This window comes from Guptibacillus algicola (assembly GCF_020171805.1).
Classification (GTDB): domain Bacteria; phylum Bacillota; class Bacilli; order Bacillales; family Guptibacillaceae; genus Guptibacillus; species Guptibacillus algicola.
This window is the reverse complement of sequence record NZ_JAIVAF010000001.1, coordinates 230,168-345,510: the sequence shown is the minus strand read 5'-3', so window position 1 is coordinate 345,510 and position 115,343 is coordinate 230,168. Positions and strand designations below refer to the sequence as shown.

Here is a 115,343-nt window from a genome sequence, read left to right as displayed (position 1 = left end):
CAACAGAGAAATTTATGGTTGGTTTGATCGACGCTTCATTAGCTGCTCAAAATGCAACAATAGCAGCTGAATCGATGGGTCTTGGCATTTGCTATATTGGTGGACTTAGAAATTCACTTGCTGAAGTAAGTGACCTTTTAAATCTTCCTTCTAAAGTGATACCATTATTTGGTTTGTGTGTTGGCTATCCTGCTCAGACTCCCGACAAAAAACCTCGATTACCAATTCATAACATTTATCACGAGGACGAATATGAGCCGAATAAAGAAGAGTTTATCAAGGGCTTGGAAGAGTATGATGCTACAATATCTTCTTATTATCATGATCGGACAAAAGGACAGCGAAATGCTGGATGGACTTCCCTTATGGCAAATAAATTATCAAAACCAGTACGAACATATATGAAGAAGTTTCTACAAAACAAAGGCTTCCCATTAAAATAATATAGAGAAAAAAAGGTGGATGATGATGGTCGAGAAAAAATGGTTTATTGGCGTCGATTTAGGAGGCACTACAATAAAGCTTGCATTTATTGATTATTATGGAGAGATTCAGAATAAATGGGAAATCCCAACAGATAAAAGTGATGAGGGGCGTCATATCACTACACATATCGCAAGAGCACTAGATGATAAGATGACAGAGGTAGGCGTATCAAATGACCGTTTTGTTGGAATCGGTATGGGTGCACCTGGGTTTATCGAAATGGAAACTGGGTTTATTTATCAAGCAGTAAATATCGGGTGGAAAGATTTTCCTTTAAAAGACAAGCTAGAGATCGAAACAGGATTACCAGTCATTATTGATAACGACGCTAACATCGCTGCTCTTGGTGAAATGTGGAGAGGAGCTGGGGACGGTGCGCAAGACCTCCTTTGTGTCACACTCGGCACAGGAGTTGGTGGTGGAATAATCTCAAGAGGTGCAATCATTCATGGAACGAATGGAATGGCAGGGGAGATTGGACATATTACCTCAATAACTGATGGTGGAGTACAGTGTAACTGTGGAAAAACTGGCTGTCTGGAAACAGTTGCCTCTGCAACAGGCATAGTCAGAACAGCAAAAGATACGATCGATTCCTACCCTGAAAGTTTGCTACATAACAAGGACGAAATAACTGCACGAGATGTATTCGAAGCATACGGATCAGGTGATGCTCATGCAACAGAAGTCGTTCACATAACGACCTTCCATTTAGGTCTAGCTATTGGGAACCTTGCTAACGCGTTGAATCCTTCCAAAATTGTTATAGGTGGAGGTGTTTCAAAAGCAGGAGATGCGCTTTTAACACCACTCAAGAAAGAATTTCAGAAATTTGCGCTACCAAGGGTAAAAGAAGGTGCTGATTTTGCGATCGCTACACTCGGAAATGACGCAGGCGTCATTGGTGGAGCATGGCTTGTTAAAACGAAAATAATGCAAAAGTCCTGATTAGATATGTTTAACTTATGAGAAATAAGGGAAAATAAGAGGTCAGAAGAGTTTGGCCTCTTCTTTTTTTATGTAAAATAACCCATAATGAAACTTTTTTGCATCATAAATCGTTATTATTAGTAGGGAAAAGACAAGGTTTTAAATGAAACCACACATTTTGGAAGAAAATAAGGATAAAAGGTAGTTGAATTATTTCCGAAAACGTACTATCATATCGTTTATGTATGGTTGATAACGAAACAGATGGTAGCTCTTTCCTTATAGCCAACTAAGGAGGTACTAAGTAAATGATGAAGAAGCTACAAAACAAATATTTATTTTTCTTTATTGTAGCAATAATGCTTTGGATTAAAACGTATTTTGTATATGAATTTGCTTTTAACATTGAAACTGAGAACAAAATGGAAGGAATTATCCTCTTTCTGAATCCAATAAGTTCTATTCTATTGTTCTTAGGATTTGCTCTATTCGCATCTCCTAAATATAGAAATAGGGTTCTACTAATAATTAATTTCATTGGATCTTTCATATTATTTGCGAACGTTGTATATTATCGTGAGTTTACAGACTTCATCACGATTCCATTGTTGTTCCAAACAAACAACATGGGTGAGCTAGGTAACAGTATTACTGAACTCGTAAGTGGGTATGATTTCTTACTTTTCATTGACATCGTTTTATTAGCTGCTTATTTATTTGTTCGTAAAACGAAGGCGTTTGAAGTGAAGAAGAAAGAAATCGCTATTGTCTTCGCGAGTGCAATTGCTCTATTCGCTATTAATGTGGGTCTTGCAGAAACAGAGCGTCCACAATTATTAACACGTACGTTCGACCGTGAAATGCTTATTAAATATATCGGAACATACAACTACCATGTTTACGATGCTGTTCTCCAATCAAAAGCTAAAGCCCAGCGCGCATTCGCTGATGGTAGTGAGATCGTAGATATTGAAAACTATGTAAAAGCTAATCACGTTGAACCAAACCCTGAGATGTTTGGTAAAGCAAAAGGTAAAAACGTTATTCTAGTTTCACTTGAATCAACACAAAGCTTCGTGGTAAATGAAGAAGTTGATGGTAAAGAGATTACACCATTCCTAAATGATTTGATTGAAGATAGCTATTACTTCCCTAACTTCTATCACCAAACAGCACAGGGGAAAACATCTGACTCAGAATTCATTGTCGAGAATTCTCTTTATGGACTTCCGAGTGGAGCAGTTTTCTTTACCCATTCAGGAAATGAATATAATGCAAGTCCTGAAGTGCTAAGGGAAGAAGGCTATTACAGTTCAGTGTTCCATGCAAACAACAAAAGTTTCTGGAACCGTGATGTTATGTATGATGCTTTAAAGTATGACAAGTTCTATGACATAAACGACTTTTCTGTAACCCCAGAAAACTCAATCGGTTGGGGCTTAAAGGACGAATACTTCTTTGATCAGTCCATCAAGTATTTGAAGACGATGCCTGAACCTTACTATGCGAAGTACATTACATTAACAAACCATTTTCCTTTCACGCTAGAAAAAGAAGATGAGTACATTCCTGAATGGACTTCTGATGATGGTACTGTTAATCGTTTCTTCACAACAGTAAGATATCAGGATGAAGCTTTGAAGAAATTCTTCGAACGTATGAAAGAAGAAGGTTTATATGAAGACTCGATCTTTGTGATGTACGGAGATCACTATGGAATTTCTCAGAATCACAATAAAGCGATGGGAGAATTCCTTGGCAAAGAAATCACGCCATTCGAAACTACTCAGCTTCAACGAGTACCTCTTGTCGTTCATATTCCTGGTCAAGAAGGCGAAGTAATGGATCAGGTTAGTGGTCAAATCGACTTGAAACCTACCTTGATGCACCTTCTAGGAGTCGAAACAAAAGATATGATTAAATTCGGTAATGACTTATTCGCAGAAAAACAAGATAACTTTACTATTCTTCGTGATGGTAGCTTTATCACTGAAAATCACCTTTACACAAACAATGTTTGTTACGACAAGGAAACTGGAGAGGAAACGGATAAAGCTGCCTGTGAACCATACATGGAGAAGGCTAAAACTGATCTTGCCTATTCCGATAAGATAGTCTATGGCGACCTGCTTCGTTTCTTTGGAGAAAACAAAGAGCAACAACCTGCTGACGAAAACGGTCAGTCAGAAGAATAATTAGTAAACCATGCCCTGTATTTCGGGCATGGTTTTTTTGTTATCAATTGTTAGCATACTCCAATGATCACTCTACATAGCATAGTATGAAGGCTTTACGGGTGGAGGGGATTAAATATGAAAGTAAGGGTGAAGAGCGGAGATACATTGTGGAAGTATAGCCGAGTGTTTCAAATTCCACTCCGACTTATCATTGATAGCAATGATGTTCAAGATCCAGATCAGTTAGTGATCGGAGATATGATCAATATACCAGGGTACGTAACCAAAAGGTATACAATAAGAAGTGGGGACACTCTCTGGAAGATTGCTGGGTGGTATGATGCACCTCTAGACGGTATTTTATTACTTAACGACGCTAACCCTTTTGCACTACAAGTTGGAGAAACCGTTAATATTCCAATTCGAATGATATGGTCCCTTGTTAATCCAATACAGAATTATACGTATGAAACTATGGTAAGGGATATACAAAAGTTGTTAGCTGTATATCCATTTTTAAGGCGTTCTGTTGTTGGTGATTCCGTTATGAGGAAACCGATTCCAGAATTACAAGTAGGAATCGGTTCTAAGAAAGTCCATATGAATGGCTCTTTCCATGCAAATGAATGGTTAACAACGCCATTGTTGATGAAGTTATTAAATGATTATCTGATGGCACTAACGAACACACAGGTATTAAGTAGTGTGTACTTGCCGCCTCTTTACGATTCAACGTCTCTCTCAATTGTTCCTATGGTGAACCCAGATGGTGTAAACCTCGTTATAAATGGCTTACCTGAAGAAGAACCATATCGCACTGTAGTTAATGACATAAACAATGGAAGTGACGATTTTAATCGTTGGAAAGCGAATATAAGAGGGGTTGATTTAAATAATCAATATCCAGCAAAGTGGGAGATAGAGGCGGAAAGGAAACCAAAGAAGCCATCTCCTCGTAACTTCCCTGGCTATGAACCTTTGAGTGAACCAGAGTCCATTGCAATGGCGGAGCTTTCTAAACGAAGAAACTTTGACAGAGCGTTAGCCTTTCATTCACAAGGTGAAGTCATTTTTTGGGGATATGAAGGCCTCGAACCACCAGAATCTGAAGTTTTAGTTAGGGAGTATTCAAGACTCAGTGGGTATAGACCTATTCGTTATGTTGATAGTTTTGCAGGATATAAGGACTGGTTTATTCAAGAATTTAGAAAACCAGGGTTTACTGTTGAAATAGGAAAAGGGGAAAGCCCGCTTCCAATAAGTCAGTTCGATAAGATCTATAACGATACGATCGGAATCTTTCTTTCCTCTTTATATATGTAATTTACTTGTCATCATCGCACTTGTTTGCCATAATGAAAGAGAACTTAATAATTTTTGACTAGGGGTGCCTACGTTTCGGGTAGGCTGAGAAAAGGAAACCATTACTTCCTTTACCCTTGAACCTGATCTGGTTTATACCAGCGTAGGGAAGTCGGTAGCGGTAATTAATGTGATAACTGCCCTCATTCCATACGCGGAATGAGGGCTTTTTATATACTCTGAGAAATGGAGGAGATAGAATGAAAGATTTCAATCTTTACGTAATTACAGGAGAAGAATTTCATCCAGGTAGAAAGTTACTAGATGTCATGGAAGAATCTATTTTAGGTGGAGCCGAGATTATCCAACTACGAGATAAAAAAAGTAGCAAAAGGGTTATTTTAGAAAAAGCGAAGATGCTTCGTGAGTTAACAAAAAAACATGACGTTACCTTTATCGTGAACGACCATATCGATATTGCGCTTGCAGTAGATGCTGACGGCATTCATTTGGGACAAGATGATTTACCAATAAGTGAAGCACGAAAGATCGTTGGATTTGATAAGATTATTGGAATATCAACTCATAAACTAGAAGAAGCTCGTCAGGCACAACAAGATGGTGCAGATTATATCGGGGCAGGTCCTGTTTATGCAACAAATAGTAAAAGTGATGTTGTCGATCCAGTTACGACCTCATACATTCAAGAAGTTGCTTCTGAAATTTCTATTCCTTTCGTAGCGATCGGAGGTATAAAGCTTCATAACGTTGATGAAGTACTTGCTGCAGGCGCATCTCGCATATGCGTGATAAGCGAGGTCGTTGGAAGCTCAAACGTTCGTGGAACGAGTGACTCTTTTATTAAAAGAATTAAGAAATCGAAGGAGGTAAATCATGAAGCTGCTTATTAATGGTGAAGCACATGATCTTAATGTAACGACGATCGAAGATGTAATCGCACATTTTAACTTGCAGAGTGGATTAGTAGCAACAGAAGTAGATGGTACGATTATTGATCGCTCAAAATGGAGCGAGACGAATCTAAATGATGGCATGAAGATTGAACTTGTTCAATTTGTTGGAGGTGGATGAATATGAATGACGTGTTAGCAATAGATGGTAAACAGTTTCACTCAAGACTGTTCTTAGGTACAGGTAGATACCCAAACCCATTCGTACAGAACCAGGCTATCGAGGCTTCTGGAGCTGAAGTATTAACGTTTGCTATCCGGAGGGTGAACTTAAGCTCACCTGATGAAGATGCAATCCTTCAGCACTTAGGAGACAAAACGTTTCAGTATCTACCGAACACGTCCGGTGCCAAAACCGCAGAAGAAGCTATAAGAATCGCTAACTTAGCTAGAGCTTCTGGGTTGAGTAATTGGATTAAGGTGGAAGTGAGTAGAGATGACAAAACGCTTTTGCCAGATCCGATCGAAACAGTAAAAGCAACAGAAATCCTTGCGGAAGATGGCTTTGTGGTCTTACCGTATACATCTGATGATCCTGCTTTATGTTATCGACTACAGGAAGCTGGTGCTGCTGCCGTTATGCCAGGTGGATCACCCATAGGAACAGGCTTAGGGATTTTAAATCCTTATAACATTGAACTAATTTCAGAACAACTAACAGTCCCCGTCATTGTAGACGCTGGATTAGGTAGTGCAGCAGATGTAACGAAAGCGATGGAGCTTGGTGCTGATGGTGTACTATTGAACACGGCCATCGCAAAAGCAAGAAATCCTGTCAAGATGGCTGAAGCAGTAAAACATGCCATTCAGGCAGGTAGACTGTCTTATTTATCAGGTAGAATTCCTAAAAAGAAGTATGCCACTGCTAGTAGTACGATCGACTTTATTTCTAAATAGAAAGGTGTTGTTAGCGTGGCAAGCGTTTTAATAGTAGGTGGAGGTGTGATTGGACTTTCAATTGCATACGAGTGCAGAAGTCGCGGCTTTGAAGTGACCGTTATTGAATCGAGAGAGTGCGGTGGACAAGCATCTGGCGCTGCTGCTGGGATGCTCGCACCATATTCTGAAATCACAGAGGATCCAGACGATTTTTTTATGTTGTGCCAAAAAAGTTTGGAGCTATATCCTGACTGGGTGAATAAAGTTATGCAATTTTCGGATGAAACGTTCGAGTACAGTCGTAATGGGAGTCTTTATGCTATTTATCATGAAGCTGACTTGCTGTCTATAGAGTCAAAGCAACGATGGCAACGTGAATATGGGATAGAATCCTTTATATTAACTGGAGATGAGGCAAGGGAAAGAGAGCCGCTATTATCAGAAGATACCTACGCAGCGCTGTGGTGTCCTGAGGAAAGTCATATTTATGCTCCAGGGTATGTGGCGGCTCTGATTGATGCATGTAGGAATTCTGGGGTGAACATCTTAGAACACGCAGGAGAAGCAGATTTAGTTAGTGGCAATGATCGGCAAGTTAAGACAGATAAGGGCATATTTGAAGGGGATCATATCGTTTTAGCAACTGGAGCCTGGTCAAGGAATTGGGAAAGAGAGCTGAAATGTTCCATACCCGTTTTTCCAATTAGAGGGCAAATTTGTGCATATAAAGGCCCGGAATTACGGCACATCGTATTTACAAGTCAAGGTTACCTCGTAGGGAAAGACAATGGAACACTAATCGCAGGGGCATCTGAAGACATTGCGGGTTTTGATACGAGTGTAACCTCTCACGGAATTAATCGATTAGAATCTTGGAGTAAACATGTGTTACCAGACTTAAAAAGTGAGCGTCCGTTCCATAAATGGGCTGGCTTAAGGCCCGCAACTCAGGATGGCTTTCCCCTTATAGGGAAGATGACTCAAAAACCATCTGTCTTCATAGCGGCCGGACATTATCGAAATGGAATATTATTAAGTCCGGTGACAGCAAAAATCATTGCAAATGAAATCGAACAGTTGCCACAAGAGGTTCCCATCGAGAGTTTTCGACCAGAACGATTTCAACTTGTTTAGAGGGAGATGAATGATGTGAAAAAAGTGTTAACGATCGCAGGATCTGACAGTGGCGGGGGAGCGGGAATCCAGGCAGATTTAAAAACGTTCCAAGAGCGAGATGTGTATGGTATGAGTGCCATAACTGCGTTAACCGCACAAAACACTACGGGAGTTCATGGCATTTTTCCTCAGCAGATAGAAGCTATAAACCAACAGATCGATGCTGTTTTAGTTGATATAGGTGCAGATGCAGTAAAAACAGGAATGCTTTTTTCAGCCGATATTATACATGCGGTTGCGATAAAATGTAATGAGCACCATGTGACGAATCTGGTGATCGACCCTGTCATGGTTGCAAAAGGCGGCTCTACCCTTCTTAGAGAAGAGGCGATCGAGTCGCTAAAAACCGAACTATTACCTTTAGCAGCTATCATTACTCCTAACATTCCTGAGGCATCCGTACTGTTAGATGGGATGAAGATAGAAACAATAGAGGATATGGAAGAAGCGGCAATCAAGCTGTCTCGATTTGGATGCAAGGCAGTTTTAATCAAGGGTGGCCACATGAACGGACTAGACTCTATAGACCTTCTCTACACGAATCAAAAGGTATATTACTTCGAGTCAAAGCGAATCGATACGATACATACACATGGGACCGGTTGTACATTTTCAGCATGTATAGCGGCTGAGCTTGCAAAAGGGCATGCCATTCCTCAGGCTGTATCGGTAGCGAAGGACTATATTACTTCCGCAATTCGCTATTCACTTAAGATTGGCAGTGGAATCGGTCCTACTAACCATGCTGCCTATCGAATACACAGTAAAGAATTAATGCAATAACTCATTTCTTAGGAAATGGGTTATTTTTATTGGAACCGTTTAACTGGTGAATAGAAACCGGATATGTTATAAACGATAAAGATAACTCTTTTGAAGAAAGGTTCTCAGATGAAACCAATTATCGCAGTAAACAATGTAAAAAATGAACGAGTAAAAAATGTGGATTTCGAGATTATGGAAGGGACGTTAACGACAGTTATTGGCCCTTCTGGATCAGGAAAAAGTAGTTTGATCATGTTATTGAATCGGCTGACCGACCCTGAAGAAGGTGAGATTTTCTATAAAGGGAAACATATTGTTGACTATCCGATTAATGAATTAAGGAGAAAAATAGGTGTCGTTTTTCAGCAACCTAATTTATTCGATGGAACTGTGGAAGATAATTTAAAATTCGGTCCAAATTTAAGGAAAGAATGGAACTCTAAACTAGGAGTTTCTCTATTAGATAAGGTACAACTTCCAGAAGAATTTCTCACAAAAGAAGTTGATCATCTATCGGGGGGAGAACAACAAAGGGTGGCGTTTGCGAGGACGCTTGCAAATAACCCAGATGTGCTATTACTCGATGAAGCGACAAGCGCATTAGATATGAGAACAGTGGATTTAATGGAGGAATTGTTAGAGTTTCTCGTTAACGAAGAAGGGAAGACGATTATTATGATCACCCATGATTTAAAACAAGCCGAAAGACTTGGAACATACACGTTATTTATGAATGAGGGAAGTCTTGAAGAAAAGGGTCACACAAAAGAATTATTCAATAATCCTACTACTGAAGCCCTTAAGAGATTTCTAGAGGGCTGATGCATGACTGAAATTTCAAACTTATCCCTTCTCACTATGATTATTTTCGTAATGATTCCTGTATCGATGTCGTATTATTTCTCGCTAGGAATAAGTAAATCTGCTATATGGTCATCACTTCGAGGTGTTGTGCAATTATTTTTGATCGGATACATATTGACCCTGTTGTTTTCAATGGAAGACTGGCAAGGTGTAGGGTTATGGGTTACCGTAATGCTAGTGATCGCAGCATTACAGGCAGCAAAACGCGGGAAAGGAATCCCGTTCGCGTTTTGGTTATCTTTCGTTTCTCTTGTTATTATTGAAGTATTCGTCTTATCGATATGGATTGCATTTGATATTATCCCGTTCAAATCAGAACAGGTTATCCCAATGAGTGGTATGATTATTGGGAATAGTATGGTGGCTTCAGGACTTGCATTTGAGAGGATGAAAAACGAATTTAGTGATAGTAGAGGGAAAATCCTTGCTGCGTTATCATTAGGTGCGAAACCGGCCGAGGCGTCTAAAATGATTATTCGTAAAACGATAAAAGCGTCAATGATTCCAAACGTGGATTCATTGAAAACAATCGGTTTAGTACAACTTCCGGGAATGATGACGGGCCTCATTCTAGGCGGAGCTTCCCCAATTGATGCGATTAGGTATCAAATTGTTGTTTCGATCAGTATCTTTTCTTGTGTTTCGATTTGTGCAATGATAATTTCCCTTGTTACATATAGGTTTTTCTTTAATAAGGATATGCAGTTACTAACTTTTGAAGGAGGAGATTAACATGGCGATTGTAGATGTAACAGTCATTCCAATTGGAACGGAAACGCCAAGTGTGAGTAAGTATGTTGCGGAAGTACAGGAGATTCTAGAGTCATTTACCGATCGAATTTCTTATCGGCTTACTCCTATGAGTACGTTGATTGAAGGGGAACTATCAGATTTATTAGAGGTTATTCAAGCAATTCATGAAGCACCCTTCCAACATGGCATCGATCGAGTAGCTACAAATATTAGGATTGATGATCGGAGAGACAAAAAGGTAAGAATGGAAGACAAATTAGAAGCAGTACAAAAACATAGAAACTAAAAAAAACAGCCAAGTGGCTGTTTTTTTTAGTGGCCTCCGCCGCCTCCAGATCCGAAAAGAACATCGATCATTGTAGCAACGGTAAAGGCGCCAAAAACCAGAACAGTTAAACCTGCAAAGGCAAGGCCCATAAAGTTTTTTTCACGAAAGGAACGAAGTAAGCCCCAAACTGAAAATAACGTGACGAATGCAAAAATAATTGCTAAACCCATCCGGAATACCTCCTTATCCATGCAATCATTATCAGTATACCCTTAAAGTAGAATGATATGGCATGGTTAAATCTGAACAATTTTTAACTTTAATGGATATGTACATAAGTCCTTTATTATTTTAACCGTTTTCTTATCATTTGTCGAGGCGTCAATGGTTTGAAAATGATAGTTCAATTTGGTAAGCCCTTGCGATGCCCTCCATAAGCTCTTTTTGCATCACGTCGACATACATGATGTTCTGATCAGTTGCAATGAGATGCTCTTCTATTTGAAGTAACGCCATCTGTATTTGTTCATCTTCGCCTTTTTTAATTGAAAAGGGAGTGACCATGTTCTCATACAAATAGTTTCGGTTATTTTGCGAGATTAAGCCATAGTCTGTTAGGAAGGCAGTCGGTTTACATTGTTGAGATAATAGGATGAGCGTACACCGTTCACCCATTGCATGTTTAGATGTATAATAATCAACTAGCGAGTTAGCTTCATCTTTATCAGCTACAATAACGAGCTTTCCATCACGGTCGATGGCATTTGCAAGCTCACCTGTTCTTTTTACAAGCTGTGAAGTGAATCCAGGTAAAGCACCTCGTGGAGGGTCTAATTCAATTCCATAAACGATCGACATCACGTACATCTCCTTTTAAAACGAGTTTTTTATAGTGTAGAATAAGAATCATAATCTTTCAATGGAGGCGATTTGAATGAATTGGAAACAGTTAGCCGTCGGACCAGTACAGGCCAATGCAGCAATCATTTGGAATAACGAGAAGGAAGCTCTTATAGTAGATCCAGGAGCTGAAGGTAGCAAAATTTATAATGAGGTTGATCACCTAGGTTTAAAACCTGTTGCAATCTTACTTACTCATGCTCATTTTGATCATATAGGAGCTGTTGACTTTATACGAGATCATTATAGAATTCCTGTTTACCTGCACAAGAAGGAAGCGGATTGGATGCAGAATCCTGCTTTAAATGGCTCATCCTTATTTCCGATGGTAGAGGATATCGAAGCTAAACCAGCAGACGAACTGATTGAGCAAGAAAGAAAATTAGCGATCGGCTCATTTAACATCGATGTGTATGAAACGCCAGGCCATTCACCAGGAAGTGTCTCCTTCTATTTTGAAGATCTAGGGGTCGTATTCTCAGGAGATGCGTTGTTTCAAGGAAGTATAGGGCGAACAGATCTTCCTCTAGGAAATCATGATCAATTGATTAACAGTATACATAACCGTTTGCTTACATTGCCGGAGCATACAATAGTTGCTTCTGGTCATGGCCCTGCTACAACGATCGAGCAAGAAATGACGAGTAATCCTTTTTTGAATGGCTTTTCTATATGAGACATGACGATTCTAACTAAACTAAAGTCAGAAATCGCTAACTCAAACGAGAATGCGATTTCGTATGAGCGCTTCATGGAAATTAGTTTATATGATGAAGAACATGGTTATTACCGATCGAATCACAAGAAGACAGGTAAAGCAGGAGATTTTTATACGTCACCTGGAGTTCATGAAGTCTTCAGTCGAGTTATTGCAAGAGCTCTTACATCCGCAATCAAAGAGGATAATCTTGAGCCGGTGATTGTTGATATTGGAGCAGGTGAAGGTGAGTTTATTCTTCCTTTTCTTAAAGAAATTCAAACGGTTGATGAAGAGCTGTTTGAGAAGCTAACTTACTATGTGGTTGAGTCAAGTCCTTATCATAGAAAGATAATTGAGGAGAAAACAATCGATCATGAGTGCGTTCACGTATATCCTTCAATGGAAGAACTAAAGCGAAGAATTACAGTGCTCAATGGAATTGTCTTTTCAAATGAATTGTTAGATGCATTTCCCGTTAGAGTGATTGAAGAAAAGCATGGAGAGCTGCTCGAAGTTATGGTTGGTCTTACTGCGACTAATGAGTTAACAGAAGTATACAGGCCATGTACAGATCAGGCGATTTTAGATTGGATTGAACGGTACGGCTATCCGTTAAATGTAGAACAACGAATTGAAATACCTCTTTACATGACTAGTTGGGTTGAAGATATTGCGAACTGGATGGAGAAAGGTCGAATCTATACGATCGATTATGGCTATACAGATGAGGAATGGCGCCATCCAGCAAGACGCTCTGGGAGCTTAAGAGGATATTATAAGCACCAGCTCATTCAAAACCCTCTTGAACATCCAGGAAAAATGGACTTAACAACTCATATCCCGTTGGATGCTTTAAAGCGAATAGGCGAAGTGCATCAATTTAAATGGATCGAATGTGAATGGCAAGGACGTTTTCTCGTAAATAATGGTTTGTTGGATTTTGTGCAAGATCATAACGAGCAAGACCCTTTTTCATCAGCGCATAAAATGAATCGTGCAGTGAATTGGTTATCACAAATGAATCAGTTCCAAGTGATCGTACAACAAAAGTGAACAAAAAAGACGATGCCAACAGCATCGTCTTTTTCTTTGGTTTAATTAATGACCGCCAGAGCCAGGTGTCATCATAAACACTGACCAGTAGGAAAAACCGACCATAAATAATGTTAAGTATACACCGAAAATATAAAGATAAGTACGCTCTGTTAAGTTCAAGAGACTTAACGCAAAAAACATGCCGGCCTGACCAAGGAATAGCAGTCCGACTACAGGCATATCACCGATAAAACCCATCAGTGAGAAGATACCTGTCCAGAAAGCCAATACTTTGTACATTCTAGGCATAAGAAGTTCCTCCCTTGCTCGTTCATTCCCATACATATCGTATTATATATGAGTTGCTGCTGAAAAGTAAATGCTAGTGTCATGGCAAATTTGTGTCTATCACTACAGCCCCTTGTAAAGGGTTCCAATTTATTATCCCAAATCGTTATAAAAATTACAAATCATTTTCTTGTACAACTTTTGTTTAATAGTTGTATAATATGGGTAAAGTTAGTTATCACGGAAAACGAAAAGGGGAGAAACAAAATGGAAGATAAATTATTATTTTACACGTACCCAAGTTGCACTTCATGCAGGAAAACAAAAGCTTGGTTGAAGGACAACCACGTTGACTTTGAAGAGCGTCATTTGTTTAAAGATACACCTTCGATCGAAGAGCTAAAAGAGATTATTACAATGTCTACAGAAGGTATCGAAGAGATATTAGCAAAAAGAAGTAGTTCATTTAAGAAGCTCGATATGAACATAGAAGACCTCACAGTAACAGAGATGCTTGAATTGATGCATAATGAACCGAAGTTACTGAGAAGACCAATCGTAACAAATGGAAAAAAACTTATTGTTGGGTACAATAAATCTGAATTGCAGAATCTGAATCAGCGAAAGAAAAACCTTGCTGTCGTATCATAATTATGTTGGCTGGGCTAGCTGGATTCGAACCAACGCATGACGGAGTCAAAGTCCGTTGCCTTACCGCTTGGCTATAGCCCAATGCCTGTTTACAAATGTTAGTATAAGCACTAAACAAAAACTTATACGTCATTTTATAAAATAATGAGTGCTTTATAAAAATGAAAAAAATAAATTGAAATACTGTCATGTCCAAGGGGTTCTTTGAATACGATAAATCATAATCTATGTCACAGCGATATGCAGGGAAGTTTCCGCGTATCGCTTTATTTATGTTTACCATGATGTTACATTACTGTGAACAGAGAAGGGTTAGCTACCTCTTTGGGGAAATTAGGAATAAAAGGAGGTAGTTGATATGAGATGGGAAGCAATGAATCTAGAAACAAGTAGAGGGAGCTTTGAAGTGTTTACGAAAGGTGTTGGGCCTCCCCTATGTGTAGCGCATTTATATTCAGAATTTAACAAGAGTGGCGATTACTTTGCTGAGTCTTTTACAGACCATCATCGGGTTTACCTAGTTAATCTCAAAGGGACAGGAAATTCGGTTGATGCTGTAGACCCTCATGAATATTTCATGCTTGATACGGTGTTCGACCTTGAAGCTATTCGAACACAACTCGGTTACAAAGAGTGGTCGTTTGCTGGTCATTCGACTGGAGGTATGCTCGGCTGTGTATATGGAATACACGCTTCAGAAGGGCTCAAGCGCCTTATTATTGTAGGGGCAGCTGCCCGTGAGTATGCATCTTCTTCACGGTATTGCATTTACCATTATGAAAACCCGAAGTTTGAAGTGATGCAAAACTATATTGAACAATTAAAAGATCCAGATTTATCGAGCGATGAGCGCCAAAAGATTTCTAAGGAGCGGACGAAACTATCGCTATATGACCCTGAACGATACGATGAGCATTTTTCAAAGAACATACATAAAACGTTATCGGGTGTAAGGATGAACTTCTTTGCGAGGGAAATAATGAACTTCGATGTAACTCGTCAGCTTAACAACGTTTCGGTTCCAACATTGATTGTCTGTGGTGAACAGGATGTCCAATGTCCGTTATCCTTTTCAGAAGAAATGGCTGGGTATATTCCTAACTCGAAATTAGTCGTGTTTCACTATAGTAATCATTACCCATTCCTTGAAGAGCAAAGCAAGTTCAATATAGTAACACAAGAATTTCTAGATTAATTTTTTTGCTGAGAAGGAATAGAGAAATCCTTAACGAATACTTCTTCTTACGGTAAAGCGTCGTATTTTGCCGTCATATTATGTGGAAGAAGGTGTATGTTAGCTGAATATTGAAGCAAAAGGTCAAGAAATAATAAAACAAGCAGTGGAGGTGGGAGCTTCAGACGTCCATTTTCATCCGAAAGAAAAGGGAACGTTGGTTCAATTTCGAGTCGATCATAAACTTTATGATGCGATGTGGCTTCCGTCTTCAATCAGTCAAAAAGTGTTATCACATTTCAAGTTCCTAAGCGGAATGGATATTGGAGAAAAACGTCGGCCGCAAAATGGAGCGATGGACATGATACTCTATCCCCATCGCTTTCATCTCCGTCTTTCTACAATTCCTACTCCGTACCACGAAAGTCTCGTATTACGAATCCTCCCCCAAGATGAAACGCATGCTTTCAAAGAACTATTCTTGTTTCCCCCAACAGCAAACCGACTTCTTCAAATTGTCAGCTACAATAGTGGACTCTTCATGATAACTGGACCTACAGGCTGTGGCAAAACAACCACTCTCTATTCACTTCTGCAAACCCTCAGTATTAAACGCCATCGGCGAGTCTTAACAATTGAAGATCCTATTGAAAAACGAAACCCTGATTTTATCCAAATGGAGGTTAACGAAAAAGCTGGCCTTTCTTTTTACGAAGGATTTAAAGCTGGCCTCCGTCATGATCCAGATATTTTGGTTGTTGGGGAAATAAGAGATGAGCAAACAGCTCAACTTGCAATTAGAGCAAGTATGACAGGGCACCTAGTCGTCTCTACACTTCATACCGGTAGTACCCTCGAATGCATTCCACGACTTCTTGAATTTGGGATTCCACTTCAATATATTGCGCAAACGCTTCGCGGTGTTGCCACCCAAAGACTCGTTCCAATCAAATGCCCTTATTGTAAGGTCTGTTCCCTTGAATGCTTAAAACAAAGAAAGCACCGTAAGCTTGCAATTGTTGAAATCCTCGCAGGGTTGCATCTTCAGAAAGCTATCCTTGATCCAACACTTATTTCAATTCCTGGTCAAACCACGATAAAAGATTATGTTCTAAGAGCATACGCTCTTGGTTTTATCGATAAAGGAACTGTTGAAAGAGAATTGGGGTTGTGGAACCGTGAGACGATCCAAATGGAAGCTTAATCAAAAGGCGGATTTCCTATTCCGTATAGGCAGAATGTTAGTAGAAGGGTACACGCTAGGTAATGCATTGGAAGTTTATTCTATTTATCAAAAGGATCACATTAGAACGAACATCCAATATATGATCATGCAATTAAAAGAGGGCAATCCGTTTCATGAAGTGCTTTCAGAATTTCAATTCCCAGACGACATCCTTTCCTACTTGTGTATGTCTGAACAGCGTGATTTTGCTTTTGGTGTTGTGGCGTCAGGTGAATTGATGAAAAAGAGAAGTGAGTGGCGGAAGCGTTTGAGAAGCACGCTTGCTTATCCGATCATATTATTTTGGATGACAGCCGTCATGTTATTTATCGTAGGGAAGTATCTTTTACCTAAATTTAATACTCTCTATCAGTCCCTCGACGTTCCACTCCCAATCGTTTCTCGACTCTTCATGACCTTCATCCAATTCACCCCTGTTTTCTTGATCTTGTTAGTTCTCACCCTTTTATTAGGTTATATATACTTTGTGATGAAACAAAGGCAATCATCAGCCGTTACCAAGTTGCAATTGTATTGTAAGTTCCCATTTGCAAAACTCTTCGTTCCAAAATACATCACACATCACCTCGCTCTTCATCTTGGACTTCTATTGCATAGTGGCCTTTCCATTTCTGATGCATTCGAATTGATTAAGAAACAATCTCATTTTGTATTATTTCAAGAAGAAGCACATCGTGTTTCTGTTTCGCTTATGAAAGGTGAGAAACTTGAAGGGTTGTTTGAGAATAAGTGCCTTTATGTTGAAGAGCTCAGAGAGATTTTCATGCATGGACAGGCAAGTGGGAATTTGGGGAAGGAACTAATTCTCTATGGGGAGGTGATGGGTGAACGTTTTGAGGAACTAGTGAAAAAAGGATTTCTTGTTCTGCAGCCTATTAGCTTTGTTGGCGTAGGTTTAGTCGTTATGTTGATGTTCATGTCAATTTTGCTCCCAATGTTTTATTATTTACAATCCATTTAGAAAGGAATTATCAGAATGAGAGGAATAATCGCTGCTATCAAAAAAGAACAAGGGTTCACTTTAATCGAAATGATGATCGTTATTATGATTATTTCAATGCTCTTGTTAATTGCTGTGCCAAGTTTAACTAAGAACAATGAAGTGGTTGAAGATAAAAGCTGTGAAGCAACAGTGAAAGTCGTACAATCACAAGCTGCAGCTTATAAGGCAGATACAGACAGCATGCCAGTATCAGTAAACGATTTAGTAGATGGAGGCTACTTAGATCAAGCTAATGCTAAATGTCCCGGTGGAGAAGCATTGACCATTTCTAATGGGGTTGTGTCCGTTGTACAACAAACACCATAATGAGATGTTCTCTTCAGGCTATACCTTAATTGAAATGATGATTGTGTTAACTGTGTTTTCTCTTATGCTCGGTTTAGTATTTATTCAAATAGCACCAACTCAATCAGCTTCATCCACTCGGCACTTCCTCGAAAAACTGCAATCGGATATTCGATACACCCAGGAACTAGCATATAGCACTGGGAAACCCCATCGCTTGTCATTCTCCCCATCCACACATACGTATACGGTTATTAGTAACGCTACAAACGTAATAAAATCGGCTAATATCCCCGAGAATATCACAATAAAAAAAGGGACATTGGGCCATCACATCGTGTACGTCGGAAATGGTAACATTCAAACGGCGGGAACGATTTTGATCAATGATGGCAAGGAGGAATACAAACTTGTCGTTCAGCTTGGAGCAGGTCGCTTTTATATTGAGAAAAGATAATGGATATACATTGATGGATGCTATGATCGGACTTTCGATACTCATGACCCTCTCGATGAGTATGCTGCCTATTTTTACATCCCTTTACGAAAAAAGAATAAGCATTGCTAATCGAACAGAAAGCGTCGCGATTCTAGAGGAGGTTTGGTCGGACTATATCCTTCTCGGTGTAACTCCACCATCTGAAATTGAGAAAGGGATTGACGTTTATCGTGTTCACCTCAATGTAGAGCAAATGTGTGTCATGGTGAAAGAACATGAAACGTCAACCCGTGTTTGTAGGAGTTTACCATATGACCTTTAATGAAAAGGGCTTTACGTTGATCGAGGTGTTGATTACGTTAATGATCTTACTCGCACTAACAGCAGTTCTACCTTCATTAATGATCTCATCTGTAAGAACCTCTGGTTTAGATCCTCAACAAGAAGAAGAGCAGCTGTTCTATGTGTTAGTAGCGAGAGAAGTTAGAGGTGCTTCTTATGTAGTAACAAACGGAAAAAACCTCACTTTAACAAAACCTTCGGGAGATACGATTACGTTTGAGATGTATGGAAATGTGATTCGAAGACGAGTGAATGGAACAGGTCATGAAGTTGTTCTTCAAGGTGTTAAGGGGATGACTATTGAGATCTCAGGTCCACGGATTAAGGTTGGTCTTGTTCTTACAAATGGATCCACAAAGGAGGAAGTTTGTTATCAGCTGGGAAACTCCCTTTAACGAGAAGGGTTATATGACGGCAACGATGATGTTAATAAGCACATTATTGATTGGGTACGTACTTCATCTTTGTACCATCACAGCAAATGAGCGAGCTTTCTTAGAGCAAAAGGAGTTACACGTAAACAAAGTAGCCTTGCTAGTTCTAGGCATGAAAGATACAATTTCTTATATACAACAAACTGGAACTGATAGTGGTGAGAAAAGCTTTGCCTATAAAGAAGGTACATTGATTGCGGAAATATCGTACATTTCTGAACGTGAGCAACAGATTATGCTTTCAGGCATTACTCCCACAAATCAACAAATAACTGTTACGTTTCACTATGATCGAATAGCTAATAAAGTTTTGAAATGGGGAGAAGAAATAGGATGAAAGCAATTTATTTAACAGGGTTCATGGGCTCGGGTAAAACATCTGTAGCATCTGCATTAGCAAAAGAGTTATCCATGCCTTTTATTGATACAGATGAGAAGATTGTTTCTGAAATCGGGAAAGAAATTCCAGATATTTTTGAAGAAGAAGGTGAGGAAGCTTTCCGGTCGTATGAGACCGCGATTTTAGAAAAGCTGCCAGAAGAGGATGTAATCATTAGTACAGGCGGTGGAATCATCCTTAAAGAAGTTAACAGAAATCTTATGAAACAAAATGGAATGGTGGTCTATCTACACTGTGAGGCAGAAGAAATTGTAAAAAGACTCGAAGGAGATTCTTCAAGACCGCTGCTTGAGGTTAAGGATCGTAGTGAGCGAGTAGCAAAAATCTTTTCAGAGCGCTTATCACGTTATAAAGATGCACATGTAGAGATTGATACAACACACCGAACAATCGAGGAAATCGTAAAAGAAATAGTAGCATTAATCGGTTAATAAAAGGAAAAAGTGGACACCCTAAAGCTAGAAACGGAAAAGGGTGATTCAATTGTCCTCTAATGATTTAGTTAAATTTATGACGCAACAAGTTGTTTCCTATATGGACCAACCGAAGGAAGAGAGAGTTAAGGATCGCGCAGAACGAAAAGCTACAAAACAGCCGTTTTTATTTCGTTGGTTTGGCGTTATTCCAATGGCGATCAGCATGTTCTTAAGAAAGAAGAAGTAGTGCTCGGACAATGGGTCCGAGCATTTTTTGGTTAGGGAGAAAGATAAAAGATACCTCCATTGATGACTTCAGCTGTTATGACAGGCTCATATTGTTTTCTAAGTGCTTCTTTCTCAACCGCATAGCTTTCAGCCTCCAGGTTATCTTCATAAAATTGATCGAGTAAAAGTTGATCTGCAGCCCATCTCCTTTTTGCTTCCTCAGACCATGAATGATCTTCTTTCGATATCAACATTTCAACAATCTTCTCAAGTCGAGAGATGCCACTTGCTGGTTTTATGATAGGACTGATCGTGAAAGTATAGTCAGGAATTTTAGGTGTTAAGTTTTTTTCAGACAGTTGATCATGAAAATCGTCCACTACTGCACCACTGACGAGATGCAGTCCAAGTGATATGAAACGATCTTTCTTCAGGTCACATTGATAAGAAATTTTGATGTTCAAACAAAGCCATGGGTGAAGTGGAGCGTTCTGATGTGACGATGGTTGAATGTTTTCATATAGTCTAATAAACGATGCTAATTTTTTTGTTGATGAAAAAATTTGGTGAAGACGTGGCGCTCCAAAGTGGACGAATTCACCTTGTACCATCTCCTCATCCTGGTTCGTTACTAACGTCAGCGTCATGGGGTTAGGGGTTCCACCTGTTTTCTCTAAGTAGTGCCAGTAAAACGGCCGATTCATTAACTCTTTGTCTAAGTCGACCGTTAATTGGACTGCAAGAACACCTTGCTTCTCCTGGAGAATCGGACATTCGTTCGCAAGAAAGTAAGAGCGTAAATAGTTATGAATATTTTCTTGTTTCATCACTTTCCTCCTTATGGTAGTTGATCAATTCTTTTATGTTCTCCATTTTGATGCGAATTTCTCCTTCGCTTTCAGAATGAAGCAAGATATCTGAGATATGTTTTTCAATATCGCGCATCCCTAATCGAGTAAGAATTTCATCTAACTGTCCGATTACACTTTCAAAGAGCTGGATCTTTTCATAAAGAAGGGACAGAATATGTTCTTCTACTGTGTTTTTAGTAGCAAAATTGTAAATGTGGACGTCACCTTCTTGTCCTAAACGGTGGATACGTCCTATTCGTTGTTCGATTCTCATCGGGTTCCAAGGAAGATCATAATTAATAATATGCTGGCAGAATTGAAGGTTAATTCCTTCTCCACCTGCTTCTGTAGCGATGAGTACTTTTGCATGATTTCTAAAGAGTTCCTTCATCCAGTCTTTTTTGCTTCTCTTAAATCCTCCTCGAAATGGAACAGATGAAATACCATGTTGCTGAAGAAACCACTGTAGAAATAATTGAGTGGCACGATATTCTGTGAATATGATGACTTTACCTTCGATCGATTGGATAATTTCGAGCGTTTTTTCAGCCTTCGAGTTTGATGGGACCGATTCGATCTTCTTCAAAAGATTCAAAACAATCGATTCTGTATTCTCGTCAACGTCTTCTTTCTCAAGCATCTTTTTAAGTGTCATGTAAGCAGCTTCCCTGCTTGAGCAGATTTCTCTAAGTAATGTAATGATTGAGAATTGGCTCCTTGTTCCGACTGGGTGCCGTTTTAAATCTTCTACTGCTTTATAAAGAGATGCTTCCTCTTCATTTAAGTGGATCGGCACTGTCTTCACAATTCGTTCCGGCCAATCCATCTCTGTATCTTGTCTCCTGTTTCGAACCATAACTTTTTGGATCAATGCACGAAGTCGCTCCTCATCTTCAATGCTTTTCTCTTTCCCTTTGTAGTCTTTTTCAAAATGTTCAAAGCTACCAAGGTGGCCAGGCTTTAATAGTGATACAAGATTAAAAACTTCTTCTAAACGGTTTTGAACAGGTGTTGCAGTTAGTAGAAGACAGAATTTCTTTTGAAGGTGCTGAACAAATTCATAGTTTTTCGTACGACTGTTCTTAAGGCGGTGCGCCTCGTCGATGATGACCATATCGTAGTCTTGTTCATAAACGATTGAGCGGTGTGGCTCCCGTTTTGCAGTATCGATTGATGAAACAACGACATCATATTGATCCCAGACGTAGCTTTTTCTTTGCACTACAGCAGGGATGTAGAATTTTTGATTTAATTCCATCGCCCACTGTGAGACAAGGGAAGCGGGTACTAGGATAAGCACTTTTTTGACAAGTCCACGAATCATGTATTCTTTAATGATGAGTCCCGCTTCGATCGTCTTCCCAAGACCTACCTCATCTGCAAGGATTGCTTTTCCGTTCATTTCTTCAACCACTCTTCTTGCAGCTTCAAGTTGATAGGGATGCGGAGTAAGGTGAGGGAGGTGCGCTGGTGCTTGTAGCCCTGTGAATGATGGGACCGTTGTATGTTTTTCAGCTTCTATTGCTAGTTTGAAAAGCTCCCAATTTGTCCAGGGGCCGTCATCCTCTATATGCTTCAAAAAATCAGATTTCCATTCCTCGTTAAAGGTTAATTCCATCCTCATAATGAAAACCCTTTCCTTATAAATGTTATTCACGAATTTTATTGGTATAAACCGATTTTAATGTTCGTGATTAGTCTACTTGTGATAATACTCTTATTCTTAAAAATATTGTTGCCAATGCATTAGTGGTAGTGGTAGGATTGAAATCGAAAGCACTAATAGTATGAAACAAACAGTGTCATCCAATACCTCAAAACTGAAAATAGGCGAATGAAAGCATGAGGAGAGACTGTCAGATGACAGCGCCGAAGGAGCAAGCAGTGATGTGAATCTCTCAGGCAAAAAGACTCATGCTAGACGCACCTCTGGAGAGAGCTACTTTAGCCGCCAAAGATGTAATTCCCTTATTACCGGGAAGAAACTTTCAGGTCAACAGGACAGAGAAACTACGCTTGTCACAGCGGGTTTCTCTGTCTTTTTTGTGTGATTGAAGTTAGGGAGTAACCTAGCAGCTTATCTGAAGCTATGAAAAGCTCTGAAATTTAAGGAGGGTTATGATGGAATCTTTATTAAAAACACCGTTATATGAAACGTATCAAGAAATGGGAGCAAAAACGATCGATTTTGGAGGTTGGGCGCTGCCCGTTCAATTCTCCAGTATAAAAGAAGAGCATCATGCTGTGAGAAACCATGCAGGATTATTTGATGTTTCTCATATGGGTGAAATCGAAGTGAAGGGTGAAGATGCCTTCCCTTACCTTCAGAAAATGATGACCAATGATGTTAGTAAACTTAAAGTGAATGGTGCTCAATATACAGCGATGTGTTACGAGGATGGCGGTACAGTAGATGATCTACTCGTATATAAATTTTCAGAAGCACACTATCTACTAGTTGTGAACGCAGCGAATATTGAAAAAGACTTTGATTGGTTAAACGAGCATAAGGAAGGTAATGTTTCGCTTGAAAATAAGTCAGATGAAGTAGCTCAGCTTGCGATTCAGGGACCAGAAGCAGAAAAGATTCTGCAACGTTTGACTGATGTTGACTTAAGTGAAATCGGATTTTTTAAATTTAAAGATAAAGTAGATATATCAGGAACGGAAGCTCTTGTTTCACGTACGGGCTATACAGGTGAGGATGGATTCGAAATTTATTGTGCTTCTAACCAAGCTCCTCATCTTTGGAACGTTCTATTGAAAGAAGGAGAGCCGGAAGGTATTTTACCTTGTGGTCTTGGTGCACGCGATACTCTCCGCTTTGAAGCAAAGCTCGCTTTATATGGACAAGAACTAACAAAGGACATTTCGCCTCTAGAAGCAGGGATTGGCTTCGCTGTTAAAACAAAGATAGAAGAAGATTTTATAGGGAAAGAGGCTCTTGCTTCACAGCGCGAAAACGGTCTTGAGCGAAAGCTTGTTGGAATTGAAATGATCGACCGCGGTATCCCTCGTACCCATTACAATGTCTATATCGGGGATGAGTACATTGGAGAAGTTACAACTGGTACTCAATCACCAACACTTAAGAAAAATGTTGGCCTCGCTCTATTGAAGAAGGAGTATACGGAACTTGGAACAGTAGTAGAGGTTGAAGTCAGAAAGAAGAGATTAAAAGCAAAGGTAGTTTCAACACCATTCTATAAAAGACAGAAATAAAGGGAACCGACGAGGAGGAGAATACATGAAACATCGCTATCTGCCCACAACTGAGCGCGACAAAAAAGAAATGCTCGAAACGATCGGAGTAAATTCAATAGAAGAATTATTTGCAGATATTCCTGAATCTGTTCGATTTAAAGGAGATCTCAAAGTTGAGAAGCAGCTTTTTGAACCTGAACTAATTCGTTACATGTCTAAACTCGCTAGAAAGAATGTAAATACGATCGAAAATGCATCCTTTTTAGGAGCAGGAGTCTATGATCACGCCATTCCATCAGTTGTTGACCATGTGATTAGAAGGTCTGAATTCTATACTGCGTATACTCCATATCAGCCAGAAATCTCACAAGGTGAACTTCAGGCAATCTTTGAGTTTCAAACGATGATCTGTGAACTTACAGGAATGGATGTAGCAAACTCTTCAATGTATGATGGACCCACTGCGCTAGCTGAAGCTGGGTTATTAAGTGCTGGGCAAACAAAAAAGAAAAAGATTATTGTTTCAAAGTCCGTCCATCCAGAAGCAAGAGCAGTTATTGACACGTACGCAAGAGGCCAACATCTAAGTGTAGTGGAAGTAGACGCAGTAAATGGAGTAACGGATTTAGATAAACTAAAAGAAGAAATGGATGATGAGACAGCGTGTGTGATGGTTCAGTATCCTAACTTCTTCGGGCAACTTGAACCACTTCCAGAACTAGAAGAAATCGTTCATCAACATAAATCGATGTTTGTTGTATCGAGTAATCCACTTGCTCTCGGTCGTTTAACACCACCTGGTGATATGGGAGCGGATATCGTGGTTGGCGATTGTCAGCCTTTCGGAATACCTGCTCAATACGGTGGCCCTCACTGTGGCTATTTTGCAGTAACAAAGAAATTGATGAGAAAAGTGCCAGGACGTTTAGTTGGTGAAACGAAGGATGAAGTAGGACAACGTGGGTACGTGCTTACATTGCAAGCTCGCGAACAACATATCCGTAGAGACAAGGCCACTTCGAATATTTGTTCAAACCAAGCTCTAAATGCGCTAGCTTCTTCTGTAGCGATGAGCGCTCTTGGTAAAGAGGGTGTGCGCACGATGGCAGAACAAAATATCAAAAAAGCTTACTATGCAAAATCTCAGTTAGAAAATGCAGGTCTAACGACTGTTTTTGATGGTGTTTATTTTAATGAGTTTGTCATCAAGCTGAACGGTTCGGTAAAAGAAATGAATCAAAAGTTACTAAACAAGGGTATCATCGGAGGATATGATTTAGGTCGTGATTATCCTGAACTTTCGAACCATATGTTGGTAGCAGTAACGGAGAACCGCACGAAAGAAGAAATTGATACCTTTGTAAAAGAAGTGGGGGGAGCACAATGAATACGAATCAAGACCAATCCTTAATTTTTGAGCTGAGCGAACCTGGTAGGATTTCATATAGTCTTCCAGAGCTTGACGTACCGGACTTGGATCTAAACGAGTGGCTTCCAGAAGAATTTAATCGACAAAAAGAACCTGAGCTTCCAGAAGTTTCAGAGCTTCAATTGATGCGCCATTATACAGCACTATCGAAGCGGAATCATGGGGTTGATTCTGGTTTTTATCCACTTGGTTCATGTACCATGAAATATAATCCTAAAATCAATGAAGACGTAGCACGCTATCCTGGCTTTTCTTCTATTCATCCACTTCAGGAAGAAGAAACCGTTCAAGGAGCCCTAGAAATGATGTATAACCTGCAAGAAAACCTTGTTGCAGTAACAGGCATGGATGAGGTAACGCTACAACCAGCTGCCGGAGCACATGGAGAATGGACTGGCTTGATGATGATCCGTGCTTTCCATGAAGCAAATGGCGACTTCAATCGGACAAAAGTAATTGTACCTGACTCCGCTCATGGTACAAACCCTGCCTCAGCAACAGTCGCTGGGTTTGAAGCTGTGACCGTTAAGTCGAATGAAAAGGGTATTGTTGATTTAGAAGATTTGAAGCGGGTAGTTGATAAGGATACTGCAGCTCTTATGCTAACAAACCCTAATACACTCGGTTTGTTTGAAGAAGATATCATTGAAATGGCTGAGATTATCCATTCAGCTGGAGGAAAGTTGTATTACGATGGCGCTAACATGAATGCCATCATGGGTGCAGCACGGCCTGGAGATATGGGATTTGATGTCGTTCACTTAAACCTCCATAAGACCTTTACCGGTCCTCACGGAGGCGGAGGCCCAGGGTCAGGTCCTGTCGGAGTAAAAGCTGACCTAGTTCCTTATTTACCAAAGCCGGTTCTTGTTAAAGAAGACGCTGCTTACCGTTTTGATTATGATCGTCCTGACTCAATTGGCCGTGTAAAGCCATATTACGGCAATTTCGGAATCAATGTTCGAGCGTATACGTATATCCGTACAATGGGACCAGACGGGTTAAAACAAGTGTCTGAGAACGCTGTACTAAATGCTAATTACATGATGAGACGTCTGCAGGATGCATTCGTTCTTCCATATACTCAGCATTGTAAGCATGAATTTGTTATTTCAGGTAAGAAACAAAAGAAACTCGGAGTAAGAACGCTCGATATGGCGAAGCGACTGCTTGATTTTGGCTATCACCCACCTACAATCTATTTCCCGATTAATGTGGAAGAATGTATGATGATTGAGCCGACTGAAACAGAATCAAAAGAAACGCTTGATGAGTTCTGTGATCGCCTTCTACAGATCGCTAAGGAAGCAGAGGAAAATCCTGAAGTCGTTCAAGAAGCTCCGCATACAACCGTTATTAAAAGACTTGATGAAACAACTGCCGCAAGAAAACCAATCCTACGCTATCAAAAGGCATAACAAAAAAGCAGCTGCATCGCAGCTGCTTTTTACTTCTTCTTTTTAACTTTGCCGCCCCACTTTTTGAAGCCGCCTTTCAATTGATACAAATCCTTGATTCCGTTTTTACTTAGCATGCTTGCAGCACGAGAAGTGATGATTCCGTTATGATCATACATGTAGACTGGCTGATCTTTACGAATTTCTTTCATTCTCATCTTCAGCTGACTTACTGGAATATTTCTTGCACCAAGGATATGACCGTTATCGAAATCCTTTGGTTCACGAATATCAATTAACTGAGCTTTACGGTAGCCTGCTCTGAATTCTTCCTCGGTTAGCGTTTTCAACTTCTTCCTTTGTAGAACCCTAGTAATGACTACATATACGATGATGGCAACTAGTAATGCGATAATCCATTCCATAAGTTCCAATACACCCTTTCAACTAAAATCGACAATGTTAAGTTTACACGTCTTTTGCCTTTTCCGCAAAAAGAAAATATGAAATTAGGAGGAAAGTTTATTGGTTATCTCTTCCTAGCTTTGCTAAACTAAAAAAGGATTAAAGGAAATCTGGAAGGACAAAGGAGTATTTGTATGAAGCAATGGGCATTTATTAATTCTGGTAACCGTTCTCCTGCATATAATATGGCGCTTGATGAAGCTCTATTAAAATGGCACAGTGAAGGAGAAATCCCTCCAGTAATAAGGTTTTATGGATGGGATCCAGCTACTTTATCCGTTGGTTATTTTCAACAAGTAGACCGAGATATTGATCTATCAGCAGTAGAGAAATACAATTTGGGATTTGTTAGAAGGCCAACAGGCGGTCGTGCTGTTCTCCACGATAAAGAAGTTACATATAGCGTAATCGTAAATGAAGATTATCCAAACATGCCAAAAACCGTTACAGAGGCGTACAGAGTGATCTCAGAAGGCCTAAGAATTGGCTTTGTTGAGCTAGGGCTAGACGCGTACTTCGCAATTCCACAATCTGAAGAGGAGAAAGCAGAACTCCGCTCGCCTAGGTCAGGCGTTTGTTTTGACTCTCCTTCTTATTATGAACTAGTCGTTGAAGGGAGAAAGGTTGCCGGAAGTGCACAGACGAGACAAAAAGGCGTCATTCTTCAGCACGGATCGATTCTCCTAGATATTGATGAAGATAAACTATTTGATTGTTTTAAATTTAAGAATGATCGCATACGTGAACGCATGCAACGTGGATTCAGAAAAAAAGCCGTTGCGATTAACGCGTTAAGAAGTAACCGAGTATCAATTGAAGAAGCAATCCAAGCATTTTATCATGGATTTGAGGAAGGTCTTGGGATAGAGCTTGTTCCATTTGAACTGACTCAAGAGCAGGAAACGTATGTAAATGAGCTTGCAGAAGAGCGTTATATGAGTGAGGAATGGAACTATAAAAAGTAAGCATCCGAAATGGGTGCTTTTTCATATTGACTTATTTAGAACAAGTGTTCTACTCTAGTAGAGTAAGAATACAAATGTTAAAAACGATATAAGAAAAAAGCAATTAACAAATTTTCTCTTTTTTAAGGATTATAAGGTGTCCAGCTATCAAAAGCGTTTGTTTTCAGTCGAATTCTCTGAATTTGAAAGTTGACAAATTGAGAAGAATTATGACGAATCACTATATATAGTGTATACATAATATTTATTAGCACTATATGTAGGCGAAAATGATTGTCTCACGAATGGACATGTGCTACTATTAATCCAGACGATACATTACGAGTTTTTACATCGCTGTAGGTAGAGACAAATAAGATTTTGAAACGGAGGGGTTCAATTGACCATTAAGACAGGAGAAAGAAGAAGGTCAATCAACATTGAGCAGTTAAACAAAGATATCGAAATGTTTACCCAGGTTCATCCCATTACTGATGATATGCACTTAAGTCACGATGGGGTAAGTCGACTGGTAATGTTGGATCGATATGCTTTTAAGGATACCGAGAAAAGAACCCTGAAAAAAGGAGATTTCGTCGTTCTTACCATAAAGGAAGACCCGAAATTTCCTGCCCGAGGTCTTGGCTTTATCGAAGAAGTCGACCACTCGGCGAAAAAGGCACATGTTGCTGTCCATGAGGATTATATAGGTGTGTTAGATTCAGAAGAAGAACGTGAATCAGGAATGATCGTACGGTCTCTTGATGTAATAGAGAAGCCCCTAGAAGTTTACTATGAGCAAATTGCTAGAAGAAATGCACGTGGTCTTGCAGAAGTAGAGACAACCAGTGGAGAAAAAGAGTATTGGGAAGATCGTTTTTATAAAGAACTTTCTTCAATGAATTTCGTTCCTGCTGGTCGTGTCCTATATGGCGCAGGAGCAGAAACTGAAGTTACGTATTTTAACTGCTATGTGATGCCTTATCCTCAGGATTCAAGAGAAGGAATCTCTGAACATCGTAAACAAGTGATGGAAATCATGAGTCGAGGCGGGGGAGTTGGTACGAACGGTTCAAGCTTACGCCCTCGAAACGCCCTTGCAAGAGGTGTAAATGGAAAATCATCAGGATCGGTTTCCTGGTTAGATGATATTGCGAAATTGACTCACTTGGTTGAACAAGGTGGTTCAAGACGTGGTGCACAAATGATCATGCTAGCAGATTGGCACCCGGACATTATTGAATTCATCATCTCTAAGATGCAAAATTCGAGAATCTTACGTTACCTTGTAGAAAATACACAAGATGAGCAGATTAAAAAGCTTGCAGAAGATAAGTTGAAGTTTACCCCGCTTACAGAAACTGAGCGGTCTATGTATCAAAGCATTCTTAACTACCGAAGCATCCAGGGGTATGGAGGCTTTGAAGAAAAGGTTATCCAAAATGCACACGAAAAGATTCTTACAGGAGGAACTTATTCTGTGCACAATCCGGATTTCCTAACGGGAGCGAACATTTCAGTCTGTTTGACAAAAGATTTTATGGATGCTGTAGAAAAAGATGAATACTATGAACTCAAGTTTCCAGATGTAGAAAACTATACAAAAGAGCAAATGGAAATCTATAACGAGAAGTGGCATGAAAGTGGAGATGTACGAGATTGGGAAGCGCAAGGATTTCCTGTACGCACTTATCGTAAGGTAAAGGCGAAAGAACTTTGGGATCTGATTAATATTTGTGCAACGTACTCTGCAGAACCAGGTATTTTCTTTATTGATAATGCCAATGAGAAAACGAATGCAACTTCATATGGACAAAAAGTGGTCGCTACAAACCCATGTGGTGAACAGCCTCTAGCTCCGTACAGCGTATGCAATCTAGCAGCGGTAAACCTTGCTGAAATGGCAGATAAAGATACAAAAACGGTTGACTTTGATAAGTTAAGAGAAACGGTTGAAGTGGGCGTCCGAATGCAGGACAACGTTATTAACGCTACGCCATACTTCCTAAAAGATAACGAAACGCAAGCGCTTGGCGAGAGACGAGTTGGTCTTGGTGTCATGGGATTACATGACCTTCTCATTTACACTGAAACAATTTATGGTTCTGAAGAAGGAAACAAGCTGACAGATCAAATATTTGAGACGATTGCAACGACTGCTTATCGTGCATCAGTCGAACTCGCAAAAGAAAAAGGAAGCTTCCCATTCCTTGAAGCAAAAACAGACGTTGAGACCAATCGCCTACGTGAGGCTTTCGTCAATACAGGTTACATGCAACAGATGCCTAACGATATCAGGGAAAGCATTCTTGATTACGGAATACGGAACTCTCACTTACTAACTGTCGCGCCTACAGGAAGCACAGGGACGATGGTAGGTGTATCTACGGGTCTCGAACCATACTTCTCCTTCTCCTATTACAGAAGTGGACGTCTTGGGAAGTTTATCGAAGTAAAAGCAGATATTGTTGAAGAGTACTATTCACGAAATCCTGAGGCTGATACTGAGACACTTCCCGAGTGGTTTGTTTCAGCTATGGAACTTGCTCCTGAAGAACATGCTGATACACAGTGTGTCATTCAAAGATGGGTGGATAGCTCAATATCCAAGACGGTAAATGCTCCGAAAGGCTATACGGTAAAACAAGTAGAGGAAGTTTACGAGCGTCTTTATCATGGTGGTGCCAAAGGCGGAACAGTTTATGTTGATGGTAGTCGTGACTCACAGGTACTAACTTTGAAGGCTGAAGAGAATTCATTCGAACAGCTTGAGTTTGAAGATGGAATGGAAGAAAAGAAGCAAGTTGTACTTGTTGATACCATCACAGACTTAAGATCAACAGATGTTACGATTGGTTCAGAAGTAGGTAATACGTGTCCTGTGTGTAGACAAGGACAAGTGAAAGAAATAGGCGGGTGCAACACATGTGATAATTGTAATGCTCAATTAAAATGTGGGCTTTAATTGAAAGTGATGCTTTGCAAGGAATAAGCGAATTCGCTTATTCCTTGTCTTTTTGTGAGAAGAGCTATTAAAGTATAGCTGTGGTACTAAGGGCTTTCTAATAATAGAGAAGAGGAACCTTTCCTTGTCTCAGCCCATACTATGGTGTATGCTTTTATTGATTGGCTCAAATGGAATAAAAGATGGAGGGAATCCAATGGCCACTACTCCAAGTATGGAAGATTATATAGAACGTATTTATTCACTAATTGACGACAAAGGTTATGCACGCGTTTCTGATATTGCAGAAGCTTTAGAGGTACATCCCTCCTCGGTAACCAAAATGATTCAAAAATTAGATAAAGGTAAATATGTGGTTTATGAGAAATATCGTGGCTTCATGCTAACTCCTAAAGGTAAAAAGCTAGGTAAGAGACTAGTTGATCGTCACGCATTGCTCGAACAATTTCTTAGTGTGATCGGAGTTAATGAGGAAAACATATACGAAGATGTCGAAGGCATTGAACATCATCTTAGCTGGGATGCAATCGACAGAATTGGAGATCTTGTTCAATATTTTGAAGAGACAAAGGACCGTGTTGGGGATCTGCGTGAAGTTCAACGTAAAAATGAAGAAGACGAACAATCTGAAGTGTAATCGGATTGTTCTTTTTTTGTACTAAATTGTCTCTTATAAGATTACGATTTAATAAGGAGAAGGGGTGGTAGTGCGTGTATATTGACGGTGTCTTTTCTGGTGGAGGAGTAAAGGGAATCGCACTTGTAGGAGCATTACAAGCTGTTGAAGATAGAGGACTACAGTTTAAACGCACTGCAGGCACAAGTGCTGGTGCATTAATCGCCGCTCTTATCACAGCGGGATACAAAGGTGATGAAATTGAAGCGATCCTTCTTGATACGAATCTTAAAGCGCTACTAGATCGTAAACCAGGCTTTACTTTCCCTTTGATGAGATGGTTGATGCTTTACTGGAAACTTGGACTTTATTCCGGAAAGGATCTTGAAAAGTGGGTTCATGGATTGCTTAAGAAAAAAGGGATTGAGACGTTTGGTGACATTGAGGAAGGTTCCCTGAAAATTATTGCATCTGACATAACGCGAGGAAGGCTGATCGTCATTCCTGATGACTTGGAGCAGTATGGATTTGTACCTGAGCAATTCTCAATTGCCAAAGCAGTTAGAATGAGTGCTGGCCTGCCTTTCTTTTTTAAGCCGCATCCCCTTTATACAATTGATGGAAAGAAACATCTTATAGTAGATGGAGGGATATTGAGTAATTTTCCACTTTGGGTGTTTAAGCCCCAGGAGTCAAATAAACAACTTCGACCTGTATTAGGGTTTCAACTGAGTGCAAGCTTTGACAAGATTCCTGGACACAAAATCAAGAACGCCATCGAATTGTACCAAGCGTTATTTGAAACAATGAAAGAGGCACATGATGCACGGTATATCGAAAAACAAAAAGCACAAAACATTGTATTTATACCGATTAAACAAGGGATTACAACAGATTTTTCATTAGAACGACAAGAGCAGAAGAAACTCATCTCTTTTGGAAGAGAACGTACGGAGCAGTTTTTGAGAAAATGGAGAAAGTTACCGGAATCAGTAAGGTTTAACAGATAGCCTAATCACAAAAAAAGGTGGCTGAGCGTAATCTCAGCCACCTTTTTGCATCTTAAAAAAGTGCGCGATTTTTCTTCTTGCCTTTTCTACCTTCGATAACGGTAAAGGGATTCGGCTTTTTATCATCATTTAATGGACGTTTTTTAGGTACTAAGCGCTTTGATGGAATAACCTTTAGATGAGGGGCGCTTTTTCGGGAAGCGACTCGTTTCTTCTGCAGTTTAGAAGATTGCTTCGCAGCTTTCTGGTATGCAGAGTTTGGTTTACCCATCCTTTTTGTCATGAATCTACGGATAATCATAATCACAATAACTGCGATTGCAGCGGTGATTAGAAGTTGTTTTAGGAGACCCGTTGGATCAGAAAACAGTTTCCAAATAAATCCGATGGCAGCAAGACCTATAATTGTATAAATAAGAGGTTGAACAACACGGCGTGACAAATGATTCACCTCCTGTTCGTCATTAAACAACTTGTGTGCTTGTTGATTCTTCTTCATGCTTCTTATCACGTGCAAGTAATTCTTTAAAGGAACAAATAGCAACTTCAACTTGTTTGTCGTCAGGGTTCTTTGTGGTCAGAAGCTGTACCCATAGACCTGGATAACCTAGTCCTCGTAATACGGGAATGTTTCGAAATTTATTTGTTAACTGTAGTACTTCAAAAGAAACTCCGAGTACTACCGGTATTAGCAATACACGATAGAGAAGCCTTACTAAAAGTGGATCAGAGGGTACCATTAAGTATATGAATACTCCGATCACTACTGTGAATAGTATGAAGCTACTACCACATCTAAAGTGAAGTCGTGACTGACTCTGAACATTTTCAACAGTGATGGGTAATCCTGCTTCATAAGCATTGATCACTTTATGTTCTGCTCCGTGGTATTGAAAAACTCGTTTAACGATAGGTGTTAGGGATATGAAATAAATATATCCGAGTAGCAAAATGAGTTTGATAACACCTTCGATAATATTTTGGATGACGTGCCCAGGAAAAATAAATTCCAATGAAGCAGCTGCAAGAGCAGGTAATAATGTGAAAACAGTTTTGACAAAAGCAAAAGAGATTACACCAAGAGCAGCAGCTCCAAGCAAAAACGTCATTTTTGAAGGTTCTTCCTTTTTAAGCGCTTCTTCATCTTCAGATGGGTCTATATCATACCGCTCAGATGAGAAATTAAGGTGCTTCGTACCATTTCCACTTGCATCAATAATGGCTACGACACCTCTAATGAAAGGAATCTTTTTTAATTTAGATATGATCGGCTTTGGTTTTTTTGGTATCTCAAGATAATCGATCGAATCATCTTTCCGTCTAATTGCAGTTACAGAAGTATGTTTTCCTTGAAACATCACACCTTCAACAACCGCCTGCCCTCCATATGCGGGCTTTTTTGTGTCTGACAATATCTCTCACCAACCTATTTTGTTTAAGTAGAATGAAGTAATTCATTCCAAAACCTTGTAAATGTCTTTCTTACATTCTACAAGAAACACGGGAAAACCTCTAGGTAAGCGATGTTAATATTCATTTTCCCCAACAAACTTTTTTTTAATCGCCTCAATAGGTGAATTATAGATAAATAATCACTTGTTTTCCGGGAGAGACTAGTATCGGAGGTGTAGACATGGAAAACGAGAGCCAAAAGGATGGTCAAGAATTAGAACAAAATAAGAAAGAGCAACCGCTTAGTTTTACAACGAAAGTTATCAATATAGGTATAGCTGGAGGATTAATATGGGGATTGATCGGTTATGTGACGTACTTATTTAAATTCACAAAGATTCCTCCCTCTCTCATTCTCTCACCTTGGGCGCTAGGAGAATGGAAAAACGAGCATTTAGGACAGTGGATCGGTATTATCGCAATTGCAATCGTCTCAATCGGGGTAGCTTTTATCTACCGTGCAACGATGGTGAAAATAAACAATATGCTGGCTGGTTTAGGATATGGCATTGTACTCTGGTTTATCGTCTTCTACTTATTAAACCCGATGTTTCCTGATCTTCCTTCAATGATGAAGCTTGATAAGAATACGATTGTTACTACTTTATGTCTCTATGTTTTATATGGTGTGTTTATTGGGTATTCTATTTCATTTGAATACCATGAAAACCAGCAAAATGGCGCGTCCTATTCAAACAAATGAAGCTATGGTAGAATGTTCATGGAACATTCTTCTTTTTTTTCATGAATATCTGTAGTCTTTAACAGAGTATTGGATCTTCTAAAACTCATAGATCGTAAAGGGGCTTATGATGAACAATTATTACGTACTAAATGGGCCGAACTTAAATCGATTGGGCAAAAGAGAACCAGGGATTTATGGTAACGAGACATTGGAGACGTTAGAAATGCGCTTAAATGACTTAGCCCAAAAGCATGGTATGACTCTCACTTTCAAGCAGTCGAATCACGAAGGTGATTTGATCGATTGGATTCACGAAGCAGAGAATTCCAAGGGCATCATCATTAACCCAGGTGCTTTTACGCATTATAGCTATGCGATTCGTGATGCGATTGCTAGCGTAGATGTACCCGTGGTTGAAGTGCATATGTCTAATGTACATAAACGAGAATCATTTCGTCACCAATCTGTTATCTCACCAGTATCAGAAGGTCAGATTGTAGGATTTGGAATGAAGAGCTACGAGTTAGCTCTAATGTCATTTCTATAATAAAGAAGGAGGACTTATTAGATGGAACGTTTAGATAAACTAAGACAGTCATTTAAAGAATATGAAATTGATGCGATGTTGATTACTTCAGCAAGCAACCGTAGATATTTTTCTCATTTTACTGGAAGTTCAGGGGTTGTTTTGGTCACTGCTAAAGAAGCAAAGTTTGTAACAGATTTTCGTTATGTGGATCAGGCAAACGAACAAGCAAAAGGGTACGATATCGTCCAGCATAAGGGGCCTATCATCGATGAAGTAGCAAAAGTGGCCAATGAGCTTGGTGTTAAGAAGCTAGGTTTTGAGGAAACACAACTTACATACAACGTTTTCAAAGCTTACGAAAAGAAGGTTGAAGGTACGCTTGTACCGATTAGTGGTCTTCTTGAAAAGCATCGAATGATTAAGGATGCGAACGAATTGCAAGTATTAAAAGAAGCTACAGAAATTGCAGATGCTGCATTTCAACATATAACAGGATACATTCGCACTGGTATGACTGAGCTTGAAGTTTCTAATGAGTTAGAATTCTTTATGAGAAAAAATGGCGCTACATCTTCATCTTTTGATATTATTGTTGCGTCAGGTAAACGCTCTGCGCTTCCGCACGGTGTAGCTTCGGATAAAGTTATCGAGAAGAATGAACTGATCACACTTGATTTCGGGGCCTATTACAAAGGGTATTGCTCTGATATTACGCGTACAGTTGCAATCGGAGACCCAGGAGAAGAATTGAAAAATGTGTATCATACTGTGCTTGAAGCGCAGATGAAAGCTATGGAACAAATTAAACCAGGGATGAGCGGAAAAGAAGCGGATGCTATTTCTCGTGATTATATTACTTCAAAAGGGTATGGTGAATTCTTCGGACACTCACTAGGCCATGGTATTGGTCTTGAAGTTCACGAAGGACCAGGACTTTCCTTTAAATCTGACACGATCCTAGAACCAGGCATGGTTGTGACGGTAGAGCCAGGTATTTACCTCTCAGGAAAAGGTGGCGTACGTATAGAAGACGATACGGTCATCACTGAGTCAGGAAACGAAAAACTATCTCATTCTACTAAAGAATTATTAATTCTTGGGGAATAACACTTAGGAGGACAATAAATGATTTCTGTAAACGATTTTAAAACAGGTCTTACGATAGAAGTAGAAAATGGCATATGGCAAGTGGTGGATTTCCAACATGTTAAGCCAGGTAAAGGAGCAGCCTTCGTACGCTCCAAACTACGCAACTTACGAACTGGAGCCATTCAGGAAAAAACATTCCGCGCTGGTGAAAAAGTAGCAAAAGCACACATTGAAAACCGTAAGATGCAGTACTTATATGCTAGTGGAGACATGCACACGTTCATGGATACTAATTCGTTTGAACAAGTCGAGCTTCCTGCTGACCAAATCAAATATGAACTTAAGTTCTTAAAAGAAAATATGGAAATCTCAATCCGTATGTATGGAGATGAGACAATCGGTATTGAGCTGCCAAACACTGTAGAATTACTTGTAACTGAAACTGAACCAGGAATCAAAGGTGATACAGCGTCAGGTGGTACGAAACCTGCCACGGTTGAAACTGGTCTTACTGTACAAGTTCCTTTCTTCGTTAACCAAGGAGATGTACTTGTCATCGACACCGGCAAAGCAGAATACGTTTCACGTGCTTAGTAGAAACCGCTCTAAAATGAGCGGTTTTTCCTTTTTGTAATAATGAGTGATTACTCACTTTAAATGTTACGCATCTTATATTATGATATAAGTGAGTGATCACTCACTTATGAGAGGAGGAGCTTCATGACGACAAACCTTATCGAGGCGCATGTATCAAAAAGGTTTGGAAAGAAAACTGTTTTAAAAGACGTTGCGATATCGTTGAACAAAGGGGAAATCTTTGGGTTGCTCGGGCCATCTGGTTCCGGGAAGACCACACTTGTTAAGTTACTCTGTGGAATTGACGAGCCTTCAGAAGGTGAAGTAACGGTTTTAAATCAAAAGATGCCTGACCTAGCTTTAATCAAACGAATTGGCTATATGGCTCAAGCTGACGCACTTTATCATGAACTGACCGCTAAGGAAAACCTGGCTTTTTTCGCAAGTATTAATGGTGTGAAACGGACGAAAAGAAAAGAACGAATACAGCATGTCATGAAACTGGTGGACTTAGAGGATGATCTAAACAAAAGAGTAGAGGCTTTTTCTGGAGGGATGAAGAGGCGATTATCACTAGCGATTGCTTTACTGCATGAACCAGAAATCCTTGTTCTCGATGAACCTACAGTAGGAATTGATCCAGCCTTACGAAACAAAATTTGGGAAACGTTTGAGACCTTACGTGAAAGCGGAGTACTAATAGTTGTCACTACACATGTGATGGATGAAGCTGAACGTTGTTCAAGACTTGGAATGGTCCGTGATGGTCAATTAATCGCAAGTGGTACACCTGATGAATTAAAGCAAGAAACTGGAGCATCAACAATTGAGCATGCGTTCTTATCATATGGAGGGTGATGAATATGAGAGTTTTAGCAGTCGTAATCCGTATCCTTAAACAGTTTTTGCATGACAAGCGAACAATAGCGTTGATGATTGTAGCTCCAATCATCGTATTAACGATGTTATCACTAGTATTCAATGGCGAAGAACTTGAGGTGGAAATAGGTGTCATCGATGCACCAACATCAGTCATTGATATGATCGATCAAGAAAATGTTTCTGTTATCAAGTTAGATAGTGACATAAACCCAGAAGATCGAATTAAGGAAGAGAATTACGATGCGATATTGTCCTTTGAAGAAGGCAAGATGAACATCCTTCTTGAGGGTAGCGACCCATCACTCAGTAATGGAATTATCAATACTATTAAGCAGAGTAGTAATACGGATACGAAAAGCACACCACTGTCGATAGAGTACTTATATGGATCTCAAGATATGACGACTTTTGATCATTTTGGACCGGTTTTAGTAGGTTTCTTTATTTTCTTTTTTGTTTTTCTAATAGCTGGTGTTTCCTTTCTGAGGGAAAGAACACAAGGGACTTTGGAAAGACTACTTGCAAGTCCGATCAAACGCTCTGAACTAGTAATGGGGTATGTTATAGGATTTGGGCTGTTCACAACGATTCAGTCATCCATCATCGCGTTATATAGCATTTACGTAATCGACTTAAAGATGGAAGGTAGCTTTATGTATGTGTTGCTCATTACGGTTATGCTAGCACTAAGTGCATTAACGCTTGGTATATTATTATCTGCCTTCGCAAAGAACGAACTCCAAATGATTCAATTTATTCCACTGGTCATCGTACCTCAGTTCTTCTTTGCTGGTTTATTTAACCTAGAAACAATCTCTGATTATCTAAGCTGGCTAGGACCACTAACGCCTCTTTATTATGGTGCAGATGCCCTACGAGATGTGATGATAAGAGGGCAAGGTTTTAGTGAGATTTGGGTTGATTTACTTGTACTTGGAGGGTTTTCATTCGTTTTTATCGTTATGAATGTATTCGCGCTAAAAAAACATCGGAGAATATAAGAGGTGGGTCAAATGGGAGAGCAAGAAAGTATGGAAGAATTGTTTAGCACTAATGAGAACGAGTTGTACGGTGAAGAGCTTACTGCAAAGCAAAAACGAATCGTCGAAGCAGCGATACAAATGTTTTCTGAGAAAGGCTATTCCTCATCATCAACAAGTGAGATTGCTAAGCGAGCAAATGTGGCTGAGGGTACGATCTTTAGACATTACAAAACGAAGAAGGAATTGCTTTTAGCAATTGTTACTCCCGTAATGAGTAATCTTCTAGCACCTTTCATAATCAGGGACTTAGACAAAGTACTCAGTCAGAATTATCAGTGCTATGAAGATTTTCTAACAGCAATAGTCAAGAACCGGCAGGTGTTTATAGAAAAACACCTCTCGATCGTAAAAATATTACTGCAAGAGATTCCATTCCATGATGAATTACGTAGTCAGTTTATCGATCGTATTGGGAAAGAAGTATATACCCGACTAGAAGCCATCGTCATTCATTTTCAAGAAAAAGGGAAGCTAGTCGAGATGCCTACTCAATCAGCTGTAAGACTAACTGCCACTACAATCGGAGGGTTCTTATTAACAAGGTACATCCTTCTTCCAAATAACGATTGGAATGATGAAGAAGAGTTGAAAACAACCATTCACTTTATAATGAACGGAATGAAAGCGTGATAACACCCGCATACTTGTGTGGGTGTTTTTCTATGTTTTTACTTACTTTCAAAACACAAGATTATAAGTTGTAAACATGTATTTCACACCTTTTCTGTATTAGAAATTGTAGCTTGTCTAGTAAGACATAATTCATATCGTTCCGGAATACTAGTGTAAGGAGTACATGCTAGGAAAGGGGGACATTTATGGAAGAAGTTTTACGTGTCCTACCCGAAGGAGTAAAGAATATTATAAAACGATATTCAAATGTAGAAAGAGGTGGGATTGAGGAAATTAGAATACGTATTAACAGACCGCTTGAAATTATTATCAACGGTAGCCCTCAGTTTCCTCAAGTAGACGGAAGAGAGTACTTTATTTCTAGAGAAGATGCTTCCCAAATAACAAATAAACTGAGTCAATATTCGTTATATGCACTTGAGGAAGAGTTGAAAAAGGGATTTGTCACTATACAGGGTGGCCATAGAGTAGGGCTAGCAGGGAAGGTAATCACATTGAATGGCAACGTGAAAGCCATTCGAGATATTGCCTCATTCAATGTGAGAATAGCAAAACAAAAAATAGGAATTGCTACCCCGCTGCTATCTTACCTTTATTCAGGAGGCTGGATGAATACAGTGATTTTAGGTCCTCCAAATTCTGGTAAAACAACGCTGTTACGCGATCTTACCAGGTTAATGGCTGAAGGATATCCAAAGCGAAGTATTGCATCTTCAAAAGTAGGTATTGTTGATGAACGTTCTGAAATTGCTGGTTGTGTTCATGGCATACCACAGCATCAGTTAGGCAAAAGGGTCGACATTCTAGATGCGTGTCCAAAAGCTGAAGGAATGATGATGATGATTCGCTCTATGAGCCCTGAAATACTCATCGTTGATGAAATTGGAGGAGCAAAAGAGAGTGAAGCTATCATAGAAGCTGTAAATGCAGGGATCCATTTGGTCGTTACCGTTCACGGAAGTTCAATCGAAGATTTGTATAGGCGGCCGAGCATACAAGAGCTTATTCGATCAGGGATGTTTAAACGCATCGTTGAGCTGTCGAGGTCGAGCGGACCTGGAACGATTAAAGCTGTGAAAGATCATAAAGGAAACGAAATACGTCGTACGAAGGTGATCTAGCATGAAGCTACTTGGTGCAATTTTAATTGTTTTAGCTAGTACCTGGGCTGGTGTGGAATGGTCGAGGACGGTAAGTGAACGGTCAAGGCAACTTAGAATGTTGAAGTCAGCTCTTCAGTCATTAGAAGCTGAAATTGTATATGGCATGACTCCTTTAAGCGTAGCTTGTGGTCATATTTGTAGACAAGTAGGTCACCCTGTCTCATGGTTTTTCGATTCGTTTCGAAAGAAGCTCGAAGAAGGACATTCAACTGCATATGATGCGTGGATGAAAAGTATGGATGAAGTATGGAAGTATACAGCTTTTAAGTCAGAAGAAAAAGAAATCATGAAGCAACTAGGTGCAACGATTGGTCAACAAGATCGTGAGCATGAACAAAAGCAGCTTCAACTAGCTTTGATTCATCTAGAGAGAGAAGAACAAGAAGCGAGAAATAATCAAATGAAATATGAAAAGATGTTTAAGAGTCTCGGGTTTCTCGGAGGTGTTCTTCTCGTCATTCTATTGATTTAGTCACTGGGAGGATATGCGGATGAATCATGATGTTAACAAAATCTTTCAGATTGCTGGAATCGGTATTATCGTAGCGATGCTACACACGATTTTAAAACAGATGGGAAAAGAAGAATACGCACAATGGGTAACATTAATAGGTTTTATTGTTGTGTTATATATGGTGATCACAATTATCGATGACCTTTTTCAGAAAATCCGGGGAGTTTTTCTTTTCCAGGGGTAGGGGGTGTCGGCGATTGATATTGTACAAATTGTTGGAATCGGGTTAATCGCAACATTCCTCGCCATCGTAGTTAAGGAACAGAAGCCTGTCTTTGCATTCACCATTACCGTTTTCACTGGCGCTATCATTTTCCTCTTCCTCATAGGAGAAATCCAACACATTATTCAAATGTTGGAGGGACTCGCTTCTAAGGCGAATATAGAGATTATTTATGTCGAAACAGTCCTTAAGATCATAGGAATTGCTTATATTGCAGAGTTTGGGGCGCAAATTACCAGAGATGCAGGACAGGGGGCAATCGCTTCAAAAATCGAACTCGCTGGAAAGCTGCTTATCATGGCAATGGCAATTCCTATCCTTAAGTTAATAATTGAAACAGTATTGCAGCTGTTACCGTCTTGAGTAGGAGGAGGAATAGGACATGCTTCATAAGAAAACGATGATGCTCTTGCTGTTTTTCCTCTGCTTTATCGTATTTGCACAACCTACACTCGCTTCTGTCGATGAGGGAGAAAGTAAGCAAACAATGACTGATCAATTTGTAGACAAGCAGTTAAATTCTATAGGCTTACAAGAGATACAAGCTTATTGGAATGAGGTGCTTGACGAATACGGTGGCTTTCTACCTGAAAGTCAAAAGGGGTCATTTTTAGAGTTTGTAAAAGGAGAAAAGAAACTTTCTCTCAAAGCCTACCTATTAGGATTTGTGAAATTCTTGTTTCATGAATTATTAGTGCACGGTAAGTTGCTAGGCAGCTTGATATTATTAACCATATTCAGCATCTTACTTCAAAATATGCAAAATGCGTTTGAACATAAAGCAGTCAGTACTGTTGCTTATTCAATTACGTATATGGTGTTAATCATCCTAGCATTGAATAGTTTTCATGTAGCAATTCAATACACCGAAACGGCTATAACGAATATGATGAGCTTTCTTCTTGCGCTCATTCCGCTCTTACTAGCTCTCATGGCATCAGTTGGTGGTGTGGCTTCTGTGGCATTTTTTCATCCCATCGTCTTGTTTCTAGTGAATACAGGCGGCTTATTAATCCAAAAGTTTGTGCTGCCTTTGCTGTTCCTTTCAGCAGTGCTAGCGATCGTAAGCACGATTAGTGAACATTACAAGGTGACCCAGCTATCTAATTTACTTCGAAATATCGCAATCGGTACGCTAGGTGTATTTTTCGCCATATTCTTAGGAGTCATATCTGTTCAAGGTGCAACCACAGCAGTAGCTGATGGGATAACGATCAGAACTGCAAAATTCGTTACAGGTAACTTTATTCCAGTTGTTGGTAGGATGTTCACTGATGCAACCGACACTGTTTTAAGTGCATCTGTCTTATTGAAAAACACGGTTGGACTAGCAGGTGTAGTCATCCTTCTAATGCTTTGTGCGTTTCCTGCTTTGAAAGTGCTTGCTTTAGCATTAATCTATAACATTGCTGCTGCAGTTATACAACCATTAGGTGGAGGCCCTATGATTCAATCCTTGAATGTCATTTCGAAAAGTGTGCTATTTATTTTTGCAGCTCTCGCAATCGTCTCTCTCATGTTTTTTCTAGCCGTAACGATCATAATTGCTTCTGGAAACATCACTCTAATGGTTCGCTGAGGGGAGGGATTAGGTGGATATTATTACAGGGTGGGTAACAAATATCATCTTGCTTATCCTGGTTGCAACTGTTCTTGAACTGTTGTTACCTAACTCCAGCATGCAAAGGTATGTCAAGATGGTAATCGGTCTCATGTTGATGGCAGTTATCTTATCACCATTACTAAAGATATTTACAGAGGATTTTGACGCGATGCTTAGATCTGTAACCTTAACGGATTCAAGAACGGGAATTCAGATGGAAAATAGTATCGAAACAAAGAAAAGTGAAATACAAGCTTCTAACTCTGCATATATTGAAGAACAAATGGCTGTCCAATTGAAAAGTCAAGTTGAAAAGGAGTTGAGGGAACGGTTCAATTTAGAGATAAGCGGTCTATCGTTAGCATTAGGAGAAGTAGAAGGTGAGAAAAATATTGATCAAATAGCAGTCAAAGTAAAAGAAGCAAGTGAAGAAATTGCTGTGAGTGATATTGAAGCAGTGTCTATATCGATATCTGATAGTGACGAAATGGAGATCGATACAGATGCTAAGAAGGTGGCTTATTTTCTAGCTGATGAGTGGCAACTTTATCCAAACCAGGTCGGAGTTGAGGTGGAGGGAGGGAAGTAGGTTCCATGGAAAGTAAATCGAACAGCTGGCTTGATCAGCTCAAAAAGCCTAAAAAGAAAAAAGGAATGCCGCTTTTATATATTGTTATAGCAGTAGGGATAGGGATACTCTTCATGTTTACTGAAAACTTCTTTGCATCTCCTGAACCTTCAAAAATGGTTTTATCGGAAAAGACAACTAGTGAAAGCGAACCTGCATTCGCAAAAAAAGATTCTAATCCATCTACGATTTCAGAATACGAAAATCATTATGAAACTCAATTGAAGGAAGCCTTAGATGAAGTAAAAGGGGTATCGAACGCAACTGTCATCGTAAACCTGGATTCTACGGAAGAAAAAATAATAGAGAAAAACCGCACTTCTACAGATAAGTATACTTATGAATCACCAAATGAAGGTGGGTCCAGAAAGATTGAGGAACAATCAAGTGAGGAACAAGTTGTCGTGATCCAAGATGATAATGGCCAAGGTCCTATCGTAGTATCGACTAGAAAACCTACCGTTCGTGGAGTGGTCGTGGTTGCTGAAGGAGCAGAAAATGCTCAAACGAAGAAAATGATTGTAGATGCAGTAACAAGGTTGTTAGAGGTTAAAAGTCATAGAGTTATGGTACTTCCGAAAAACCAAAAGGGGGATTCGTAATATGGTCTTAAAAAAGCAAACTGTTTGGTTGCTTACTATGCTAAGTTTGATTATTGTCCTATCTGCCTATTATATCATGACTCCTGGTTCAGAAAATGTAGCCTTTGTAGACGATCAACAGCAAAGTGAGGAAGCTTCTGATAAGGAAAATGCGAAAGAAACAAATGCAAATGAAGGCGATACGGTTACATCAAGCATGGCAAGTGATGAAACCTTCGCAGCACTTAGACTAGATATTATGGAAGAACGTGACGCAGCTATAGAGGAGTATACTGCAGTAATTGCAAGTGAAGCATCAACGGATGTGAGAAATGAGGCACACGAGCAACGTCAGGAGTTACTCGCATTATCACAAAAGGAATCTGTACTAGAAAACTTGATAAAATCAGAGGGATACAATGATGCGATCGTCTATACGCTCTCTAACAATAAAGTAAGAGTAATCGTGAAGGCGGATCAACTTTCAAATGAAGAAGCCAATAACATTATGGTTTTGGCACAAGAACAATTAGGAAATCAACAACGCATCGCAGTTGAGTTCCAGCCGGTTGTAAAATAAGGATTGTGGTAGGTGGGGGAGACTCCACCTTTTTTTATTTGCGGCGTTTTTTATGTACATAACGTTTTTTGAGTATAGATAATGAAAACGATTACGTTATTTGTTACTCTTGTTAAGAGACTGCGTTTATTAGAGCAACTACCCACTGCAAATCCGATATGTTATGATTAAAGGGCTTATGACCTGCTCATATAGAATGGTCTCAATTCATAGATTGTATTCTTTCCAATAAGTATAGGAAATACTAAAGGATAGAAGTTCTATGATATAATTAGTAGTAGACGAGGCGATATTCTCAGGGAGAATACCTCCTCATATTAAAAATGATCGTAAATTAGAGATAGGGAGTGTAGAATTTGTTAAAAGTACAAGAAATTCGCGAATTGATTAAACTAATCGATGAATCAAGTATTGATGAATTCGAATATGAAAATGATGGATCTAAGGTAGTCCTTAAGAAAAATGATGTCCAGTACGCAGCAGCACCACAAGTTCAGCAACCTGTAGTTCAAGAAGCACCGGCTCAAGCGCCTCAACCAGAAGCGAAAGCGCCAGTGAAGGAAGAAGCAAAAGAAGAAGCTGCAGAACAGATCGATGACTCATTACATAAAATTGAATCTCCTATGGTTGGAACATTCTATGCACGTCCTAATCCTGACTCAGATGCATACGTAAATCTAGGCGAAAAAGTCTCAGAAGAAAGCATCGTATGCATTATTGAAGCTATGAAGCTCTTCAATGAAATCGAAGCGGAAGTTAAAGGCGAAATCGTTGAAGTACTAGTAGAGGACGGACAGCTGGTTGAGTATGGACAGCCTCTGTTCCTAGTGAAAGAATAAGGCGGTACCAATATGAAAATAAAAAAGATACTCGTTGCTAACAGAGGAGAGATTGCTGTTCGAATCATTCGTGCTTGTGAAGAGCTTGGCATCGAAACAGTAGCAGTTTACTCTCAAGCCGATAAAGAAGCGTTACACGTTAGACTTGCGGACGAAGCATATTGCATAGGACCAACTGCAGCTAAAGAAAGCTATTTAAACTTCACGAATATTATGAGCATCGCAACTGTAACTGGAGTGGATGCGATCCATCCTGGTTATGGCTTTCTCGCTGAGAATGCGGACTTTGCTGAATTATGCCGTGAATGTAACATTACTTTCGTTGGACCAAGTCCTGAAGCGATCAGTAGAATGGGTACGAAAGATGTGGCCCGTACAACCATGAAGGAAGCAGGAGTACCTATTGTTCCGGGTTCTGAAGGTGTCATTAAAGACGCAGATGAAGCTGTATCGCTAGCTAATGAGATGGGTTATCCTGTTATTATTAAAGCTACTGCTGGTGGCGGAGGAAAGGGAATCCGCATCGCTAAAGACGAGAAAGAACTTGTTAAAGGCATCAATATCACTCAACAGGAAGCTTCAACAGCATTTGGTAATCCTGGTGTGTATATTGAGAAGTTCATCGAGGATTTCCGTCATGTAGAGATCCAGGTATTAGCAGACAATCATGGAAATGCCATTCATTTAGGTGAGAGGGACTGTTCGATACAACGACGCCTTCAGAAGCTAGTTGAAGAAACGCCATCACCTGGATTAGATAGTAAAATCAGAGAAAAGATGGGGGATGCAGCTGTTAAGGCTGCAAAAGCTGTTGATTACTCTGGTGCAGGAACTGTTGAGTTTATTTTTGAGCCAACAGGGAATTTTTACTTTATGGAGATGAATACTAGAATTCAAGTTGAACACCCTGTTACAGAGATGGTGACTGGTGTTGATTTGATTAAAGAACAAATAAAAGTAGCATCTAATGAAGAGTTAGGGTTTAAACAAGAGGATGTTACGTTTAAAGGTTGGTCGATCGAATGCAGAATTAATGCAGAAGATCCAGACAAGAACTTCATGCCTTCTCCTGGTAATGTGCACATGTACTTGCCGCCAGGTGGATTTGGAGTCCGTGTTGATTCAGCGGTATACCCTGGATACGATATCCTTCCGTTTTACGACTCCATGGTTGCTAAGCTTATAACTTACGGCGAAACAAGAGAAGAAGCGATCTCGAGAATGAAGCGCGCACTTGGTGAATTCGTGGTAGATGGTGTTAAAACAACCATTCCTTTCCACATGCGATTGATGAATCATGAGAAATTCGTTAGTGGAGATTTTAATACTAAGTTTCTCGAGAAGTATGACCTAACAGAAAAATCAACCAATTCTAAGTGAGGTGTTCGTAAATGAATGAAGTTCAATCTTTTGAAATGGAAGAGCACGATACAGGGCTTGGAAAAGTCGAAATTTCCCCAGAAGTCATTGAAGTCATCGGTAGTATTGCTGCATCTGAAGTAGATGGTGTAGCAGAGATGAGAGGCAATTTTGCTTCTGGTGTCGTGGAACGCTTTGGCAGAAAAGACCATCGTAAAGGAGTAAGAGTTGAGCTTGATGAGGATGGTATTATCCTTGATGCATTTGTTGTCGTAAGCTACGGACTCTCTATTCCTGAAGTATGCCAGCAAATTCAAGAGAATATCAGGCAAGCTCTTCTTACGATGACGGCTCTAGAAATAAGCGCAGTTAATGTGAGTGTTGTTGGTATTACTTTTGATAAAAAAGAAACAGAAGATGAAGAATAAGCAGCGGGGAATCTTCCCCCCTGCTTTTTTATTTTTAGATAGATTCAGAATTGGAAAACCTGTATTTGTCTATTACAATATGCTATCATCTATTGGTATAGCAATATTAGCGTAAAAGGGGTATAGCAATGAAAAGAAGACACGCAAGAGAAAAGGCCATACAGGCATTGTTTCAAATAGATGTGACAGACACCGATCCAAAAGAGGCGCTGGAACACGTATTAAGCGATGGGGAAGGTGACGAGTTTTTATCTGAGCTTGTCTTTGGAACGCTTGAAAACCTTGAAGAAATCGATGAGAAAATAAAAAGCAACCTTGTAAATTGGACATTTACCAGAATTGGTAACGTAGACCGATCTGTATTGAGAATGGCATGCTATGAAATGACAAGAAATGATATCCCAGTCAATGTAAGTCTGAATGAAGCAGTAGAGCTTGCTAAGATGTTTGGTGGGGATGAGTCTGGCCGTTTTGTGAATGGCGTCTTATCTAAAATGATACAAAAAGCGTAACAAGTTGCACGGTGGAAGGAGGGGAGATATAGTGGTAACCGATCGATATATTACCGTCACAGCTCTTACTAGGCACGTCAAAAGAATGATCGATAATGAGCCAGCATTACAAGATGTGTGGCTTAGAGGAGAACTCTCTAACGTGAAGCTGCATAGTAGAGGACATTTGTATTTTACTGTTAAAGACGACAAATCTAGAGTGCAATCAGTTATGTTTGCCGGCAACAACCGTCATATGAAATTCAAACCTGAAAACGGGATGAAAGTTCTAATAAGGGGAGAGGTCTCGGTCTTTGAACCATATGGGCAATATCAGTTATACGCTCGAGAGATGCAGCCTGATGGAATTGGGAACCTTTACTTGGCATACGAAGAGCTAAAGAGGAAGTTGGAATTTGAAGGACTGTTTTCAGACGAACGAAAGAAACCGATTCCTCGCTATCCTAACGAAATAGGTGTCATTACTTCTCCTACTGGTGCTGCTATTCGAGATATATTCACCACGATCAAACGTCGTTATCCTTCAGCAAGAATCACAGTGTTTCCTGTCCTCGTTCAAGGTGTGAACGCTAAAGACTCTATCGTAAGAGCAATCGAAATGGCAAATTCAATGCACATGATCGATGTACTAATCGTGGGTCGTGGTGGAGGATCGATTGAAGAATTATGGGCTTTCAATGAAGAGGAAGTTGCACGAAGTATTTCTACTTCTAAGATCCCAGTCATCTCAGCTGTAGGGCATGAAACGGATTATACAATTTCTGATTTTGTTTCAGATTTAAGGGCGCCCACTCCTACTGGAGCTGCCGAGTTAGCTGTTCCGAGCATGGTGGAATTGGAAGAACGTCTTGATCAAAGAATACATAGACTCATGAGAGCCATGAAAGAAAAGAAGCAAAACGAACAAGAACGCCTTTCGCGTCTACAAAAATCCTACGCCTTTCGCTATCCAAATCAGCTTTTAAGTCAAAAAGAGCAGGAACTTGATTTGCAGGTTGAGCGGTTACGTAAGACAATGAAGCGACAGATCGACTATACAAAAGAGCGCGTGCAGCGAAATCACGCACAGCTTCTTAGAAAGCACCCTGAGCAATTATTACAGGACTCTTCAAAAGGCCTCGAAGACCTTCGTACATCTTTATATAAAGAGATGAAGCGCGTTGTACAGGGGAAGCAAAGAGATTTTGCTCATGCCACAAGTAAGCTAGATGCGCTCAGTCCATTGAAAATTATGGAACGAGGCTATAGTCTGGCATATAAGGACGATGAGTTAATAAAGTCCGTTAAACAGGTTGAACCTGGTGATGTTATCAAAGTTCAGATGACTGATGGAAAGATCGATGCTCACGTCTATGGATTGGAGGAGAATGATTCATATGGAAAAGAATGAAGTGGAAAAGAATGAAAACATAACGTTTGAAGAAGCGATGGAGAAACTTGAAGAAATCGTTGGCTCTCTTGAAGAAGGAAACGTTCCGCTTGAGAAGGCAATTTCTCTATTCCAAGAAGGTATGAACCTTTCGAACCTTTGTCATGATAAGCTACAGTCCATTGAAGGAAAGATGGACCAGATCGTTGGTGAGAATGGAGAAATCAAACGCTTCTCGGTTCAGGAGGATGAGGCGTGACGGCAGATTTAAATACTTACATGAAAGAGTGTAAGAAATTAATCGATGATAAATTGAAAGAATTTATCTCTCATTCAGAAATGCCTAAGGATTTGAAAGAAGCGATGCTCTACTCTGTAGATGCTGGTGGTAAACGAATACGTCCTATCCTTATGCTTGCAACAGCAGAAGCTTTTGGGGCTACTAGAGAAAAGGCGTTTCATGCTGCGTGTGCAGTTGAAATGATTCATACTTATTCATTAATTCATGACGATCTTCCTGCTATGGACGATGATGATTTACGACGCGGGAAACCAACGAATCATAAAGTTTTTGGTGAAGCAATTGCAATCTTGGCGGGGGATGCTTTGTTAACTCAAAGCTTTGAAGTCATTAGCGATTCTTTATTAAGAGACGACCAAAAAGTGGCGTTGACAACATTGTTGGCACGTGCGGCTGGACCGAGTGGCATGGTCGGAGGACAAATTGCTGATTTATCTGGTGAAGAACAAAATCTGACTCTTGAGGAACTTGAATATATTCATCATCATAAAACAGGTAAACTTCTCGTTTTTTCCATTCTAGCAGGTGCTGTAGTTGGTGATGCACATAATGAGCAAATCGCGCACTTAAGGCAGTTCGGAGAGCATCTTGGCCTTGCTTTTCAAATAAGTGATGACATTTTAGATGTAGAGGGCGATCAAGAGAAGATTGGTAAATTGCCTGGTAGTGATGAAAACAATAACAAGAGTACATACCCAAAGCTCCTGACATTAACTGGTGCAAAAGAAAAACTAGCAAGTCATTATGACGAGGCTTTAATGCACTTAACTCAAGTTGGAGTAGATGATGCAAGATTGCGTTCTCTTGCAAAATTCATTATTGAAAGAGATCATTAGAACAAATTGAGATTGTAGAGGTATTGTGATATAATAGGAACAGATTGAGTGGTGCAGTATTCTAGTCAGTCCGGCTATTCTGAAGGCGGGCCTAAAAATCCGCCATAGGGCACATCGATGAAGTTCCTGGTGTTGGCTTGAGTCGCCCAGACTTGGGTCGATGCTGGGAGTTAAGGTCGCAGGGCGATCCACAAAGGCATGTGGGCGTTGACCCTGCTTCCGCGGAGGCCTATTCTTGTAGCTTGTGCGGTTAACGCCGCCAGCTATGAAATGGGGTATGAACCTGTTTCAGTCGCCAGGGATGCGGCTGAACAGCGTAGCCTGCCTTGAGTGGAGCTAGAGGGGATTATGGATTATTGATAAGGTATTGCTAGGCCAGCGTATCTTTTCTACCACCCATATGAAATCTGCTCTGCAAAAGAGGCTAGGAATTGACCAGGACTGTTGAGGAAAACTCCTAGACTGTTCCGAGTGACACTTAAAGGGGATTATAGTGCGGACTAAGTGGTAATCCAGTCTAGCGAATGGTGACACGCTAAGACGGATATAAAGGGAAACCGCCTGAACGGCGACGTTCGGGTATCCGTTTGGGAAAACCTACTGGACCTAAGCCGCAGTCTTTACTCTTTAAGTGACCACTCTTCGATACATAACGACAAGGTTGTTCACTTGACAGGAATGAGGGGGTCGAACTTCCTCGTTAATCACCTGTTATGTTGAACACCTCTTTTTATTTCTATTTCATATACACGAGGAGTACAGATGAAAGCTTCGATATCAAAGTCCATAAACTGGAGTTTAGCGATTGCCGTTATCACACTTGTGTTAGCGGCTATTTTTTCAATTATTGCAACAGCTGTTCTAAGTGGGGTTACATGGGCACTTGGAATGGTCGTCGTTTTTCTAATCGTTCTTATAGGTATATTTTTTGATACAATAGGAGTAGCTTCTACCGCCGCTAATGAAGTTCCATTTCATGCAATGGCAGCAGAACGATTAACTGGAGCAAAGCATGCTATATTCGTGACTCGAAATGCTGACCGTGTTGCAAGTTTTTGTAATGATGTAATCGGCGACATTTCTGGTATCATAAGTGGTACCGCAGCTGCTTCCGTAGTGGTTCAATTAACACTTCAACTTGGACACGATGAAGGATCTTTGTTTCAATATATAGTATCAGTAGTTTTCACGAGTGTAGTTGCTGCGTTGACAGTGGGAGGTAAAGCCCTCGGTAAAACGCTTGCTATTCATTTCTCTACTGAAATCATCTTTCAGGTTGGACGCTTCTTATACTTTATTGAGAAAAACTTCAAAATAAAGATGGTTGGTAAACAAAACAAGAAGAAAAAGAAGCAAGCGTAAGTCGAAATATAGAAGGGGAGGACATTCCCATGGATTTAGAAAAAATTGAGAATCCGAAATTTTTAAAAAAATATAATGTTGAACAAATGACAGAGCTAGCTGAAGACGTTAGGGAATTCTTAATCAACAAGCTATCAGTAACTGGGGGACACCTGGGACCAAATCTAGGTGTTGTCGAGCTCACGATCGTTTTGCACAAAGTGTTCGAAAGCCCAAAGGATAAGTTCATTTGGGATGTAGGGCACCAAGCGTATGTTCACAAAATATTAACAGGTAGAAGTACGCAGTTCGATACACTCAGGAAGTATAAAGGACTTTGTGGATTCCCTAAACGGAATGAAAGTGAGCATGACGTTTGGGAAACTGGACATAGTTCAACTTCTCTTTCTGCTGCTATGGGAATGGCTGCTGCCCGTGATATAAAAGGAACAGACGAAAGCGTCGTTGCGATTATTGGTGATGGGGCCTTAACAGGTGGAATGGCACTTGAGGCACTCAACCATATCGGTCACGAACAAAAAGATATGCTTGTTATACTAAATGATAATGAGATGTCTATTGCACCTAACGTTGGAGCACTTCACAACGTTTTAGGAAGAATGAGAACCGCTGGGAAATACCATAAAGCAAAAGAAGAGTTAGAATACTTACTAAAGAGAATTCCAGCGTTTGGTGGGGCGTTAGCTTCAACTGCTGAACGTGTAAAAGATGCTATGAAATATTTATTGGTTTCAGGAATCTTCTTTGAAGAATTAGGGTTTACGTATCTTGGACCAGTAGATGGCCATGATGTTGACGCTTTAATGGAAAATATTAAATATGCTAAGAAAACAAAAGGACCGGTAATCGTTCACGTATTGACTAAGAAAGGGAAAGGCTACCATCCTGCTGAAAATGACCAAATTGGTACATGGCATGGTGTAAGTCCTTACAAAATTGAAGCTGGTGAGCAAATTAAGCCAAAAGCAGCAGCTCCTGGATATAGCAAGGTCGTTAGTGAAACGGTTCGTAAATTAGCTGAGAAAGACGACCGCATATCGGTTATTACTCCAGCAATGACTGTTGGGTCTAAGTGGGAAGCGTTTGAAAATCAATTCCCTGACCGATTATTTGACGTAGGGATTGCGGAGCAGCATGCAACAACGATGGCAGCAGGTCTTGCTACCCAAGATCTAAAGCCAGTCCTATCGATTTATTCCACGTTCTTGCAACGTGCATATGATCAATTAGTACATGATGTATGTCGTCAAAACTTGAATGTATTTATTGCAATTGACAGATCTGGCCTCGTAGGTGCTGACGGTGAAACCCACCAGGGAGTTTTTGATATTTCATTCCTTCGCCACTTACCGAACATGGTTCTGATGATGGCGAAAGATGAAAATGAACTACAGAATATGGTCTATACAGGTTATAAATACAATAGTGGTCCAATTGCGCTCCGCTACCCTCGTGGGAACGGTATTGGGGTTTCGATGGACAAGGAATTAAAAGAAGTTCCAATAGGATCATGGGAAGTATTACGAGAAGGCTCAGATGTTGCTCTTCTTTCGTTTGGTCCTACACTTCAAGATTTATTAAAAGCAGCCGAGCAATTGGAGAAAGAAGGCATTTCTGCGAGAGTAATCAATGCACGTTTTATTAAACCACTTGATGAAAAAATGATGGCTGAACTAATCCAAGAAGGTATCCCTATGCTGACTGTTGAGGAAGCAATCTTACAAGGTGGCTTCGGCAGCGCAGTTTTAGAATATCTAAACGACAGTGGCTATCAGCATGGTGCAATCGAACGTATGGGGATTCCTGATACGTACATTGAACATGGAAGTGTTGGTGAGTTGTTGAAAGAGATTGGATTGACTGCAGAAGATATCGCAGAAAAGGCAAAAAAAATGCTACCAGCAAAACAAAAGAGGGCATAGGTTAACATGGCGAAAAAAGAAAGGCTAGATGTGCTCCTTGTTAATCGAGGACTAATCGATACAAGAGAGAAAGCGAAAAGAGCAATCATGGCGGGTTTAGTATATACCGATTCTGAAAGATTGGATAAGCCAGGAGTTAAAGTTAACGATGATATCGTTCTACATGTCAAAGGAGATACCCTACGTTATGTAGGCAGAGGTGGTCTTAAACTTGAGAAGGCGATCGAGACCTTTGGATTGAAACTGACGGACAAAGTTGTCCTTGATATTGGTTCATCAACTGGTGGTTTTACCGATTGCGCATTGCAGAATGGGGCTTCTACTGTATATGCACTTGACGTTGGTTACAATCAACTGGCTTGGAAGCTTCGTGTTGATGACAGAGTAGTTGTAATGGAAAGAACAAATTTCCGTTATTGCACCCAGGATGATTTTCAAAATGGGTTACCAGACCTTGCTACGATCGATGTGTCGTTTATCTCTCTAAAGATTATTCTCCCCGTCTTAAAAAGTATCTTTGAAACGAGTGGTGAAGTCATTGCACTCGTTAAACCTCAATTTGAGGCTGGAAGAGACGATGTAGGCAAAAAGGGAATTGTACGTGACAAGAAAGTTCACGAGAGAGTGCTGAACAACATGATTACCTTTGCTTTGGAAGTAGGCTACGGAGTAAAAGGTCTTTCCTTCTCACCTATTACAGGTGGTGAAGGAAACATCGAGTTTCTTTTACATCTAGGCTGGCAACAGAATCAAGAAGCTGAAGGAATAAATGTAGTTGAAGTAGTCGAACAAGCTCACAGTCAACTTTGAAGGATACATACGTGTATCCTTTTTTTGCTCTATTAGAGAAAAAACAGTAAGAAAAATCGTGCGTTTCCGTTGAATATTTATGTATGCCTATACAAAAAGAGGATAGGGCTATATAATAAGGCTGTCATTACATATGTGTATTTTTGGAGGGTTTTAAATGAATAAAGGACAACGCCATATAAAAATACGAGAACTTATAGCCAATCAAGACGTCGAAACTCAGGACGAGTTAGTTTATTGTTTAAAGAGTGCGGGGTTTAATGTAACGCAGGCTACTGTATCAAGAGATATAAAAGAACTTCATCTTGTAAAGGTACCTACAATCGATGGAAGATATAAATACAGTCTTCCTGCAGATCAGCGATTCAACCCTCTTCAGAAATTAAAAAGAACATTAACGGATGCTTTTATCAGTATCGACGATGCTGATCATCTAATCGTTATGAAAACATTACCAGGAAATGCCAATGCTATCGGTGCATTGATTGATAACTTGGATTGGGAAGAGATAATGGGGAACATCAGTGGGGATGACACAATTTTGATTATTTGTAAAAAACCTGAGCATGCCTCAATGATTTCTCAACGCTTTATCGACATGTTGTAATATGATGATCTTTGAAGGTGGGAGAATATGTTAGCCGAATTATCCATTCGCAATTTTGCGATTATTGAAGCGGTGACAGTATCGTTTGACCGTGGACTAACTGTGCTTACTGGAGAAACTGGAGCAGGAAAATCAATCATAATTGATGCAATAGGCTTACTTGTTGGTGGTCGAGGTTCAGCTGAATTCGTGCGATATGGCACAAAGAAAGCAGAAATTGAAGGCCTTTTCCATATTGACGAAGACCATCCATCGATACAGAAATTAGAAGATGTTGGAATAGAAGTGCTAGATGACATGGTTGTGTTACGGAGAGACATTTCGAGCGCTGGGAAGAGTATTTGTCGCGTAAATGGCAAGCTCGTTACGCTTGGAATCCTTAGAGAAATTGGCCAATCATTGATCGACATTCATGGACAGCATGAACACCAGGATCTCATGCAACCTGATAAATACCTTTCCTTACTCGACAATTTTGGAGAACGATCGATCGGTCCAGCTTTAGAGGAGTATCGAGATATTTACAGTCGTTATAAGAAACTCCGCGAACAGTTAAAACATTTAACTGAAAATGAGCAGCAGATGGCTCAGAGACTCGATTTAATACAATATCAACTTGAAGAGATCTCTAAGGCAGAATTGATTCCTAAAGAAGATGAAGATCTAATGGAAGAAAAGCTTCGACTGGGGAATTTTGAGAAATTGTTTGGAGCTCTTCAAGATGTTTACCATTCACTACAAGGAGATAATAAAGGACTCGATTGGCTAGGGTTAGCTATGTCCCAACTCGAATCGGTTTCTGACCTTGATGATGAATTAAAAGGGTATCATGAAGAAGTGGCGAATCAATTTTATTTGCTTGAAGAAACGTTAGGAAAAATTAACTCTTACAGAGATCAGCTGGAATTTGATCCCACAAGATTAGATTTCGTTGAAGAGCGCTTGAATGAAATCCAAGGATTAAAAAGAAAGTATGGAGAATCAGTAGAAGAAATTCTTGAGTATGCTGCTTCGATCGAAGATGAAGTTGATAAGTTGACTCACAGTGAAGACCGCATCGAAGAGTTAGAAAATAATATCGCTGGAATCGCTGCAGATTTAAAGGTAGAAGCGGATAATTTAACGAAGCTTCGAAAGCAAATCGCAAAGAAGTTGGTCGAGTCCATTCATGTTGAATTACAAGACCTTTACATGGAAAAAACAGAATTTGCAATTCATTTTAATGAAGCCTCAAAAGGAAAAGAAGAATTCCATAAATCAGGTAAAGATGATATCGACTTTATGATATCTACAAACCCTGGAGAGCCCTTAAAACAGCTTTCGAAGACCGCTTCGGGTGGTGAACTATCGAGAATCATGCTTGCTCTAAAATCGATTTTCTCGAAACATCAAGGAATAACATCAATTATCTTTGATGAAGTTGACACTGGCGTGAGTGGCAGGGTCGCACAGGCAATGGCTGAGAAAATTCAACGCCTTTCGTCTGGATCTCAAGTATTAGTGATCACACATCTTCCTCAAGTAGCGGCTATGGCTGATCATCATCTATATATATCTAAAGAAGAAACAGGAGAAGGAAGAACGAAGACGAGTGTTGGAAAATTAAGTACAGAACAAAAGATTGAAGAACTTGGAAGAATGATTTCAGGTGCTGAAATGACTGAGTTAACAAAGAAACATGCACAAGAATTATTATTACAAGCAGATCAAATAAAAGCATAAGATGCAATGCTATCCAACTTAGGATAGCATTTTCATTTTTCTCAGTTATAATAACCGCCATGGAAGGCAAAATTATAAGTACAGCCATGTTGGAGGTGTGGGCAAGAGCGAGGAGAGTGAAGGTTTGAGGACACATATTATAAGAAAAATGATTGGTGCAGTTCTCCTTGGTATAATAATTGCTTTTGGATTTTCAAATCCAGTTCAATTATTTCTTTCGATTCCAGATGAGATCGTTTTGTTTGAAGGAGATCAAACTGACATATCATCTGTTATGGCCACCGCTTCAACTGTAAAAAACCCTGATGTCGTTAGTGTGAACCAAAAATCAGATCAAATTACAGTTAAAGGTGAAAGCAGTGGTTCAGATATACTTGATTTTACAGTAGGCACTTTTCCTATCAAGAAGGTAGGCGTGAAAGTCCTTCCTGATTTCAAAGTAATTCCCGGTGGTCAATCAATAGGCGTTAAGTTAAATACGCGTGGCGTACTAGTAGTAGGTCATCACCTTATCCATACAACTAAGGGTGAACGTTCGCCTGGAGAAGTAGCTGATATACAAGTAGGAGATATTATCACGAAGATCAATGGGCAGTCAGTTCAAAAGATGAGTGATATCGGTACCATCGTGAAGAAAATCGGTCAAGAAGGTCATGCTTTAGAAGTAACGATTGTGCGAGAAAATAAGGAACTTAACAAGAAGTTAGTACCTGTTAAAGACAAAAGTGACTCTACGTATCGAATCGGACTTTATATTAGGGATTCTGCTGCAGGAGTAGGGACTTTAACATTTTTTCATCCAGACAGTAAAAAATATGGCGCACTAGGACATGTTATTTCAGACATGGATACAAAAAAACCGATCGTTGTGCATCATGGAGAAATTTATAGTTCTTCTGTCACGTCCATTGAAAAAGGAAGCAATGGACACCCTGGAGAAAAATTAGCAAGGTTTTCAAATACAGATCATAAACTTGGAACAATAACTCGAAACAGTCCTTTTGGAATATTTGGGGAGATGAATAATGAGGTCAAAAACGGCATGTATGATAAGCCGATGCCGATCGCACTATCTCATCAGGTGAAAGAAGGACCTGCAAAAATTCTTACTGTTGTAAAAGGTAGCGAAGTAAAAGCATACGATGTTGAAGTTGTAAGCTCAATCCCACAAAAGTTTCCGGCTACAAAAGGAATGGTCATAAAAGTGACTGATCCTGAGTTACTAAAGGAGACAGGTGGAATTGTTCAAGGTATGAGTGGAAGTCCAATCATTCAGGATGGAAAAGTCATTGGTGCAGTTACTCATGTATTTGTGAATGACTCTACCTCTGGATATGGAGTTCATATAGAGTGGATGCTTGAAGAGGCAGGAATTAACATCTACAAAGAAAATCGAAATGGACAGCGAACGGCGAGCTAAAAAAAGCTCAATGTTCGCTTTCTTTCGTTTTCTAACCATGATATACTTTGTATGAAGAAAATTCGACAAAAGTAAAAGAGTATTCAGAAAATGTAGAAAAATGAAGTTAGCTGAAGAAACAAAGAGATAAATGTAGGATTTGTTTTAAATTTAAATGTTTTTAGAAATTTTAGAGGAAAATTACCTGGCCCGTTGAATTTCTATATAACGGTAACCAAACATGGGAAGGGGAGACGGAGCCGTGCAAAAAATTAAAGTTTGCCTTGCAGATGATAACAGGGAATTAGTTAACTTAATTGAGGAATACATGTCTCGGCAGGAGGACATCGAAGTTGTAGGAACTGCATTCAACGGTCAGGAGTGTCTTGAGGTTCTTGAGGAAGAAGAGCCAGATGTTTTAGTTCTAGACATCATCATGCCTCATCTTGATGGTCTGGCGGTGCTCGAACGGTTAAGAGAAATGAATTACACGTGTAGTGTCATCATGTTGACGGCATTCGGACAAGAGGATGTAACGAAGAAAGCAGTAGACCTTGGAGCTTCCTATTTTATACTTAAGCCTTTTGATATGGATAACCTTGCAAGTCACGTAAGACAAGTGAGTGGCAAGAAAACAACATTTACGAATAGCTCCCAATCCTACAAGCGCCCGCATAGGGAAAACAAGCCTAGAAATCTTGATGCAAGCATTACAAGTATCATTCACGAAATTGGAGTGCCAGCACATATTAAGGGTTATATGTACTTAAGAGAAGCGATTACGATGGTTTACAATGATATCGAATTGCTCGGTTCAATCACGAAAGTACTTTATCCAGATATCGCAAAGAAGTTTAATACGACTTCTTCTCGAGTTGAACGTGCGATCCGTCATGCGATCGAGGTAGCTTGGAGTAGAGGGAACGTTGAATCCATATCCAACTTATTTGGATATACGGTAAGTATGTCGAAGGCAAAACCTACGAATAGTGAGTTCATCGCAATGGTTGCGGATAAGCTCCGGATTGAACATAATTCAGATAACTACTCACACACTAGATAAACGGAAAAAAACAAAGTCGATTAGGACTTTGTTTTTTTTTGTTTATTTGATGAAAACCGTTTTTGAACTTTGTTTCGTTTGCGGTCACGATAAAAGATGAATCCACCTACAAACGATAGTCCTGCAATGAAAAACACGAGCCCCATAATAAATTGGAGGATAAGAGAAGTAAATGGAGGAATCGTGACCCCGAAGATAACATCTCTCATTAGTTTAATTCCATAAACCCCTATAATCCCTGGGATAAGTACAATAAGGAGAGCCATTAATCGCATATGATGCGCATCCTTTCTACAAATACTAATGACATTGTAGCGAAGTAGTCAGTGTGTGTCTATGTCAGGCAAGAACGCTTTTTGACAAATTTTCGAAACAAACCATGCATGATTTGTCAAAAAGTGAAATTAGTTGTATGATAAGTATGAAATAAATTGCATGCGAGAAATGCAGGTGATGAATAATTGCGCAAATGTATGATTGTAGGAGCAGGTAATGGAGGAAACGCCTTACTAAATATCTTTCGTGAGACAAAGATGTTGAATGTAGTAGCGGTCGTTGATCTTAATGAAGGAGCTCCTGGAATTGTTACAGCTAGGAAAGCAGGAATTGATGTCTACACGGACTGGAAAGTTCCACTAGCTGATTTTGAAATCGATGTCATTATAGAAGCAACGGGTGATGAGAACGTATTCAAAGAAATTCGTGAGAAGCGAAGCAAGCAAACCGTACTGATTCCTGGGTCCGTTGCAAACATTGTACTTCGTTTGATCGAAGAAAAAGAATCGTTGATCGATACGTTGCGTCATCAATCCAAATTGCAGGAAATCATACTTGATTCCACACATGATGGAATGATTGCGATAGATAAGAATGAAACTGTCACACTCTTTAATAGAAGTGCTGAGAAAGTAACTGGATTGAGCAAAGAGCAAGCTCATGGCAAGCCAGTAGGCTCATTAATGGCATCAAGCAAGCTTCCAAGAGTTTTGGCTAGCGGTCATTCTGAAGTGAACCAAGAGCAACTTTTGCCAAACGGAAAGAAAATTATCACAACTAGAATCCCAATGTTTGATAGCAATGGAGCTCGAGTTGGGGCGTTAGCAGTTTTTCGAGATATGACTGCTATAGAAGAGATGGCTCAGGAAGTAACAAACCTGAAAAGCATACAGTCCATGTTAAAAGCAATTATCCAATCATCTGATGAAGCTATATCAGTTGTAGATGAGAACGGTAAAGGGCTCATGATCAATCCTGCATACTCACGGTTAACCGGGCTAGAACAAGACGAAGTAATTGGAAAGCCAGCTACCACCGACATATCTGAAGGTGAGAGCATGCACATGCGAGTGTTGAGCTCAAGAAAGCCGGTCCGCGGGGTTCAGATGAAAGTGGGACCTAAGAAACGTGATGTCGTCGTTAATGTTTCACCTGTCATAGTGGATGGACGGTTAAAAGGAAGTGTTGGGGTTATTCATGATGTTTCAGAACTCCATTCCTTAAACAACCAGCTTCAGAGAGCTAGACAAATTATTAGGACGCTCGAGGCGAAATACTCTTTTGAAGATATCATTGGGAAATCTGAGGAAATGTCATTCTCGGTTCAGCAGGCTAAACTCGCCGCATCAACTCCAGCGACTGTGTTGTTAAGAGGAGAGTCTGGTACAGGTAAGGAATTATTCGCTCACGCCATACATAATGCAAGCGATCGAAAATTCAATAAGTTCGTAAGGGTCAATTGTGCAGCAATCGCTGAATCGTTACTTGAAAGCGAGCTTTTTGGTTATGAAGATGGTGCGTTTTCTGGTGCGAAACAGGGCGGTAGGAGAGGACTTTTTGAAGAAGCGAACGGCGGAAGTATCTTCTTAGATGAAATCGGTGAGCTTTCACAGAGTACTCAGGTAAAGCTTTTACGTGTTCTTCAAGAAAAGGAAATCGTCCGAGTTGGTGGGACTAAACCGATCTCCATCAACGTAAGAATAATCGCTGCAACTAACGCAAAACTTGAAAAGAGAATAATGGATGGTTCATTTAGGGAAGATTTATATTATCGATTAAATCGTATGCCGATACAAATTCCACCGCTCAGACAGCGAAAAGAGGATATCGATTTACTGTCGCATCATTTGATCGCTAAGATTAATCAAGACTATGGAAGAAATGTAGAAGGAATAACACCTAAGGCATTAGAGTATCTCAAACAATATGAGTGGCCGGGTAACGTTAGAGAGCTTGAGAATGTATTAGGTAGAATCGTTATCCATATGGACTCGGTTGAATCTGTTATTCAGCTTTCCCATATCCCTTCTCTATTAAGTGAGACAAAAAGTGCTGATTTGTTATCAGTAGAAAGAACACCTGAAAAATCTCTGTCTCAGCTAGTGGATGAGTTTGAAAGAAAAACCATTCAACAAACGCTTAGTTATTTTGATGGTAATAAAACTGCTACTTCTAAAGCGCTAGGTGTTTCTCTAAGGAATCTTTATTATAAAATGGATAAACATGGAATTGAATAAAATAGCATGCAAGAACTTGCGCAGTTTGAATAATTTTGCATGGTAAGAAACGTTACATTCCTAATTTCAAGCCATTTTATTATTGGCATGAAATTTGCATTATATATGGTGGTGCACAAGAAGGGAGAGACATCATGAATCTAGACAACCTATTGAAAGAGGCATCAGAAGAGACTAATAAAGTTGTAGCACTAGCTGCGGCTGCTGATAAAGAAGTCATTGAAGCAGTGAGAATGGCAGTGAATCAAAAACTTGCTTCGTTCATTCTATATGGGGATGAACACCAGATCGGTACCATTTTAGAAGAAAAGGAACTAAGTCACTCAGATGACATTCGTATTGTACATTCTCCTGATGATAAGCAATCTTGCAAAGCGGCTGTAACCGCTGTCAGAAATGGTGAGGCGGATGTTTTAATGAAAGGGATGGTTTCAACTTCAACCATTCTAAAAGAAGTGCTGAACAAAGAGTATGGACTTAGGAAAGGGAAAAGCCTTTCACATCTCGCAGCCTTCGATGTTCCTGGTTATGACAGGATGGTTTTTGTAACGGATTCTGGCATGAATATAGCACCAGACTTACAACAAAAGGTGGATATCATCAACAATGCAGTAGAAGTAGCTATAGCCATAGGAGTCGAAACACCAAAAGTGGCCCCTCTAGCAGCTGTAGAAGTAATCAATCCAGCAATGCAAGCAACACTCGACGCTGCAGCCTTAACGCAAATGAATAGCAGAGGCCAAATAAAAAACTGCGTAATCGATGGTCCATTAGCTTTGGATAATGCTATTTCCGCTAATTCCGCAAGTCACAAAGGTATCAAAAGTGAAGTAGCAGGCTTTGCTGATATTTTACTTGTACCATCGATCGAAGTTGGAAATGCATTATACAAATCACTCGTATACTTTGCTAATGCAAAAGTAGGGGGCATTATCGCCGGAGCAAAAGCTCCTATCGTGTTAACTTCGCGATCTGATAATGCAGAAAGTAAAGTCTATAGTATCGCTCTAGCAGTAAGATCAACTAATAAATAAGAACGATCAGGGAGGAAGATTTACATGGAACTATTTAAATATATGGAAACTTATGATTACGAGCAGGTAGTAGTATGTCAGGATAAAGCATCAGGTTTGAAAGCAATCATTGCAATTCACGATACTACACTTGGACCAGCGCTTGGTGGAACAAGAATGTGGACATACGATTCAGAAGGCGATGCTTTTGAAGATGCACTTCGCTTAGCAAAAGGTATGACTTACAAAAACGCTGCAGCAGGTTTAAACCTTGGTGGTGGTAAAACCGTTATTATTGGTGATCCTAAAAAAGATAAGAACGAAGCCATGTTTAGAGCGTTCGGACGCTACATTCAAGGGTTGAATGGTCGCTATATTACAGCCGAGGACGTTGGTACAACTGTACAAGATATGGATACGATTCATGAAGAAACAGAATATGTGACTGGAATTTCACCTGCATTTGGTTCTTCAGGTAATCCATCACCAGTAACAGCTTACGGCGTTTATGTAGGTATGAAAGCTGCGGCGAAGGAAGCGTTCGGTACAGACTCTCTTGAAGGCAAAACAGTTGCAGTTCAAGGTGTTGGAAACGTGGCTTACAACCTTTGTAAACACCTTCATGAAGAGGGAGCTAAACTTGTGGTAACAGACATTAACAAAGAGTCTGTTGACCGTGCAGTATCTGACTTTGGAGCAAAAGCAGTTGACATCGACGATATTTACACAGTTGATTGCGATATTTTCGCACCGTGTGCTCTCGGCGCAGTTATTAACGATAATACGATCGGGAAGATTAAAGCAAAAGTAATTGCAGGGGCGGCAAATAATCAGCTTCGTGAAACAACTCATGGTGACCAGATCCATGAAATGGGCATTGTGTATGCTCCTGACTATGTAATCAATGCAGGTGGCGTGATTAACGTTGCTGATGAGCTATATGGTTATAACCATGACCGCGCAATGAAGCGCGTCGAAGGAATCTATGACAATATCGCAAAAGTTATTGAAATTTCTAAGCGTGATGGTATTCCTACGTATGCAGCGGCAGATCGTCTTGCAGAAGAAAGAATTGAAGCAATGAAACAATCAAGAAGCCAATTCTTGATGAACTCTCAACACATTTTAAGTCATCGTAAGTAAACGGAGGGTCGAAAGTGAGTGATAAAGAATATCGACTCCTGGTAATCAACCCAGGATCAACTTCAACAAAGATTGGTATTTTTGATAATGAGCGCGCTGTGTTTGAGAAGACACTCCGTCATGACGCAGAAGAGATCAATCAATTCGATACCATTATTGATCAGTATGAATTTAGAAAAAGCACGATCTTAGAAGCTTTAGATGAAGAAGCAATTAACATTTCGCGACTCGCTGCTGTGGTTGGTCGCGGAGGTCTTCTTCGCCCTATTGAAGGCGGAACATATTCTGTAAACGAACAGATGCTTGAGGATTTGAAGATTGGTTTCTCTGGAGAGCATGCTTCTAATCTTGGAGGAATCATTGCTTTTGAAATCGCAGAGCAACTCAACATTCCTTCCTTCATCGTTGACCCTGTTGTCGTAGATGAGCTTCAAGACGTTGCGCGACTTTCTGGTGTGCCAGAGATCGAGCGAAAAAGTATATTTCATGCACTAAATCAGAAAGCTGTTGCTAGAAGAGTTGCAGCTCAGTTAAACAAAACGTATGAAGACCTTAACCTTATTGTTACTCATATGGGCGGCGGGATAACTGTCGGTGTCCACAAAAATGGGAAAGTCATCGACGTAAACAATGGTCTTCACGGTGAAGGGCCATTTTCACCTGAGCGAGCAGGAACCGTTCCTGTTGGTGATTTAGTTTCTATGTGTTTTTCAGGTGAGTATTATGCAGAGGAAATTATGAAAAAGCTAGTAGGACAAGCTGGTTTTGTTGGCTACTTAGGCACCAACGATGCTGTGAAAGTAGAACAATTAATTGAATCTGGCGATGAGAAAGCAAAGCTTGTCTATGATGCGATGGCTTATCAAATCGGCAAGGAAATTGGAGCTGCTAGTGCTGTCCTTTGCGGTGAGGTAGATGCAATCGTTTTAACCGGCGGCATGGCTTATGGAAAACAGTTTGTGAAACAAATAACCGACCATATTAAATGGATCGCTGACGTAGTCGTGCATCCTGGGGAAAATGAACTGCAGGCACTTGCAGAAGGTGGTTTACGTGTCCTAAGAAACGAAGAGGATGCGAAAGAATACCCAAACACGACAGTTAATTCGATGGTTTTAAAATAATCTTTTTGTAAAAGGAGAATTTGAATGGCTGAAGAGTATGACCTCGTCATTATGGGTGGGGGCACGGGCGGTTATGTAGCCGCAATTCGTGCTTCCCAACTCGGTTTAAAAACTGCGATTGTAGAAAAACGTGAACTAGGTGGCACATGTCTTCATCGTGGATGTATCCCTAGTAAGGCATTACTAAGAAGTGCTGAAGTTTTTGCGACAGCGAAACACGGAGAGAAATTTGGTGTGATGGCAAAAGAAGTAGCTCTTGATTTTAATAAGGTCCAAGAACGAAAGCAAAGCATTGTCGATCAACTTCATAATGGTGTTAAGCATCTTATGAAACAAGGAAAGATCGATGTATACGAAGGGTTTGGAAGAATTCTAGGACCATCAATCTTTTCACCTATGCCTGGAACAGTTTCCGTTGAGATGAATAACGGCGAGGAAAACCCAATGTTGATTCCAAAGAACGTCATTGTTGCAACAGGTTCTAAGCCGAGAACGTTACCTGGTCTTGAGGTTGACGAAAACTATGTGATGACTTCTGATGAAGCTCTTCATATGGAGTCTCTTCCGTCATCGATCATTATTGTAGGCGGCGGTGTTATTGGAATTGAGTGGGCTTCTATGTTATCTGACTTCGGTGTTGAGGTAACTGTCCTTGAATATGCTGATCGAATCGTTCCGACAGAAGATCACGAAGTATCAAAAGAAGCAGCGCGCTTGATTAAGAAAAAAGGCATCAAGCTTTTCACTGGAGCGAAAGTAATGGGCGATACCCTAGAAAAGGGCGATGGCGTATCGGTTCAGGCAGAACACAAAGGTGAAATGAAAACGTTTCATGCAGACAAAATGCTCGTTTCCGTTGGTAGAGAAGCTAATGTTAAGAACATTGGGCTTGAGAATACATCGATTAAAGTCGAAAAAGGTGTTATCGAAACAAATGAATATTATCAAACGGCTGAATCTCATATCTATGCGATTGGTGATGTGATTGGTGGCATGCAGCTTGCACACGTTGCCTCTCATGAAGGAATCACAGCAGTGGAACATATGGCTGATCAAGAACCAGCGCCAATGGACTACACAAAAGTTCCAAGCTGTATTTATAGTAGCCCAGAAATGGCGAGTGTAGGATTAACGGAAGAAGCTGCAAAAGAACAGGGACATAATGTGAAAACAGGGAAGTTCTTATTCAAAGCTATCGGTAAAGCGCTCGTATTTGGTGAATCAGATGGATTTGTCAAATTAGTTGCTGATGCAGATAATGATGATCTATTAGGTGTACATATGATCGGTCCTCATGTTACGGACATGATCTCTGAAGCAGGACTTGCTAAAGTTCTAGATGCGACACCTTGGGAAGTAGGACACACGATTCATCCTCACCCAACCCTTTCAGAAGCAATTGGAGAAGCAGCACTTGCTGTTGATGGTAAGGCGATCCATTCTTAATATAACTCGAATGAGGAGGTAGAAATAATGGCTAACAAGACAGAAAAACGTCATGAAGCTCTAGGGCTTACAGATGAACGTGTACTCGAAATGTACGAAACGATGTTATTGGCTCGTAGAATTGATGAACGGATGTGGCTTCTTAACAGAGCGGGGAAAATCCCATTTGTTATTTCATGTCAAGGTCAGGAAGCAGCTCAAGTAGGTACAGCTTTCGCGATGGATCCAGAAAAGGACTTCGTAGCTCCGTATTATCGTGATATGGGTGTTGTATTAACCTTTGGAATGACTGCGAGAGATTTGATGCTATCAGGATTTGCTAAAGCAGAGGACCCTAACTCCGCTGGTAAACAGATGCCTGGCCACTTCGGACAAAAGAAAAACAATATTATTACTGGTTCATCGCCTGTAACGACCCAAGTGCCACATGCAGTAGGATTTGCGCTTGCAGGTCGTATGGAAGGGAAAGACTTAGTCACATTCTGTTCTTTCGGTGAAGGGTCTTCAAACCAGGGAGATTTTCATGAAGCTGCAAACTTTGCAGGTGTTCATAAGTTACCAGTACTATTTGTTTGTGAAAATAACAAATATGCTATTTCAGTTCCTGTATCAAAACAGCTTGCTTGTGAGAAAGTGTCTGATCGTGCGATCGGATATGGGATGCCTGGAGTAACAGTTGATGGGAACGATCCATTGGCTGTATACGAAGCTGCAAAAGAAGCTGTTGAGAGAGGTCGTCGTGGAGAGGGTCCAACACTGATCGAAACGGTATCTTATCGATTGACACCTCACTCAAGTGATGATGATGATCGTGCATATCGTACAAGAGAAGAAGTTGAAGAAGCTAAGAAAAAGGATGCTGTTATTACTTTTGCAGATTACTTAAAAGAGTCAGGCGTCCTAACTGATGAAATCGAAAATGAAATCAATGAGCGTGTGAAAAAGGAAGTCGACGAAGCAACGGAATATGCAGAAAATGCCGATTATGCACCTGCTGAAGATGCTATGAAGCATGTATATGCGGAGTAAGGGGGAGTAACAATGCCAGTCATTTCATATATTCAGTCAATCACTCAAGCACTTAGAGAAGAAATGCAGCGTGATGAAAAAGTATTCGTACTCGGTGAAGATGTTGGTGTCAGAGGTGGCGTTTTCAGAGCAACCGATGGCTTATATGATGAGTTTGGAGAACAACGTGTAATCGATACACCACTAGCGGAATCAGCAATTGCTGGTGTCGGAATCGGTGCAGCAATGTATGGCATGAGGCCAGTTGCAGAAATGCAGTTCGCTGACTTTATTATGCCAGCTGTTAACCAAATCGTATCAGAAGCAGCAAAAATTCGTTACCGTTCGAATAACGATTGGAGTTGTCCAATTACGATTAGAGCACCTTACGGCGGTGGCGTTCATGGCGCGTTATATCATTCACAATCTGTTGAAGCATTATTTGCGAATGTTCCTGGATTGAAGATTGTCATGCCATCTACTCCATACGATGCGAAAGGATTGCTTAAGGCAGCAATTCGAGACGAAGATCCTGTTCTATTCTTTGAACATAAGCGTGCGTATAGACTAATCAAAGGTCAGGTGCCTGAAGAAGATTATACTCTTCCTATTGGAAAAGCTGATGTGAAACGTGAAGGGGAAGACATCACAGTCATTACATATGGCCTATGTGTTCACTTTGCTTTGCAAGCTGCTGAAAAGCTTGAAAAAGACGGAATCTCTGCTCACATTCTCGACCTACGTACAGTTTATCCGTTAGATCGTGAAGCGATCGTAGAAGCGGCTAAGAAAACTGGAAAAGTGCTTCTCGTTACGGAAGATAATAAAGAAGGTAGTATCATGAGTGAAGTTTCTGCCATTATCGCAGAAGAATGTCTGTTTGAATTGGATTCTCCAATCCAGCGCCTAGCAGGGCCTGATGTTCCGGCGATGCCTTATTCACCTCCAATGGAGAAATACTTTATGATTAACCCAGATAAAGTGGAAAAAGCAATGCGGGAGCTTGCTGAATACTAAACAAAGCGTATATTGAGGAGGTTATTGTATGGCTGTAGAGAAAATATTAATGCCTCAGTTAGGGGAAAGTGTAACTGAAGGTACGATAGAAAAATGGCTAGTGGAAGTTGGCGACACCGTCAACAAGTATGATCCGATTGCAGAAGTAAACACAGATAAAGTAAATGCTGAAGTTCCATCCTCTTATACAGGGAAAATTATAGAACTAGTTGCTAGTGAAGGGGACACATTAGAAGTTGGAGAACTTGTTTGCTATATCGAAATTGAAGGTGGAGCTTCCACTGAAGAAACGCAAGAGGAATCTACTGGACAAAAAGCAATAGAAAATATTTCAGAAGATAAAAAAGAGCAAGAAAAACAGCAAGAAGACCAACCGATGAAGAAACGTTATTCACCTGCAGTTCTTCGTATGTCTCAAGAGCATGATATTGATCTTGAGCAAGTAAATGGCTCTGGTAAAGGTGGACGTATTACTAGAAAAGATCTACAGAAGATCATCGATTCAGGAGAAATACCTGCTCCTAAGACCGAACAAAAGCAGGAGTCACAACCGAAACAGGAGTCTGCAGCAGCTGAAGCACCGAAGGCACCACAAGCACCGAAAGCTGCTCCAGAAAGCTCAGAGGTTCCTGTAGGTGAAGGAGATATCGAAATCCCTGTCACAGGTGTTCGTCGAGCGATTGCAAACAACATGCTGAAAAGTAAACATGAAGCACCTCATGCATGGACGATGGTTGAAGTCGATGTAACGAACCTAGTTGAATATAGAAACAGTGTCAAAGATGATTTCAAGAAAAAAGAAGGCTATAGCCTTACGTTCTTTGCTTTCTTCGTAAAAGCTGTTGTTGAAGCACTAAAAGAATTCCCTCAAATGAATTCGATGTGGGCTGGCGACAAAATTATTCAGAAGAAAGACATCAACATCTCGATTGCAGTTGGTACGGACGAATCACTATTTGTTCCTGTTATTAAGAATGCTGATGAGAAGTCGATCAAAGGCATTGCACGTGAAGTAACAGAACTTGCGAAAAAAGCTAAATCAGGGAAGCTTAAAGGTGAAGAAATGCAAGGTGGAACATTCACCGTTAACAACACTGGATCATTTGGCTCAGTACAATCGATGGGAATCATTAACTATCCTCAGGCAGCTATCCTTCAGGTAGAAAGTATTGTGCAGCGACCTGTTATTATGGATAACGGTATGTTTGGTGCGCGTCATATGGTGAATCTATGTTTATCTCTTGATCACCGTGTTCTAGACGGAATGATCTGTGGTAAATTCCTAGCGCGTGTGAAACAAAATCTTGAGAATATTTCTAAAGAAAACACTTCAGTATACTAAACAGAAAGGCCGTCTCATCAATGAGGCGGTCATTTTCTTTTTGAATTTAAAAACCTTTCTTGGAATTTTGTTCGTATTCGCGATACAATATATTGTAAGAGGTACCGAGTTAAGGGAGGAATTAAGGAATGTCTATGGATTTTAATTTATTTATGAATGATGTGGTAGCTACAGCGCGTGAAGAGATTAAAGCTGCTGGTTATCAAGAACTTACAACTTCAGAAGAAGTTGAAGAGGTCATGGGAAAGAAAGGCACAACGCTTGTAATGGTTAATAGTGTGTGTGGTTGCGCTGGTGGAGTTGCACGTCCAGCTGCAAAAGCTGCTATTTCTAACGAAAAGACACCAGATCATCTCGTAACCGTTTTCGCAGGACAGGATAAAGACGCTACAGCAAAAGCTCGTTCTTACTTCACGGGGTTTGCACCATCTTCTCCTTCATTTGCTTTACTTAAGGATGGAGAAATCATCAACATGGTAGAACGCCACGAAATTGAGGGAAGCGATCCTGAAGAAGTAGTAGGCATGCTACAATACCTTTTCAATAAATATTGCTAATATAAGAGGGCGACAGGCTTGGACCTGTTGCCTTTTTTCTGTCATTATTTAAGAATTTTATTTGAATTTATCATGTTTAGACTAAGTAATTTGAAGGATATTAAGGAAGTATAACAAGTTGGAAGGAAGAATATGAATTGAAATTCAAAATAGGCTATCGAACATTAAAAACAGCCATAGGTACTGGGGTCGCTATAACGATTGCACAACTTTTTTCGTTAGACAACTATGTTTCCGCTGGAATACTCACGATCCTGTGTATCAAACCTACTACGAAGCGATCGTTCCATAGCTCATGGCAAAGGTTTCTTGCTTGTTTGCTTGGAATTGTGTTTAGTGCTGCTTTCTTTGAAGGGATTGGGTATACTCCGCTTAGTATCTCATTGCTTTTATTATTCTTTATACCTGTTGTCGTCGGCATAAAGGCAACCGAAGGGGTCATTACTAGTTCTGTTATCATTCTTCATATATATAATTTTGGAACAGTAAGTTGGTCGATTGTTTTTAATGAAGTCGCAATCATTGTTATCGGTATTGGAGTCGCTCTACTGTTCAACCTTTATATGCCTAACCTTGAGAAAGACCTTTTGAAGTACAGAGTACAGATCGAGGAAAAGTTCTCTGTAATCCTTATGGAATATGCTGTGTACCTTCGAAGAGGTGAGAGTTCTTGGGATGGAAAGGAAATGTTAGAGGTTGGAGATGCCCTACAACAAGCGAAGAGCATTGCTCTTAAAGATATCGAAAACCATATGTTACGTGATGATGATAAATACTATAAATATTTTAAAATGCGTGAAAAGCAGTTCTTTATATTGGAGAGGTTACTTCCCATTATTTCTTCTCTAGATCAGACTTACATACAAGGACAGAAAATGGCTGAATTCATGGAAAGGTTGAGTGACGCTGTAAAACCACAGAATACAGCTAGAGTTTTTCTTAACGAGCTAGACGAAATGAGGGAAGAGTTTAGAAATTCACCTCTACCATCTGATCGATCAGAGTTCGAGACTCGCTCTGCTCTGCACCATTTCCTTAATGAAATTGAACAGTATTTACTTTTGAAAAGATATTTAAAACCAGGCGCTTTCCAAAAAGTGTGAATGATTTCGTTCATGTGATGCATCCTAAGTAGAAAAAGGAGTTACCGTGATGGGACATTTCGTTTTCTCGATGGTGCTTGCAATTTCGGTCATTTTCCCTTTGGGTGAGACAGTAGTTGGTGATCCTTTTGTAATCGTAAATAAAAAGACAAACCAAGTTGCTTTTATTCGGCAAGGTAGAATCGATAAAGTCTTGCCGGTCGCAACCGGGAAAGATAATAAGTTAACTCCTGAAGGAACGTTTACAATCGTCGTAAAGGCTGTAGACCCATATTATAGGAAGAAGAATATTGCTGGCGGGGACAAACAAAACCCGCTAGGGACCAGGTGGATTGGATTTGATGCGGAAGATACGGATGGAAGAATCTATGGGCTTCATGGGACAAATCGGCCTTCTTCGATCGGTAAATATGTTACCGCTGGTTGTGTGAGACTTCAGAATGAAGAGATTGAAAAGCTATTCAATGAGATTCCAATCGGAACAAAAATATTAATTACTACAAGTTCTAATTCTTTTGAAGAATTAGGAATAAGGGCAGGTGCTCTTTCGAAACCAAAAATAGAAGGTGCTGTCGTAAACTAAGACAGCACCTTCTATTTGTTTATTGTTTATTTTAGAATAACATTGCAGTAGCTCCTGCGAATAGGCTTAATAGCATAGAGATGATCATGATATACACAACGATCTTTGTTGTCTTTCGGGGCATAAAAGTCCCTCCCTCAACTGAACATTCTATCGTTATTCTACACGTATTTACCTAGTGGTACAAGTTTAAAAAAAGGTCAGCTTTTGAGTGAATTCTACATAATTTTCGATTCCAGGGAGGAAAACGCTTTCTTTATGCAGAATAGTATATAGGTTAGACATCTTAATTTCGGCAGAATGCGACTATAGCTGGACAGGGAGGAATCGGGATGACGACAGATCAGAAAGATTTTCACAAGCAATTTGAAGAATGGAAGGCGTTAACTGAAAAATTATTAACGAAATTTCCTGAGAAGAAGGAAGAGTTTGTTACGAGCTCAGGGATTGAAATAGAACGATTGGCTCATCCAAATGTGCTTGATGAGTCATATATGAAGAAGCTTGGTTTTCCAGGGCAGTATCCTTATACACGTGGAATACAACCAACGATGTATCGAGGACGGACGTGGACGATGAGACAGTATGCTGGATTTGGTTCTGCAGAAGAAACGAATCGCCGCTTTAGATATTTATTAGATCAGGGACAAACGGGCTTATCTGTCGCATTTGATCTGCCAACACAAATTGGATATGACTCAGATGACATGATGGCAAAAGGAGAAGTTGGAAAAGTAGGAGTGGCAATTGACTCTCTCTATGATATGGAAGCGCTTTTAAAAGATATCCCACTAGATAAAGTAAGTACTTCTATGACGATCAATGCACCTGCTGCAGTATTACTGGCTATGTATATCGCTGTAGCTGAAAAGCAAGGTGTTTCCCAAAGTGAAATATCAGGAACGATTCAAAATGATATTTTGAAGGAGTATATTGCGAGAGGTACTTACATCTTTCCGCCTAAGCCATCGATGAGGTTAATTACTGATATTTTTGCTTATTGTGCAGAGCACGTACCAAGATGGAACACGATCAGTATTTCTGGCTACCATATTCGTGAAGCCGGATCAACTGCTTCACAAGAACTTGCCTTCACAATTGCAAATGGAATCGCATATGTCGATGCTGCGATTGAGGCAGGGCTTGCTGTTGATGATTTTGCTCCGCGCCTCGCGTTCTTCTTCAATGGGCATAATCAGTTCTTAGAAGAAGTTGCGAAGTTTAGAGCTGCTAGAAGAATTTGGTCTAAGATTATGAAAGAACGATACGGAGCGAAAAAAGCTAAAAGCTTGCAGCTTCGTTTTCATACCCAAGTAGCAGGGTCAACGCTAACGGCTCAGCAGCCTGACAATAATATCGTCAGAGTAACGATTCAAGCGTTAGCAGCTGTTCTAGGTGGTACCCAAAGTCTTCATACTAATGCGAAAGACGAAGCTCTAGCGCTTCCTACTGAAGATTCAGCTCGAATCGCACTTCGAACGCAGCAAATTATCGCAAATGAAAGCGGCGTAACTGATACTGTCGACCCATTGGGAGGATCTTATTATATTGAGAAATTAACAGATGAGCTAGAAGAATACGTGTTTAATTATATCGAGAAAATAGATGATATGGGTGGTGCAGTGTCAGCAGTTGAGCAGGGGTATATGCAACGCGAAATTCATCAAGCTGCATACGACACACAGAAGAAAATTGAATCTGGTGAAGAAATCGTTGTAGGGATGAACAAGTATACGTTAGAAGATGAACCTAAACCTGAACTGCATCGCATTGATCCTGAGCTTCAGCGAAAACAAATAGAGAAACTTCAGGCGTTAAGAACTGAAAGAGATTCAAGTCGAGTGAGCGCTCGGTTGGAAGAGTTAAGGCAAGGTGCACAAGGGGATGCTAATTTAATGCCTCTTATTCTAGAATGTGTTAGAGGTTACTGCACGGTCGGTGAAATCTGTGGAGTTCTTAGAGAAGAATTTGGAGAATATACAGGAGTTTAACTGGGGAGTGGGATGAGATGAAGAAAATTCGTGTATTGATTGCAAAGCCAGGACTAGACGGACATGACAGAGGCGCTCTCGTGGTTGCACAAGCTCTACGAGACTATGGTATGGAAGTAATCTATACAGGGCTTAGACAAACACCTCAACAAATCGTTGCTGCAGCTATTCAAGAAGATGTAGATGCGATTGGTCTATCCTGCTTATCAGGAGCTCACAATGAGTTGTTTCCTGAAATCGTATCTATGCTTAAAGCCCGTGAGGCGGAAGATATTATCGTAGTCGGTGGAGGTGTCATTCCATGGGAAGACATTCCGTTCTTAGAATCAAAAGGAGTTCAAAAAGTCTTTACCCCTGGAACTCCTACAAAAGAAACGGCTATCTTCATTGAAAAGGCTGTTCGTGAACGAGACGGAGTCAGTGAAGAGGTGCTTACTCCTCCAAAGAAGATCGACCATATAGGGATTGCTGTTTCATCACTTGAACAAGCATTACCATTCTACGTTGATTCATTACATCTTCAACTAGAGGCGATTGAAGAAGTGGCTTCTGAGAAAGTAAAGGTTGCTTTCTTGAAGATAGGGGAATCTAGAATCGAGCTATTAGAACCTATAAATGAGGAAAGTCCAATCGCTTCATTTATTGAAAAAAGGGGCGAAGGCATCCACCATATTGCGCTGTCATCAGACAACATTGAAGATCGTCTGCAAGAGCTTTCTGCGCGTGGAATTAAACTTATTCATGATAAGCCGGTAAAAGGTGCGGGTGGCGCGAACATTGCCTTTTTACATCCGAAGTCAGCAGGAGGAGTATTATACGAACTATGTGAGAAGGATACAAAGGAGGCAGAATAATGGATATGTACGATAAAATCAATGAACTGTATGACCGTCGTAGGGAAGTAGAAATGGGTGGCGGTGATGAGCGGATAAAGAAGCAGCATGATAAAGGAAAGCTCACAGCGAGAGAACGAATTGATTTACTCGTCGATAAAGGGTCATTCGTTGAGCTGAATTCCTTTGTTGAGCATCGGTCATTAGACTTTGGAATGTCAGACCAAAAAGCACCTGGTGAAGGTGTCGTTACGGGATATGGAAGAGTAGATGGTCGTCCGATCTATGTATTTGCTCAAGACTTTACGGTATTCGGTGGAGCACTAGGCGAAATGCATGCAATGAAGATTGCTAATGTTATGGACCTTGCAGCAAGGAACGGAGCCCCTATCATTGGTTTAAATGACTCTGGTGGTGCGAGGATTCAAGAGGGTGTGGTATCATTAGACGGGTACGGACAGATCTTTTATCGAAATTCGATCTATTCCGGAGTCATACCACAAATCTCAGTAATCATGGGTCCATGTGCAGGTGGTGCAGTGTATTCTCCTGCTATTACAGATTTTGTTTTTATGGTTGAGGATACGAGCCAAATGTTTATAACGGGACCTAAAGTTATAGAAACAGTGACGCGTGAGAAGATAAGTGCAGAAGATTTGGGTGGAGCGAAAGTTCATAGATCCAAAAGTGGGAATGCACATTTCACAGGCAAAACGGAAGAAGAAGTGCTAGCTAGCGTTCGTAACTTAATAAGCTACTTACCTCTTAATAATGAAGAGAAAGCACCTATAAAGGACCATACTGAGCGGGATGATTTTTGCCCGGATTTAGCAGATATCGTACCTTTTGATTCAACTCGTCCATATGACGTTCGAACAGTTATTGAAGACGTGGTCGATTCTGGATCATTCCTTGAAGTTCAACAGCATTTCGCGAAGAATATTGTGGTTGGCTTTGCGAGGCTTAAAGGTGAAACGGTTGGTATGATATGTAATCAACCAAAAGTGATGGCTGGAGGGCTAGATATTGATTCCTCTGACAAACTGTCACGTTTCATCCGTTTTTGTGATTCCTTTAATATTCCGCTTATCACGTTTGAAGATGTTACAGGGTTTTTCCCAGGAATTAAACAAGAGCACGGTGGAATCATTAGACATGGAGCAAAAATTCTTTACTCTTATTCAGAAGCAACTGTACCGAAAATCACCGTCATCCTAAGAAAAGCTTATGGTGGAGCGTACGTTGCATTAAATTCTAAATCGATCGGTGCAGATCTAGTATATGCATGGCCGAACGCAGAGATTGCTGTCATGGGTCCTGAGGGAGCTGCGAACGTAATCTTCTCAAGGGAAATTAACGAGAGTGACAACCCAGAAGAAACAAGAGCTGCAAAGATCGAAGAGTATCGGGAAAAATTCGCGAATCCATACATAGCTGCTTCACGTGGCATGGTCGATGACGTGATCGATCCAAGAGAGACTCGAATAAAGCTCCTTGAAGCATTAGAATTGATGCGTAATAAAAAAGAAGAGCGCCCGAAGAAAAAACATGGAAATATTCCATTATAATTACCATTCTAGGAGGCCTACAGCATGATTAATGAACAACGTTTACTTGACGAGTTTTTAGAACTTGTACAAATCGATTCAGAAACAAAGAATGAAAAGCACATAGCAGGTATTTTAAAGGAAAAATTCACTTCACTCGGTGTAGAAGTAGAAGAAGATGATGCTGCGGATAAAACAGATCACGAAGCTGGTAATCTGATTTGTACATTGAAGGGTACGGCTGAAGCAGACTGTATTTACTTCACTTCTCATATGGATACTGTTGTTCCAGGAAAAGGCGTCAAACCTACTGTAGAAGATGGATATGTACGTACTGATGGTACAACGATTCTAGGAGCAGATGATAAAACAGGTCTAGCTGCTATGTTTGAGGCAATTCGTGTTTTAAAAGAGCAGAACATTGAGCATGGTACAATTCAATTTATTATCACTGTTGGAGAAGAGTCAGGTTTACAAGGTGCTAAAGTTCTTGATCCAAAAAAATTGATTGCGAAATTTGGCTACGCACTAGATAGTGATGGCGAAGTGGGTAAGATCATTACAGCTGCTCCAACACAGGCGAAGATCTTAGCTACTATACACGGAAAGACAGCACATGCTGGTGTTGCACCTGAAAAAGGTGTATCTGCTATTACAATCGCAGCCAAGTCAGTTGCTAAAATGCCACTTGGACGTCTTGACGATGAAACGACAGCAAATATTGGCCGTTTTGAAGGTGGTTCACAAACGAACATCGTGTGTGATCATGTAGAAGTGTTAGCTGAAGCACGTTCACTTGTACCTGAGAAAATGGAAGCTCAAGTAGAGAAGATGAAGGAAGCGTTCGAATCAACTGCTAAAGAAATGGGTGGATCTGTCGATCTTGACATTCAGGTAATGTACCCTGGTTTTAAATTTGGGGAGGGCGATCATGTTGTTGAAATTGCTAGAAAAGCAATGAAGCAAATCGACCGCACACCAGAACTTTTAACTAGCGGTGGTGGAAGTGATGCAAATATCATCGCAGGCCACGGAATTCCTACTGTAAACCTTGCAGTTGGGTATGAAGAGATTCATACGACGAGTGAACGTATGCCCGTCAAGGAATTGGTGAAGGTTTCTGAAGCAGTTGTTGCAATTATAAAAGAAGTTGCAAAAGGATAAATACATTCACTTCAACCGTTGGAGTGAAACATACACAAAGTAATAACTAAGGTTGTCGAGGAAGTCTCGACAACCTTTTCATATTTATATGGAAAATTTTACGTAAAAATATGTTAAACTATATTCGTGATAATTTAACAATATATTGGAAGCGGTGTTAATCATGGACTCTATTCGCACTCACAAACTATTAAACTACATGCGTGGGACCTACAAAGTACTTGAAAATGAATGGCAGAAAAATGCCAAAGAGATTGGTCTTACTCAGGCAGAACAGCATGTAATGTGGATTGTATATACCGAGACAGAGGTAACGATTACCAGAATATCTGAAGTTGGACTTTGGGATGTTTCCACAGTAATGCAAGTGTTAAAACGTTTGAAAGATAAAGGATTTGTCGTGATAGACAAGAAAGCTAGCGACCGAAGAATTTCTTATGTTAGATTAACAGAAGCAGGCTTGACGAAAATTGATGCAAGTACAAAATACTCCTATTCAGTTGGAGAATACATTGATGAATATCGAGAGAGATCAGCTGAACATGCTGCATTTCTTGATGATTTATACCAATTTCAACTTGAATTCAACAAACACTTTCATGGTAGCGAGTTTGTCAATTGGATCGAAAAACAGAAAGAACGCGACATGTAAGACGGGAATCCTTTCCTGTCTTTTTTTTTCAGGTGGGAAAATCTGTGATAGCCGATAAGCTGTCGTGCTATTCTATAGAGGAAGGAGGTTGGCGTCAGTGAGTCAAATGAACAAGCAGACTGGTGGAAGAATAATATTTCATGTTGATATGAATAGCTTTTATGCTTCAGTTGAAGTGGCTCACAATCCAGAGCTACGAGGAAAACCACTTGCTATTGCAGGAAATGTTGAAGAAAGAAAAGGAATCGTTGTTACAAGTAGTTATGAAGCGCGAAAAATGGGTGTGAAGACGACGATGCCTTTATGGGAAGCAAGAAAGCACTGCCCAGGGCTCTTAGTGATGCCACCCAACTTCCCTCTCTATCGGAGGACGTCACTCCAAATTTTTGAGCTGCTCGAGTCATATACGCCACTCGTTCAACCGGTCTCGATCGATGAAGGCTATTTAGACGTAACAGATGACTGTAGAGGAAAGAACCCTGTTGCGATCGCTGAGGAAATTCAAAAGCGTATCTTTAAGGAAATTGGCATTCCTTGTAGCATAGGCATCGCTCCTAATAAGTTCCTAGCGAAGATGGCTTCTGACATGAAGAAACCACTCGGAATCACGATTCTTCGTAAAAGACAGCTCGCTGAGCTTCTATGGCCATTGGACGTTGGAGAAATGCATGGTGTTGGGAAGAAAACAAAAGAAAAACTAAATGAGTTGAAGATTAAAACGATAGGTGACCTTGCAGAAGCGAATCCCGTACAACTCGAGTTAAAGCTTGGTATTAATGGGAAAAGGTTGCACGCCCGGGCAAATGGAATAGATGATCGTCCGGTAGATCCAGATGCGATCGATGATTTTAAAAGTGTAGGTAATTCTTCGACTTTCCCTGAAGATTTAGTCGACCGTCAAAGAGTTTATACAGCACTAACGAATCTTTCTGACTCTGTTGCGAAAAGAATGGAGCAAAAAGGGGTTCTAAGTTTCAATGTGCAGTTAACGATCCGGTATAGTGATAGAACGACAATAACGAGAAGCAGAAAATTAGAAAACCCAATTTCTAAATCAGCTGATATTTTAGAGGCAGCGAAATACCTTTTTTCGAAGAACTGGACTGGTCAACCGATACGTTTACTTGGAATAACGGGTCAACAGCTTGTCGATCGAGACGAAGCTACTGTACAGCTCGACTTGTTTTCTTTTGAAAAAGATTCTAAGCGTGCGGATCTTTATGACACCATTGGTTCGATTCGGAAGAAGTTCGGCGAAAGTTCTTTACTTAAAGGCAACCAACTAAACAAAGATGGAAGTCATAAGCTGCGTGATGAAAAGCGGAGGGGAACAAGTCTTGATCGTGATTTTCTTTGGAACTATAAGAATAAGAAATAGAACTTGTTGAGAAGGAGTTATTCTAATGTCGATTTCCTTGAAAATGGAGCACGTACAAAACGAAATTAAGAAAGTCCTTGTTGGAAAAGAAGAGCTTGTGGAACTAGTGATGATTTCATTGCTAAATAATGGAAACATTCTCCTTGAAGATGTTCCTGGTACAGGAAAAACACTTCTGGCAAAGTCCATTGCAGTGTTACTTGGTGGTGATTTCAGAAGGATACAATTTACTCCTGACGTCCTTCCGAGTGATGTAACAGGTATTGAATTCTTTAATCCGAGAGATCAGGAATTCGAAATGCGTCCAGGTCCTGTTATGACAAACGTATTATTGGCCGATGAAATTAACCGTGCAACCCCACGAACTCAATCAAGTTTGTTAGAGGTAATGGAAGAAAAGCAAGTCACGATCGAAGGAAAGACGTTACAACTCCCAAAGCCTTTCATTGTCATCGCAACACAAAACCACCTTGAATCCCAAGGGACATTTCCATTACCTGAAGCTCAAATGGATCGTTTTTTCATGCAGATGAAGAGCGGATACCCTACATTTGATCAAGAGAAGGAAATGCTTAGCATGATGAAGTATGGCATTCCTATCGACGACCTTAGCGCAGTCTTTACTCCAGAGGAAATGATAGAATTACAACATCAAGTTAACGATGTGCATATTGAAGAAATTCTAGAAAATTATTTACTTTCAATCGTTCAAGAAACTCGAAATAATGAAGCCATTGATGTAGGTGTAAGTCCAAGAGGGACACTTGCATTTATGAAAGCTGCAAAGGGGAAAGCATTTATTGAAGGAAGGAGTTTTGTTGTGCCTGAAGATATTCAGTTTGTAGCACCCTTTGTCCTAAGCCACCGCATCGTATTATCGTTAGAAAGTTCGATGAGAATCACGAAGATGCAGGCTTTAGAAACTATTCTAAAAGACATCGATGTCCCTGTTGAAGTGAGTCGAAGTGGAATGAATATTTAATGAATAAATATGAGGATATGACTTTATCTAATCTTATGCAAGTGACTTCAGCTCTAAGTTGGATCGTCCTATTAGTAGGATTATATTTGCAAAACATCCCGTTATTGATGATTTCTATTTCTTTTATCTTTATTAATACGTTTACTAAATGGTATTTAAAAAAGGTTACGACATCTGTACATGTGAAAAACAATCAAACAGTACTTAAACTTTTTCAAGGGGAAAGCTCTGAACTATCCTTCAGTATATCGAATACAGGAAAGCTTCCTATATGGAATGGAAAATTATCATTTTCATTGGATTCAATTGCAGTAGCAGAAACGGATATTCGCTTTGAAGAATCTTCTCATTTAAATGTAAATACATACAGTATTAGACTGTCACTCCCGAGAGGAGCAAATAAAACACTCACTGTACCTATACATGCAAGACATCGAGGAACGATGAAAGTGAGTCGTGTGGAACTTGTCGTAGAAGACTTATTTGGCTTTGGGTCAACAAGTTGTGAGTTGACTGATTATCGGGCTTCTGAAGTTCTAATCTATCCACAACTGAACAGAGTGAAGGAAGGTCAACAGCCATCCATTACAGCAGCTGGAACGTCAACGGTTGTTCACTCGCTATATGAAAATTTATCTGCGCCGTCTGGTGCAAGAGAGTACGTTAGTTCGGACTCTTTCAACCGCATCCATTGGAAAGCATCCGCAAAGACTTCAGAGTTGAAAACGAAGCTGTATGAGCCTTCAATCGAGATGAAATGGGTGTTTATATTAGACGTTTCAGTAAAACGTTATGGTGTCCCAGCACAAGTTTCTCAACACCTTGAAGAGTACATAAGCCAGTTAGCATTTTTATGTGAAAAAGCAACGAAGCTCGGTTACGCCTTCGAAATACATATAAATGTAGACCCGGGTGGCTCGTCTCCCTATATGATGCTCCGATCTGGAGAAGGAAGAGTCCACCTTAGTAAAGCCTTGGAGTTACTTTCCCGGATTGACAGCAGCAAGCCGATCGTTTCACATTTTCGCATGGTAGGCATGCTTAAGCAGAATTTATATAGTAGAGAATCGCTTATCGTAAGAGTCGGTGAAACTAGCATGAGTCATGCTGAGTCCTCTTTATTTAACGAGCTCGAGAAAAGAGGAAGCAAATGTTTTGAAGTGGTAACCTCTGAACATGGTGCATTTCTTAGAAAGCTTGTGAAGGGGGAAGTCATTTGAGAAAGCAACTGATAGGATCTCAACTATTCAATTATTTATCAGATATCACCCTAACTTACCTTTTATTAATGTACATGAATTTGTTTGATGATTCTAATTTGCCGATTATTCCCTTCACGGCGATGGCGCTAACTGGGTTAGGGATACTGATGATTTACTTCTACTGGTTAAGTTCAACTAATTTGAAAGAATTGTCGGGTATGAAACTATCAGTGGGAATGATACTTTTACTATTTGTCGGATGGATAAGCGGCTTACCAATCTGGCAAGCCCTTCTGATAACTTTCGCCAACAGTTGGGTGATTTATTTAAACATAAAAGAACCTGATCGGGTGTCGAACATTTCCCCCATTTTCTTTTGTTTTATAGGAGCTGTCGTTTATTATTTGGTCGCTCCCGCTAGTGAGCTGAGATCTTTCGTTTTTATCATCCCTTTTGTTCAATTTCTTTTCTTGTTATGTAGTAGAACATTTAAGCAGTTGAGAGATGAAGAGTCAACAGGGAAGAGTGCTTTATTGGCTTTTAGTACAATCGCGCTTATATCCTTCATAGTCGTAAGCGGTGTTACGGTTTTTATCACCTTAAGACCCATCATTCTTAAAGGCATTTCTACTGTTATAGGCGGGTTAAGTTATGTGATTGGATTACCGATCTACTGGCTAACGCTACTGATAACGTTTAACTCAGGAGAAGAGGACTTAGCTTCCTTTCAAGAGGCAGCGAACGGGGATCCTATCAAAACTGATTCGGTCGATCAGCTTGAAGCAACGTCTTCTTTCAATTATGAGCCTTTTCTCTATGTGTTAGTAACGATAATAATCGTCATTCTAGTCATTGTTATCATGAGAAAAAGGATTGTTTTATCATACTTTCAGCCAAGTGCTGTCACTCATACGTGGAATGAGCCGTCTACTCATGCCCCTGAAACGAATAGCAGAATAAAAAGCAAACCACCAGCGCATGTTGTCAGGAAGTTAACGTATCAGTTGGAGATAAAAGCCGTGAAATATGGCTATCAACGAGAAAAAAGTGAAACATTATCTGAATGGTATGAAAGGCTACCGGGGTATACTGATGAGCAAACAAAATTGATCAGCGTGTATGACAAAATACGGTATGCAAACGAGAGCATTACTGAGGAGGAGGTTCTTCAGTATAAAGCTCTCGTGAAGAACCTTTTACAAGAGATGAAACGATCAAAGAAGAGGAAAGAAAACGAGCAGCATTAAATCAAAAACAAGATGAGATAAAATAGGAACAGTGATCGTTCCTGTGCGTTTATAAAGGTAGCCCCATGTGAACCCTGCAAGTAGTGCAGCGGCGAGTAATAGTAAGGTACCAGCGTAGATATGTACACTAGTATAAAGAACGGTAGCTAATAGAATGGGAAAAGCCGTCGATGCTTTTTCCAATTTCCCTTGTACGAACCCTCGCCAAAATAATTCTTCGCCCGGAATAATGACAAGGATCAGGCTAACGTAATGCCATTTTTCTTTAGGAGAAATGAAATCATATAAAGACTGTAGGCTAGTGATCATCTCAGGAAATAGGATGAGCATAAATTGCTTCCCAATATAAAATAACAGGTATAAAAGCAGCCCACTCAGAGTCCCAATCAATAATTGATCGAAGGTGATTTTCTTCCATGTGGCCGATCGGTAAGATAAAATAATTAATAGCAGTAAAGAGACCGTAAATACCTGCCAGAAGACGTTTGAGAATACGAAGAAGCTCAAGAAAAGCAAAAGGTGAGCGATTAAAATGGTGGTGAGTAACCGTTTGTTTGTAAGCATAAGAGTAGCTCCTAGGATAGTAGTATACTAACTAGTTTAAAGGATGTTGCTTTTCTTTGCGAGAAACGGTATCTGAAAGGATGGGATTTAGTGGATCTTACATTTCTAGGAACAGGGGGAGGCGTACCATCTACAAAAAGGAACGTTAGCTCAATCGCATTACGCATTGAGAGCGGTGAAACCTGGCTTTTTGACTGCGGTGAAGCTACACAGCACCAAATCCTTTCGTCAACGATCACTCTAAGCAAAATCACTAAGATTTTTATTACTCATTTGCATGGTGATCACATATTTGGTTTACCTGGTTTGCTCGGTAGTCGATCCTTTCAAAGTGGAGAGTCAGATTTAACGATCTATGGACCTGTTGGGATTAAAGAGTTTATTGACTCTTCCTTGAAAGTAAGCGGGACGTACTTGCGGTATTCTCTTCATATCGTTGAAATCAATCAGGAAATGGGTATGCAACTAGGTGACTATGAGGTAGAGACTGCTTTACTTGAACACGGCATAACGAGTTTTGGATACAGGATCATAGAAGCCAATAAGCCAGGGCGCCTTGATGTTGATAAGCTCAAAAGGTTTGGTGTGAAGCCAGGTCCGTTATATAAAAAACTGAAAGCGGGCGGAGAAATAGAGCATAATGGAAGAATCATTACTGCTGACGAGGTTACGGGGCCAGTCATACCTGGACGTTGTCTCGTAATCTGTGGTGATACACGGTATAGTAAGAAAACGATCACGTTAGCACAAGGGGCAGACTTGCTCGTTCATGAAGCGACATTTTCAAAAGATAAAGAAACGCTTGCTTATGATTATTTTCACTCTACAACGGTAGAAGCAGCAAGCATTGCACGGGAAGCTGATGTAAAAAAGCTCGTCCTTACCCATATTAGTTCACGCTATCAAGAGGAAGATCTTGATCGTATGTTGGATGAGGCGAAGGAAATCTTTTCTAACACTCAGATCGTGAAGGATCATGATTCGATACATATCCCTCAGCACTCTAGTCCAAAAATTTAACTTTCTTGTTTCTAACAGTAAAAAACCTACTCCTAATGACACAATAGGAGTAGGTTTTATTATGAGTTAAGCTAATAAAAGAGATTTAATTCCAACCACGTTCATATTGCTTAGGAGCTTCAAGTTCAACCCCTAGTTCAACTGCAGCTGTTCTTGGCCAGTAAGGATTACGAAGGAGCTCTCTTGCTAAGAAGACAAGATCTGCACGCTCGTTCTGAATAATCTCTTCAGCTTGAAGAGGATGAGTGATTAGTCCAACTGCGCCTGTAGCGATGGTAGCCCCTCTGCGGATTCGTTCTGCGTGAGTGACTTGATAGCCTGGATAAGCATTGATTTTCGCTGGAACGATTCCTCCTGTGCTACAGTCGACAAGATCAACTCCTTGTGTCTTCATTTCAGAAGCGAAGTAAATAAAGTCGTCGATCGTGTTCCCTTCTTCGTGGTACTCATCTGCAGAAATTCTTACGAATAACGGCCCGTCCCACACATTTTTTACGGAGTCGATTGTTTCTCTTAGAAACTTATATCGTTTTTCTCTTGTACCTCCGTATTCGTCGTTCCGATTATTCGTAAGAGGTGAAAGAAACTCACTAATTAAATAGCCGTGAGCTGCGTGCAGCTCAATCACATCGAATCCTGATTCTTTTGCTCGTCTAGCTCCCTCTTGGAATGCTGTGATCGTGTCTTGAATTTGTTCTTTCGTCATCTCTTCAGGTGTTTTCATCTTATCGTCGAAAGGAAGAGCGGATGGAGCAAGAATCGATCCATCTACCTTCGCTTTTCTACCAGCATGGGCAAGCTGAATGCCTACCTTAGCGCCTTGCTCTTTAGAAAGAGTAACAATATTCGTTAACCCTTCGATATGCTCGTCGCTCCAAATTCCTAAATCTTCAGGTGAAATACGCCCCTGCATCGTAACTGCAGCTGCTTCAGTGAAGATGAGTCCAACCTTCCCAACAGCTCGCGACGTATAATGCGTGTAATGAAAGTTTGTGGCTTTCCCATCCCTAGCTTCACAAGAATACATACACATAGGGCTCATCACAATTCTATTTGGAAACGTTACGTTTTTAATCGTATATGGCGTGAAAAGGGCTGCTGTCATCTTTGTCTTCTCTCCTTATATCGTTACATTAGTTAAAAGTATAGCATGCCTCTTACATGAAGACAGGTTTGACGCTTATCTTTTGATGAATTGCCAAATCGCTTTTAACCATGAGCGTCTTTCTTGAGGAATGTGCTCATTTTTCATAATCTTTAAAGCTAAGTCAGGTACATCCGTTATAATTCCGTCAGCTTCCCATTCTAGTAGCTGTTTAATAAGACGTTCATCATTTACTGTATAAGGTCTAACATTAATACCATGAGACTGAGATGCTTTTGTAAGTGAACGATCAACGGTTTTATATTGTGGATGAATTGCTTTTGCTTTTAGGTTTTTCGCATAGTCCCATGGCTCATGTAAGCTGGCTTTATAGATTGGAGCCGTTTCTACTTTTGACCAAAGTTTATGAACATCGACGAGTCGGTTGTGTTCAAAGCTTGAAATGACTGTATTTTTTTCGGATCGATGTTTTTTGATAAGGGGAATACTTTTCTCTGCTAGCTTTACATTCGTGTCACTATAATATTTCAGTTCTATGTTTAACCAAAGGTTAGGGTATTGATTCGCAAAGATCAGCACTTCTTCGAGCGAAGGAATCAATTCTCCTTTGAAAGAAGGAGAAAACCAGCTTCCTGCATCATGCTTTCTTAAATCAGAAAAAGGTGTTTCTGTAACAGTTCCTCTTCCGGAAGCCGTCCGTTTTAATGTTCGATCATGAATCACGACAGGGACATCGTCACTCGATAGCTGGATATCAAATTCGATTCCTCCAGCACCAAGTTCTACAGCCCGTTTGAATGCACTCATTGTATTTTCTGGGCATTGCCTGCTTGCGCCTCGATGAGCAAAGATAATAGTCATGTTTTCCTCCATTCTTGCTGGTCTTTTCAGGATCAGTATGTATAAAATATTATATACAGTTAAAATGTTTTAAAAAGTCTTTCGATTCTCATTTAACCTACCAAAAACGGGTTTCATTTGCAAAAGCTATAGAGAAGAAGGAGGGCATTCTAATGGGGAAATGGCAGACAAAAGAGACGCTATTGTACTTATTAACGAGACTAGTAGACCATCAAAGCGTTACCGGATCATATCCTGAAATAGCTCTTGCAGAGTATATTCACTTGCAGCTACAGGATTTAACGTACTTCAAAAAAAATCCCGATCAGCTTGCTCTTCACCCTACAAGTGATGGTCGTTTTTTTGTTACAGGTCTCGTGAAGAATAGCACATCGAACAAGACCGTCATCTTGATCAGTCATTTCGATGTTGTTGACGTGGAAGACTACGGACAATGGAAGAACCTTGCCTTCAGTCCTTATGATCTAACAGAAGAGTTTTATAAAAATAGCGATAAATTGCCACTAGATGTCCAAAACGACTTAGACCATGGTGAATGGTTGTTTGGACGAGGGGTTATGGATATGAAGTCGGGTCTTGCTCTTCAAATGAGTATGCTTGAGAAAGCCGCTCTTGGGGAATTTGATGGGAATATTCTCTTCCTTACTGTTCCAGATGAAGAGGCTAATTCAATCGGAATGATCGAGGCTGTGCCTATTCTTGTGGAGCTTGCAAAACAATATGACTTAGAATATACGGCTTGCTTGAATTCAGAACCGGTGTTCACTAAGTATCCGGGCGATCAAAATATGTACGTATATTCAGGTTCTATAGGGAAATTGCTACCTGGGTTCTTCTGTTATGGTCGAGAAACCCATGTTGGTGAACCTTTTTCTGGTTTGAATGCAAACTACATGGCAGCAGAAGTCACAAGAGAGTTAGAACTTAACCAGGACTTTTGTGAGATTGTGGAGGGTGAGGTTACGCCACCTCCAACGAATTTAATGCAGAAAGATTTGAAAGAAGAATACTCTGTACAAATCCCCCATGTTGGTGTCACTCTTTTTAACGTGCTTGGAATGGAGAGCAGTATAGAAGAGATGACAAATAAACTATTCAAGTCTGTTGAAAAAGCGGCTAAGCGAATCGAAGAACACTATATTGAACGAGCAAAAGCATTCTCAAAACTTCAGTCGTTTAAACCTGAACCCTTTCATGTGCGGGTTCTTTCTTATCATCAATTGTTGAAGAGGGCAGTAGAATTGTTTGGAGAGCCAGAGATTAAGAGGCGACAAGACTATATTATGGCAAATTACAAAGATCTTGGTGACCGAGATTTATCAACTAGGATGGTGTTTGACCTTGCATCTCTTTGTAAGGAAGATGGCCCGATGATCGTTCTTTTCTATAATCCACCTTTCTATCCTGCTGTTTCTTCTCGTAAGGATACGTTTATACAGGAAACGATCAAAGAGGTTATCTCATATAGTCAAAAGCAACACGGGGTGACGTTAAAGCACCAACACTATTTCCCGGGACTATCTGATCTTAGTTTCGTTGGTCTCGAACGAACAAAAGAGACGATTAAACCACTCAGTGACAATATGCCGTTGTTTGGACAATCATATAACCTCCCTTTGGAAGCTCTTGAACAATTAAAGGTGCCAGTAATGAACCTCGGACCAAAAGGAAAAGATGCTCATAAATGGACTGAGAGACTAGAATTAACCTATTCGTTTGGCACATTACTAGATATGCTGCCATTTACGATCAAACAATTGCTGAGGTAGGCGTACCTTTTCCTTGAAGGCGTTGAAGAACTGTTCTTTTGATGGACACATGGGCATACTGATTGAAAGAATGTGTGGCGTTGAAGAGAGGTGTGAAATGGTGGAGGAAACGACAATTGCCATTAAAGGTATGACGAGCTACCAGTGTCATTCTACAATTCGAAGTGCATTACTCGATCTTGCAGGAGTGTTTGCAGTTGAAATATACCTTGATGAAGAGAAAGGCGTCATTACGTATGATGAAAATAAGGTGTCGATCAACGAGCTAACTTCTTTGATTCAGAGAAAAGGATATGATGTTGAATAAGGCTTCTGAAGAGAATACGATTCTATACCAGCTGTTGTTTGGCTGGTTTTTTTGAGAGATAACATCTGCCTGCTGATTTTTATTTTAATGACCATTTTATGTCTTAAAATACGCAGGGGATTCATGTAAACTTAAAAGATGATGTTTCCAATTGTTACACTCGTCTAGTGGTTGTTTAAAGGAGATACCGTTATGGATATTATGTCTATTTTACTTGGAATTCTGTTTGTTCTTAACTTAGTGCTAGCAGCCGTCGTCATTTTTCTTGAACGAAAAGATGCAGGCGCAACGTGGGCTTGGTTAATGGTGTTGCTTTTTATTCCTCTTCTTGGATTTATCATGTACTTGATCTTCGGTCAGAACCTAAGTAGAAGAAGACTCTTTGATTGGGAGAACATTAAAAAAGTAGGAATTGAGGACCTTATTCAAGAGCAGGTTAGCGAAATCAAAGAAGGGATCTATCCTTTTCGAAATGAAGAAATCGCAAGACATAAGGATATTATCTATATGCATCTTGTAAACGATGATGCTGTTCTTACACAAGATAACGATATTACGATATATACAGACGGTGAGGAAAAGTTCGAAGCTGTCTTACAAGATATTGAGAATGCGAAAGATCATATTCATTTTCAATATTATATTTTCCAAAAAGATAATCTTGGTAGAAAGATTGTTCAGAAACTAACTGAAAAAGCACATGAAGGAGTTAAGGTGAGAGTCCTTTATGACGAAATGGGCTCACGAAAAACCAGGAAGCGTTTTTTCAGAGAATTGATTGAAGCTGGAGGAGAGGTTGTAGTGTTCTTTCCTTCTCGGATTCCGTACGTTAATACACGATTAAATTATCGCAATCATAGAAAACTCGTTATTATTGATGGTCGTGTAGGTTATGTAGGTGGATTTAACGTTGGAGATGAATATCTTGGTCTTAACAAGAAGTTTGGCTATTGGAGAGATACTCATCTTAGGATGGAAGGTAGTGCAACACTTGCGATGCAAACAAGGTTCCTGCTCGATTGGAATCATGCTGCTCGTAATAAGGTCGGGTATGAAGCACATTACTTTCCAGTTCTTCCGACAGTGGGTAACGCTGGGGTTCAAATTGTTAGCTGTGGACCTGACTCAGAATGGGAGCAAATCAAAAACGGTTATATAAAGCTAATATCATCAGCCAAACGAACGGTCTATATACAAACCCCATATTTTATTCCAGATGAGAGTTTGCTCGATGCGCTAAGGATTGCTGCCTTAAGCGGTGTTGATGTAAGACTGATGATCCCAAATAAGCCTGATCATATGTTTGTTTACTGGGCTACATACTCTTATGTAGGTGAATTGTTAAAAGCAGGAGCACGCATCTATATTTACCAAAACGGTTTTATTCATGCAAAAACGATTTCAGTAGATGGGGAAATATCATCTGTTGGCACAGCAAACATCGATGTAAGAAGTTTCAAGCTGAATTTTGAAGTTAATGCATTTATTTATAATGAAGATATTGCAAGACAACTTGAGAAAACGTTTGTAGATGATATGGAAAAAAGTGATGAATTGACGCAAGATGGGTATCACAATCGCTCAACTTGGATCAGATTCAAGGAATCTATATCGAGGTTACTATCACCAATTTTATAGGATGAGCATCTTATGAGAGGTCCGATTTTTTCGGTACCTCTCATTTAATTTTTAGAGCAAGTGAATGTCATGGAAAATTTAAATAATTCACTCTTAATAAAACATGGTCCCATCATGATATGTTAAAATGATTGGGAAGATAAGGAAAAAATAGAAGGGAGAGGCACGAATTGATAAAAAAGAACATAAAGAAGTCTCATGTGCCTTTTCGGTTAAATATACTTTTCCTCTGTGTTTTTTTATTGTTTTCTGCGCTAGTCCTACGACTAGGTGTCATTCAAATTGTTCAGGGTGAGGATTTTGAACGACTGACGGAACAAACAGAGAACGTGACGGCAAAATCATCTGCACCGAGAGGAAAAATGTTTGATCGCTACGGAAGAGTTCTGGTGGATAATGAGCCAACGTTTACCCTTACATATATTAGAACCCAAAACACGAAATCAAAGGAAAGACTTGAGGTAGCGAGAAAATTAGCGACCTTCATTGATGTCGACACGGACAAAGTGACCGAACGAGATCTGAAAGATTACTGGATCTTGACGAAGCCTGAGAAAGCAAAGGAAAAGCTCTCTGACAAAGAATGGAGTGAGCTTGAACCTAAAGCTGCTTACCAGCTACAGATTGACCGCATTAAAGAAGAGGATTTGAAGGAAATCTCTGATGATGGTGAAGAAATGAAGGTTGCAGCGATCAAGCGTCAGATGGACACAGGTTACGCGCTATCGTCCCAATCGATTAAAAAAGGTCTTACGAGAGAAGAAATTGCGACTGTAAGTGAACATCTGGATATCCTACCCGGAGTAGATATTCAGGCAGACGCTGAACGGATTTATCCTTATGGAGAATCACTCGAAACGATGTTTGGTAACCTTGGTCCAATACCAGAGGAGCAAATAAAAAAGTATACAATGAGAGGCTACGACCATAACGATCAGGTTGGAGTTAGCTATCTTGAAAAAGAATATGAAGAACTCTTAAAAGGCCAAAAAGCCAAAAAGAAATATATCACTGACAAATCAGGAAAGCCGATCGGTGAGCCGATTGTAACTCCTGGTAAGCGTGGGAATGATCTCGTTCTAACTGTAAATATCGATCTACAGCAGGAGTTAGAATCAATTCTTGCAGAGAAGCTGAGCTCGGCCAGAGCTAAAGGTAATCCACATGCAGATCGTGCTTATGCGATAGCGATGGATCCTTCAACGGGAGACATCCTCGCATTCGGAGGGACAAAGTATAGCGCCTCAAATAACAAGTACATCGAATACTCGTACGGGACACTTTCTGAAGCGTATGAGATGGGATCATCCGTCAAGGGAGCTTCTGTTTTGACTGGGTATGAGACCGGAGTTATTGGTCATGGAACAATATTGTATGATGCTCCAATAAGAATTCCAGATACTAAAGATAAAGCTTCTTATAAGAATATGGGAAATGTAAATGATTTGACAGCACTTAAGCTGTCTTCAAACGTATACATGTTCCGCATCGCAATGATGATTGCGGGATATGACTATCAGCCAAATACGGCTGGAATTCCTTGGGATCGCGGTGCTTATGACACGGTCAGATACAACTTTAATCAGTTTGGGCTTGGAAAGAAAACAGGTATCGATATGCCGATCGAAACGTCTGGAATCAACGGTGGATATAATGTTCTTGGTAAACTGATGGACTTGATGATTGGACAGTTCGATACGTATACGCCCCTACAAATGGCGCAGTACGTCTCAACGATCGCGAACGGCGGAAAGAGAATACAACCGCATTTCTTGAAAGAAGTTCATGAGCCTTCCAATGTGAATGGACTATCAAATATCATCGTAGACCAATTCGATACGAATGTATTGAACACACTGCAGATGAGTAGCAACGATATTGAGAGAGTAAAAAGTGGGATGAGACTAGTAACTAGTGCTAGCGGAGGAACTGCTGCAAATTACTTTAACGGTACATCTTACACCCATGCGGGTAAAACAGGGACAGCTCAGGTGAAAAAAGATCGTTATAATTTATCGTTCGTAGGGTTTGCGCCATACGATAATCCTGAAATTGCGATTTCAGTAATCGTCCCAAACATGAATGATGACGGTAATACTGTGAACAAAGAAATAGCGCGAGAGCTTTTAGATGCTTATTTTGATCTAAAAGATAAGCCAAAACCCTCTTCACCCGTAAACAGTGAAGAAGAGGAAGAGGCTTCATAACGAAAAGAAAACCTCACCAATGTTGGTGAGGTTCTTTTTTATATAATTCCTAATGCATCCAGCATAACAGCAAGAATCAATATGGGAGCTCCAAACCGAATAAGGAAATACCATGTTTCAAACAAGCCTTTTTTCAGTCCACCGCCGAGCTGTAGTTCTTCGTACAAAGCGGTCTTTTTCATCTTAAGTGGAACGAATAGAGCGATTAATAGCGAGCCAAGTGGGAGTAATATGTTACTGACAGTATAATCAGCAAGGTCGAAGATGGTCTTTTCAAATAAAGTGATATCTGCTAAAACACCATACGAAAGAGCTGAAGGAATGCCGACTACAAAGATGGCAAGTCCGATAATCCACGCCCACTTCTTACGTTTTTCTAAATCTCCCTTAGAAATGACCGATACGATAATCTCAAGCATCGAAAAGGCAGAGGTGAGTGCTGCAAATAAGAATAGTACTAGAAATGCAATGAAAAACAGCATGCCGAATGGAAGTTGGCTGAATACCGTTGGTAATACATTAAATAACAGAACAGGACCTGCGCCAGGTTCAAGGCCAAATGAAAAAACAGCTGGAAAAATAGCTAGACCTGCTAGTAGCACAATCAAAATATTTAGAGAGACGATCGATATTGCTGAGCGTGGTAAACTTTGCGTTTTCGGTAAATACGAGCTGTACGTCACCATGACAGACACCCCGACGCTCAGTGTGAAGAACGACTGTCCCATCGCTTCTAAAATCGTTTGAGATGTGACTTTTGAAAAATCTGGCTGCAGAAGAAATGTGATCCCTTCCATTGCGCCGTCCAGGGTGATGGCTCTGATCACTAAAATAGTGAACAGGATGAAAAGTGCTGGCATCATAATCTTACTCGCCTTTTCAATCCCTTTTTCAACCCCTCGTGATACAACAAGTATCGTCATCAATAGAAAGAGAAGTTGTACACCGACACTTATAAAAGGATTTGCGATGGTCGATCCAAAAACTCCCATATATTCATCTGATGAAAGTCCATACATTTGACCAGTAACTGCTTTGTAGAGGTAAACGATAATCCATCCACCTACTACACTATAAAAGGACAGAAGTATGAAAGAGGTAATCATCCCTAGAATACCAACGCGGTACCATTTTGATTTTGGTGCAATGGTCTTATAGGAATCTACTGCATTATTTTGAGCAGTTCGACCAATAGAAAACTCTGCAAGTAGAAGCGGTAACCCAAGTATTAAAGTAAATAAGATAAAGATAAGAAAGAATGCGCCACCCCCGTTTTGACCTGCGGTATAAGGGAATTTCCATATTGCTCCTAGTCCGATTGCAGAACCTGCAGCTGCTAAAATAAATCCTAATCTTGAGGACCATTGTTCCTTTTGACTCATACTATTTCTCCTTTCATTCATGACCGTTGAAGTTTACGTAACATACAAAATAAAAAATCGTCCCTACGGATTACGTAGGGACGATTGTATCGCGGTACCACCCTGGTTGTGAGCATTAACTCACCACTTTGTATGTGTAACGATCTTCACCGTCTTTTGCAGAAGCAAAAGAAGCTCCAGAAATGAAATTCACCAGTCCTTTTTGCACCGATTCTCACCAGCCATCGGCTCTCTTTAACAGGGAAAGGGAGGTTACTTAGTTTCCTTCAAAGCAGTTCCATGTATAGTTAGTTATACAATTTTTATCATGAACAAAGTACCATGTCAATCATGTGTTTATTTTACGTAACGAAGGTTACGCTACTCGTCTTTCTTTTCGTTCTTGTTTTCTTCTTCAAAATGAGCATCTACTGGGCCTTTTTGTTTCTTATCCTTTTTCTTTCGTTTAATATTTTGTAGGATCTTTTTGTAGTTCAACGAGAAAACCTTTGGCTCATAATGCTCAGATGCTCGTATATCTTCTGAAGATGCTCTCATAAATGACCATGCAAGCATAATCATTATGAAGAGCAGTGGAAACCCTCCAACGATACTTGCTGTTTGGAGTGTACCTAGGCCACCGATAAACATTAACGTTAATGGCATCAAACATAGTGCAAATGCCCAGAACAGCCTGTTCCATCGGATTGGTTCGTCTTCAACTTCCTTCTGAACAACTGAAGCAAGGATATAAGAACTTGAATCAAATGTCGTTGCAAGGAATATGATCGCAAGGATTGTGAAGATGAAAATCATTAACCATGATAGCGGAAGTTGTCCGATGGTTTCAATGATTGCTCTAGGAGCACCCTGGTCGTTCAAAACCCCAATAACATCAAACTTCCCGGTAAGCTGCATATGAAGTCCATAGTTCCCGAGAATTCCAAAGAACAGTATGCTTCCAAATGATCCATACGCAATCGTACCAAGAATCATTTGTCTGATCGAACGACCTCTTGAGATCTTAGCTACAAATAGTCCGACGAACGGTGCGTATACGAGCCACCATGCCCAGTAGAAAACGGTCCAACTCTCAGGAAAGCCCGTTTTCTCGTATGGGCCAAGTGTGTTGTATGGCTCGGTCCAGGTACTCATATGGAAAAAGTTATCCATTAAGAGTCCAATGCTGTTCGTAGCCGTTTCAACCATGAAACGAGTTGGTCCAAATATCAGAACAAATAGAAGGAGAAAGATTGAAAGGATTAAGTTCAAATCCGAAAGTACTTTGATTCCTTTTCTTAGACCAGAATAAGCACTAATAGCAAAGATCAATGTTACTAAAACGAGAATCCCTGTTTTTAGAACCATATTAACTGGTACACCAGTCAGTACATTGATACCTTCTGCGATCATAGGGGTACCTAGTGCGAGCGTTGTACCTGCTCCACCTAATAAACCAAACATAAATAACACATCAATGATTGTCCCCAGGGGACCGTCAGCAAGTTTTCCAATTAGAGGTCTTGTTGCTTCACTAATTTTTAAGACTGGTTTTTTCCTTACATAATAGAAATAAGCAATCGGCAAGGCTGGTAACGTATAGATCGACCATGCGATAGGTCCCCAGTGGAAGATGCCATATGTACTTGCCCAAAGAATAGCATCTTTTGTGCCTGGTTCAAGACCAAATGGAGGCCCCTGGTAATAATAAGCCCATTCAATCGTTCCCCAGTAGAGAATACTAGAACCGATCCCAGCGCAAAACAGCATTCCTGCCCAGGAGAAATTGTTAAACTCAGGGCGTTCGTCTGCATCTCCTAGCCTAACACGACCATTTTCACTAAAAGCCACATAGATGAGGAAGAAGAATATACCGAGTCCTACTAACAAATAGAGTACGCCGAATCTTGTTGTGATGAATGTATTAGCTTTGTCTACAATGACTTTTCCTGCTTCGGGAAAAAGAACAAGTGGAACGACAACTACTAGCAATAAGAATAATGCACCTATAAACGTAGACCAATCGATTAAACGTTTATTCATTTAAGTTAACTCCTTTGCAATAGCTTGTGAGGTCTTAGTTTTAGTTAACTCTAAGTTTTTATACCTGTGTAAAAAAGAGCGATGAAAAAGCATAACGTAATTTGTTATGATAAAAGGTAAATGTGTAATTGTCTGATAGAGGGTGAGTACAATAGAGCGGTTTACAGAAGACGTTGTGAAGATTATTAAAAACATACCAGCTGGAAGAGTGATGACATACGGTCAAATTGCGAAACTTGCAGGAAGTCCGCGAGGTGCGAGGCAGGTTGTTCGTATTCTTCATTCGATGAGCAAGAAGCATAATTTACCTTGGCATCGCGTCATCAATGCGAAAGGGGAGATCGGGTTAAAAGAAGAAGAGGGAGTTTTTATTCAGAAGATGGCCTTAGAAGAAGAAGGAGTCGCGTTCATAAAGAACAATAAGATAGACTTACATAAATACCGATATACGCCAGATGTAAAAGATGACTTCAATTAGAAGTCACCTTACAGTGTACTATTATTCAAGAATATTTTTTCACCCTTATTTTGGGTGAAGATTAATCGTTATGTTACAAAAAATGACTACCTAATCGATTAGGTAGTCATTTGAACACTAGCTTAAATTATCTGCTGTTTTCAATACAAGAGATCAATCGATCTTCAATATCGAGACCGATACCTTTGAGTTGGTCATCTCCTGTTAAATCTAGAAGCGTTGTAGGCCTTGGCATACCGATCTTTGTTAACCCTTTATCCTCATAAACTACAATTTTACATGGAAGAAAATAGCCAACAAGTTTATCTTCTTTTAAAACACGATCTGCTTCTTTAGGATTGCAAACTTCTAATACACGATAAGGCGTATTGAAGTCCATCCCTTTTTCCTGTAATTTTGCAGTTAAATCAAAGTCCCATAATACACCAAAACTTTCTTCTTTTAATGATTCGCTCAAATCCTCAACAGCTTTATCCATTGTTTTAGTTGTCTCTACAGTATAGTGAAAACCCATGATAAAATCTCCCTTCTAAACGTTTCTCATCCACTCTTTGTATACCCTGCAATGTATAAATTAAACTGATTTCTCTCTCTTGTTGGTCTAAAATGTTTCAACAGATTATTGAAATATACGAATTTAAGTATTTGTTCGTAAGAGGGGAGTCGTACTGCAGTCCTTACCATTTAGTAGGAGGGAATATCGCTGACTCCTGCGGAATAACGGGCGATCGAGACCCCGGAATGGTTTTTATGAGGAGGCTCGGGCGTTCGTCCGCGAAAGCAGTGATATTCATCGACTACGGTAGTGAGAGAAGATGAGCTGGGGATTTAACAAACGAAAGGCAGACAAATTTCGTCTGCCTTTGGTTATTTATTCATTTTAAACGCAGCATTGAGCTGGCCGCGAATCATTTCATCTCTGATTTTATCTTTATCTTTTTTCTTATCTTTTTTGTACATTTTCTTTATTTCATATGTTTGCATGCCATCTTCAATCTGATTTGCAATATCCATTAACTTTTCTACATCGTTAAAGGAGAACTTTCTCGTACCTCCCCCAGATCGTTCTGGTAGAATGAGGCCTCTTTCTTCGTAGTACCGAATTTTACGGAGTGATAATCCGGTAAGCTCACTTACTGATCCGATTGGCAGGACTTTTTTTTCTTTATAAGACACGTTCACTCACTCCCAAAATCAAATTCATATATTAACACCTGCAACATATACTAATGAAATCTTAAGTGTATTCTTGTAATCTCCTAATAGTATAGCATAAGTAACCAACCGTGATTAGGAGAATGGTAGAATATCTAACATAGCATATGTTGTGGTTTGAGAAGTGTGTCAGGAAAGGTCCCATAAATGTTGTGGAATAAGAAAAGTAGTGCGAGAATAGATTTGTGCAAACGGTTGTATTAACCCTGTAAAGGAGGTCGTATTGTGAGTGGTGAACGAACAGTTTATTTAACAGAGAAGGTAACATTGGTATTTCTGATGGACTTTGTAAGGGCTGCAAACAATCTTTCAAGCTATGTCCTCGTTGAAAAAGAAGGAACAAAGTTAAATGCGAAAAGCTTGTTAAGTATGAGTGCTCTAAAAGGGTATAGTGGGAAGATTTCCATAATAGCGAGTGGTGTGGATAGTAAAGAAGCATTAGAGATATTAAGAAATCATTGTAGTACTGCACATAGAAGATCCGTATAACGTAATTTTTTTTATAGATTATTGTAAGCGTTTACAAATTATGTGAGCCTCACTACTGTTAAGTGAGAGCTATGGTATTAGTTTTTTCTTGCTTTAATGAGTTGGTGTCCCAGTTCTTCTGAGCGTCTTCTCGCACCTGTAATACTTTCAAGGACTGCTTCATCAAACTTATAGTCTTTTAGAATGGATAGTCCGGCCTGTGTCGTGCCACCTGGACTTGTGACTTTTTCTCTAAGTAGAGAAGGTGATTGGTTTGTTTTGCTTAGCATCATGGCTGCACCTGTCATCGTTTGAATGATTAACTCACGAGCGGTCTCCTTATCCAGGCCGTTCATGTTTGCTGCTTTTTCCATACATTCGACCATATAATAAAAGTAAGCAGGGCCGCTTCCAGATAATCCAGTCACTGTGTCTAACTGCTCTTCAGGAACATGAACGACTGTACCGATCGTTCTGAATAGACGTTCTGCAAATGCTAACTGATCGTTACGAGTGTAACGTCCAGTAGTGATAGCTGTCGCAGATAATCCGATTGCTGCAGATGTGTTTGGCATCGATCGAACAACTGGCGTTTCTGACTCAATACATTCTTCAATAAAAGTTGTGGAGATGCCCGCTATTACGGAAATGATAAGATGCTCTTTCGTAATATGGGGCTTCAAATTAAGTAGCGCTTCTTCGGCATCTTTTGGTTTCATAGCCAGTATGATCACCTCTGATTGAGAGGAGATTTCTTGATAGCTAGTCGTGATTTCCACGCTGTACTTAGTTTGTAATTCTTTCAGTCTCTGTTTGTTGATACGGTTTAAAAGTGTAATATGTTCTGGTGAGACAAATGATTGTGCAATCATCCCTTCAACCATAGATTCAGCCATGGAACCAGCGCCGAGAAACCCAACGTTAACGTTATCCATTCTACTCACCCTCCATATAAAACGCCCACTCATCCTAATAGTAAAGGACGAATGGGCGTTATCCGTGGTACCACCTTCATTTGGCACCTCAAAAGAGATCCCCTTGAAATCCCTTTAACGGGGGAAGCGGCTGTGTTTGCACAGCGAGCTCATGGGTAGGTTCAAAGCTGGCAGTAATAAGGAATCTTTCAGCCGGTGAATTCCTCTCTCTGAAAATTGCCTCCGCTTCTACTAATCCCAATCAAAGCTAAACTGGATCTCATCTATAGTTTTACATAGTATGCAATGACACTGGAAAATTGTCAACATATTTATTTGAATTTTCTGACCTGTGTTATTCTAGAATAATGACAAAAGGTGGAATGAGGAGTAAAATGGAATGAAGAAAGTAAAATAAAGGTGGCGGATTTATGACGGTTACGATGGCAAACAAACTACTTCCAATCACAGTACCAACTCCGTTTAAGGTTGGGCCTGTAAATTGTTTCTTAATTAAAGGTGAAGTGATCACCCTGGTGGACACTGGACCACGTACAGCGGAGGCGGAAGAAGCGCTCGTTTCTCAGTTGCGTGAGTATGGGCTGTCTCTTGAAGATGTTGAGCAGATCGTTCTTACTCATCATCACCCTGATCATATGGGACTCGCAGGGCAGATGAGCAAAGCAGGTAAAAAAGTACTTGGTCATTGGAAGAATGATCGTTGGCTAGAAATGACTGACGCGTTCTTAGAGGATCACGAATCCTTTATGAAGATAATTTATTCTGAAGCAGGGGTGCCTGAGGAATACTTAAAGCATGTGAATGATGTAGAGGGCTATTTATCTTTTGCAGATCGTACGACGTGTGACGTGCACCTATTGGATGGTGATGCAGTTCCTGGTTGCTCGGGATGGACGGTTATCGAAACACCAGGTCATGCGCAAAGCCATATCTCTCTCTACCACGAGAGCTCGGGAATCATGATTGCTGGAGATCACCTCATTAAAAACATTTCTTCAAATCCTATTTTAGAGCCTCCATATGTAAAAGGTGCTGACCGCCCAAGACCTCTGTTGCAACAAAGAGACTCATATAAGAAAACGTTGGAGATAAAGCCTTCATTCGTATACACAGGTCACGGCGAGCCTATCGATAACATTGAAGACTTAATAAAAGAACGTCTGATTCAGCAGGAAGCACGAGCGAAAAAGGTGGCTATGATGATTAAGGAAGAGCCGATGACCGCTTTTGAGGTTTGTCAGAAGCTGTTTCCAGGTATTTATAAGAAGGAGATTGGATTAACGCTTTCTGAAACGATCGGTCAATTAGACTACCTCGAATCTGAAGGAGTTATAGCCAGAAAAAAGCAGCAAGAGAACATTCTATATACACAACGGTTAGGAGAGAGTTATGAAGAATATGAAGGATAAAGTAATACTTATTACCGGGGCTTCAAGTGGAATTGGCCGTCAACTTGCATTAGATTTAGCCAAACAAGGTGCTAGGCTTATTCTTGTGGCGCGAACTGAAGCTAATTTAATTCAGTTAAAGAATCATATCGAATCTGAAGGAGGGTATACGCCTGCAGTATGGCCGATAGACGTAGGAAATGGAAGTCATGTAGATGAACTTCTTCCTCGTTTGTTAGAAGAAATGCCCCATGTAGACATCCTGATCAATAACGCAGGTTTTGGGAAATTCAATAACTTTGCGGACGCCGATATGAAAGAAATAGAAGCGATGTTCGATGTGAATGTGATCGGGTTAATGCGTTTTACTTCACATGTACTGCCTAGCATGATGGAAGCAGGGAGAGGTCTTATCATCAATGTGGCATCTCAGGCAGGCAAGATTGCTACTCCGAAATCTGCAGCGTATTCTGCTACAAAACACGCAGTACTCGGTTTCTCGAATAGCCTTCGACTCGAAATGAAGCCATATGGAATTAGCGTGATGACTGTTAATCCCGGTCCAATTAAGACAAATTTCTTTGAGGTTGCAGACAGTAGTGGAAATTACACAAAGAACGTAGAGAAAATGATGCTTACACCTGAAAAAGTGTCAGGCGAAATCATCTCAGCAATTAAAAAAGGGAAGCGAGAAGTGAATCTTCCTGGTTGGATGAATGCAGGAGCAAAAGTTTATCATGCAGCGCCCGGTTTGATCGAAAAAGTGGGCGGTCGTTTCTTTAATCAAAAATAGTTTAATTAAAAATAAGCGAGCATCCTATAGAATCCGGATGCTCGCTTTCTTTATCTCATCACACTACCACCTGATATTTTCAATGATTCTCCAATAATGTTATCAGAAGCATTCGAGAGAAGGTACACGATACTATTCGCTACTTCTTCTGGTTGCGTAATTCTTCCTGATGGCAGTGCTTTCTCGACAGCTTGTAATTCTTCTTCAAAGCTTTTGTTTTCTCTTTTACCTTTCGCTTCGATACTATTTCTTCCCATTTCAGTATCAACGAAGCCCGGGCAGACTGCGTTGACGCGAATGCCGTGCTGAATCGCTTCATGAGCAAACGACTGTGTGAAGCCAGTGATTGCGAATTTTGATGCGCTGTAAGCTGTACCTCCGAACGTCCCACGAAGACCGGAAAGAGAAGAGAGGTTAACGATCGCGCCTTTTTGATCATCGCTTCGCATTTTGTTGTAGACGAGCTGTGTAAGCAATACTGTCGCCGTATAATTAAGTTCCATCACATTTCGTAAATCTTCTTCTTTCAAAGCATCCAGCGTATCTCCGCCACCAATGCCTGCTGAATTAACAAGACCGGTTATCGGTCCGTTTTCTTCTACAGCACCCTCAACAAGTTTTGAACGATCATTTTCATTTGTAAGATCAGCAGGAATGATAGCTACCTGTGCATCTTTTGCTAGTTTCAAACATGCTTCTTTGAGTTCTGTCAGCTTTTCTTCATTTCTGCCTGTTATCGTGATGGATGCCCCCGCCTGTACGGCAGCCTTTGCAGTTTCGTAACCAATTCCGCCTGTTGCTCCAGTTATAATAACGTGCTGGTGTTTTAATGCATCTTTATTGAAAATTCCCATTTTAGTACCTCCTGACATTTTCTACCTTACTCATTCCCGCTCCTTTTAACGTGAAACATTAAAACACGCAGCTCCTAGAGAAAGAACTGCGTGTAAGTGATAAAGTTATTGTACGCCTACTGCGTCAAATGCCTTATTAACAGATTCTACTTCTGCACTACTTGCACCATATAGATCTGTAGCTGCCTGTACAGCTGAAGAACGCATATGGCTAAAGTTAGAAGAAGCTGTTAGATATTGCGTTAAGGTACGATAGTAGATTGCACCTAGCTTGTCTTTTCCAATACCTGAAACTGTCACACCATAGAACGTGCCGCCTTCACTTAAGAGATACGCAGCTTTGTTCATAATACCGCTATTGATATGAACGCCACCATTATCCTGCGTACCGGTGTAGCGCTCGGAGTAGTGAGCTGGATCTCCAAATTGAGTTGGATCAGACATAGAGCGAAGAGCATCCCCAGCGGTTCCTGGTGTATAGATGTCTTCACCAATGAGCCAGTCAGGATTGTTGTTGTCATGGAACTCAACTAGGGTTCCGAAAACATCGGACATTGATTCGTTCAGCGCTCCAGATTCATTTTGATAAATGAGATCAGCTGTCGTATCTGTTACCGCGTGAGTAAGTTCATGTGCGACCACATCTTCTCCACCTGAAAGGGCAACGAATGTAGAGCCATCACCGTCTCCGTAAACCATTTGACTTCCGTTCCAAAATGCATTGTTATAATCTCGTCCGTAGTGTACTGTCGATTCTAATGGTGCTCCGTTGCCATCATAACTATCTCTGTTGAATACTTCTTTATAATAATCATAAGTAGCGCTCGCATAGTAATGTGCATCTACTGCTGCGCCATCGTAACTAGCATGAAATTCATTATCCGAGTCAGACCACAGTGACCCAGGCAACTTTTGGCGGTTTGATGCATCATAAGTAAAGACGCCGCCACCTCTTGTTGTGTCCTTCAAATAGTAAGTAGAAGAGGAGAGGAGTGTATTAAATGACTTAGTGTCTCCGAGGACACCAGTACCAGTTCCAGTCGTAATCGTTCCAGTAACGTCAGATCCACCACCAGGCTTACCTACTCCTTCTTTTTTCGCTTCGTGAATCGCGTTAAAACTCGTTAGGATCTCTCCAGTTACTGCATCTACAACATAATTCCAGTTTCCTGGCTCCGGTGATAAGAAATTCAGAGTTACGTGATACGCATAGCTTGCAGAATCCCCTTGTGGATACACGACGAGAGTCGATTCTGGCTTTTGCTCATAATCAGGGGTAAAACCAAGGTCCGCTTCAGCTTTCTTTATAGCATCCTGCTTTTTAAATTTTGTTTCCTTTTTAAGTTCTTTCTTAGAGCCGAGATCTCCAATGACTTTACCTGATACAGCCGTCAAGACGCCATCTTTATTAACGTGAACGGTTTGAGTCGACCCATAAACAGGCGTTCCTTTATGTAACTGTTGAAGACGAAATACTGTGAAGCCAAGCTGATCTTTATCAGTTGATAAGATTTCAAAAGATTGCTCCGCTGTAGCGCCACTGAAGTTATAATAGCTTTTATTTTCATTTAAGTAATCAAACAACACTTCACTTGGATTCTTTGAAGAGGCCTTCGTTAATTGCCCTGAGACAAATGAGGGTGTTCCTTTGTCGTTATGTAAGTTTGTTGCAAGTGATCCAGAAGGAGCTAACATACTTCCTACCAGACCTGCTGATAATCCTAGTGCTAATAAGTTTTTCTTCTTCATGTAAATCCTCCTTATATCAGATGAGAAAACTTTAACACAAAATATACAATATTCAAACAAATTAGATAATTATGATAATTAATACCTACTTTGTTCATTACCAATCATTTCGTTAGTACTGCAAATGAAAAGGCACCCATGACCAAAGTCATGGGTGCTGCTTGTGAGTGAATGTTAGTTAACACCTACTGCATCAAATGCTTTTTTAACGGATTGTACTTCTGCACTGCTCGCGCCATATAAATCTGTCGCGGCTTGTACAGCGGATGAACGCATATGGCTGAAGTTTGATAGTGGCGTTAGATATTGTGTTAACGTTCGATAGTAAATCTCTCCTAGCTTGTCTTTACCTATCCCAGAAACCGTCACACCGTGGAAAGTCCCACCTTCGCTGAGAAGGTAAGCAGCTTTGTTCATGATACCACTGTTGATATGAACACCGCCGTTATCTTGTAGACCAATATAACGTTCAGAGTAATGAGCAGGGTCACCGAATTGCGTTGGATCAGACATTGAGCGAAGCGCATCACCTGATGTGCCTGGCGTGTAGATATCTTCTCCCACTAACCAGTCCGGGTTGTTATTATCATGAAATTCAACGAGTGTTCCGAATACATCTGACATCGATTCATTTAATGCTCCTGATTCAAACATGTAGACAAGCTCTGCTGTTGTATCCGTTACTGCATGCGTTAGTTCGTGCGCAACCACGTCTTCCGCTCCTGATAGAGAGATGAAAGTGGAACCATCTCCGTCTCCATAAACCATCTGACTGCCATTCCAAAATGCATTGTTGTAGTTCTCACCATAATGAACAGTGGACTCGAGCGGTGCACCATTTCCATCATAGCTGTCTCGGTTAAACTTTTCTTTATAGTAGTCATACGTTGCACTTGCATAATAATGTGCGTCAACAGCAGCTGCATCATAGCTTGCGTGGAACTTATTATCTGCATCGGCCCATAGCTTGCCAGGCAGATTTGTTTGATTTGCCGCGTCGTATGTGAAGATACCACCGCCTCGTGTATTGTCCTGTAAGTAATACGTAGAAGAAGAGAGGAGTGTGTTAAAGGTTTTGGTGTCACCTAGTACGCCAGTTCCTGCTCCTTCAGTAGTCGTTCCGGTCACTTCGTGAATGGCATTAAAACCTGTAATGATATCTCCCGTTACAGCATCCACAATATAATGCCAGTTTCCAGGCTCCGGTGAAAGAAAGTTTAGCGTAACGTGATACGCATAGCTAGCAGAATTGCCTTGTGGGTATACCACTAGCGTTGATTCTGGCTTTTTTTCATAATTTGGTTTGAAACCAAGTGCTGTTTCTGCTTTCTTGATCGCATCCTGTCTTTTGAATTTAGTTTCCTTTTTTAGTTCTTTCTTTGAACCGAGTGAAGTAAGACCTGAAACTACATTTCCCGAAAAAGCCGTCAACACTCCGTCTTTATTAACATGGGCGGTTTGACTAGAGGCATAAACCGGGATACCTTTATGTAATTGCTGAAGGCGAAAGACTGTGAATCCAAGCTCATCCTTTTCACTCGATACTATCTCGAATGATTGCTGAGCCGTAGCACCACTGAAATTATAAGAGCTTTTGTTTTCGTTTAAGTAATCAAATAAAACTTCACCTGGTTTTTTGGATGATTTCTTAGTTAGATCTCCTGATACAAGTGATGGTGCTTCTTTAGCCTTATGTAAGTTTGCTGCAAGTGATTCAGAAGGAGCTAACATACTTCCTACCAGACCTGCTGATAACCCAAGTGCTAATACACTTTTCTTTTTCATGTAAATCCTCCTTTATTAGATGAGAAAACCTTAACACAAAAAATATAATATTCTAACAAATTGGATAATTTTGATAATTAATACCTATTTTGTCGGAGGGAGGAATAGTGCATTAGCACTGATTAAATAAACACCGGGGGATTAAAGTCCCGTGTGTTACTACCTTCTCATTTCTTCGTAGCAGCCGAGCATCAAACAAATATTCCTCCGTTGGAAGAAAGTACTTATTGATATGCGAACGTATATTCGGGTAAAATACGGGTATAGATATAGAGAACTAGTGTTCTTGTTTTGGTAAAAAGAGTGAAAAGGGGTGGTAGAGATGGATTATTCGAAGTTTGAAAAGAAAACCATTTTGTGTGTCGATATGAAGAGTTTTTATGCGAGTTGCTCGGCAGTCGAGATGGGACTGGATCCTTTAACGTGCTATCTTGCTGTGGTAGGTGATACAGAACGTCAAGGTAGCGTTGTTTTAGCGGCTTCACCTGCATTAAAAAGAGACTTTGATATACGAACTGGAAATAGGCTCTTTGAAATTCCAAATGATTCTCGCATTCATATCGTAAATGCAAGGATGTCCTCTTATTTAAAACAATCGATGGAGATCACGAGGCTCTTTCATCGGTATGTTCCAAAAGAATGCATTCACACGTATAGCGTGGACGAATCTTTTCTTCAAATCGATGGGACGGAACGTCTCTGGGGAGGACGTTTTGAGGCAGCTAATAAGATTAGGAAAGAGATCAGTGAAACATTTGGTCTACCCTGTGCCATTGGAATTGGGCCAAATATGTTGATGGCAAAGCTTTGCCTTGATTTAGAGGCGAAGAAGTATGGAGTTGCTGAGTGGACGTACGATGACATTCCTAAAAAGGTTTGGTCTATCTCGCCCCTTAGTAAAATGTGGGGGATCGGCCCGCGTCTTGAGCGGACCCTCAATCGAATGGGGATTATGAATGTCGAGCAGTTGGCAAAATACCCTTTGCATCTTCTTGAACAAAAATTCGGGGTGATGGGAAACCAGCTTTATCATCACGCCTGGGGAGTGGACCTTTCTGAAATTGGAGCTCCGATTATGCAAGGGCAAGTCAGCTTTGGGAAAAGCCAGATCCTACTAAGAGATTATCATGAACAAAAAGAAGTCAAACACGTGATTTTAGAAATGAGCGAAGAGGTAGCGAGACGCGCGAGAAGAGCAGGAAAAGCCGGGCGTACGATTAGTCTTGGAATTGGCTACAGTAAAGACGAAGGAGGCGGAGGCTTTCATAGGTCGAGAAGTATCGACAGTCCGACTTCGATCACACTTGAAATTTACGACGTATGCTTGCAGCTCTTTCAGGAATTTTATACAGGGAGAACGGTCAGGAAAATATCGATCGCTCTTTCGAATATTTGTGAAGATGAAGAAGTGCAGCTGGACCTTTTCAATATGAAACGACCAAAGCAACGAGACCTTGGCTATGTTATGGATTCGATAAGAGAAAAATACGGGTCTGATGCTCTGCTCCGAGCTGTTTCCTACACGGAGGCTGGTACAGCATTGCATCGAAGCAAACTTGTCGGAGGCCACAAAGCATAGGAAGGAGTTGAGCTACAGTGATTCGTGATCGAGGAAATATCAAATGGACTTCAATGATGCTGCCAGAGCATGTTAAAGAACTGAGAGAATGGAAAGAGGAAGACGGGAAAAACCAAAAACCTGAGCTCGATGAACAGAAAATGGAGGAAATGAACGACGTTATATGCGAAGCGATGGCATTTCATCGCCCTCTTACTTTTCACTACTTCCAAAAGGGTATGACTAATGTAGTGAAAGGATATGTTCATTATATCGACCAACTCAATATGGAATTACGAATTGTTGATATGAATGAGAGGAGACAGAACATCTCTTTTGAGAGCCTCGTTCATGTGGGAGAAGAGTAGCGGTGGCTGGTAACACTCTCCAAAATAGAACACGTTTTTCCTTAGCAAAAAGGGGTAAAATACGTACAAACTATCATACGGAGTGAAATGTAAGATGCTGCCTGTTCAGAATCTCAAACATTATAAGGAAAACATTAAAGGAATTGATATTCATTATGAATATCATAAGAATGACGTTACTTCTGATCGTCCTGTTTTAACGTTACTACATGGATTTTTGTCCTCAACGTTCAGTTACCGAAGGCTCATCCCTTTGCTTTCGAAGCACTACACGGTTGTAGCCATCGATCTCCCCCCGTTTGGAAGAACTGAAAAATCCAGTACTTTTGTTCATTCGTATCAAAACTTCGCAGAAGTAGTGATCGAACTGCTTGAGCGGTTAAGTATTGACGAGACCGTTATGATTGGTCATTCGATGGGGGGACAAGTGGCACTGAGAGCCTCAGGCTTGAATGGAGACCTTGTTAAGAAAAATATCCTGCTTTGTAGTTCTGGCTATCTAGAAAAGGCCAAACAGAGTCTTGTGTACTCATCTTATTTGCCTTTTTTCTCAATGTATTTAAAACGCTGGCTTTCACGTAAGGGAGCGAAAGGGAATCTAATAAATTGTGTGTATGATCCCGAGTTGATCGATGAAGAAATGGTGGATGGGTATATTCAGCCTTTCTTTAATGAGGGGATTTTCCGCTCACTTGTACGGATGATTCGAGACCGAGAAGGAGATCTTTCGGAAGAAGAGTTAAGGACTATCGAAACTCCGAGTTTATTGATATGGGGCGAACATGATAAAGTTGTACCGCTACAGATTGGGAAACGATTAGCGAAGGATCTTCCAAATTCAGAGTTGATCGTATATGAAAAGACAGGTCATTTGCTTCCTGAAGAGCAGCCGCATTCCATATTAAGAGATATCCAAACATTTATTCAAAGGTAGCTAGCTTGTAGCACATTGTTAAACGACACGATTCGACTTAATTATTGACGAAATAGAATAAGGCGTGATAAACTTCATAACACTAATAATCGAATAGTTCTTATCAAGAGAAGTGGAGGGAACTGGCCCTGTGAAGCTTCAGCAACCTCTGTTAATCAGAAAGGTGCTGCTTCCAGCAAGAGAAATCTTGAGAGATAAGAGTGAAAGCCCTCTTCTCTTGAAGTGGGCTTTTTTTGATTGCTACAAATTATATAAACAAGGAGTAAGTGTAATGGAAAAAGAAATAAAAGGGAATGGCTTTGCGCTGATTCCACTTGGGATATTTATTTTGCTTTTTATCGGAACAGCAGTTGTAACGAAAGATTTTTATAGCATGCCTGTTGTGCTTGCTTCATTGATTGCAGCAGGAGTAGCGCTCGCAATGAATCGAAAAGAAAACTTCATGAAAAAAGTAGAAGTTTTTTGCCGAGGAGCTGGAAACTCCAATATTATTTTAATGATTTTGGTCTTTTTATTAGCAGGAGCCTTTGCTGAAACGGCGAAAAAAATAGGGGCTGTAGATTCGATCGTAAATCTGGGCATCTCTCTATTGCCAGCAAGTCTTCTCGTTGTTGGCTTGTTTTTGATCGGTTGTTTTATATCGATATCGATGGGGACATCGATGGGGACCATTGTAGCGTTGGCCCCGATTGGGATTGGAATTGCAGAGCAGACGGGTATTTCGGTTGCTCTTACACTATCTGCCGTTATTGGCGGAGCAATGTTTGGAGATAACCTTTCCATGATATCGGATACGACGATTGCAGCTGTTCGAACACAAAACACAAAGATGAAAGACAAATTTAAGGTGAACTTTTTCATCGTACTGCCTGCTGCCATTATTACTGCTATCATTTATGGATTTTTAACGATGGGAGAAAAGGCAGCAATCGATGGCGGGAAATCATTTGAGTTTATTACCGTGTTACCTTATCTTGGGGTATTAATAGCAGCCATAGTAGGAGTCAATGTGCTAATAGTGCTCGTTAGCGGAACGTTGTTTGCAGGGGTGGTAGGCCTATTCAACGGTACGTTTGGTGTGAGCGGCCTCGTTTCTACAGTAACTGATGGAATCAAAGGCATGGAAGACCTTGCTATGATTGCGTTGATTATAGGGGGAATGATCGAAGTAATCCGATACAATGGGGGCGTTCAGTACGTTCTTGATAAAATCCTTAATCGAGTGAAATCACGAAAAGGAGCAGAGTTCGGTATCGCCGGACTTGCAACGATCCTTGATTTATCCACGGCTAATAATACGATATCCATTATCATGGGTGGACCACTAGCGAAGAACATTTCTCTGGAATATCACGTAGATGCTAGAAAATCTGCAAGTATCCTGGATATCTTTTCTGGAAGTGTTCAAGGAATGTTGCCATATGGAGCACAGTTGTTAGCGGCAGCTGGCCTAGCTTCAATTTCGCCCTTAGCACTCATCCCTTATTCCATCTATCCGTTATTAACGGCAGTAGCGGGAATTATTGCAATCAGCATCAATTATCCTTCATTTCGAAAAGAAACCACAGTAGAAGAATAAAAGAAACCAGGCCAGTCAAAGGCGACGGCCTGGTTTCTTTTATTCTTCAATTTGCTTTTGCAGATGAACGATCTTTTGAGGTAGGATATATAGATATTCAATCAATGAGTCCAATAAATCAATGATGAGATTAGCAGTTTCTTCGCTTGTGGAATTTTCTAGGCAAAGAAGATTATGCAAATTACTTCCTTTCCCCATCAATTGTCCAAGTCGCACAATCGGCTCTTCAAGATCAACTTGTTTCGCAAGAGCTTCAAGCTGCTTCGACAGTGGTTGAGTAAGTTCATTGTCTGCTAAGAAGCTCCGTGTGATGCTTTCTAGGACACGGTTTGCCATGACGGCTGTAGCAGTCCAGTCTTTCATATTATGTACATTAACAGCTGAGCGATAAACTCGTTCTAGGTCATCCGGAAGCCTTGCTGTGCCAACCAATCTGCCGAGTGGCTCTCTAGTAAAGGAAGTTTGGTGCACAAATAGTTCTACTTCTTCGCCCTGCTCGCTTGTGGAAGTTTTGATTAATACAAAGAGAATGGACTCTTTGCATACTGAGCATCTTGAAAACGTTGAAAACACCGTTTGGTTAATTTGATAATCAAACTTCAAGTGAAAAGAGGCGGTGTTTCCGCACTCAGGACATTCTGTGTTGGCTGATTTAGGTAATTTTGTTTGTCCATATTTAACAACAGAATTAATTGTAGTTTGTTGTATTTTTCTCATCTAATACCCCCTGGATCGATTTTGAGCATTGTCTTTAAGCGCTTGCTGAAACGGGTGTTGAGAATAAGGTGAGTATAGTAGTAAGAATATTATAACATTTAATCCTATCAACTTACATTATTCGCCCCTTATGGAAATTTGAGGGGGTTTCATTGTTGGGATTACATGTTTTGTAATGATATACGACTAAAGTCCTTGTGCAAAATGAGACCATCTACCTGTCCTTATGAATAAAATTGACAGCATTCAATCACAACTTCTACACTTAAAAGAAATAAAAAGATAGGAGGGTAATAAAGGAATGCTAGTGAGCTTATGGAACAAGTTGTGGTTGGAACATGGACGTGCAAAAGAACTCTTAACATTCGCTTCTTCAAATAACACTGAAATCCCTTCTACATCCAAAGAAAAAAACACTCCGGGTTACACACCAGGCAACAAAACGGAGTTTGACAAACGAAAGAGCATTGGATTATTGCTTGGTCCAGCACTTTTTGCATGTATATTACTTTTCTTTCATCCGTCAGGTTTATCAGGTGAAGCACTCGCCATTCTCGCGAGCACAGCCTGGATTGCAACCTGGTGGATAACAGAGGCGATCCCTATTCCTGCTACGTCCCTTTTACCGCTTATTTTGTTTCCCCTTACGGAAGGGCTCGAAGGTGGAATGACAGCTTCAGCTTATGGAGATAATACGATTTTTCTATTCATGGGAGGATTTTTGATAGCGCTTTCTATGCAGAAATGGAATTTACATAAGAGAATCGCTCTCATTATTATTTCTGCAATTGGGACGAGCACGGAGAAGATCGTACTTGGGTTTATGACCGCGACAGGATTTCTTTCGATGTGGATTTCAAATACAGCGACATCCATGATGATGGTTCCGATAGGGATGGCGGTGATCTATCAAGTTTCTGATCAGTTGGATCTAGATGATGACCGAATGAAGAAGTTTCCTTTTGGGAAAGCAGTTATGTTGGGAATCGCTTATAGTGCCTCGATTGGGGGCTTAGCTACATTGATTGGAACGCCGCCAAACACGTTTTTTGCAGCGGTCGTAAATGAGCTATATGGAATTGAAATATCTTTCGCTAGATGGATGATGTTTGGTGTACCGATCGTGTTGGTATTATTGATCGGTTGTTGGTACTACCTTGTTAAGCTTGCGTTCCCTATGCAGCTGAAGGAGCTCCCTGGAGGGAAAGAGGTTATCACGAAACAAAGAAAAGAGCTAGGGTCAATGTCTGTTGAGGAAAAAATCGTGATGGCAGTATTTACTTTAACCGCATTTGCTTGGATTAGTCGTTCGTTTGTTTTAAGTGATCTTAATCCAAACATTAATGACACTGTCATAGCGATGTCGGCTGCTATCATACTCTTTATCATCCCTTCGCCAACAAAAAAAGGTTCTTATCTGCTTGATTGGGAGACGGCTAAAGGTCTTCCTTGGGGCATTCTACTATTATTTGGAGCTGGGTTAGCGATTGCAGCAGGGTTTCAGGAGTCAGGGCTTGCTAAATGGATTGGTGAACAATTGACAGTCCTTGAAGGAGTGCATCTATTTGTTATCTTACTTGCCGTAACTGCACTCGTCATTTTTCTTACGGAAATCACATCGAATACAGCAACAGCAACAATGATGTTTCCGATTATGGCATCTCTATCTGCGGCAATTTCAGTGCATCCATATGCTCTTATGATCGGTGCAGGCGTGGCAGCGAGCTGCGCATTTATGCTTCCGGTTGCAACACCTCCGAATGCGGTAGTGTTTGGGTCTGGTTATTTAAAAATACCGGATATGGCAAAAGCGGGTTTCTGGCTTAATATCACGTCCATCCTCATTATCGCATTAGCCGTTTATTTCTATATGCCGGTAGTATGGGGGATCGATCTTACGGAGTTCCCGAGTCAATTGAAATAGCTTTAGCTGAAATGTAAAACCCCTCCGCGGTCATGCGGAGGGGTTTTCCTTATTGACGAATGAATCCTTCTTCGTCAAGGTATTGAATTGCTTCATTATAAGATGGGAACGTTCCGTCAAGCATGTCACCTGCATAAACATTCCATAGCTCAAGCTCAGGCTCGTATTCGAGGTGAAGCGTTTGGTTTTCTTCGTTCATCCAAATTTCTTCTTCGATGTCTTCTCCTGGTAAAACAGAGAGAGAGTGAATCGCCTCTCCAACAATTTTTCGTAGGTCGTTACTCGAGAAGTCACGAATGTTGACCATTCCTCTATCATCGACAGGGTATTCTTCAAGTAGTTCTGCATATACAAAGCCGTTCCCATTTGGATGGAGATGGTACACAACGTTCTTCTTATCCATAACACTTTCTTCATAATGGAAGTTGACTCTTCCCATCGAAACATCTTTCCGTGTTAATTCAGGGAACGTTGTTTCTATAATGTGTAGCTTTTCTTCAAAAGTTAGCATAGTGCCTCCTGTTAATATCATTCATTTGTATTGTAAGTCTGAACAATTAATCATTTATTATACGTTGAAGGTAAGGATGATGATGCCCCTCGATCCCTTGATCTAGTACTATAAAAGTGTATCAGAATGTTTATCAATAAGGAAGATATGATTATTTCCCTTTTCAATGTAAACTAAATGTAAAAAGGTGAGAGGTAACCATGACTAGATTAGAACTTGCCAAACAGGATGCAAAAGTGCTTGTTAATATCCGTTTCCCACAGTGTGAAACAGCACTGCTTGCTGGGAGCATCGTAAGAGGAGAAGGAACAAAAACATCAGATCTAGATATTGTTATATTCGATTCATCTGTTCAAAGCTCTTATCGAGAAAGCTTTTACTATAAGAATTGGCCAGTGGAAATGTATGTACATAACTTACATAGCTATCAATCTTTCTATAGTAGTGATTGCGAGCGAGGAAAACCTTCGATGCCTCGAATGGTTTCAGAAGGACTCGTGCTCATGGATAAAGGTAAGTCTAAGGTGTTAAAAGATGAAGCCAACGCCATACTTAAGGCAGGTCCTATACAATGGGACGAAGAAACGGTGCGTTTAAAGCGCTATTTTTTAACGGATGTCCTGGATGATTTCATTGGAGCTTACGATAGGGGTGAAGAAATGTGCTGTGCTTTAGCGCTTTTAGAACACCTGCATGAATTTATACTAAGGATGAATGGGCAGTGGACCGGATCTTCAAAATGGATTATCCGATCGCTTAAGAATTATGATAGTGAGTTAGCTAGAGAGTTTGAAAGAGTCTTTGATCGTTATTTTCAAACTGGGATGAAGGATGACGTTATCCGCTTTGTAGAACAACAGATTGAGCCTTATGGCGGGCGTTTGTTTGAAGGCTTTTCAATCGGAAAAAAATAATTTAAGAAAGAGGTTTAGATTGGTTACAAGCGGGGTAACTTCATACTAGCTTAAAAATTCCCCCTTTTAACCGTCCGGTATATCCGGGCGGTTTTTTTTGACTGTGTTACTTTTTCATCTAGTTTGTGCTTTTTGGGTTCATTAGAATAATTTTGGAAAATTATAAAAAAATTAGCATTTTACTTGCTAGTTTCCAACTAAACTATTAAAATTAAATAAAGAACGTATTCGTTCGTTAAAAAGAAGGAGTGATCAGTTTGAAGAGCACAGGTGTCGTAAGAAAAATTGATGAACTGGGCCGTATCGTCATTCCAAAAGAACTACGACGCACACTTGATATCCAGGTGAAAGATCCTATGGAAATATTCACTAGCGAAGATCGAATAGTATTAAAGAAGTACCAACCGGAAATGGCTTGTATGATAACTGGAGAAGTATTGAACGAAAATAAGTATTTTGGTAATGGAAGTATCATACTTAGTCCCGAAGGAATGGCCATTTTACGCGAAGAAATAGAGAAAACGCTCGAAGTGAGAACGTGAGTTAAGATAGAGAGATCTAATAAAGCATGCCAGGTGGCATGCTTTTTTTGTCGTTACCTAATCAGTATCTTAGTTTCATTAAAATGTCTTTGATGCGATCATCTTCCATCATTACGGTGCCAAACTTACGAGTAATTTCAGTAAGAGCAACATCATGGTAGAAGAATTCAGTGAAAAATGTTACAAGCGGGCGAGAGCTTGTATGGAT

Annotated in this window: 121 protein-coding genes, 1 tRNA gene, 3 riboswitches and 1 other annotated feature (2 of these 126 running past the window's edge); of the genes, 97 read left to right on the top strand and 25 right to left on the bottom strand. The window is 40.3% G+C overall.

The window, feature by feature from the left end; all coding sequences use genetic code 11:
- From nfsA to LCM09_RS01840, 12 genes are all read left to right on the top strand, one after another.
- A protein-coding gene (gene nfsA / locus LCM09_RS01895; RefSeq protein ID WP_224878410.1) for an oxygen-insensitive NADPH nitroreductase crosses the window boundary here: on the top strand, positions 1 to 443 show its 3' portion. It extends 307 nt beyond the left edge of the window; the window shows 443 of its 750 coding nt (coding positions 308–750); its start codon lies beyond the left edge, outside the window; the stop codon is at positions 441 to 443.
- Between the two features lie 19 nt (positions 444 to 462).
- Entirely contained in the window at positions 463 to 1,434 is a 972-nt protein-coding gene (locus LCM09_RS01890) for an ROK family glucokinase (RefSeq protein ID WP_404800775.1), read from the top strand.
- 290 nt (positions 1,435 to 1,724) lie between these two features.
- Positions 1,725 to 3,611, top strand: a complete 1,887-nt coding sequence (locus tag LCM09_RS01885) for an LTA synthase family protein (protein WP_224878406.1) — start codon at positions 1,725 to 1,727, stop codon at positions 3,609 to 3,611.
- A 117-nt stretch (positions 3,612 to 3,728) separates the two neighbouring features.
- On the top strand, positions 3,729 to 4,916 hold the full coding sequence (locus LCM09_RS01880; protein ID WP_224878404.1) for a M14 family metallopeptidase: 1,188 nt from the start codon (positions 3,729 to 3,731) through the stop codon (positions 4,914 to 4,916).
- A 50-nt stretch (positions 4,917 to 4,966) separates the two neighbouring features.
- Positions 4,967 to 5,082, top strand: a riboswitch (TPP riboswitch).
- Positions 5,083 to 5,155: 73 nt separating this feature from the next.
- Positions 5,156 to 5,806, top strand: coding sequence for a thiamine phosphate synthase (thiE, locus tag LCM09_RS01875; protein ID WP_224878402.1), 651 nt, complete (start codon positions 5,156 to 5,158; stop codon positions 5,804 to 5,806).
- On the top strand, positions 5,790 to 5,987 hold the full coding sequence (gene thiS, locus LCM09_RS01870; RefSeq protein ID WP_224878399.1) for a sulfur carrier protein ThiS: 198 nt from the start codon (positions 5,790 to 5,792) through the stop codon (positions 5,985 to 5,987). The genes thiE and thiS overlap by 17 nt, the downstream gene beginning before the upstream one ends.
- Positions 5,988 to 5,989: 2 nt before the next feature.
- A complete protein-coding gene (locus LCM09_RS01865) occupies positions 5,990 to 6,763 on the top strand; it encodes a thiazole synthase (RefSeq protein WP_224878397.1) in 774 nt (257 codons plus the stop codon).
- Positions 6,764 to 6,778: 15 nt separating this feature from the next.
- Complete coding sequence (thiO, locus tag LCM09_RS01860; RefSeq protein WP_224878395.1) at positions 6,779 to 7,879, top strand: glycine oxidase ThiO; 1,101 nt, start codon at positions 6,779 to 6,781, stop codon at positions 7,877 to 7,879.
- 6 nt (positions 7,880 to 7,885) lie between these two features.
- Positions 7,886 to 8,704 carry a bifunctional hydroxymethylpyrimidine kinase/phosphomethylpyrimidine kinase gene (gene thiD, locus LCM09_RS01855; protein ID WP_224878393.1) on the top strand — a complete coding sequence of 273 codons (819 nt, stop codon included), beginning with the start codon at positions 7,886 to 7,888 and terminating at the stop codon, positions 8,702 to 8,704.
- 108 nt (positions 8,705 to 8,812) lie between these two features.
- The gene (locus tag LCM09_RS01850; RefSeq protein ID WP_224878392.1) at positions 8,813 to 9,508 is read left to right on the top strand and encodes an ABC transporter ATP-binding protein; all 696 of its coding nucleotides are present in this window, start codon (positions 8,813 to 8,815) and stop codon (positions 9,506 to 9,508) included.
- A 3-nt stretch (positions 9,509 to 9,511) separates the two neighbouring features.
- Positions 9,512 to 10,282, top strand: coding sequence for an ABC transporter permease (locus LCM09_RS01845; protein WP_224878391.1), 771 nt, complete (start codon positions 9,512 to 9,514; stop codon positions 10,280 to 10,282).
- A 1-nt stretch (position 10,283) separates the two neighbouring features.
- Entirely contained in the window at positions 10,284 to 10,589 is a 306-nt protein-coding gene (locus LCM09_RS01840; RefSeq protein WP_224878390.1) for an MTH1187 family thiamine-binding protein, read from the top strand.
- A 26-nt stretch (positions 10,590 to 10,615) separates the two neighbouring features.
- Here LCM09_RS01840 and LCM09_RS01835 read toward each other — a convergent pair whose 3' ends face one another.
- Together LCM09_RS01835 and LCM09_RS01830 are read right to left on the bottom strand one after the other, a co-directional pair.
- Positions 10,616 to 10,801 (bottom strand): DUF2759 domain-containing protein, encoded by a 186-nt coding sequence (locus LCM09_RS01835; protein ID WP_224878389.1) that lies wholly within the window; start codon positions 10,799 to 10,801, stop codon positions 10,616 to 10,618.
- Positions 10,802 to 10,952: 151 nt separating this feature from the next.
- Entirely contained in the window at positions 10,953 to 11,429 is a 477-nt protein-coding gene (locus tag LCM09_RS01830; RefSeq protein ID WP_224878388.1) for a hypothetical protein, read from the bottom strand.
- Positions 11,430 to 11,505: 76 nt separating this feature from the next.
- Here LCM09_RS01830 and LCM09_RS01825 point away from each other — a divergent pair, with 76 nt between their 5' ends.
- Both LCM09_RS01825 and LCM09_RS01820 read left to right on the top strand, forming a co-directional pair.
- On the top strand, positions 11,506 to 12,147 hold the full coding sequence (locus tag LCM09_RS01825; protein ID WP_224878387.1) for an MBL fold metallo-hydrolase: 642 nt from the start codon (positions 11,506 to 11,508) through the stop codon (positions 12,145 to 12,147).
- 3 nt (positions 12,148 to 12,150) lie between these two features.
- Positions 12,151 to 13,224, top strand: a complete 1,074-nt coding sequence (locus tag LCM09_RS01820; protein ID WP_224878385.1) for an SAM-dependent methyltransferase — start codon at positions 12,151 to 12,153, stop codon at positions 13,222 to 13,224.
- A gap of 45 nt (positions 13,225 to 13,269) precedes the next feature.
- On the opposite strand, the gene LCM09_RS01815 is transcribed toward LCM09_RS01820, so the two are convergent.
- On the bottom strand, positions 13,270 to 13,515 hold the full coding sequence (locus tag LCM09_RS01815; RefSeq protein ID WP_224878383.1) for a DUF2626 domain-containing protein: 246 nt from the start codon (positions 13,513 to 13,515) through the stop codon (positions 13,270 to 13,272).
- A 246-nt stretch (positions 13,516 to 13,761) separates the two neighbouring features.
- Between LCM09_RS01815 and LCM09_RS01810 the strand changes: the two genes are divergently transcribed.
- The gene (locus LCM09_RS01810; RefSeq protein ID WP_224878381.1) at positions 13,762 to 14,145 is read left to right on the top strand and encodes a Spx/MgsR family RNA polymerase-binding regulatory protein; all 384 of its coding nucleotides are present in this window, start codon (positions 13,762 to 13,764) and stop codon (positions 14,143 to 14,145) included.
- Between the two features lie 6 nt (positions 14,146 to 14,151).
- On the opposite strand, the gene LCM09_RS01805 is transcribed toward LCM09_RS01810, so the two are convergent.
- Positions 14,152 to 14,226, bottom strand: a tRNA-Gln gene (locus LCM09_RS01805).
- Between the two features lie 277 nt (positions 14,227 to 14,503).
- Between LCM09_RS01805 and LCM09_RS01800 the strand changes: the two genes are divergently transcribed.
- The 10 genes from LCM09_RS01800 (at position 14,504) to LCM09_RS01755 (ending at position 20,131) form a co-directional block, all read left to right on the top strand.
- Positions 14,504 to 15,340: an alpha/beta fold hydrolase gene (locus LCM09_RS01800; RefSeq protein WP_224878380.1), complete on the top strand. Its 837-nt coding sequence runs from the start codon at positions 14,504 to 14,506 to the stop codon at positions 15,338 to 15,340.
- Between the two features lie 103 nt (positions 15,341 to 15,443).
- Positions 15,444 to 16,523 carry a competence type IV pilus ATPase ComGA gene (gene comGA / locus LCM09_RS01795; protein WP_263622855.1) on the top strand — a complete coding sequence of 360 codons (1,080 nt, stop codon included), beginning with the start codon at positions 15,444 to 15,446 and terminating at the stop codon, positions 16,521 to 16,523.
- Complete coding sequence (gene comGB, locus LCM09_RS01790) at positions 16,498 to 17,526, top strand: competence type IV pilus assembly protein ComGB (protein ID WP_224878379.1); 1,029 nt, start codon at positions 16,498 to 16,500, stop codon at positions 17,524 to 17,526. The genes comGA and comGB overlap by 26 nt, the downstream gene beginning before the upstream one ends.
- Before the next feature lie 15 nt (positions 17,527 to 17,541).
- Positions 17,542 to 17,874, top strand: coding sequence for a competence type IV pilus major pilin ComGC (gene comGC / locus LCM09_RS01785; RefSeq protein WP_224878378.1), 333 nt, complete (start codon positions 17,542 to 17,544; stop codon positions 17,872 to 17,874).
- A complete protein-coding gene (gene comGD, locus LCM09_RS01780) occupies positions 17,855 to 18,310 on the top strand; it encodes a competence type IV pilus minor pilin ComGD (RefSeq protein ID WP_224878377.1) in 456 nt (151 codons plus the stop codon). Before comGC ends, comGD begins: the two co-directional genes overlap by 20 nt.
- Entirely contained in the window at positions 18,297 to 18,614 is a 318-nt protein-coding gene (locus LCM09_RS01775) for a hypothetical protein (protein WP_224878376.1), read from the top strand. Before comGD ends, LCM09_RS01775 begins: the two co-directional genes overlap by 14 nt.
- Positions 18,604 to 19,029, top strand: coding sequence for a competence type IV pilus minor pilin ComGF (gene comGF, locus LCM09_RS01770; protein WP_224878375.1), 426 nt, complete (start codon positions 18,604 to 18,606; stop codon positions 19,027 to 19,029). The genes LCM09_RS01775 and comGF overlap by 11 nt, the downstream gene beginning before the upstream one ends.
- Positions 19,030 to 19,042: 13 nt before the next feature.
- Positions 19,043 to 19,405, top strand: a complete 363-nt coding sequence (gene comGG / locus LCM09_RS01765) for a competence type IV pilus minor pilin ComGG (protein ID WP_224878374.1) — start codon at positions 19,043 to 19,045, stop codon at positions 19,403 to 19,405.
- Entirely contained in the window at positions 19,402 to 19,899 is a 498-nt protein-coding gene (locus tag LCM09_RS01760; RefSeq protein ID WP_224878372.1) for a shikimate kinase, read from the top strand. The genes comGG and LCM09_RS01760 overlap by 4 nt, the downstream gene beginning before the upstream one ends.
- Before the next feature lie 52 nt (positions 19,900 to 19,951).
- Positions 19,952 to 20,131, top strand: a complete 180-nt coding sequence (locus LCM09_RS01755) for a YqzE family protein (RefSeq protein ID WP_224880041.1) — start codon at positions 19,952 to 19,954, stop codon at positions 20,129 to 20,131.
- Between the two features lie 31 nt (positions 20,132 to 20,162).
- On the opposite strand, the gene LCM09_RS01750 is transcribed toward LCM09_RS01755, so the two are convergent.
- On the bottom strand, positions 20,163 to 20,939 hold the full coding sequence (locus tag LCM09_RS01750) for a YqhG family protein (protein WP_224878370.1): 777 nt from the start codon (positions 20,937 to 20,939) through the stop codon (positions 20,163 to 20,165).
- Positions 20,917 to 22,587 (bottom strand): DEAD/DEAH box helicase, encoded by a 1,671-nt coding sequence (locus LCM09_RS01745; RefSeq protein WP_224878368.1) that lies wholly within the window; start codon positions 22,585 to 22,587, stop codon positions 20,917 to 20,919. Before LCM09_RS01745 ends, LCM09_RS01750 begins: the two co-directional genes overlap by 23 nt.
- 210 nt (positions 22,588 to 22,797) lie before the next feature.
- Positions 22,798 to 22,887, top strand: a riboswitch (glycine riboswitch).
- A gap of 197 nt (positions 22,888 to 23,084) precedes the next feature.
- On the opposite strand from LCM09_RS01745, the gene gcvT reads away from it, so the two are divergent.
- The 3 genes from gcvT to gcvPB are packed head-to-tail and all read left to right on the top strand — an operon-like array spanning position 23,085 to position 27,014.
- On the top strand, positions 23,085 to 24,185 hold the full coding sequence (gene gcvT, locus LCM09_RS01740; RefSeq protein ID WP_224878366.1) for a glycine cleavage system aminomethyltransferase GcvT: 1,101 nt from the start codon (positions 23,085 to 23,087) through the stop codon (positions 24,183 to 24,185).
- Positions 24,186 to 24,210: 25 nt separating this feature from the next.
- Positions 24,211 to 25,554, top strand: a complete 1,344-nt coding sequence (gene gcvPA, locus LCM09_RS01735) for an aminomethyl-transferring glycine dehydrogenase subunit GcvPA (RefSeq protein ID WP_224878364.1) — start codon at positions 24,211 to 24,213, stop codon at positions 25,552 to 25,554.
- A complete protein-coding gene (gene gcvPB / locus LCM09_RS01730) occupies positions 25,551 to 27,014 on the top strand; it encodes an aminomethyl-transferring glycine dehydrogenase subunit GcvPB (protein WP_224878362.1) in 1,464 nt (487 codons plus the stop codon). Before gcvPA ends, gcvPB begins: the two co-directional genes overlap by 4 nt.
- 29 nt (positions 27,015 to 27,043) lie before the next feature.
- Here the strand turns inward: gcvPB and LCM09_RS01725 are convergent, their stop codons facing one another.
- On the bottom strand, positions 27,044 to 27,418 hold the full coding sequence (locus LCM09_RS01725) for a rhodanese-like domain-containing protein (protein WP_224878360.1): 375 nt from the start codon (positions 27,416 to 27,418) through the stop codon (positions 27,044 to 27,046).
- Positions 27,419 to 27,592: 174 nt separating this feature from the next.
- Here LCM09_RS01725 and LCM09_RS01720 point away from each other — a divergent pair, with 174 nt between their 5' ends.
- From LCM09_RS01720 to LCM09_RS01705, 4 genes are all read left to right on the top strand, one after another.
- Positions 27,593 to 28,423 carry a lipoate--protein ligase family protein gene (locus LCM09_RS01720; RefSeq protein ID WP_224878358.1) on the top strand — a complete coding sequence of 277 codons (831 nt, stop codon included), beginning with the start codon at positions 27,593 to 27,595 and terminating at the stop codon, positions 28,421 to 28,423.
- Positions 28,424 to 28,868: 445 nt separating this feature from the next.
- Positions 28,869 to 31,367, top strand: coding sequence for a vitamin B12-dependent ribonucleotide reductase (locus tag LCM09_RS01715; protein WP_404800787.1), 2,499 nt, complete (start codon positions 28,869 to 28,871; stop codon positions 31,365 to 31,367).
- 196 nt (positions 31,368 to 31,563) lie between these two features.
- Positions 31,564 to 32,004 (top strand): transcriptional regulator MntR, encoded by a 441-nt coding sequence (gene mntR, locus LCM09_RS01710; RefSeq protein WP_224878354.1) that lies wholly within the window; start codon positions 31,564 to 31,566, stop codon positions 32,002 to 32,004.
- A 74-nt stretch (positions 32,005 to 32,078) separates the two neighbouring features.
- Positions 32,079 to 32,993 carry a patatin-like phospholipase family protein gene (locus tag LCM09_RS01705; RefSeq protein WP_224878352.1) on the top strand — a complete coding sequence of 305 codons (915 nt, stop codon included), beginning with the start codon at positions 32,079 to 32,081 and terminating at the stop codon, positions 32,991 to 32,993.
- 52 nt (positions 32,994 to 33,045) lie between these two features.
- On the opposite strand, the gene LCM09_RS01700 is transcribed toward LCM09_RS01705, so the two are convergent.
- Positions 33,046 to 33,435 (bottom strand): SA1362 family protein, encoded by a 390-nt coding sequence (locus LCM09_RS01700; protein WP_224878350.1) that lies wholly within the window; start codon positions 33,433 to 33,435, stop codon positions 33,046 to 33,048.
- Positions 33,436 to 33,457: 22 nt separating this feature from the next.
- Complete coding sequence (locus LCM09_RS01695) at positions 33,458 to 34,405, bottom strand: DUF1385 domain-containing protein (protein ID WP_224878348.1); 948 nt, start codon at positions 34,403 to 34,405, stop codon at positions 33,458 to 33,460.
- A gap of 221 nt (positions 34,406 to 34,626) precedes the next feature.
- On the opposite strand from LCM09_RS01695, the gene LCM09_RS01690 reads away from it, so the two are divergent.
- The 29 genes from LCM09_RS01690 to spo0A all read left to right on the top strand — a co-directional run bounded on the left by LCM09_RS01690 (position 34,627) and on the right by spo0A (position 59,703).
- On the top strand, positions 34,627 to 35,148 hold the full coding sequence (locus LCM09_RS01690) for a YqhR family membrane protein (RefSeq protein WP_224878346.1): 522 nt from the start codon (positions 34,627 to 34,629) through the stop codon (positions 35,146 to 35,148).
- 109 nt (positions 35,149 to 35,257) lie between these two features.
- Complete coding sequence (gene aroQ, locus LCM09_RS01685; protein WP_224880039.1) at positions 35,258 to 35,677, top strand: type II 3-dehydroquinate dehydratase; 420 nt, start codon at positions 35,258 to 35,260, stop codon at positions 35,675 to 35,677.
- Between the two features lie 21 nt (positions 35,678 to 35,698).
- On the top strand, positions 35,699 to 36,766 hold the full coding sequence (locus LCM09_RS01680; RefSeq protein ID WP_224878344.1) for a M24 family metallopeptidase: 1,068 nt from the start codon (positions 35,699 to 35,701) through the stop codon (positions 36,764 to 36,766).
- Between the two features lie 18 nt (positions 36,767 to 36,784).
- Positions 36,785 to 37,342 (top strand): elongation factor P, encoded by a 558-nt coding sequence (gene efp, locus LCM09_RS01675; RefSeq protein ID WP_224878342.1) that lies wholly within the window; start codon positions 36,785 to 36,787, stop codon positions 37,340 to 37,342.
- Between the two features lie 126 nt (positions 37,343 to 37,468).
- Positions 37,469 to 38,182, top strand: a complete 714-nt coding sequence (locus LCM09_RS01670) for an ABC transporter ATP-binding protein (RefSeq protein WP_224878340.1) — start codon at positions 37,469 to 37,471, stop codon at positions 38,180 to 38,182.
- Positions 38,183 to 38,187: 5 nt separating this feature from the next.
- Entirely contained in the window at positions 38,188 to 39,207 is a 1,020-nt protein-coding gene (locus LCM09_RS01665) for an ABC transporter permease (protein WP_224878338.1), read from the top strand.
- Between the two features lie 12 nt (positions 39,208 to 39,219).
- On the top strand, positions 39,220 to 39,879 hold the full coding sequence (locus tag LCM09_RS01660) for a TetR/AcrR family transcriptional regulator (protein ID WP_224878336.1): 660 nt from the start codon (positions 39,220 to 39,222) through the stop codon (positions 39,877 to 39,879).
- A gap of 188 nt (positions 39,880 to 40,067) precedes the next feature.
- The gene (spoIIIAA, locus tag LCM09_RS01655; protein WP_224878334.1) at positions 40,068 to 41,003 is read left to right on the top strand and encodes a stage III sporulation protein AA; all 936 of its coding nucleotides are present in this window, start codon (positions 40,068 to 40,070) and stop codon (positions 41,001 to 41,003) included.
- 1 nt (position 41,004) lies between these two features.
- Positions 41,005 to 41,517: a stage III sporulation protein SpoIIIAB gene (gene spoIIIAB, locus LCM09_RS01650; RefSeq protein WP_224878332.1), complete on the top strand. Its 513-nt coding sequence runs from the start codon at positions 41,005 to 41,007 to the stop codon at positions 41,515 to 41,517.
- A 19-nt stretch (positions 41,518 to 41,536) separates the two neighbouring features.
- Entirely contained in the window at positions 41,537 to 41,743 is a 207-nt protein-coding gene (gene spoIIIAC / locus LCM09_RS01645) for a stage III sporulation protein AC (RefSeq protein ID WP_224878330.1), read from the top strand.
- A 12-nt stretch (positions 41,744 to 41,755) separates the two neighbouring features.
- On the top strand, positions 41,756 to 42,145 hold the full coding sequence (gene spoIIIAD, locus LCM09_RS01640; protein ID WP_224880036.1) for a stage III sporulation protein AD: 390 nt from the start codon (positions 41,756 to 41,758) through the stop codon (positions 42,143 to 42,145).
- A gap of 19 nt (positions 42,146 to 42,164) precedes the next feature.
- Positions 42,165 to 43,361, top strand: coding sequence for a stage III sporulation protein AE (gene spoIIIAE, locus LCM09_RS01635; protein ID WP_224878328.1), 1,197 nt, complete (start codon positions 42,165 to 42,167; stop codon positions 43,359 to 43,361).
- Between the two features lie 13 nt (positions 43,362 to 43,374).
- Complete coding sequence (gene spoIIIAF, locus LCM09_RS01630) at positions 43,375 to 43,974, top strand: stage III sporulation protein AF (protein ID WP_224878326.1); 600 nt, start codon at positions 43,375 to 43,377, stop codon at positions 43,972 to 43,974.
- A 5-nt stretch (positions 43,975 to 43,979) separates the two neighbouring features.
- Complete coding sequence (gene spoIIIAG, locus LCM09_RS01625; RefSeq protein ID WP_224878324.1) at positions 43,980 to 44,615, top strand: stage III sporulation protein AG; 636 nt, start codon at positions 43,980 to 43,982, stop codon at positions 44,613 to 44,615.
- A gap of 1 nt (position 44,616) precedes the next feature.
- Positions 44,617 to 45,174, top strand: coding sequence for a SpoIIIAH-like family protein (locus tag LCM09_RS01620; RefSeq protein ID WP_224878322.1), 558 nt, complete (start codon positions 44,617 to 44,619; stop codon positions 45,172 to 45,174).
- 356 nt (positions 45,175 to 45,530) lie between these two features.
- Positions 45,531 to 46,013, top strand: a complete 483-nt coding sequence (gene accB, locus LCM09_RS01615) for an acetyl-CoA carboxylase biotin carboxyl carrier protein (RefSeq protein ID WP_224878320.1) — start codon at positions 45,531 to 45,533, stop codon at positions 46,011 to 46,013.
- Between the two features lie 12 nt (positions 46,014 to 46,025).
- Positions 46,026 to 47,393, top strand: a complete 1,368-nt coding sequence (gene accC, locus LCM09_RS01610) for an acetyl-CoA carboxylase biotin carboxylase subunit (RefSeq protein ID WP_224878318.1) — start codon at positions 46,026 to 46,028, stop codon at positions 47,391 to 47,393.
- Positions 47,394 to 47,404: 11 nt separating this feature from the next.
- Positions 47,405 to 47,800: an Asp23/Gls24 family envelope stress response protein gene (locus LCM09_RS01605; protein WP_224878316.1), complete on the top strand. Its 396-nt coding sequence runs from the start codon at positions 47,405 to 47,407 to the stop codon at positions 47,798 to 47,800.
- A 128-nt stretch (positions 47,801 to 47,928) separates the two neighbouring features.
- Positions 47,929 to 48,312, top strand: coding sequence for a transcription antitermination factor NusB (gene nusB / locus LCM09_RS01600; protein WP_224878314.1), 384 nt, complete (start codon positions 47,929 to 47,931; stop codon positions 48,310 to 48,312).
- Between the two features lie 31 nt (positions 48,313 to 48,343).
- Positions 48,344 to 49,702, top strand: coding sequence for an exodeoxyribonuclease VII large subunit (gene xseA / locus LCM09_RS01595; RefSeq protein WP_224878312.1), 1,359 nt, complete (start codon positions 48,344 to 48,346; stop codon positions 49,700 to 49,702).
- Complete coding sequence (locus tag LCM09_RS01590) at positions 49,689 to 49,940, top strand: exodeoxyribonuclease VII small subunit (RefSeq protein WP_224878310.1); 252 nt, start codon at positions 49,689 to 49,691, stop codon at positions 49,938 to 49,940. Before xseA ends, LCM09_RS01590 begins: the two co-directional genes overlap by 14 nt.
- Positions 49,937 to 50,818, top strand: a complete 882-nt coding sequence (locus tag LCM09_RS01585) for a polyprenyl synthetase family protein (protein WP_224878308.1) — start codon at positions 49,937 to 49,939, stop codon at positions 50,816 to 50,818. The genes LCM09_RS01590 and LCM09_RS01585 overlap by 4 nt, the downstream gene beginning before the upstream one ends.
- A gap of 762 nt (positions 50,819 to 51,580) precedes the next feature.
- Entirely contained in the window at positions 51,581 to 52,180 is a 600-nt protein-coding gene (locus LCM09_RS01580; RefSeq protein ID WP_224878306.1) for a CNNM metal transporter family protein, read from the top strand.
- Between the two features lie 29 nt (positions 52,181 to 52,209).
- The gene (gene dxs / locus LCM09_RS01575) at positions 52,210 to 54,102 is read left to right on the top strand and encodes a 1-deoxy-D-xylulose-5-phosphate synthase (RefSeq protein ID WP_224878304.1); all 1,893 of its coding nucleotides are present in this window, start codon (positions 52,210 to 52,212) and stop codon (positions 54,100 to 54,102) included.
- A 6-nt stretch (positions 54,103 to 54,108) separates the two neighbouring features.
- Positions 54,109 to 54,912: a TlyA family RNA methyltransferase gene (locus LCM09_RS01570; protein WP_224878302.1), complete on the top strand. Its 804-nt coding sequence runs from the start codon at positions 54,109 to 54,111 to the stop codon at positions 54,910 to 54,912.
- Between the two features lie 157 nt (positions 54,913 to 55,069).
- On the top strand, positions 55,070 to 55,519 hold the full coding sequence (ahrC, locus tag LCM09_RS01565; protein WP_224878300.1) for a transcriptional regulator AhrC/ArgR: 450 nt from the start codon (positions 55,070 to 55,072) through the stop codon (positions 55,517 to 55,519).
- 27 nt (positions 55,520 to 55,546) lie between these two features.
- The gene (gene recN, locus LCM09_RS01560) at positions 55,547 to 57,241 is read left to right on the top strand and encodes a DNA repair protein RecN (RefSeq protein ID WP_224878299.1); all 1,695 of its coding nucleotides are present in this window, start codon (positions 55,547 to 55,549) and stop codon (positions 57,239 to 57,241) included.
- Between the two features lie 124 nt (positions 57,242 to 57,365).
- Positions 57,366 to 58,661: a SpoIVB peptidase gene (spoIVB, locus tag LCM09_RS01555; RefSeq protein WP_224878298.1), complete on the top strand. Its 1,296-nt coding sequence runs from the start codon at positions 57,366 to 57,368 to the stop codon at positions 58,659 to 58,661.
- A gap of 241 nt (positions 58,662 to 58,902) precedes the next feature.
- Positions 58,903 to 59,703: a sporulation transcription factor Spo0A gene (gene spo0A / locus LCM09_RS01550; protein WP_224878297.1), complete on the top strand. Its 801-nt coding sequence runs from the start codon at positions 58,903 to 58,905 to the stop codon at positions 59,701 to 59,703.
- 20 nt (positions 59,704 to 59,723) lie between these two features.
- On the opposite strand, the gene LCM09_RS01545 is transcribed toward spo0A, so the two are convergent.
- Positions 59,724 to 59,978 carry a DUF2627 domain-containing protein gene (locus LCM09_RS01545; protein ID WP_224878296.1) on the bottom strand — a complete coding sequence of 85 codons (255 nt, stop codon included), beginning with the start codon at positions 59,976 to 59,978 and terminating at the stop codon, positions 59,724 to 59,726.
- A 198-nt stretch (positions 59,979 to 60,176) separates the two neighbouring features.
- Between LCM09_RS01545 and LCM09_RS01540 the strand changes: the two genes are divergently transcribed.
- The 11 genes from LCM09_RS01540 (at position 60,177) to LCM09_RS01490 (ending at position 72,552) form a co-directional block, all read left to right on the top strand.
- Positions 60,177 to 62,216, top strand: coding sequence for a sigma 54-interacting transcriptional regulator (locus tag LCM09_RS01540; RefSeq protein WP_318246478.1), 2,040 nt, complete (start codon positions 60,177 to 60,179; stop codon positions 62,214 to 62,216).
- A gap of 134 nt (positions 62,217 to 62,350) precedes the next feature.
- A complete protein-coding gene (gene yqiS / locus LCM09_RS01535) occupies positions 62,351 to 63,250 on the top strand; it encodes a phosphate butyryltransferase (protein WP_224878294.1) in 900 nt (299 codons plus the stop codon).
- A gap of 24 nt (positions 63,251 to 63,274) precedes the next feature.
- Positions 63,275 to 64,372, top strand: coding sequence for a branched-chain amino acid dehydrogenase (gene bcd, locus LCM09_RS01530; protein WP_224878293.1), 1,098 nt, complete (start codon positions 63,275 to 63,277; stop codon positions 64,370 to 64,372).
- Between the two features lie 14 nt (positions 64,373 to 64,386).
- On the top strand, positions 64,387 to 65,496 hold the full coding sequence (gene buk / locus LCM09_RS01525; protein WP_224878291.1) for a butyrate kinase: 1,110 nt from the start codon (positions 64,387 to 64,389) through the stop codon (positions 65,494 to 65,496).
- 24 nt (positions 65,497 to 65,520) lie between these two features.
- Positions 65,521 to 66,942 (top strand): dihydrolipoyl dehydrogenase, encoded by a 1,422-nt coding sequence (lpdA, locus tag LCM09_RS01520; RefSeq protein WP_224878289.1) that lies wholly within the window; start codon positions 65,521 to 65,523, stop codon positions 66,940 to 66,942.
- Between the two features lie 27 nt (positions 66,943 to 66,969).
- Positions 66,970 to 67,971: a thiamine pyrophosphate-dependent dehydrogenase E1 component subunit alpha gene (locus LCM09_RS01515; protein WP_224878287.1), complete on the top strand. Its 1,002-nt coding sequence runs from the start codon at positions 66,970 to 66,972 to the stop codon at positions 67,969 to 67,971.
- Between the two features lie 12 nt (positions 67,972 to 67,983).
- Positions 67,984 to 68,967 carry an alpha-ketoacid dehydrogenase subunit beta gene (locus LCM09_RS01510; RefSeq protein WP_224878285.1) on the top strand — a complete coding sequence of 328 codons (984 nt, stop codon included), beginning with the start codon at positions 67,984 to 67,986 and terminating at the stop codon, positions 68,965 to 68,967.
- Positions 68,968 to 68,995: 28 nt separating this feature from the next.
- Positions 68,996 to 70,309, top strand: a complete 1,314-nt coding sequence (locus LCM09_RS01505; protein WP_224878284.1) for a dihydrolipoamide acetyltransferase family protein — start codon at positions 68,996 to 68,998, stop codon at positions 70,307 to 70,309.
- Between the two features lie 128 nt (positions 70,310 to 70,437).
- On the top strand, positions 70,438 to 70,866 hold the full coding sequence (locus LCM09_RS01500) for a BrxA/BrxB family bacilliredoxin (protein ID WP_224878282.1): 429 nt from the start codon (positions 70,438 to 70,440) through the stop codon (positions 70,864 to 70,866).
- A gap of 137 nt (positions 70,867 to 71,003) precedes the next feature.
- Positions 71,004 to 71,969: an aromatic acid exporter family protein gene (locus LCM09_RS01495; RefSeq protein ID WP_224878280.1), complete on the top strand. Its 966-nt coding sequence runs from the start codon at positions 71,004 to 71,006 to the stop codon at positions 71,967 to 71,969.
- Between the two features lie 49 nt (positions 71,970 to 72,018).
- On the top strand, positions 72,019 to 72,552 hold the full coding sequence (locus LCM09_RS01490; protein WP_224878278.1) for a L,D-transpeptidase: 534 nt from the start codon (positions 72,019 to 72,021) through the stop codon (positions 72,550 to 72,552).
- Between the two features lie 31 nt (positions 72,553 to 72,583).
- Here LCM09_RS01490 and prli42 read toward each other — a convergent pair whose 3' ends face one another.
- A complete protein-coding gene (gene prli42, locus LCM09_RS01485) occupies positions 72,584 to 72,676 on the bottom strand; it encodes a stressosome-associated protein Prli42 (protein WP_136947454.1) in 93 nt (30 codons plus the stop codon).
- A 208-nt stretch (positions 72,677 to 72,884) separates the two neighbouring features.
- On the opposite strand from prli42, the gene LCM09_RS01480 reads away from it, so the two are divergent.
- From LCM09_RS01480 to LCM09_RS01440, 9 genes are all read left to right on the top strand, one after another.
- Positions 72,885 to 74,543, top strand: coding sequence for an acyl-CoA mutase large subunit family protein (locus LCM09_RS01480; RefSeq protein ID WP_224878276.1), 1,659 nt, complete (start codon positions 72,885 to 72,887; stop codon positions 74,541 to 74,543).
- Between the two features lie 17 nt (positions 74,544 to 74,560).
- Entirely contained in the window at positions 74,561 to 75,397 is an 837-nt protein-coding gene (gene mce, locus LCM09_RS01475; protein ID WP_224878274.1) for a methylmalonyl-CoA epimerase, read from the top strand.
- Complete coding sequence (locus LCM09_RS01470; RefSeq protein WP_224878272.1) at positions 75,397 to 76,944, top strand: acyl-CoA carboxylase subunit beta; 1,548 nt, start codon at positions 75,397 to 75,399, stop codon at positions 76,942 to 76,944. Before mce ends, LCM09_RS01470 begins: the two co-directional genes overlap by 1 nt.
- Positions 76,945 to 76,968: 24 nt before the next feature.
- On the top strand, positions 76,969 to 78,087 hold the full coding sequence (locus LCM09_RS01465; RefSeq protein ID WP_224878270.1) for a M20/M25/M40 family metallo-hydrolase: 1,119 nt from the start codon (positions 76,969 to 76,971) through the stop codon (positions 78,085 to 78,087).
- A 163-nt stretch (positions 78,088 to 78,250) separates the two neighbouring features.
- The gene (locus tag LCM09_RS01460; protein ID WP_224878268.1) at positions 78,251 to 78,739 is read left to right on the top strand and encodes a MarR family winged helix-turn-helix transcriptional regulator; all 489 of its coding nucleotides are present in this window, start codon (positions 78,251 to 78,253) and stop codon (positions 78,737 to 78,739) included.
- A gap of 106 nt (positions 78,740 to 78,845) precedes the next feature.
- A complete protein-coding gene (locus LCM09_RS01455) occupies positions 78,846 to 80,117 on the top strand; it encodes a DNA polymerase IV (RefSeq protein ID WP_224880035.1) in 1,272 nt (423 codons plus the stop codon).
- 25 nt (positions 80,118 to 80,142) lie between these two features.
- The gene (locus LCM09_RS01450; RefSeq protein ID WP_224878267.1) at positions 80,143 to 81,099 is read left to right on the top strand and encodes an AAA family ATPase; all 957 of its coding nucleotides are present in this window, start codon (positions 80,143 to 80,145) and stop codon (positions 81,097 to 81,099) included.
- Positions 81,099 to 82,319: a DUF58 domain-containing protein gene (locus LCM09_RS01445; protein ID WP_224878265.1), complete on the top strand. Its 1,221-nt coding sequence runs from the start codon at positions 81,099 to 81,101 to the stop codon at positions 82,317 to 82,319. The genes LCM09_RS01450 and LCM09_RS01445 overlap by 1 nt, the downstream gene beginning before the upstream one ends.
- Complete coding sequence (locus LCM09_RS01440; RefSeq protein WP_224878263.1) at positions 82,316 to 83,548, top strand: hypothetical protein; 1,233 nt, start codon at positions 82,316 to 82,318, stop codon at positions 83,546 to 83,548. Before LCM09_RS01445 ends, LCM09_RS01440 begins: the two co-directional genes overlap by 4 nt.
- Here LCM09_RS01440 and LCM09_RS01435 read toward each other — a convergent pair.
- On the bottom strand, positions 83,516 to 84,112 hold the full coding sequence (locus LCM09_RS01435; protein ID WP_224878261.1) for a CPBP family intramembrane glutamic endopeptidase: 597 nt from the start codon (positions 84,110 to 84,112) through the stop codon (positions 83,516 to 83,518). The genes LCM09_RS01440 and LCM09_RS01435 overlap by 33 nt on opposite strands.
- 90 nt (positions 84,113 to 84,202) lie before the next feature.
- Here LCM09_RS01435 and rnz point away from each other — a divergent pair, with 90 nt between their 5' ends.
- Positions 84,203 to 85,132, top strand: a complete 930-nt coding sequence (gene rnz / locus LCM09_RS01430; protein ID WP_224878259.1) for a ribonuclease Z — start codon at positions 84,203 to 84,205, stop codon at positions 85,130 to 85,132.
- An 85-nt stretch (positions 85,133 to 85,217) separates the two neighbouring features.
- Here rnz and namA read toward each other — a convergent pair whose 3' ends face one another.
- Complete coding sequence (namA, locus tag LCM09_RS01425) at positions 85,218 to 86,237, bottom strand: NADPH dehydrogenase NamA (protein WP_224878257.1); 1,020 nt, start codon at positions 86,235 to 86,237, stop codon at positions 85,218 to 85,220.
- A gap of 75 nt (positions 86,238 to 86,312) precedes the next feature.
- Positions 86,313 to 87,098 (bottom strand): glycerophosphodiester phosphodiesterase, encoded by a 786-nt coding sequence (locus LCM09_RS01420; RefSeq protein ID WP_224878255.1) that lies wholly within the window; start codon positions 87,096 to 87,098, stop codon positions 86,313 to 86,315.
- Between the two features lie 152 nt (positions 87,099 to 87,250).
- Here LCM09_RS01420 and LCM09_RS01415 point away from each other — a divergent pair, with 152 nt between their 5' ends.
- The 4 genes from LCM09_RS01415 (at position 87,251) to LCM09_RS01400 (ending at position 93,019) form a co-directional block, all read left to right on the top strand.
- On the top strand, positions 87,251 to 88,867 hold the full coding sequence (locus LCM09_RS01415) for a M20/M25/M40 family metallo-hydrolase (protein WP_224878253.1): 1,617 nt from the start codon (positions 87,251 to 87,253) through the stop codon (positions 88,865 to 88,867).
- 49 nt (positions 88,868 to 88,916) lie between these two features.
- Positions 88,917 to 89,174, top strand: a complete 258-nt coding sequence (locus tag LCM09_RS01410; protein ID WP_224878251.1) for a heavy-metal-associated domain-containing protein — start codon at positions 88,917 to 88,919, stop codon at positions 89,172 to 89,174.
- Between the two features lie 192 nt (positions 89,175 to 89,366).
- Positions 89,367 to 90,812: a cardiolipin synthase gene (gene cls, locus LCM09_RS01405; RefSeq protein ID WP_224878248.1), complete on the top strand. Its 1,446-nt coding sequence runs from the start codon at positions 89,367 to 89,369 to the stop codon at positions 90,810 to 90,812.
- Positions 90,813 to 90,982: 170 nt separating this feature from the next.
- Positions 90,983 to 93,019: a peptidoglycan D,D-transpeptidase FtsI family protein gene (locus LCM09_RS01400; protein ID WP_224878246.1), complete on the top strand. Its 2,037-nt coding sequence runs from the start codon at positions 90,983 to 90,985 to the stop codon at positions 93,017 to 93,019.
- A 38-nt stretch (positions 93,020 to 93,057) separates the two neighbouring features.
- Here LCM09_RS01400 and LCM09_RS01395 read toward each other — a convergent pair whose 3' ends face one another.
- Both LCM09_RS01395 and LCM09_RS01390 read right to left on the bottom strand, forming a co-directional pair.
- Positions 93,058 to 94,401, bottom strand: a complete 1,344-nt coding sequence (locus LCM09_RS01395) for a sodium-dependent transporter (protein WP_224878243.1) — start codon at positions 94,399 to 94,401, stop codon at positions 93,058 to 93,060.
- Between the two features lie 73 nt (positions 94,402 to 94,474).
- Positions 94,475 to 94,680: a binding site (T-box leader), on the bottom strand.
- 81 nt (positions 94,681 to 94,761) lie between these two features.
- On the bottom strand, positions 94,762 to 96,423 hold the full coding sequence (locus tag LCM09_RS01390; RefSeq protein ID WP_224878241.1) for a BCCT family transporter: 1,662 nt from the start codon (positions 96,421 to 96,423) through the stop codon (positions 94,762 to 94,764).
- Between the two features lie 151 nt (positions 96,424 to 96,574).
- On the opposite strand from LCM09_RS01390, the gene LCM09_RS01385 reads away from it, so the two are divergent.
- The gene (locus LCM09_RS01385; protein WP_224880033.1) at positions 96,575 to 96,901 is read left to right on the top strand and encodes an MGMT family protein; all 327 of its coding nucleotides are present in this window, start codon (positions 96,575 to 96,577) and stop codon (positions 96,899 to 96,901) included.
- A gap of 127 nt (positions 96,902 to 97,028) precedes the next feature.
- On the opposite strand, the gene LCM09_RS01380 is transcribed toward LCM09_RS01385, so the two are convergent.
- Positions 97,029 to 97,415, bottom strand: coding sequence for a DUF302 domain-containing protein (locus LCM09_RS01380; protein ID WP_224878239.1), 387 nt, complete (start codon positions 97,413 to 97,415; stop codon positions 97,029 to 97,031).
- A gap of 353 nt (positions 97,416 to 97,768) precedes the next feature.
- Positions 97,769 to 98,077, bottom strand: coding sequence for a MerR family transcriptional regulator (locus tag LCM09_RS01375; RefSeq protein WP_318246477.1), 309 nt, complete (start codon positions 98,075 to 98,077; stop codon positions 97,769 to 97,771).
- Between the two features lie 264 nt (positions 98,078 to 98,341).
- On the opposite strand from LCM09_RS01375, the gene LCM09_RS01370 reads away from it, so the two are divergent.
- Positions 98,342 to 98,605, top strand: coding sequence for an HPr family phosphocarrier protein (locus tag LCM09_RS01370; protein ID WP_224878235.1), 264 nt, complete (start codon positions 98,342 to 98,344; stop codon positions 98,603 to 98,605).
- A 77-nt stretch (positions 98,606 to 98,682) separates the two neighbouring features.
- Here LCM09_RS01370 and proC read toward each other — a convergent pair whose 3' ends face one another.
- Positions 98,683 to 99,519 carry a pyrroline-5-carboxylate reductase gene (proC, locus tag LCM09_RS01365; protein ID WP_224878233.1) on the bottom strand — a complete coding sequence of 279 codons (837 nt, stop codon included), beginning with the start codon at positions 99,517 to 99,519 and terminating at the stop codon, positions 98,683 to 98,685.
- Positions 99,520 to 99,929: 410 nt separating this feature from the next.
- On the opposite strand from proC, the gene LCM09_RS01360 reads away from it, so the two are divergent.
- Positions 99,930 to 100,928 carry an MBL fold metallo-hydrolase gene (locus LCM09_RS01360; RefSeq protein WP_224878230.1) on the top strand — a complete coding sequence of 333 codons (999 nt, stop codon included), beginning with the start codon at positions 99,930 to 99,932 and terminating at the stop codon, positions 100,926 to 100,928.
- Positions 100,909 to 101,700 (top strand): SDR family NAD(P)-dependent oxidoreductase, encoded by a 792-nt coding sequence (locus tag LCM09_RS01355; protein ID WP_224878228.1) that lies wholly within the window; start codon positions 100,909 to 100,911, stop codon positions 101,698 to 101,700. The genes LCM09_RS01360 and LCM09_RS01355 overlap by 20 nt, the downstream gene beginning before the upstream one ends.
- Before the next feature lie 50 nt (positions 101,701 to 101,750).
- On the opposite strand, the gene LCM09_RS01350 is transcribed toward LCM09_RS01355, so the two are convergent.
- The 3 genes from LCM09_RS01350 to LCM09_RS01340 form a co-directional block, all read right to left on the bottom strand.
- A complete protein-coding gene (locus tag LCM09_RS01350) occupies positions 101,751 to 102,554 on the bottom strand; it encodes an SDR family NAD(P)-dependent oxidoreductase (RefSeq protein ID WP_224878226.1) in 804 nt (267 codons plus the stop codon).
- A gap of 105 nt (positions 102,555 to 102,659) precedes the next feature.
- Complete coding sequence (locus LCM09_RS01345; RefSeq protein WP_224878224.1) at positions 102,660 to 104,303, bottom strand: M4 family metallopeptidase; 1,644 nt, start codon at positions 104,301 to 104,303, stop codon at positions 102,660 to 102,662.
- Between the two features lie 174 nt (positions 104,304 to 104,477).
- Complete coding sequence (locus tag LCM09_RS01340) at positions 104,478 to 106,088, bottom strand: M4 family metallopeptidase (RefSeq protein ID WP_224878222.1); 1,611 nt, start codon at positions 106,086 to 106,088, stop codon at positions 104,478 to 104,480.
- A 322-nt stretch (positions 106,089 to 106,410) separates the two neighbouring features.
- Between LCM09_RS01340 and LCM09_RS01335 the strand changes: the two genes are divergently transcribed.
- The 4 genes from LCM09_RS01335 (at position 106,411) to LCM09_RS01320 (ending at position 110,527) form a co-directional block, all read left to right on the top strand.
- Complete coding sequence (locus tag LCM09_RS01335; RefSeq protein ID WP_224878220.1) at positions 106,411 to 107,667, top strand: Y-family DNA polymerase; 1,257 nt, start codon at positions 106,411 to 106,413, stop codon at positions 107,665 to 107,667.
- A 17-nt stretch (positions 107,668 to 107,684) separates the two neighbouring features.
- Positions 107,685 to 108,014 carry a YolD-like family protein gene (locus LCM09_RS01330; RefSeq protein WP_224878218.1) on the top strand — a complete coding sequence of 110 codons (330 nt, stop codon included), beginning with the start codon at positions 107,685 to 107,687 and terminating at the stop codon, positions 108,012 to 108,014.
- A gap of 94 nt (positions 108,015 to 108,108) precedes the next feature.
- Entirely contained in the window at positions 108,109 to 108,948 is an 840-nt protein-coding gene (locus LCM09_RS01325) for an alpha/beta fold hydrolase (protein ID WP_224880031.1), read from the top strand.
- A 97-nt stretch (positions 108,949 to 109,045) separates the two neighbouring features.
- Positions 109,046 to 109,149: riboswitch (SAM riboswitch) on the top strand.
- Positions 109,150 to 109,165: 16 nt separating this feature from the next.
- On the top strand, positions 109,166 to 110,527 hold the full coding sequence (locus tag LCM09_RS01320; protein ID WP_224880028.1) for a Na+/H+ antiporter NhaC family protein: 1,362 nt from the start codon (positions 109,166 to 109,168) through the stop codon (positions 110,525 to 110,527).
- 39 nt (positions 110,528 to 110,566) lie between these two features.
- On the opposite strand, the gene LCM09_RS01315 is transcribed toward LCM09_RS01320, so the two are convergent.
- Complete coding sequence (locus tag LCM09_RS01315) at positions 110,567 to 111,244, bottom strand: hypothetical protein (RefSeq protein WP_224878216.1); 678 nt, start codon at positions 111,242 to 111,244, stop codon at positions 110,567 to 110,569.
- A 301-nt stretch (positions 111,245 to 111,545) separates the two neighbouring features.
- On the opposite strand from LCM09_RS01315, the gene LCM09_RS01310 reads away from it, so the two are divergent.
- Positions 111,546 to 113,168, top strand: a complete 1,623-nt coding sequence (locus LCM09_RS01310) for an SLC13 family permease (protein WP_224878214.1) — start codon at positions 111,546 to 111,548, stop codon at positions 113,166 to 113,168.
- A gap of 49 nt (positions 113,169 to 113,217) precedes the next feature.
- Here the strand turns inward: LCM09_RS01310 and LCM09_RS01305 are convergent, their stop codons facing one another.
- Positions 113,218 to 113,679, bottom strand: a complete 462-nt coding sequence (locus LCM09_RS01305) for a hypothetical protein (protein ID WP_224878212.1) — start codon at positions 113,677 to 113,679, stop codon at positions 113,218 to 113,220.
- 200 nt (positions 113,680 to 113,879) lie between these two features.
- Between LCM09_RS01305 and LCM09_RS01300 the strand changes: the two genes are divergently transcribed.
- Together LCM09_RS01300 and LCM09_RS01295 are read left to right on the top strand one after the other, a co-directional pair.
- Positions 113,880 to 114,593 (top strand): nucleotidyltransferase domain-containing protein, encoded by a 714-nt coding sequence (locus LCM09_RS01300; protein WP_224878210.1) that lies wholly within the window; start codon positions 113,880 to 113,882, stop codon positions 114,591 to 114,593.
- A gap of 257 nt (positions 114,594 to 114,850) precedes the next feature.
- Positions 114,851 to 115,135 carry an AbrB/MazE/SpoVT family DNA-binding domain-containing protein gene (locus LCM09_RS01295; protein ID WP_224878207.1) on the top strand — a complete coding sequence of 95 codons (285 nt, stop codon included), beginning with the start codon at positions 114,851 to 114,853 and terminating at the stop codon, positions 115,133 to 115,135.
- Positions 115,136 to 115,196: 61 nt separating this feature from the next.
- On the opposite strand, the gene LCM09_RS01290 is transcribed toward LCM09_RS01295, so the two are convergent.
- A protein-coding gene (locus tag LCM09_RS01290; RefSeq protein ID WP_224878205.1) for a TrmB family transcriptional regulator crosses the window boundary here: on the bottom strand, positions 115,197 to 115,343 show its final stretch. The gene runs 612 nt beyond the window's last position; 147 of the gene's 759 nt are visible here — the last part of the coding sequence; the start codon falls outside the window, past its right edge; its stop codon occupies positions 115,197 to 115,199.

Bases quoted from the DNA above. Each gene is read 5' to 3' on its own strand.
- LCM09_RS01305 (WP_224878212.1), bottom strand. From the start codon at position 113,679: ATGCTAACTTTTGAAGAAAAGCTACACATTATAGAAACAACGTTCCCT.
- prli42 (WP_136947454.1), bottom strand. From the start codon at position 72,676: ATGCCCCGAAAGACAACAAAGATCGTTGTGTATATCATGATCATCTCT.
- spoIIIAB (WP_224878332.1), top strand. From the start codon at position 41,005: ATGAAGCTACTTGGTGCAATTTTAATTGTTTTAGCTAGTACCTGGGCT.
- LCM09_RS01660 (WP_224878336.1), top strand. From the start codon at position 39,220: ATGGGAGAGCAAGAAAGTATGGAAGAATTGTTTAGCACTAATGAGAAC.
- LCM09_RS01380 (WP_224878239.1), bottom strand. From the start codon at position 97,415: ATGGGTTTTCACTATACTGTAGAGACAACTAAAACAATGGATAAAGCT.
- LCM09_RS01745 (WP_224878368.1), bottom strand. From the start codon at position 22,587: ATGAGGATGGAATTAACCTTTAACGAGGAATGGAAATCTGATTTTTTG.
- lpdA (WP_224878289.1), top strand. From the start codon at position 65,521: ATGGCTGAAGAGTATGACCTCGTCATTATGGGTGGGGGCACGGGCGGT.
- LCM09_RS01470 (WP_224878272.1), top strand. From the start codon at position 75,397: ATGGATATGTACGATAAAATCAATGAACTGTATGACCGTCGTAGGGAA.
- LCM09_RS01840 (WP_224878390.1), top strand. From the start codon at position 10,284: ATGGCGATTGTAGATGTAACAGTCATTCCAATTGGAACGGAAACGCCA.
- aroQ (WP_224880039.1), top strand. From the start codon at position 35,258: ATGAACAATTATTACGTACTAAATGGGCCGAACTTAAATCGATTGGGC.
- spoIIIAE (WP_224878328.1), top strand. From the start codon at position 42,165: ATGCTTCATAAGAAAACGATGATGCTCTTGCTGTTTTTCCTCTGCTTT.
- spoIIIAC (WP_224878330.1), top strand. From the start codon at position 41,537: ATGAATCATGATGTTAACAAAATCTTTCAGATTGCTGGAATCGGTATT.
- LCM09_RS01830 (WP_224878388.1), bottom strand. From the start codon at position 11,429: ATGTCGATCGTTTATGGAATTGAATTAGACCCTCCACGAGGTGCTTTA.
- gcvT (WP_224878366.1), top strand. From the start codon at position 23,085: ATGGAATCTTTATTAAAAACACCGTTATATGAAACGTATCAAGAAATG.
- LCM09_RS01865 (WP_224878397.1), top strand. From the start codon at position 5,990: ATGAATGACGTGTTAGCAATAGATGGTAAACAGTTTCACTCAAGACTG.
- LCM09_RS01580 (WP_224878306.1), top strand. From the start codon at position 51,581: ATGAAAGCTTCGATATCAAAGTCCATAAACTGGAGTTTAGCGATTGCC.
- LCM09_RS01810 (WP_224878381.1), top strand. From the start codon at position 13,762: ATGGAAGATAAATTATTATTTTACACGTACCCAAGTTGCACTTCATGC.
- LCM09_RS01300 (WP_224878210.1), top strand. From the start codon at position 113,880: ATGACTAGATTAGAACTTGCCAAACAGGATGCAAAAGTGCTTGTTAAT.
- LCM09_RS01445 (WP_224878265.1), top strand. From the start codon at position 81,099: ATGAATAAATATGAGGATATGACTTTATCTAATCTTATGCAAGTGACT.
- LCM09_RS01390 (WP_224878241.1), bottom strand. From the start codon at position 96,423: ATGAATAAACGTTTAATCGATTGGTCTACGTTTATAGGTGCATTATTC.
- thiE (WP_224878402.1), top strand. From the start codon at position 5,156: ATGAAAGATTTCAATCTTTACGTAATTACAGGAGAAGAATTTCATCCA.
- recN (WP_224878299.1), top strand. From the start codon at position 55,547: ATGTTAGCCGAATTATCCATTCGCAATTTTGCGATTATTGAAGCGGTG.
- LCM09_RS01325 (WP_224880031.1), top strand. From the start codon at position 108,109: ATGCTGCCTGTTCAGAATCTCAAACATTATAAGGAAAACATTAAAGGA.
- LCM09_RS01505 (WP_224878284.1), top strand. From the start codon at position 68,996: ATGGCTGTAGAGAAAATATTAATGCCTCAGTTAGGGGAAAGTGTAACT.
- yqiS (WP_224878294.1), top strand. From the start codon at position 62,351: ATGAATCTAGACAACCTATTGAAAGAGGCATCAGAAGAGACTAATAAA.
- LCM09_RS01670 (WP_224878340.1), top strand. From the start codon at position 37,469: ATGACGACAAACCTTATCGAGGCGCATGTATCAAAAAGGTTTGGAAAG.
- comGC (WP_224878378.1), top strand. From the start codon at position 17,542: ATGAGAGGAATAATCGCTGCTATCAAAAAAGAACAAGGGTTCACTTTA.
- LCM09_RS01845 (WP_224878391.1), top strand. From the start codon at position 9,512: ATGACTGAAATTTCAAACTTATCCCTTCTCACTATGATTATTTTCGTA.
- thiS (WP_224878399.1), top strand. From the start codon at position 5,790: ATGAAGCTGCTTATTAATGGTGAAGCACATGATCTTAATGTAACGACG.
- LCM09_RS01435 (WP_224878261.1), bottom strand. From the start codon at position 84,112: ATGCTTACAAACAAACGGTTACTCACCACCATTTTAATCGCTCACCTT.
- spoIIIAG (WP_224878324.1), top strand. From the start codon at position 43,980: ATGGAAAGTAAATCGAACAGCTGGCTTGATCAGCTCAAAAAGCCTAAA.
- LCM09_RS01415 (WP_224878253.1), top strand. From the start codon at position 87,251: ATGGGGAAATGGCAGACAAAAGAGACGCTATTGTACTTATTAACGAGA.
- LCM09_RS01620 (WP_224878322.1), top strand. From the start codon at position 44,617: ATGGTCTTAAAAAAGCAAACTGTTTGGTTGCTTACTATGCTAAGTTTG.
- LCM09_RS01395 (WP_224878243.1), bottom strand. From the start codon at position 94,401: ATGAGTCAAAAGGAACAATGGTCCTCAAGATTAGGATTTATTTTAGCA.
- LCM09_RS01545 (WP_224878296.1), bottom strand. From the start codon at position 59,978: ATGCGATTAATGGCTCTCCTTATTGTACTTATCCCAGGGATTATAGGG.
- dxs (WP_224878304.1), top strand. From the start codon at position 52,210: ATGGATTTAGAAAAAATTGAGAATCCGAAATTTTTAAAAAAATATAAT.
- nusB (WP_224878314.1), top strand. From the start codon at position 47,929: ATGAAAAGAAGACACGCAAGAGAAAAGGCCATACAGGCATTGTTTCAA.
- LCM09_RS01590 (WP_224878310.1), top strand. From the start codon at position 49,689: ATGGAAAAGAATGAAGTGGAAAAGAATGAAAACATAACGTTTGAAGAA.
- thiD (WP_224878393.1), top strand. From the start codon at position 7,886: ATGAATGATGTGAAAAAAGTGTTAACGATCGCAGGATCTGACAGTGGC.
- LCM09_RS01815 (WP_224878383.1), bottom strand. From the start codon at position 13,515: ATGCCTAGAATGTACAAAGTATTGGCTTTCTGGACAGGTATCTTCTCA.
- LCM09_RS01850 (WP_224878392.1), top strand. From the start codon at position 8,813: ATGAAACCAATTATCGCAGTAAACAATGTAAAAAATGAACGAGTAAAA.
- gcvPA (WP_224878364.1), top strand. From the start codon at position 24,211: ATGAAACATCGCTATCTGCCCACAACTGAGCGCGACAAAAAAGAAATG.
- LCM09_RS01455 (WP_224880035.1), top strand. From the start codon at position 78,846: ATGAACAAGCAGACTGGTGGAAGAATAATATTTCATGTTGATATGAAT.
- comGG (WP_224878374.1), top strand. From the start codon at position 19,043: ATGACGGCAACGATGATGTTAATAAGCACATTATTGATTGGGTACGTA.
- LCM09_RS01825 (WP_224878387.1), top strand. From the start codon at position 11,506: ATGAATTGGAAACAGTTAGCCGTCGGACCAGTACAGGCCAATGCAGCA.
- LCM09_RS01355 (WP_224878228.1), top strand. From the start codon at position 100,909: ATGAAGAATATGAAGGATAAAGTAATACTTATTACCGGGGCTTCAAGT.
- LCM09_RS01460 (WP_224878268.1), top strand. From the start codon at position 78,251: ATGGACTCTATTCGCACTCACAAACTATTAAACTACATGCGTGGGACC.
- LCM09_RS01835 (WP_224878389.1), bottom strand. From the start codon at position 10,801: ATGGGTTTAGCAATTATTTTTGCATTCGTCACGTTATTTTCAGTTTGG.
- gcvPB (WP_224878362.1), top strand. From the start codon at position 25,551: ATGAATACGAATCAAGACCAATCCTTAATTTTTGAGCTGAGCGAACCT.
- LCM09_RS01465 (WP_224878270.1), top strand. From the start codon at position 76,969: ATGATTAATGAACAACGTTTACTTGACGAGTTTTTAGAACTTGTACAA.
- LCM09_RS01820 (WP_224878385.1), top strand. From the start codon at position 12,151: ATGACGATTCTAACTAAACTAAAGTCAGAAATCGCTAACTCAAACGAG.
- LCM09_RS01340 (WP_224878222.1), bottom strand. From the start codon at position 106,088: ATGAAAAAGAAAAGTGTATTAGCACTTGGGTTATCAGCAGGTCTGGTA.
- LCM09_RS01360 (WP_224878230.1), top strand. From the start codon at position 99,930: ATGACGGTTACGATGGCAAACAAACTACTTCCAATCACAGTACCAACT.
- LCM09_RS01880 (WP_224878404.1), top strand. From the start codon at position 3,729: ATGAAAGTAAGGGTGAAGAGCGGAGATACATTGTGGAAGTATAGCCGA.
- LCM09_RS01345 (WP_224878224.1), bottom strand. From the start codon at position 104,303: ATGAAGAAGAAAAACTTATTAGCACTAGGATTATCAGCAGGTCTGGTA.
- LCM09_RS01720 (WP_224878358.1), top strand. From the start codon at position 27,593: ATGAAGCAATGGGCATTTATTAATTCTGGTAACCGTTCTCCTGCATAT.
- LCM09_RS01410 (WP_224878251.1), top strand. From the start codon at position 88,917: ATGGGCATACTGATTGAAAGAATGTGTGGCGTTGAAGAGAGGTGTGAA.
- LCM09_RS01480 (WP_224878276.1), top strand. From the start codon at position 72,885: ATGACGACAGATCAGAAAGATTTTCACAAGCAATTTGAAGAATGGAAG.
- efp (WP_224878342.1), top strand. From the start codon at position 36,785: ATGATTTCTGTAAACGATTTTAAAACAGGTCTTACGATAGAAGTAGAA.
- LCM09_RS01885 (WP_224878406.1), top strand. From the start codon at position 1,725: ATGATGAAGAAGCTACAAAACAAATATTTATTTTTCTTTATTGTAGCA.
- LCM09_RS01680 (WP_224878344.1), top strand. From the start codon at position 35,699: ATGGAACGTTTAGATAAACTAAGACAGTCATTTAAAGAATATGAAATT.
- LCM09_RS01490 (WP_224878278.1), top strand. From the start codon at position 72,019: ATGGGACATTTCGTTTTCTCGATGGTGCTTGCAATTTCGGTCATTTTC.
- LCM09_RS01510 (WP_224878285.1), top strand. From the start codon at position 67,984: ATGCCAGTCATTTCATATATTCAGTCAATCACTCAAGCACTTAGAGAA.
- namA (WP_224878257.1), bottom strand. From the start codon at position 86,237: ATGACAGCAGCCCTTTTCACGCCATATACGATTAAAAACGTAACGTTT.
- LCM09_RS01890 (WP_404800775.1), top strand. From the start codon at position 463: ATGATGATGGTCGAGAAAAAATGGTTTATTGGCGTCGATTTAGGAGGC.
- LCM09_RS01500 (WP_224878282.1), top strand. From the start codon at position 70,438: ATGTCTATGGATTTTAATTTATTTATGAATGATGTGGTAGCTACAGCG.
- LCM09_RS01760 (WP_224878372.1), top strand. From the start codon at position 19,402: ATGAAAGCAATTTATTTAACAGGGTTCATGGGCTCGGGTAAAACATCT.
- LCM09_RS01690 (WP_224878346.1), top strand. From the start codon at position 34,627: ATGGAAAACGAGAGCCAAAAGGATGGTCAAGAATTAGAACAAAATAAG.
- ahrC (WP_224878300.1), top strand. From the start codon at position 55,070: ATGAATAAAGGACAACGCCATATAAAAATACGAGAACTTATAGCCAAT.
- comGF (WP_224878375.1), top strand. From the start codon at position 18,604: ATGACCTTTAATGAAAAGGGCTTTACGTTGATCGAGGTGTTGATTACG.
- accC (WP_224878318.1), top strand. From the start codon at position 46,026: ATGAAAATAAAAAAGATACTCGTTGCTAACAGAGGAGAGATTGCTGTT.
- cls (WP_224878248.1), top strand. From the start codon at position 89,367: ATGGATATTATGTCTATTTTACTTGGAATTCTGTTTGTTCTTAACTTA.
- LCM09_RS01420 (WP_224878255.1), bottom strand. From the start codon at position 87,098: ATGACTATTATCTTTGCTCATCGAGGCGCAAGCAGGCAATGCCCAGAA.
- LCM09_RS01450 (WP_224878267.1), top strand. From the start codon at position 80,143: ATGTCGATTTCCTTGAAAATGGAGCACGTACAAAACGAAATTAAGAAA.
- LCM09_RS01310 (WP_224878214.1), top strand. From the start codon at position 111,546: ATGCTAGTGAGCTTATGGAACAAGTTGTGGTTGGAACATGGACGTGCA.
- LCM09_RS01800 (WP_224878380.1), top strand. From the start codon at position 14,504: ATGAGATGGGAAGCAATGAATCTAGAAACAAGTAGAGGGAGCTTTGAA.
- LCM09_RS01315 (WP_224878216.1), bottom strand. From the start codon at position 111,244: ATGAGAAAAATACAACAAACTACAATTAATTCTGTTGTTAAATATGGA.
- mntR (WP_224878354.1), top strand. From the start codon at position 31,564: ATGGCCACTACTCCAAGTATGGAAGATTATATAGAACGTATTTATTCA.
- LCM09_RS01350 (WP_224878226.1), bottom strand. From the start codon at position 102,554: ATGGGAATTTTCAATAAAGATGCATTAAAACACCAGCACGTTATTATA.
- LCM09_RS01725 (WP_224878360.1), bottom strand. From the start codon at position 27,418: ATGGAATGGATTATCGCATTACTAGTTGCCATCATCGTATATGTAGTC.
- LCM09_RS01715 (WP_404800787.1), top strand. From the start codon at position 28,869: ATGTTTACCCAGGTTCATCCCATTACTGATGATATGCACTTAAGTCAC.
- spoIIIAA (WP_224878334.1), top strand. From the start codon at position 40,068: ATGGAAGAAGTTTTACGTGTCCTACCCGAAGGAGTAAAGAATATTATA.
- LCM09_RS01750 (WP_224878370.1), bottom strand. From the start codon at position 20,939: ATGAAACAAGAAAATATTCATAACTATTTACGCTCTTACTTTCTTGCG.
- LCM09_RS01570 (WP_224878302.1), top strand. From the start codon at position 54,109: ATGGCGAAAAAAGAAAGGCTAGATGTGCTCCTTGTTAATCGAGGACTA.
- LCM09_RS01540 (WP_318246478.1), top strand. From the start codon at position 60,177: ATGATTGTAGGAGCAGGTAATGGAGGAAACGCCTTACTAAATATCTTT.
- mce (WP_224878274.1), top strand. From the start codon at position 74,561: ATGAAGAAAATTCGTGTATTGATTGCAAAGCCAGGACTAGACGGACAT.
- proC (WP_224878233.1), bottom strand. From the start codon at position 99,519: ATGGATAACGTTAACGTTGGGTTTCTCGGCGCTGGTTCCATGGCTGAA.
- LCM09_RS01335 (WP_224878220.1), top strand. From the start codon at position 106,411: ATGGATTATTCGAAGTTTGAAAAGAAAACCATTTTGTGTGTCGATATG.
- LCM09_RS01665 (WP_224878338.1), top strand. From the start codon at position 38,188: ATGAGAGTTTTAGCAGTCGTAATCCGTATCCTTAAACAGTTTTTGCAT.
- LCM09_RS01515 (WP_224878287.1), top strand. From the start codon at position 66,970: ATGGCTAACAAGACAGAAAAACGTCATGAAGCTCTAGGGCTTACAGAT.
- bcd (WP_224878293.1), top strand. From the start codon at position 63,275: ATGGAACTATTTAAATATATGGAAACTTATGATTACGAGCAGGTAGTA.
- LCM09_RS01605 (WP_224878316.1), top strand. From the start codon at position 47,405: ATGAATGAAGTTCAATCTTTTGAAATGGAAGAGCACGATACAGGGCTT.